General features: G+C 72.6%; 94 protein-coding genes, 1 tRNA gene, 2 pseudogenes and 4 riboswitches (1 of these 101 running past the window's edge). Of the genes and pseudogenes, 50 read left to right on the plus strand and 47 right to left on the minus strand.

The features are described 5' to 3' along the window. The first annotated feature begins 1,354 nt into the window (after positions 1 to 1,354). The 3 genes from B079_RS0124620 to B079_RS0124630 all read left to right on the plus strand — a co-directional run bounded on the left by B079_RS0124620 (position 1,355) and on the right by B079_RS0124630 (position 5,506). On the plus strand, positions 1,355 to 2,311 hold the full coding sequence (locus tag B079_RS0124620) for an SCO0930 family lipoprotein (protein ID WP_018548511.1): 957 nt from the start codon (positions 1,355 to 1,357) through the stop codon (positions 2,309 to 2,311). 247 nt (positions 2,312 to 2,558) lie between these two features. Then, positions 2,559 to 3,371, plus strand: coding sequence for an SAM-dependent methyltransferase (locus B079_RS0124625; RefSeq protein WP_026249047.1), 813 nt, complete (start codon positions 2,559 to 2,561; stop codon positions 3,369 to 3,371). Then, positions 3,368 to 5,506 carry a putative bifunctional diguanylate cyclase/phosphodiesterase gene (locus B079_RS0124630; RefSeq protein WP_026249048.1) on the plus strand — a complete coding sequence of 713 codons (2,139 nt, stop codon included), beginning with the start codon at positions 3,368 to 3,370 and terminating at the stop codon, positions 5,504 to 5,506. Before B079_RS0124625 ends, B079_RS0124630 begins: the two co-directional genes overlap by 4 nt. 155 nt (positions 5,507 to 5,661) lie before the next feature. Here the strand turns inward: B079_RS0124630 and B079_RS0124635 are convergent, their stop codons facing one another. Further along, positions 5,662 to 6,546: a LysR family transcriptional regulator gene (locus B079_RS0124635; RefSeq protein WP_026249049.1), complete on the minus strand. Its 885-nt coding sequence runs from the start codon at positions 6,544 to 6,546 to the stop codon at positions 5,662 to 5,664. A 119-nt stretch (positions 6,547 to 6,665) separates the two neighbouring features. Between B079_RS0124635 and B079_RS0124640 the strand changes: the two genes are divergently transcribed. Genes B079_RS0124640 through B079_RS0124650 form a run of 3 tightly spaced genes read left to right on the plus strand, consistent with a single transcriptional unit; the run spans position 6,666 to position 10,029 of the window. Next, positions 6,666 to 7,337: a succinate dehydrogenase gene (locus B079_RS0124640; protein WP_018548515.1), complete on the plus strand. Its 672-nt coding sequence runs from the start codon at positions 6,666 to 6,668 to the stop codon at positions 7,335 to 7,337. A 2-nt stretch (positions 7,338 to 7,339) separates the two neighbouring features. Then, on the plus strand, positions 7,340 to 9,286 hold the full coding sequence (locus tag B079_RS0124645; RefSeq protein ID WP_018548516.1) for a fumarate reductase/succinate dehydrogenase flavoprotein subunit: 1,947 nt from the start codon (positions 7,340 to 7,342) through the stop codon (positions 9,284 to 9,286). Next, entirely contained in the window at positions 9,283 to 10,029 is a 747-nt protein-coding gene (locus B079_RS0124650; RefSeq protein ID WP_018548517.1) for a succinate dehydrogenase/fumarate reductase iron-sulfur subunit, read from the plus strand. The genes B079_RS0124645 and B079_RS0124650 overlap by 4 nt, the downstream gene beginning before the upstream one ends. A 122-nt stretch (positions 10,030 to 10,151) precedes the next feature. Here B079_RS0124650 and B079_RS0124655 read toward each other — a convergent pair whose 3' ends face one another. The 3 genes from B079_RS0124655 to B079_RS0124665 form a co-directional block, all read right to left on the minus strand. Next, positions 10,152 to 10,394, minus strand: coding sequence for a hypothetical protein (locus B079_RS0124655; RefSeq protein WP_018548518.1), 243 nt, complete (start codon positions 10,392 to 10,394; stop codon positions 10,152 to 10,154). Between the two features lie 126 nt (positions 10,395 to 10,520). Next, on the minus strand, positions 10,521 to 13,166 hold the full coding sequence (locus B079_RS0124660; protein ID WP_037801956.1) for an excinuclease ABC subunit UvrA: 2,646 nt from the start codon (positions 13,164 to 13,166) through the stop codon (positions 10,521 to 10,523). Between the two features lie 127 nt (positions 13,167 to 13,293). Beyond that, positions 13,294 to 13,485 (minus strand): antitoxin, encoded by a 192-nt coding sequence (locus B079_RS0124665; RefSeq protein WP_018548520.1) that lies wholly within the window; start codon positions 13,483 to 13,485, stop codon positions 13,294 to 13,296. A gap of 104 nt (positions 13,486 to 13,589) precedes the next feature. Here B079_RS0124665 and B079_RS0124670 point away from each other — a divergent pair, with 104 nt between their 5' ends. Beyond that, positions 13,590 to 14,084 carry a nucleotidase gene (locus tag B079_RS0124670; protein WP_026249051.1) on the plus strand — a complete coding sequence of 165 codons (495 nt, stop codon included), beginning with the start codon at positions 13,590 to 13,592 and terminating at the stop codon, positions 14,082 to 14,084. Between the two features lie 19 nt (positions 14,085 to 14,103). Here the strand turns inward: B079_RS0124670 and B079_RS0124675 are convergent, their stop codons facing one another. The 5 genes from B079_RS0124675 to egtA all read right to left on the minus strand — a co-directional run bounded on the left by B079_RS0124675 (position 14,104) and on the right by egtA (position 18,877). After that, positions 14,104 to 14,319: a dodecin gene (locus tag B079_RS0124675; RefSeq protein WP_018548522.1), complete on the minus strand. Its 216-nt coding sequence runs from the start codon at positions 14,317 to 14,319 to the stop codon at positions 14,104 to 14,106. A 169-nt stretch (positions 14,320 to 14,488) separates the two neighbouring features. After that, positions 14,489 to 15,448, minus strand: coding sequence for an L-histidine N(alpha)-methyltransferase (gene egtD / locus B079_RS0124680; protein WP_018548523.1), 960 nt, complete (start codon positions 15,446 to 15,448; stop codon positions 14,489 to 14,491). After that, on the minus strand, positions 15,445 to 16,233 hold the full coding sequence (gene egtC, locus B079_RS0124685; protein WP_018548524.1) for an ergothioneine biosynthesis protein EgtC: 789 nt from the start codon (positions 16,231 to 16,233) through the stop codon (positions 15,445 to 15,447). Before egtC ends, egtD begins: the two co-directional genes overlap by 4 nt. After that, a complete protein-coding gene (gene egtB / locus B079_RS0124690) occupies positions 16,233 to 17,567 on the minus strand; it encodes an ergothioneine biosynthesis protein EgtB (protein WP_018548525.1) in 1,335 nt (444 codons plus the stop codon). Before egtB ends, egtC begins: the two co-directional genes overlap by 1 nt. Next, positions 17,564 to 18,877 (minus strand): ergothioneine biosynthesis glutamate--cysteine ligase EgtA, encoded by a 1,314-nt coding sequence (egtA, locus tag B079_RS0124695; RefSeq protein WP_018548526.1) that lies wholly within the window; start codon positions 18,875 to 18,877, stop codon positions 17,564 to 17,566. Before egtA ends, egtB begins: the two co-directional genes overlap by 4 nt. Before the next feature lie 291 nt (positions 18,878 to 19,168). Here egtA and B079_RS0124705 point away from each other — a divergent pair, with 291 nt between their 5' ends. Beyond that, a complete protein-coding gene (locus B079_RS0124705; protein WP_018548528.1) occupies positions 19,169 to 20,035 on the plus strand; it encodes a TIGR02452 family protein in 867 nt (288 codons plus the stop codon). On the opposite strand, the gene B079_RS0124710 is transcribed toward B079_RS0124705, so the two are convergent. The 5 genes from B079_RS0124710 to B079_RS0124730 all read right to left on the minus strand — a co-directional run bounded on the left by B079_RS0124710 (position 20,020) and on the right by B079_RS0124730 (position 24,184). Next, complete coding sequence (locus tag B079_RS0124710) at positions 20,020 to 20,466, minus strand: type II toxin-antitoxin system PemK/MazF family toxin (protein WP_018548529.1); 447 nt, start codon at positions 20,464 to 20,466, stop codon at positions 20,020 to 20,022. The two genes, B079_RS0124705 and B079_RS0124710, sit on opposite strands and share 16 nt — an antisense overlap. An 83-nt stretch (positions 20,467 to 20,549) precedes the next feature. Continuing rightward, the gene (locus B079_RS0124715) at positions 20,550 to 22,046 is read right to left on the minus strand and encodes an SPFH domain-containing protein (RefSeq protein ID WP_018548530.1); all 1,497 of its coding nucleotides are present in this window, start codon (positions 22,044 to 22,046) and stop codon (positions 20,550 to 20,552) included. Between the two features lie 140 nt (positions 22,047 to 22,186). After that, positions 22,187 to 22,405, minus strand: coding sequence for a hypothetical protein (locus B079_RS0124720; protein WP_018548531.1), 219 nt, complete (start codon positions 22,403 to 22,405; stop codon positions 22,187 to 22,189). Positions 22,406 to 22,457: 52 nt separating this feature from the next. Then, positions 22,458 to 23,429, minus strand: a complete 972-nt coding sequence (locus B079_RS0124725; RefSeq protein WP_018548532.1) for an alpha/beta hydrolase — start codon at positions 23,427 to 23,429, stop codon at positions 22,458 to 22,460. A 191-nt stretch (positions 23,430 to 23,620) separates the two neighbouring features. After that, positions 23,621 to 24,184: an NAD(P)H-dependent oxidoreductase gene (locus B079_RS0124730; protein WP_018548533.1), complete on the minus strand. Its 564-nt coding sequence runs from the start codon at positions 24,182 to 24,184 to the stop codon at positions 23,621 to 23,623. A gap of 105 nt (positions 24,185 to 24,289) precedes the next feature. Between B079_RS0124730 and B079_RS0124735 the strand changes: the two genes are divergently transcribed. Continuing rightward, the gene (locus B079_RS0124735) at positions 24,290 to 24,970 is read left to right on the plus strand and encodes a TetR/AcrR family transcriptional regulator (protein ID WP_018548534.1); all 681 of its coding nucleotides are present in this window, start codon (positions 24,290 to 24,292) and stop codon (positions 24,968 to 24,970) included. Positions 24,971 to 25,012: 42 nt separating this feature from the next. Here B079_RS0124735 and B079_RS0124740 read toward each other — a convergent pair whose 3' ends face one another. Both B079_RS0124740 and B079_RS0124745 read right to left on the minus strand, forming a co-directional pair. Beyond that, positions 25,013 to 26,164, minus strand: a complete 1,152-nt coding sequence (locus tag B079_RS0124740; RefSeq protein ID WP_018548535.1) for an FAD-dependent oxidoreductase — start codon at positions 26,162 to 26,164, stop codon at positions 25,013 to 25,015. A gap of 17 nt (positions 26,165 to 26,181) precedes the next feature. Then, the gene (locus B079_RS0124745) at positions 26,182 to 26,859 is read right to left on the minus strand and encodes a TetR/AcrR family transcriptional regulator (protein WP_018548536.1); all 678 of its coding nucleotides are present in this window, start codon (positions 26,857 to 26,859) and stop codon (positions 26,182 to 26,184) included. A 175-nt stretch (positions 26,860 to 27,034) separates the two neighbouring features. Here B079_RS0124745 and B079_RS0124750 point away from each other — a divergent pair, with 175 nt between their 5' ends. Beyond that, positions 27,035 to 28,030, plus strand: a complete 996-nt coding sequence (locus tag B079_RS0124750) for a LacI family DNA-binding transcriptional regulator (RefSeq protein WP_018548537.1) — start codon at positions 27,035 to 27,037, stop codon at positions 28,028 to 28,030. A 50-nt stretch (positions 28,031 to 28,080) separates the two neighbouring features. On the opposite strand, the gene trxA is transcribed toward B079_RS0124750, so the two are convergent. Beyond that, complete coding sequence (trxA, locus tag B079_RS0124755) at positions 28,081 to 28,461, minus strand: thioredoxin (RefSeq protein ID WP_018548538.1); 381 nt, start codon at positions 28,459 to 28,461, stop codon at positions 28,081 to 28,083. Positions 28,462 to 28,654: 193 nt separating this feature from the next. Here trxA and B079_RS0124760 point away from each other — a divergent pair, with 193 nt between their 5' ends. Beyond that, a complete protein-coding gene (locus B079_RS0124760; protein WP_018548539.1) occupies positions 28,655 to 30,085 on the plus strand; it encodes a dihydrolipoyl dehydrogenase family protein in 1,431 nt (476 codons plus the stop codon). A gap of 9 nt (positions 30,086 to 30,094) precedes the next feature. Here the strand turns inward: B079_RS0124760 and B079_RS0124765 are convergent, their stop codons facing one another. From B079_RS0124765 to B079_RS0124790, 6 genes are all read right to left on the minus strand, one after another. Beyond that, a complete protein-coding gene (locus tag B079_RS0124765; RefSeq protein WP_026249052.1) occupies positions 30,095 to 30,739 on the minus strand; it encodes a peptide deformylase in 645 nt (214 codons plus the stop codon). Positions 30,740 to 30,851: 112 nt separating this feature from the next. Next, the gene (locus B079_RS0124770) at positions 30,852 to 31,199 is read right to left on the minus strand and encodes a tetratricopeptide repeat protein (RefSeq protein WP_018548541.1); all 348 of its coding nucleotides are present in this window, start codon (positions 31,197 to 31,199) and stop codon (positions 30,852 to 30,854) included. Between the two features lie 107 nt (positions 31,200 to 31,306). Beyond that, a complete protein-coding gene (locus B079_RS0124775; protein ID WP_018548542.1) occupies positions 31,307 to 32,308 on the minus strand; it encodes a CDP-alcohol phosphatidyltransferase family protein in 1,002 nt (333 codons plus the stop codon). Positions 32,309 to 32,729: 421 nt separating this feature from the next. Then, positions 32,730 to 34,127: an NAD(P)/FAD-dependent oxidoreductase gene (locus B079_RS0124780; protein WP_018548543.1), complete on the minus strand. Its 1,398-nt coding sequence runs from the start codon at positions 34,125 to 34,127 to the stop codon at positions 32,730 to 32,732. Beyond that, positions 34,120 to 35,376, minus strand: coding sequence for an MAB_1171c family putative transporter (locus tag B079_RS0124785; protein ID WP_018548544.1), 1,257 nt, complete (start codon positions 35,374 to 35,376; stop codon positions 34,120 to 34,122). Before B079_RS0124785 ends, B079_RS0124780 begins: the two co-directional genes overlap by 8 nt. Next, positions 35,373 to 35,963 (minus strand): hypothetical protein, encoded by a 591-nt coding sequence (locus tag B079_RS0124790; protein ID WP_018548545.1) that lies wholly within the window; start codon positions 35,961 to 35,963, stop codon positions 35,373 to 35,375. Before B079_RS0124790 ends, B079_RS0124785 begins: the two co-directional genes overlap by 4 nt. A 290-nt stretch (positions 35,964 to 36,253) precedes the next feature. Between B079_RS0124790 and B079_RS0124795 the strand changes: the two genes are divergently transcribed. From B079_RS0124795 to selB, 12 genes are all read left to right on the plus strand, one after another. Beyond that, complete coding sequence (locus tag B079_RS0124795; protein ID WP_018548546.1) at positions 36,254 to 37,270, plus strand: permease; 1,017 nt, start codon at positions 36,254 to 36,256, stop codon at positions 37,268 to 37,270. Further along, the gene (locus tag B079_RS0124800; RefSeq protein ID WP_018548547.1) at positions 37,267 to 37,980 is read left to right on the plus strand and encodes a TIGR03943 family putative permease subunit; all 714 of its coding nucleotides are present in this window, start codon (positions 37,267 to 37,269) and stop codon (positions 37,978 to 37,980) included. The genes B079_RS0124795 and B079_RS0124800 overlap by 4 nt, the downstream gene beginning before the upstream one ends. A 61-nt stretch (positions 37,981 to 38,041) precedes the next feature. Next, positions 38,042 to 38,767, plus strand: a complete 726-nt coding sequence (locus B079_RS0124805) for a DUF6193 family natural product biosynthesis protein (RefSeq protein ID WP_018548548.1) — start codon at positions 38,042 to 38,044, stop codon at positions 38,765 to 38,767. A gap of 144 nt (positions 38,768 to 38,911) precedes the next feature. Next, positions 38,912 to 40,060: an acyl-CoA dehydrogenase family protein gene (locus B079_RS0124810; RefSeq protein ID WP_018548549.1), complete on the plus strand. Its 1,149-nt coding sequence runs from the start codon at positions 38,912 to 38,914 to the stop codon at positions 40,058 to 40,060. After that, complete coding sequence (locus tag B079_RS0124815; protein ID WP_018548550.1) at positions 40,060 to 40,914, plus strand: phosphate/phosphite/phosphonate ABC transporter substrate-binding protein; 855 nt, start codon at positions 40,060 to 40,062, stop codon at positions 40,912 to 40,914. The genes B079_RS0124810 and B079_RS0124815 overlap by 1 nt, the downstream gene beginning before the upstream one ends. After that, positions 40,911 to 42,116 (plus strand): hypothetical protein, encoded by a 1,206-nt coding sequence (locus B079_RS0124820; RefSeq protein WP_018548551.1) that lies wholly within the window; start codon positions 40,911 to 40,913, stop codon positions 42,114 to 42,116. The genes B079_RS0124815 and B079_RS0124820 overlap by 4 nt, the downstream gene beginning before the upstream one ends. A gap of 10 nt (positions 42,117 to 42,126) precedes the next feature. Next, the gene (locus B079_RS0124825) at positions 42,127 to 43,329 is read left to right on the plus strand and encodes a cysteine desulfurase family protein (RefSeq protein WP_018548552.1); all 1,203 of its coding nucleotides are present in this window, start codon (positions 42,127 to 42,129) and stop codon (positions 43,327 to 43,329) included. Positions 43,330 to 43,420: 91 nt separating this feature from the next. Continuing rightward, positions 43,421 to 46,759 (plus strand): formate dehydrogenase, encoded by a 3,339-nt coding sequence (gene fdh / locus B079_RS32685; RefSeq protein ID WP_267880480.1) that lies wholly within the window; start codon positions 43,421 to 43,423, stop codon positions 46,757 to 46,759. Further along, positions 46,756 to 47,841 (plus strand): 4Fe-4S dicluster domain-containing protein, encoded by a 1,086-nt coding sequence (locus B079_RS0124840; protein WP_018548555.1) that lies wholly within the window; start codon positions 46,756 to 46,758, stop codon positions 47,839 to 47,841. The genes fdh and B079_RS0124840 overlap by 4 nt, the downstream gene beginning before the upstream one ends. Then, on the plus strand, positions 47,838 to 48,926 hold the full coding sequence (nrfD, locus tag B079_RS32690) for an NrfD/PsrC family molybdoenzyme membrane anchor subunit (RefSeq protein WP_018548556.1): 1,089 nt from the start codon (positions 47,838 to 47,840) through the stop codon (positions 48,924 to 48,926). The genes B079_RS0124840 and nrfD overlap by 4 nt, the downstream gene beginning before the upstream one ends. Positions 48,927 to 49,046: 120 nt before the next feature. Further along, positions 49,047 to 50,411, plus strand: a complete 1,365-nt coding sequence (gene selA, locus B079_RS0124850; RefSeq protein ID WP_018548557.1) for an L-seryl-tRNA(Sec) selenium transferase — start codon at positions 49,047 to 49,049, stop codon at positions 50,409 to 50,411. 2 nt (positions 50,412 to 50,413) lie between these two features. After that, positions 50,414 to 52,183, plus strand: coding sequence for a selenocysteine-specific translation elongation factor (gene selB, locus B079_RS0124855; RefSeq protein ID WP_018548558.1), 1,770 nt, complete (start codon positions 50,414 to 50,416; stop codon positions 52,181 to 52,183). 75 nt (positions 52,184 to 52,258) lie between these two features. Here the strand turns inward: selB and B079_RS0124860 are convergent. Further along, positions 52,259 to 52,354 (minus strand) — tRNA-Sec (locus B079_RS0124860). Positions 52,355 to 52,497: 143 nt separating this feature from the next. Between B079_RS0124860 and selD the strand changes: the two genes are divergently transcribed. Then, the gene (gene selD / locus B079_RS0124865) at positions 52,498 to 53,514 is read left to right on the plus strand and encodes a selenide, water dikinase SelD (protein ID WP_018548559.1); all 1,017 of its coding nucleotides are present in this window, start codon (positions 52,498 to 52,500) and stop codon (positions 53,512 to 53,514) included. 93 nt (positions 53,515 to 53,607) lie between these two features. On the opposite strand, the gene B079_RS0124870 is transcribed toward selD, so the two are convergent. After that, positions 53,608 to 54,027, minus strand: coding sequence for a TOBE domain-containing protein (locus tag B079_RS0124870; protein WP_018548560.1), 420 nt, complete (start codon positions 54,025 to 54,027; stop codon positions 53,608 to 53,610). Between the two features lie 597 nt (positions 54,028 to 54,624). On the opposite strand from B079_RS0124870, the gene B079_RS0124875 reads away from it, so the two are divergent. The 3 genes from B079_RS0124875 to B079_RS0124885 all read left to right on the plus strand — a co-directional run bounded on the left by B079_RS0124875 (position 54,625) and on the right by B079_RS0124885 (position 58,451). Continuing rightward, complete coding sequence (locus B079_RS0124875) at positions 54,625 to 55,794, plus strand: NAD-dependent formate dehydrogenase (protein WP_018548561.1); 1,170 nt, start codon at positions 54,625 to 54,627, stop codon at positions 55,792 to 55,794. Positions 55,795 to 56,086: 292 nt separating this feature from the next. Continuing rightward, positions 56,087 to 57,025 (plus strand): formate/nitrite transporter family protein, encoded by a 939-nt coding sequence (locus B079_RS32695; protein ID WP_051095299.1) that lies wholly within the window; start codon positions 56,087 to 56,089, stop codon positions 57,023 to 57,025. 61 nt (positions 57,026 to 57,086) lie between these two features. After that, a complete protein-coding gene (locus tag B079_RS0124885; protein ID WP_018548563.1) occupies positions 57,087 to 58,451 on the plus strand; it encodes an NAD(P)/FAD-dependent oxidoreductase in 1,365 nt (454 codons plus the stop codon). Positions 58,452 to 58,471: 20 nt separating this feature from the next. On the opposite strand, the gene B079_RS34290 is transcribed toward B079_RS0124885, so the two are convergent. After that, positions 58,472 to 59,509: a methyltransferase domain-containing protein gene (locus B079_RS34290; RefSeq protein ID WP_018548564.1), complete on the minus strand. Its 1,038-nt coding sequence runs from the start codon at positions 59,507 to 59,509 to the stop codon at positions 58,472 to 58,474. 204 nt (positions 59,510 to 59,713) lie between these two features. Between B079_RS34290 and B079_RS0124895 the strand changes: the two genes are divergently transcribed. After that, entirely contained in the window at positions 59,714 to 60,133 is a 420-nt protein-coding gene (locus tag B079_RS0124895; RefSeq protein ID WP_018548565.1) for a TOBE domain-containing protein, read from the plus strand. 157 nt (positions 60,134 to 60,290) lie between these two features. Continuing rightward, positions 60,291 to 60,914 carry a sulfite oxidase-like oxidoreductase gene (locus tag B079_RS0124900; protein WP_018548566.1) on the plus strand — a complete coding sequence of 208 codons (624 nt, stop codon included), beginning with the start codon at positions 60,291 to 60,293 and terminating at the stop codon, positions 60,912 to 60,914. A 37-nt stretch (positions 60,915 to 60,951) separates the two neighbouring features. Here B079_RS0124900 and B079_RS36080 read toward each other — a convergent pair whose 3' ends face one another. After that, on the minus strand, positions 60,952 to 62,394 hold the full coding sequence (locus B079_RS36080; RefSeq protein ID WP_018548567.1) for a prenyltransferase/squalene oxidase repeat-containing protein: 1,443 nt from the start codon (positions 62,392 to 62,394) through the stop codon (positions 60,952 to 60,954). 103 nt (positions 62,395 to 62,497) lie between these two features. Then, positions 62,498 to 62,623: riboswitch (cobalamin riboswitch) on the minus strand. Positions 62,624 to 62,715: 92 nt separating this feature from the next. Next, a pseudogene (locus tag B079_RS32705) lies at positions 62,716 to 63,273 on the minus strand (peptidase); the annotation flags it as partial. 126 nt (positions 63,274 to 63,399) lie between these two features. Beyond that, positions 63,400 to 63,470, minus strand: a riboswitch (cobalamin riboswitch). 159 nt (positions 63,471 to 63,629) lie between these two features. Next, positions 63,630 to 63,700, plus strand: a riboswitch (cobalamin riboswitch). Between the two features lie 221 nt (positions 63,701 to 63,921). Here B079_RS32705 and B079_RS0124910 point away from each other — a divergent pair. The 5 genes from B079_RS0124910 to B079_RS0124930 all read left to right on the plus strand — a co-directional run bounded on the left by B079_RS0124910 (position 63,922) and on the right by B079_RS0124930 (position 69,567). Beyond that, the gene (locus tag B079_RS0124910; protein WP_018548569.1) at positions 63,922 to 64,830 is read left to right on the plus strand and encodes a hypothetical protein; all 909 of its coding nucleotides are present in this window, start codon (positions 63,922 to 63,924) and stop codon (positions 64,828 to 64,830) included. Positions 64,831 to 64,835: 5 nt separating this feature from the next. After that, entirely contained in the window at positions 64,836 to 65,996 is a 1,161-nt protein-coding gene (locus B079_RS0124915; RefSeq protein ID WP_018548570.1) for an energy-coupling factor transporter transmembrane component T, read from the plus strand. Then, positions 65,993 to 67,618: an ABC transporter ATP-binding protein gene (locus B079_RS0124920; RefSeq protein ID WP_018548571.1), complete on the plus strand. Its 1,626-nt coding sequence runs from the start codon at positions 65,993 to 65,995 to the stop codon at positions 67,616 to 67,618. The genes B079_RS0124915 and B079_RS0124920 overlap by 4 nt, the downstream gene beginning before the upstream one ends. Next, the gene (locus B079_RS0124925) at positions 67,615 to 68,415 is read left to right on the plus strand and encodes an ECF transporter S component (protein ID WP_018548572.1); all 801 of its coding nucleotides are present in this window, start codon (positions 67,615 to 67,617) and stop codon (positions 68,413 to 68,415) included. Before B079_RS0124920 ends, B079_RS0124925 begins: the two co-directional genes overlap by 4 nt. Before the next feature lie 81 nt (positions 68,416 to 68,496). After that, the gene (locus tag B079_RS0124930; RefSeq protein WP_018548573.1) at positions 68,497 to 69,567 is read left to right on the plus strand and encodes an enoyl-CoA hydratase/isomerase family protein; all 1,071 of its coding nucleotides are present in this window, start codon (positions 68,497 to 68,499) and stop codon (positions 69,565 to 69,567) included. A 52-nt stretch (positions 69,568 to 69,619) separates the two neighbouring features. Here B079_RS0124930 and B079_RS0124935 read toward each other — a convergent pair whose 3' ends face one another. The 4 genes from B079_RS0124935 to B079_RS0124950 all read right to left on the minus strand — a co-directional run bounded on the left by B079_RS0124935 (position 69,620) and on the right by B079_RS0124950 (position 77,206). Beyond that, positions 69,620 to 72,613 (minus strand): acid phosphatase, encoded by a 2,994-nt coding sequence (locus B079_RS0124935; RefSeq protein WP_018548574.1) that lies wholly within the window; start codon positions 72,611 to 72,613, stop codon positions 69,620 to 69,622. 312 nt (positions 72,614 to 72,925) lie between these two features. Beyond that, positions 72,926 to 75,238 carry a 5-methyltetrahydropteroyltriglutamate--homocysteine S-methyltransferase gene (gene metE, locus B079_RS0124940; RefSeq protein ID WP_018548575.1) on the minus strand — a complete coding sequence of 771 codons (2,313 nt, stop codon included), beginning with the start codon at positions 75,236 to 75,238 and terminating at the stop codon, positions 72,926 to 72,928. Between the two features lie 161 nt (positions 75,239 to 75,399). Beyond that, positions 75,400 to 75,551, minus strand: a riboswitch (cobalamin riboswitch). Between the two features lie 146 nt (positions 75,552 to 75,697). Beyond that, the gene (locus tag B079_RS0124945) at positions 75,698 to 76,072 is read right to left on the minus strand and encodes a hypothetical protein (protein ID WP_086022419.1); all 375 of its coding nucleotides are present in this window, start codon (positions 76,070 to 76,072) and stop codon (positions 75,698 to 75,700) included. A 147-nt stretch (positions 76,073 to 76,219) separates the two neighbouring features. Then, a complete protein-coding gene (locus B079_RS0124950; protein ID WP_018548577.1) occupies positions 76,220 to 77,206 on the minus strand; it encodes a TolB family protein in 987 nt (328 codons plus the stop codon). Positions 77,207 to 77,634: 428 nt separating this feature from the next. Here B079_RS0124950 and B079_RS0124955 point away from each other — a divergent pair, with 428 nt between their 5' ends. From B079_RS0124955 to B079_RS0124965, 3 genes are all read left to right on the plus strand, one after another. After that, a complete protein-coding gene (locus B079_RS0124955) occupies positions 77,635 to 78,099 on the plus strand; it encodes a universal stress protein (RefSeq protein ID WP_026249059.1) in 465 nt (154 codons plus the stop codon). Between the two features lie 167 nt (positions 78,100 to 78,266). Beyond that, positions 78,267 to 81,011 carry an ATP-binding protein gene (locus tag B079_RS32710; protein ID WP_018548579.1) on the plus strand — a complete coding sequence of 915 codons (2,745 nt, stop codon included), beginning with the start codon at positions 78,267 to 78,269 and terminating at the stop codon, positions 81,009 to 81,011. An 18-nt stretch (positions 81,012 to 81,029) separates the two neighbouring features. After that, positions 81,030 to 81,401, plus strand: a complete 372-nt coding sequence (locus B079_RS0124965) for a 6-pyruvoyl trahydropterin synthase family protein (protein WP_018548580.1) — start codon at positions 81,030 to 81,032, stop codon at positions 81,399 to 81,401. On the opposite strand, the gene B079_RS0124970 is transcribed toward B079_RS0124965, so the two are convergent. Then, a complete protein-coding gene (locus B079_RS0124970; protein ID WP_018548581.1) occupies positions 81,398 to 83,812 on the minus strand; it encodes a glycoside hydrolase family 65 protein in 2,415 nt (804 codons plus the stop codon). The genes B079_RS0124965 and B079_RS0124970 overlap by 4 nt on opposite strands. A 171-nt stretch (positions 83,813 to 83,983) precedes the next feature. On the opposite strand from B079_RS0124970, the gene B079_RS0124975 reads away from it, so the two are divergent. Further along, positions 83,984 to 84,658, plus strand: coding sequence for a CBS domain-containing protein (locus B079_RS0124975; protein ID WP_018548582.1), 675 nt, complete (start codon positions 83,984 to 83,986; stop codon positions 84,656 to 84,658). Between the two features lie 134 nt (positions 84,659 to 84,792). Continuing rightward, a complete protein-coding gene (locus B079_RS0124980; RefSeq protein ID WP_018548583.1) occupies positions 84,793 to 85,650 on the plus strand; it encodes a universal stress protein in 858 nt (285 codons plus the stop codon). A 78-nt stretch (positions 85,651 to 85,728) separates the two neighbouring features. Here B079_RS0124980 and B079_RS0124985 read toward each other — a convergent pair whose 3' ends face one another. Further along, complete coding sequence (locus B079_RS0124985; protein ID WP_026249060.1) at positions 85,729 to 86,709, minus strand: Acg family FMN-binding oxidoreductase; 981 nt, start codon at positions 86,707 to 86,709, stop codon at positions 85,729 to 85,731. Positions 86,710 to 86,774: 65 nt separating this feature from the next. Then, the gene (locus B079_RS0124990; RefSeq protein ID WP_018548585.1) at positions 86,775 to 87,656 is read right to left on the minus strand and encodes a universal stress protein; all 882 of its coding nucleotides are present in this window, start codon (positions 87,654 to 87,656) and stop codon (positions 86,775 to 86,777) included. Between the two features lie 289 nt (positions 87,657 to 87,945). On the opposite strand from B079_RS0124990, the gene B079_RS0124995 reads away from it, so the two are divergent. Continuing rightward, on the plus strand, positions 87,946 to 88,842 hold the full coding sequence (locus tag B079_RS0124995; protein ID WP_018548586.1) for a universal stress protein: 897 nt from the start codon (positions 87,946 to 87,948) through the stop codon (positions 88,840 to 88,842). A 73-nt stretch (positions 88,843 to 88,915) separates the two neighbouring features. On the opposite strand, the gene B079_RS32715 is transcribed toward B079_RS0124995, so the two are convergent. Beyond that, positions 88,916 to 89,617, minus strand: a complete 702-nt coding sequence (locus B079_RS32715) for a hypothetical protein (RefSeq protein ID WP_018548587.1) — start codon at positions 89,615 to 89,617, stop codon at positions 88,916 to 88,918. Positions 89,618 to 89,731: 114 nt separating this feature from the next. Between B079_RS32715 and B079_RS32720 the strand changes: the two genes are divergently transcribed. After that, positions 89,732 to 90,646: a dienelactone hydrolase family protein gene (locus B079_RS32720; RefSeq protein ID WP_158685051.1), complete on the plus strand. Its 915-nt coding sequence runs from the start codon at positions 89,732 to 89,734 to the stop codon at positions 90,644 to 90,646. Positions 90,647 to 90,776: 130 nt separating this feature from the next. Next, positions 90,777 to 93,176: a SpoIIE family protein phosphatase gene (locus B079_RS0125010; protein ID WP_018548589.1), complete on the plus strand. Its 2,400-nt coding sequence runs from the start codon at positions 90,777 to 90,779 to the stop codon at positions 93,174 to 93,176. An 88-nt stretch (positions 93,177 to 93,264) separates the two neighbouring features. On the opposite strand, the gene B079_RS0125015 is transcribed toward B079_RS0125010, so the two are convergent. After that, positions 93,265 to 95,625, minus strand: coding sequence for an FdhF/YdeP family oxidoreductase (locus B079_RS0125015; protein WP_018548590.1), 2,361 nt, complete (start codon positions 95,623 to 95,625; stop codon positions 93,265 to 93,267). A gap of 129 nt (positions 95,626 to 95,754) precedes the next feature. Here B079_RS0125015 and B079_RS32725 point away from each other — a divergent pair, with 129 nt between their 5' ends. Further along, complete coding sequence (locus B079_RS32725) at positions 95,755 to 96,186, plus strand: DoxX family protein (protein ID WP_018548591.1); 432 nt, start codon at positions 95,755 to 95,757, stop codon at positions 96,184 to 96,186. Positions 96,187 to 96,269: 83 nt separating this feature from the next. Here B079_RS32725 and B079_RS0125025 read toward each other — a convergent pair whose 3' ends face one another. After that, positions 96,270 to 98,255 (minus strand): AAA family ATPase, encoded by a 1,986-nt coding sequence (locus tag B079_RS0125025; RefSeq protein ID WP_018548592.1) that lies wholly within the window; start codon positions 98,253 to 98,255, stop codon positions 96,270 to 96,272. Positions 98,256 to 98,389: 134 nt separating this feature from the next. On the opposite strand from B079_RS0125025, the gene B079_RS0125030 reads away from it, so the two are divergent. The 3 genes from B079_RS0125030 to B079_RS0125040 are packed head-to-tail and all read left to right on the plus strand — an operon-like array spanning position 98,390 to position 100,705. Beyond that, the gene (locus B079_RS0125030; protein ID WP_026249064.1) at positions 98,390 to 99,070 is read left to right on the plus strand and encodes an ABC transporter permease; all 681 of its coding nucleotides are present in this window, start codon (positions 98,390 to 98,392) and stop codon (positions 99,068 to 99,070) included. 22 nt (positions 99,071 to 99,092) lie between these two features. Next, positions 99,093 to 99,764 (plus strand): ABC transporter permease, encoded by a 672-nt coding sequence (locus tag B079_RS0125035; RefSeq protein WP_018548594.1) that lies wholly within the window; start codon positions 99,093 to 99,095, stop codon positions 99,762 to 99,764. Next, positions 99,761 to 100,705 (plus strand): ABC transporter substrate-binding protein, encoded by a 945-nt coding sequence (locus B079_RS0125040; protein ID WP_018548595.1) that lies wholly within the window; start codon positions 99,761 to 99,763, stop codon positions 100,703 to 100,705. Before B079_RS0125035 ends, B079_RS0125040 begins: the two co-directional genes overlap by 4 nt. A gap of 24 nt (positions 100,706 to 100,729) precedes the next feature. On the opposite strand, the gene B079_RS0125045 is transcribed toward B079_RS0125040, so the two are convergent. Genes B079_RS0125045 through B079_RS0125060 form a run of 4 tightly spaced genes read right to left on the minus strand, consistent with a single transcriptional unit; the run spans position 100,730 to position 104,809 of the window. After that, positions 100,730 to 101,884: a betaine/proline/choline family ABC transporter ATP-binding protein gene (locus B079_RS0125045; RefSeq protein ID WP_018548596.1), complete on the minus strand. Its 1,155-nt coding sequence runs from the start codon at positions 101,882 to 101,884 to the stop codon at positions 100,730 to 100,732. Then, positions 101,881 to 102,582 (minus strand): LutC/YkgG family protein, encoded by a 702-nt coding sequence (locus B079_RS0125050; RefSeq protein WP_018548597.1) that lies wholly within the window; start codon positions 102,580 to 102,582, stop codon positions 101,881 to 101,883. Before B079_RS0125050 ends, B079_RS0125045 begins: the two co-directional genes overlap by 4 nt. Further along, on the minus strand, positions 102,579 to 104,057 hold the full coding sequence (locus B079_RS0125055) for a LutB/LldF family L-lactate oxidation iron-sulfur protein (protein ID WP_018548598.1): 1,479 nt from the start codon (positions 104,055 to 104,057) through the stop codon (positions 102,579 to 102,581). The genes B079_RS0125050 and B079_RS0125055 overlap by 4 nt, the downstream gene beginning before the upstream one ends. After that, positions 104,054 to 104,809 carry a (Fe-S)-binding protein gene (locus B079_RS0125060; protein WP_018548599.1) on the minus strand — a complete coding sequence of 252 codons (756 nt, stop codon included), beginning with the start codon at positions 104,807 to 104,809 and terminating at the stop codon, positions 104,054 to 104,056. The genes B079_RS0125055 and B079_RS0125060 overlap by 4 nt, the downstream gene beginning before the upstream one ends. A 113-nt stretch (positions 104,810 to 104,922) precedes the next feature. Between B079_RS0125060 and B079_RS32730 the strand changes: the two are divergent. Further along, positions 104,923 to 105,761: pseudogene (locus B079_RS32730) on the plus strand (pentapeptide repeat-containing protein). Here the strand turns inward: B079_RS32730 and B079_RS0125070 are convergent. After that, entirely contained in the window at positions 105,723 to 107,372 is a 1,650-nt protein-coding gene (locus B079_RS0125070) for a cytochrome P450 (RefSeq protein WP_018548600.1), read from the minus strand. The pseudogene B079_RS32730 and the gene B079_RS0125070 overlap by 39 nt on opposite strands. Before the next feature lie 121 nt (positions 107,373 to 107,493). Between B079_RS0125070 and B079_RS0125075 the strand changes: the two genes are divergently transcribed. Together B079_RS0125075 and B079_RS0125080 are read left to right on the plus strand one after the other, a co-directional pair. Then, complete coding sequence (locus B079_RS0125075; RefSeq protein WP_018548601.1) at positions 107,494 to 108,099, plus strand: TetR/AcrR family transcriptional regulator; 606 nt, start codon at positions 107,494 to 107,496, stop codon at positions 108,097 to 108,099. 167 nt (positions 108,100 to 108,266) lie between these two features. Continuing rightward, entirely contained in the window at positions 108,267 to 108,989 is a 723-nt protein-coding gene (locus B079_RS0125080; protein WP_018548602.1) for a DUF2470 domain-containing protein, read from the plus strand. Here the strand turns inward: B079_RS0125080 and B079_RS0125085 are convergent. From B079_RS0125085 to B079_RS0125100, 4 genes are all read right to left on the minus strand, one after another. Beyond that, positions 108,957 to 110,210 (minus strand): lactonase family protein, encoded by a 1,254-nt coding sequence (locus B079_RS0125085; RefSeq protein WP_018548603.1) that lies wholly within the window; start codon positions 110,208 to 110,210, stop codon positions 108,957 to 108,959. The genes B079_RS0125080 and B079_RS0125085 overlap by 33 nt on opposite strands. Positions 110,211 to 110,354: 144 nt before the next feature. Continuing rightward, positions 110,355 to 111,599, minus strand: a complete 1,245-nt coding sequence (locus B079_RS0125090; protein WP_018548604.1) for an FUSC family protein — start codon at positions 111,597 to 111,599, stop codon at positions 110,355 to 110,357. A gap of 73 nt (positions 111,600 to 111,672) precedes the next feature. Further along, a complete protein-coding gene (locus B079_RS0125095; protein WP_018548605.1) occupies positions 111,673 to 112,167 on the minus strand; it encodes an FBP domain-containing protein in 495 nt (164 codons plus the stop codon). A gap of 135 nt (positions 112,168 to 112,302) precedes the next feature. After that, positions 112,303 to 112,977, minus strand: coding sequence for a helix-turn-helix transcriptional regulator (locus B079_RS0125100; RefSeq protein WP_018548606.1), 675 nt, complete (start codon positions 112,975 to 112,977; stop codon positions 112,303 to 112,305). A 207-nt stretch (positions 112,978 to 113,184) separates the two neighbouring features. On the opposite strand from B079_RS0125100, the gene B079_RS0125105 reads away from it, so the two are divergent. Beyond that, positions 113,185 to 115,343, plus strand: the 5' portion of a protein-coding gene (locus B079_RS0125105; protein ID WP_018548607.1) for a cytochrome P450. Its footprint extends 1,021 nt past the window's final position; the window shows 2,159 of its 3,180 coding nt (coding positions 1-2,159); it begins with the start codon at positions 113,185 to 113,187; the stop codon falls past the right edge of the window.

Below are 115,343 nucleotides of genomic sequence, written 5' to 3' on the forward strand. Positions count from 1 at the left end.
CCACCGCGATCGCCACCGTGCCGTCCGGCCCCGTCGAGGCGTAGGCACAGGCGTCCGCCGACGCGGTGCCGACCGGACACCCCACCACGGCCCAGGCCACCGCCAGCACGGCCAACACCCTTACGGCTGGCGTGACTCGGGTTCCTTCGGGTCCTTGCACGACAAGATCATGAGGCCCGTGAGCCGCCCCCACGCCCCGACTTGAGCGGAATGATCCGAAGGAGGGACATCGCCCCGGCCACGGTTTGACACGTGATCACGCCCAACGGCCCACATGCGCACACCCGTACGCTCACCCCCACCGACCTGCTCCCGCACGCTGCCCGCATCCGACACCCAACCGCACCACTTCATCCACCGCAGCCTGAGCCCCGGCCTCCGGGTTCCGTCACCCGGGCCGCAGCCCCGCAATCCTGGCCCCTGAACCCCGCCCGCCACCCAGCTTTCGCTCCCTGGCTCTGGCCCTGGCCCTGCCACCCGACCGCAGCACGTCGCCCCCGGCACCAAACCCTGGCCCCGCGTCTTGAAGCCTGTGCTCCGGCTCTGCGCCCTGTCAGCTGACGGCAGCGCCTCGCCCCCGGCTGCCCCCGCCATCCGGCCGCCGTTCCCCGGCCCCGGCACCAGCCTTGGCCGCCGAGTCTTGAAGCCTGTGCTCCGGCTCTGCGCCCTGTCAGCTGACGGCAGCGCCTCGCCCCCCGCCCCTGGCCTCTGCACCCCGCCCCTCGCCACTGGCCTCCGCACCCCGCCACCCGGCCCCCGCACTCGCCGTCACCCAACCCCGCTTCCGGGCCGGGCCATGAGCCCGGCCCCCACGCTCCGTCACCCGACCGCAGCACCTCGCCCGTCGCCCCTGGCCTCTGCACCCCGCCCCTCGCCACTGGCCTCCGCACCCCGCCACCCGGCCCCCGCACTCGCCGTCACCCAACCCCGCTTCCGGGCCGGGCCATGAGCCCGGCCCCCACGCTCCGTCACCCGACCGCAGCACCTCGGGCCCTGATCCCTGAAGCCTCGGCCGCCGCATCTCGGCTCCGGGCCGCGTCTCGGCCGCCGCTCCCCGCCCGCCGCGCTCCGTCCCCGGCACCCGCGCCCCCCGGCACCCGCGCCCCGCCCCCGGCCGCCGTATCCCGCCACCCGACCACGGCGTTTCGGCCCCGGCCCCGCGCTCCGCCCTCCTGCATCCGACCGCCGTCCCGGGGTGTCCGTCCCGTCATCCCGCGGAGCGCCCCTCACAGCCCGCCGAAAGTTTTTCGCCGTGGTGTTGAACGCCCGGGTGGCGGCCCCCGTACCCATGGCCGTGCGGCGGCGCGGCAGGCGCTCCGATAGCGATATCCAGGCGAAAAATGGGGAGTTGAGGATGAAGACCTCCTGGCGGACCGCCTCACTGATGGCCACGGCAGCCTCGGTGCTGGCGCTGACCACGGCGTGCGGTCAGGAAAACGCCACCACACCGGCGGCGCAGAACGTCGGCGCGGCGGGCGCGGCGGCCTCGCCGTCGGCCGGTGGGTACGGCGACCCGGGCGCGGGCAACGGCTACGGCGCCGACGGCAGCAACGCCTCCGCCTCCCCGACCACCGCCGCCCCGGCGGGCAAGCTGACCGTGGCCGCGGACGCCAAGCTCGGCAACGTGCTCACCGACGAGGCGGGCATGACGCTGTACCGGTTCGACAAGGACACCGCCAAGCCGCCGGAGTCCAAGTGCGAGGGCGACTGCGCCACCGCCTGGCCGCCGGTCCCCGCCGACGACGCCTCGGCCGGTGCCGGTGTCGACAAGTCGGCCCTCGGCGAGGTGACCCGCCCCGACGGCACCAAGCAGCTGACCATCGACGGCTGGCCCGCCTACCGCTTCGCCAAGGACACCCAGGCCGGTGACACCAAGGGCCAGGGCGTCGGCAAGACCTGGTTCGCGCTCGCGCCCAACGGCAAGAAGGCGTCCCTCGCGTCCCTGCCCGGGCTCTCCGTGCACAAGGACGCGAAGCTCGGCGACATCATCGTCGACAAGAACGGCCACACGGTCTACCGCTTCCTCAAGGACAAGGCGTGGCCGAAGTCCGTCTCCGCCTGCACCGGCGCGTGCCTGGAGAAGTGGCCGGCGGTCGCCCCCGTCGAGGAGAGCGACACCAAGGGCATCCTGAAGAAGGGCCTGATGCCGTTCACCCGCCCCGACGGTGTGAAGCAGATGACGGTCAACTGCTGGCCGATCTACACCTTCGCCGGTGACAAGGCCCCCGGCGACACCAACGGCCAGGGCGTGGGCGGCACTTGGTACGCCGTCTCGCCCGAGGGCAAGCCGATCGGAGCCCCCGCCGCCTAGACCGCGGCCCCGGGCGGCCCGAACTCCCCCCACCGACGCCCGTCTTCCTCCGTACCGACGGAGGGAGGCGGGCCGTCGTCATGCCCGCCGGACGTCACTCAGCGGGGTCGGGCGCGTACTTCCCGCAGGCAGTGACGGGGAACGGATGGTCAATTTCCGTTTCGGGTCGCTCCATTGGCAAGCGATCAGTAGCCTCAGCTCGAACACCGGATCGCCTGCCCCCGTCCCCTACGCCATGGAGTGATACATGGAGCGCCCCGCCTGGGCCCCCCGGAGCATCGACATCTCGGTGCCGAGCGTCTCGCGCATGTACGACTACTACCTGGGCGGTTCGCACAATTTCGAGGTCGACCGGGAAGCGGCCCGCAGCGCCATGGAGTTCATCCCGGGCCTGCCGAAGATCATGCAGGCCAACCGGGCCTTCCTGCGCAGGGCGGTGCGCTTCGCCACCGACCAGGGGCTGACCCAGTTCCTGGACATCGGCTCCGGCATCCCCACCTACGGCAACGTCCACGAGATCGCCCAGTCCGCCGTACCCGGCGCCCGTGTCGTCTACGTGGACCACGACCCGGTGGCCGTCGCGCACAGCGAGGCCGTCCTCGCGGGCAACCCGGACGCCGAGGTGGTCGCCGCGGATCTGCGCAAGCCGCAGGAGATCCTGGCCAGTTCCCCGGTACGGCGGATGCTCGACCTCGAACGGCCCGTCGCCCTGCTGCTCGTGGCCGTCCTGCACTTCGTGGAGGACACCGACGACCCGCACACCGCCCTGGCCGAGCTGCGCGCCGCGCTCGCCCCCGGCAGCCTGCTCATCCTCACCCACGCCGCCTACGAGGGCATCCCCGTGACCCCCGAGCGGGCCGAGGGCGCGGTCGACGTGTACAAGGACATCCGCAGCCCGCTGATCATGCGCTCGCGCGACGAGATCGCGCGGTTCTTCGAGGGGTACGACATGGTGGAACCCGGACTGGTCCCGATGCCCGAGTGGCGCCCGGAATCGGCACCGGAGGACGAGGACGCGTACGCGTTCTCCGGGTTCGCGGGCGTGGGGCGCAAGGCGTGAGCGCGGCGCCGGACGGGCCGGAGGGCAGACTGCGCCGTCTGACGACGATCTGGAGCCGCGCGGTGTACCCGGTCACCGCGACCTCGCTGACCCGCGCCGAGTTCGAGGAACGGCTGCTGCCGCTGGCGGCCCGGCTCAGCCGGGCCCTGCGCGCCCGCAGCTTCGACCCCGGGGAGGCCAAAGCGGTCGGCGCCGCGCTCGTCGAGGCGCACGGCACCGATCCCGAGGTCCTCACCCGCACCCTGGACTGCGTGGACGCCTACCTCGTCCTGTACTGCGGCGAGGACGGCCCGCAGGACGAACTGCGCCTGCGCTCCTCCCGGTTGCAGCACGCGATGGCCGCCGGATACGCGCAGGCGCTGCGCGACCGTACCCTGGCCGAGCAGGAGGCCGTCGCCCAGGCCGCGCTGCGCGCCCAGGGCGTGGTGGCCGAGGCGCTGCACGCCAGCGAGGCCCGCTTCCGCGCCGTCTTCGAGGGCGCCGCCATCGGCATCGGCATCGCGGACCTGGACGGCAACGTGCTCCAGGTCAACGGCGCCCTGCTGCGCATGTTCGGCCTGACCCCGTCGGCCGTGGGCGGTCTGCGGGTACGGGACTGGAAGCACCCCGAGGACGCGCCCCAGACCTGGCGGCTCTACGACGAACTGGTGCGCGGCGAGCGCGAGCACTTCCACGTCGAGAAGGCGTTCAACCGCCCCGACGGCACCGTGCTGTGGACCAACCTCACGGTCTCCCTGCTGCGCGACGCCGACGGCAGCCCGCAGTACCAGCTGGCCCTCATGGAGGACACCACCGAGCGCCGTCTGCTCCATCTCCGGCTGCGCTACGAGGCCACCCACGACGCCCTCACCGGGCTGCCCAACCGCACCCTGTTCTTCGAGCGCCTGGAGAAGGCCCTCGCGGCGGGGGAGGGCCAGCGCTTCGGGCTGTGCTACCTCGATCTCGACGGCTTCAAGGCCATCAACGACAGCCTCGGCCACGCGGCGGGCGACCGGCTCCTGGTGGAGATCGCGGACCGGCTCCAGTCCTGTACGGCCGCGCCCGGCGAGATGGTGGCCCGGCTCGGCGGCGACGAGTTCGTGGCCCTCATCACCGGGCCCGGCACCGAGCAGGGCGTGGACGAGCTGGCCGACCGGATCATGAACGCGCTGGTCACCCCGGTGAGCATCGACGGCCGCGATCTGCTGGTGCGCGGCAGCCTCGGCATCGTGGAGGGCCCGGCGGGGGAGCGTACGGCGGCCGAGGTGCTGCGCAGCGCGGACATCACGATGTACCGGGCCAAGTCGGCGGGCGGCAACCGCGCCGAACTCGCGGACCCCGAGGCCGACGCCCGCGCCATCACCCGGCACGGGCTGACCACCGCGCTGCCCACCGCCCTGGAGCGCGGCGAGTTCTTCATCGAGTACCAGCCCCTGGTGCACCTCGGCGACGGCACCGTCCGGGGCGCCGAGGCGCTGGTGCGCTGGCTGCATCCGCAGCACGGGGTGCTCGGCCCGGACCGCTTCATCCCGCTCGCCGAGCACACCGGGCTGATCGTGCCGCTCGGCCGCTGGGTCCTGGAGGAGTCCGTACGGCAGGCCCGCGCCTGGCAGGAGGCCGACGGCGACCAGGGCCGTCCCCTGCGCATCAACGTCAACCTCTCGCCCTGCCAGCTCACCCACCCCGGCCTGGTCCAGGACACCGTCGACATCCTGGAGCGCACCGGGGTCACCCCGGACGCGCTCTGTCTGGAGGTCACCGAGTCCGCCCTGATCGGCGCCGACGACGGCCTCCTCAAACCCCTGCGCCGCCTGGCGGAGATGGGCGTCGACATAGCCCTGGACGACTTCGGCACCGGCTACTCCAACCTCGCCAACCTCCGCCGCCTCCCGGTGAGCATCCTCAAGCTGGATCGTTCCTTCACCCGGGGCATGCAGCAGTTCCCCGCCGACCCGGTCGACCTCAAGATCGTCGAAGGCATAGTCTCCCTGGCCCACAGCCTCGACCTGGCCGTCACGGTGGAGGGCGTGGAAACCAGCGCCCAGGCCGAACAACTCCGCCTCCTGGGCTGCGACACGGCCCAGGGCTGGTACTACGCAAGACCGGGCCCCCCGGAGAACCTGCACACCCTGCACATGGCGAACGCGACGAGCTGAGGGGAGTGGCGCCCCCTGTGGGGGCTGAGACAGGCGGCTCCGCCGCTGCCTCAGCCCCCACACAGGGGCGCGGGGGAACTGCGCGACAAGCCACGACGAACCCGCACCCGCGCGACGGAGGCACAAGGCAGACGAAAAGGCGCCGCAGGCGAACCTCACCGCTCCAAGAGCATCCGCTGCAACTCCCGAGCCCCCCGAGGCGGAGCCACATCACTCCGATGAGCCAGAGCAATGGTCCGCTGCAACCCGGGCCGAGCCAATGGCGTCACCCGAAGCCCCCGCCCCGCCCGAGTGGCAACCATCCGAGGCACGACGGCAACCCCGAGCCCCGCCCGCACAAACCCCAGCACCGCATCCATCTCACCCCCCTCAACAGCAAACTCCGGCTCAAACCCAGCGGAGCGACACGCCGCGACGGTCAGCTCCCGCAAGTCGTACCCGTGCCGGAACATCACCAGCCGTTCGTCCGCGAGGTCGGCGATCTCCACCGTCCGCCGCCCCCGCCCGGGCGCCGGTTCCTCCGGTGAGGAGACCACCACCAGGTCCTCCCGCAGCAGCTCCACCGTGGTCAGCGCGGGCGCGGGCGCCGGGAGGGGCAGCACGATCAGCGCGAGGTCGAGCGCGCCGCGCGCCAGCTCCCGCACCAGGTCGCGCGAGCCGCCCTCCTCGATGAGCAGCTGGATGCCGGGATAGCGGTCGTGGAAGGCGCGCAGCACGTCCGGGAGCAGCCCGGTGCAGAGACTGGGGGTGGCGCCGAGCCGTACCCGGCCGCGCCGCAGCTGCACCAGCTCCTGCACCTCCTGCCGGGCGGTGTCCGCGTCCGCGAGGATGCGCCGGGCCAGCGGCAGCAGGGCCTCGCCCGCGTCGGTCAGCGCGATGTTGCCGCGCGCCCGGACGAACAGGTCGGCGCCCAGCTCGCGCTCCAGCGCGCGGATCTGCTGGGACAGCGAGGGCTGGGCGACATGGACCCGCTCGGCGGCCCGGGTGAAGTGCCGGGTCTCGGCGACGGCCACGAAGTACTGGAGCTGCTGGAACTGCACCCCTTCAGCATAGCCACAGCCTATGGAGATCAGCTCAACCATGTCTTGGACCGATCGGTGTCCCCGGCTCTAGCGTCCTGTCCATGGCTCTGGCAACGCGGACGGACCGTCGTCCGTCCATGGCGCGCGCGATGTGGGACAGCTCCGTCGGCAAGAAGACAGTGATGGCCGTCAGCGGGCTGATCATGCTGCTCTACCTGATCGTGCACATGATCGGAAACCTGAAGATCTACTTCGGGGCCGCCGAGTTCAACCACTACGCCCACTGGCTGCGCACCGTCGGCGAACCCTTCATGCACTACGAGTGGACGCTCTGGCTCGTCCGGATCGTCCTGGTCGTCGCCGTGGTCGCCCACGCGACCTCCGCCTACCAGCTCAGCCGCCGCGACATCAAGGCGCGTCCCGTCAAGTACGTGCACAAGAAGGCGCGTTCGAGCTATGCCACCCGCACCATGCGCTGGGGCGGCATCATCCTCGGCCTCTTCATCGTCTGGCACATCCTGGACCTGACCACCGGCACCGTGCACTCCGGCGGCTTCCAGGAGGGCCACCCGTACCAGAACGTGGTGGACACCTTCTCCACCTGGTACGGCAACGTCATCTACATCGTCGCGATGCTCGCGCTCGGCCTGCACATCCGGCACGGCTTCTGGAGCGCCGCCCAGACCCTGGGCGCCGGGAGCCGTACCCGCGACCGGGTCCTGAAGACCGTCGCGAACGTCCTCGCACTGCTGCTCACGGCCGGGTTCATCGCCGTACCCGTGGGTGTCATGACCGGAGTGGTGAGCTGACCATGACGTACACCGACTACGCGACCGGCGCCCCGGTCGCCGACGCCAAGGCCCCCACCGGGCCGATCCAGGAGCGCTGGGACACCCGCCGCTTCGAGGCCAAGCTCGTCAACCCGGCCAACCGGCGCAAGCACACCGTCATCGTCGTCGGCACCGGCCTCGCGGGCGGCTCCGCCGGGGCCACACTCGCCGAACAGGGCTACCACGTCGTCCAGTTCTGCTACCAGGACTCCCCGCGCCGCGCCCACTCCATCGCCGCGCAGGGCGGCATCAACGCCGCGAAGAACTACCGCAACGACGGCGACTCCGTGCACCGGCTCTTCTACGACACCGTCAAGGGCGGCGACTTCCGCGCCCGCGAGTCCAACGTGCACCGCCTCGCGCAGATCTCGGTCGAGATCATCGACCAGTGCGTGGCCCAGGGCGTGCCCTTCGCCCGCGAGTACGGCGGCCTGCTCGACACCCGCTCCTTCGGCGGCGTCCAGGTCTCCCGCACCTTCTACGCCCGAGGACAGACAGGGCAGCAGCTCCTCCTCGGCGCCTACCAGGCGCTGTCCCGGCAGATCGCCGCCGGAAACGTGGAGCTGCACCCGCGCACCGAGATGCTGGACCTGATCGTGGTCGACGGCCGGGCGCGCGGCATCGTGGCCCGCGATCTGATCACCGGGAAGATCGACACCTACTTCGCGGACGCGGTGGTGCTGGCCAGCGGCGGCTACGGCAACGTCTTCTATCTGTCGACCAACGCCATGAACTCCAACGCGACCGCGATCTGGCGGGCGCACCGGCGCGGCGCGTACTTCGCCAACCCCTGCTTCACCCAGATCCACCCCACCTGCATCCCGCGCACCGGCGACCACCAGTCCAAGCTGACCCTGATGAGCGAGTCGCTGCGCAACGACGGCCGGATCTGGGTGCCGAAGGCCGAGGGCGACACCCGGCCGCCGAACGAGATCCCCGAGGACGAGCGCGACTACTACCTGGAGCGCATCTACCCGTCCTTCGGCAACCTGGTGCCCCGCGACATCGCCTCCCGTGCCGCCAAGAACGTCTGCGACGAGGGCAGGGGAGTGGGCCCCGGCGGCCAGGGCGTCTACCTGGACTTCGCCGACGCGATCCGGCGCATGGGCCGGGGGGCCGTAGAGGCCAAGTACGGCAACCTCTTCGACATGTACCAGCGGATCACCGACGAGGATCCGTACGAGGTGCCGATGCGGATCTACCCCGCCGTGCACTACACGATGGGCGGACTGTGGGTCGACTACGACCTCCAGACCACGATCCCGGGCCTGTTCGCCATTGGTGAGGCCAACTTCTCCGACCACGGCGCCAACCGGCTCGGCGCCTCCGCGCTGATGCAGGGCCTGGCCGACGGCTACTTCGTCCTGCCCGCCACCATCAACGACTACCTGGCCCGCAACCCGCGCCAGGGCGAGGTCACCGACGAACACCCCGCCGTCCAGGAGGTGCTGGCCGAGACCGAGGACCGCGTCAACCTGCTCCTGGCGGTGGACGGCGACCGCACCCCCGACTCCTTCCACCGTGAACTCGGCGAACTGATGTGGGAGTTCTGCGGCATGGCCCGCACGGACGCCGGGCTGCGCAAGGCGCTGGAGGAAATCCCGCGCATCCGCGAGGAGTTCTGGCGCCGGATCAAGGTCCCCGGCACCGGCGAGGAGTTCAACCAGTCGCTGGAGAAGGCCAATCGCATCGTCGACTACCTGGAACTGGCCGAGCTGATGTGCCTGGACGCGCTGCACCGCGCCGAGTCCTGCGGCGGCCACTTCCGCGAGGAGTCCCAGACCCCGGACGGCGAAGCCGCCCGCCGGGACGAGGAGTTCGGCTACGCGGCGGCCTGGGAGTTCACCGCCACCGGCGAGGCGCCCGTCCTGCACAAGGAAGACCTGGTCTTCGAGTACGTCCACCCCACCCAGCGGAGCTACGCATGAGGCTCACCCTGCGCGTCTGGCGGCAGCGCGATGCCGCCGCCGAAGGCGCGATGTCCACCTACGAGGTGGACGGCATCTCGCCCGACATGTCCTTCCTGGAGATGCTGGACCAGCTCAACGAGCGGCTCATCCTGGAGGGCGAGGACCCCGTCGCCTTCGACCACGACTGCCGCGAGGGCATCTGCGGCGCGTGCAGCCTCGTCATCAACGGCGACGCGCACGGCCCGGAGCGCACCACCACCTGCCAGCTCCACATGCGGTCCTTCCGCGACGGCGACACCATCGACGTCGAGCCGTGGCGGGCCGCCGCCTTCCCGGTGATCAAGGACCTGGTGGTGGACCGCTCGGCCTTCGACCGGATCATCCAGGCCGGTGGCTACATCACCGCCCCCACCGGCGCCGCGCCCGAGGCCCACGCCACGCCCGTGCCCAAGCCGGACGCCGACCTCGCCTTCGAGCACGCCGAGTGCATCGGCTGCGGCGCCTGCGTGGCGGCCTGTCCCAACGGCGCGGCGATGCTGTTCACCTCCGCCAAGGTCAACCACCTCAACGTGCTCCCGCAGGGCGCACCCGAACGCGAGACCCGCGTCCTGGACATGGTCACGCAGATGGACGACGAGGGCTTCGGCGGCTGCACCCTCGCGGGCGAGTGCGCCACCGCCTGCCCCAAGGGCATCCCGCTGGTCTCGATCACCCGCATGAACAAGGAGTGGCTGCGCGCCACCCGCAAGGCACGGCGCTAGCCCCCCAAGGCACGGCGCGGGCCGCCGTCACACACGTTCGCCGACAGCGCGGACACGCCAGACGGGGCCGGGAATGGTGCTCATCCCGGCCCCGTCTGGCGTGTCCGCGGGAGGGCCGACCCTCAGCTGTCGCCCTTGCGGCCGTGCCGGTCCTGGGACAGGTCGCTGCCGGCTACGGAGCGGTCGTCCTCCGAGATGTTCTTGTCGTCCAGCAGCTGGCCGGCCTCGGAGGCGACCCGCTTGCTGGTGTGGTGGCCGCGTTCGGCGTCGGACAGGGCACTGGCGGCTACGGAGCGCTCTTCCGGCGTGGCGTTCGGGTCGGCCATGATGCGTGCGGCCTCTGATGCGTCCATCTTGCCCGTCATGATCGCTCACCTTCTGTGTCGGGGAGCGTCGTGTCCGCACCCCTCGGTCAGCGGCCGTGCACCCACTGCGGGGGCTCAGGCACGGCCACTTCCATGCTACCGACATTCATCAGATATGCCGACAAATCAGGCATCTTGGGCCTCGCGCAGCGACAGCTGGCGGCCCAGATGGTCGGCGGTCGGGGTGCCGCCCTTGCGGGCGACCTCCTCGGGACGGCCCTCGGCGACGATCCGGCCGCCGTCGTCACCTGCGCCGGGGCCGAGGTCGACGACCCAGTCCGCGGCGGCGACCGTGCGCAGGTCGTGCTCCACCACGACGACCGTGTTCCCGGCGTCCACCAGCCGCTGGAGCTGCCCGACGAGCAGATCGATGTCCGCGGGGTGCAGCCCGCTGGTCGGCTCGTCCAGGAGGTAGAGGCTGTGCCCGCGCGGGGCCCGGTGCAGCTCGCTCACCAGCTTGATGCGCTGGGCCTCTCCGCCGGACAGCGTCGTGGCGCTCTGGCCCAGCGACAGATACCCGAGACCGATGTCGGAGAGCAACTGGAGGATACGGGCGGCGGGTTGGACGTCGCGCAGGAACTCCAGGGCCTCCTCCACGCTCATCGCCAGCACGTCCGCGATGGTCTTGTCGCGGTAACGCACCATCAGCGTCCCGGGGTTGTAGCGCGCGCCCTCGCAGACCGGGCACGGCGAGGTCTCCGTGGGCAGGAAGAGCAGTTCGATGCTGACCACCCCGTCGCCCAGGCAGTGCGGACAGCGCCCCTGCGCCACGTTGAAGGAGAACCGGCTCGCGGTGTACCCGAGTTCACGGGCGGCGGGCTGGGCCGCGAACAGCTTGCGGACACTGTCGAACAGGCCCGTGTAGGTGGCCAGATTGGAACGCGGGGTACGCCCGATCGGCTTCTGGTCCACGACCACCAGCCGGTCGACACGCTCAAGTCCCTCGGCGGAGCGCACCGTCACCCGGTCCTCCGCCAGCGCCCACGGCGGCACCCCGTCCTCCTCCTCGTCGGCGGTCTCCACCGAGGCGGGGTTGCGGGCGACGTCCTGCGCGCTCTCGTCGGCGTGCAGCTGGTCGCGCACCGTGTCCGCGAGGGCGCGTCGTACGAGGGTCGACTTCCCGGAGCCGGAGACACCGGTGACCGCCGTCAGCGTGCCGAGCGGGAAACTCGCGTCCAGGTCACGGAGGTTGTGGCCGGTGACCCCGGACAGGCGCAACCAGCCGTCCGGTCGGCGGGGCTTCTCCGGGCCGGGCACCGGGGGCGCGCTCGCGGAGAGATAGCGGGCGGTCACCGACTCCTCCGCCCGGTCGAGCTGCCCGGCCGGACCGTCGTAGAGGACCCGCCCGCCGTGGCGGCCCGCGCCCGGGCCCATGTCCACGATCCAGTCGGCCGACGCGAGCACCTGCGCGTTGTGCTCCACCACGAAGACGCTGTTCCCGGCTCCCCTGAGCCGTCGCAGGGCGGTCAGCAGCAGCTCCGTGTCGGCGGCGTGCAGGCCCGCCGAGGGCTCGTCCAGGACGTACAGCACCCCGAACAGGCCGCTGCGCAGCTGCGTGGCCATGTGCAGGCGCTGGAGTTCGCCGCTGGAGAGGGTGGAGGTCGCGCGGCCCGTGGCGAGGTAGCCCAGGCCCAGGTCCATCAGCGTGCCCAGCTGCTCCTGGAGGCCGGAGATCAGGGCGTGCGCGGCCTGGCGCCGCTCGGCGGGCAGCGCCAGCGTGTCGGGGTGGTCGCGCGCGGTCTCCAGGAAGGCCGAGAGCTGGTTCAGGGGCATCGAGGTGGCGACCGAGATGTCCTGCCCGGCGACGGTCACCGCCAGCGCCTCCGGGTTGAGCCGCTTGCCGTGGCAGGTCGGGCAGACCTCCTCGGTCATGAACGAGGCCGCCTTCGCCCGCAGATGCGCCGCCTTGGAGGTCGCGAAGGTGTGCAGGACCCAGCGGCGCGGGCTCATGTAGGTGCCCTGGTAGGAGCGGGCGACCCGGTGTGCGTCGCGGACCGGGTGCACCGTGACCGTCGGCTGCTCGTCGGTGGTCAGCAGCCACTCGCGGCGGGCGGCGGGCAGCGTACGGAACGGTACGTCGATGTCGACGCCCAGCTCCGCGAGGATGTCCCGGTAGTTCTTGCCCTGCCAGGCGCCCGGCCACGCGGCGACGGCGCCCTCCCGGATGCTCAGGGAGTCGTCGCCGACCAGCTTGCTCTCGTCCACGGTGTGCAGGCGCCCCAGGCCGGAACAGGTGCGGCACGCGCCCACCGCCGTGTTCGGCGAGAAGCTGTCCGAGTCCAGCGGCGCGGCGTCCCGGGGGAAGGTCCCCGCCAGGTCCTCGGGGGTCTGCCCGGCCGGGTACGTACCGGCGCGGGAGTACAGCATGCGCAGGACGTTGGAGACCCGGCTCACCGTGCCCACCGTCGAGCGGGTGCTGCCGCCGCTGTGCTGCTGGCGGAGCGCGACGGCCGGGGGCAGCCCGGTGATCTCGCCGACCCTCGGCGCCGAACCCTGGTCGATCAGCCTGCGGGCGTACGGCGCGACGGACTCAAGGTAGCGCTGCTGGGCCTCGGCGTAGATGGTCGCGAACGCCAGCGACGACTTGCCCGACCCCGACACCCCGGTGAAGGCCACCACCCGGTCGCGGGGCACGTCCACGTCGACGTGGCGCAGATTGTGCTCGGTGGCACCCCGGACCCTGATGAGTCCGTTGTGCCCGGCGCCTGGGAGTCCGTCGGGCGACGGTCCGCCGTGTGCCGATGCGGACGTCGGTCGGGTCCGTGGTGCCATGGTCACCAACCTAGCCCGCCCCGCTGGGCGGAAAGTGATCGGGTGGAGGCGGCCAGGGGGAGGCCCCGCCGCCCGGGCGCGGGCTGCGGGGCCTCCAGGAGAATCCTGCGCGTGGCGGGCCGCGCCGTCAGGCGTGCGGCGGGTTGTCGCGGTGCTGGGAGCCGAACTGGTCCTTCAGCCGGTCCTGCGCGGAGTCCACCTGGGACTGGTGCTTGTTGCCGGTCCGCTGGTCGATGTAGTCCCCGCCCTTGTCGATGCCCTTGTCGGCCATGTCCTCATGGCCCTTGAGCATTCCCTTGATCTTGTCCATGAAGGACATGGCAGCCCTCCTCGTCGTTTGAGGCTTCCACTCCCAGGGTCACCGTCCCGGGCCGCCCTCGCATCTTGAGAACCGGTCCGCACGCCCCCGGCTAGGGTGGACGCGTGGCACAGACCAGCAGCGCGCGCCCTGTGGCCGTCTTCGATCTCGACAACACGCTGGCCGCGACGGCCCACCGCCAGCACTTCCTGGAGCGGCGCCCGCGCGACTGGGACGGCTTCTTCGCCGCCGCGCCCGGCGACCCGCCGCTCGCCGAGGGCATCGAGCTGGTGCACCGGTCGGCCCGCGACTGCGAGATCGTCTATCTGACCGGTCGGCCCGAGCGCTGCCGGGCGGACACGGTCGACTGGCTCGCCGCCCACGGCCTGCCCGAGGGCACCGTGCACCTGCGGCGCGACGGCGACCGCAGACCCGCCCGGGTCACCAAGCTGGAGATCCTGCGCCGACTCGCCCGGGACAGGACCGTACGCGTCCTCGTGGACGACGACGAACTGGTCTGCGACGACGCCGAGCGCGCCGGATTCACCGTGCTGCGGGCCCGCTGGGCCGAGCGTTCGGCCGCTCTGGAGGCGGCCCAGGAACGCGAGGGACGTACCTGAGGACGCGGCGGTCCTCGGCTCAGCTCGTCTCCTCCAGGCGGAAGCCGACCTTCATGCACACCTGGTAGTCCTCGATGCGCCCGTTGTCCAGCCGGCCGCGTACCTGGGTGACCTCGAACCAGTCCAGGTTGCGCAGGGTCTGGTCGGCGCGGGCGATGCCGTTGCGGATGGCCTGGTCGACGCTCTCGTGGGAGGTGCCGACGATCTCGGTGACCCGGTAGGTGTGGTTCGACATGCGCGGGTGCTCCTCTCCGCCGTGAGGCCGTGGGGACGCGCCTCACGTCCGGCGCGACCGGTCCGTCACGCCGTATCCACCGTGCCGTATCCGTGCCCGGCGCGCGAGGTGTCGCCCGCCGGGCACGGAAGGGGGGTACGGGCCCGTACGGGACCGCCGCCCGGGTCCGTCAGCGGGCCACGCTGAGCGACAGCGCGAAGCGGCCCTTGCCGTCCGTCCACCAGTGGGTCAGCTCCAGGCGCGCGGCGGCCAGCTCCGCGGTGACGCCCTCGGGGCGGAACTTGGCCGAGACCTCGGTGCGCAGGTCCTCACCGGCCGCGAAGTCCACGACCATGTTGACCCCGGGCAGCTTGACGGTCTGCGCGGTGCGCGAGCGCAGCCGCATCTCGATCCACTCGTGCTCGGGGTTCCACACGGCGACGTGGTCGAAGGCGTCGAGGTCGAAGTCGGCGCCCAGTTCCCGGTCGAGCACGGCCAGCACGTTCTTGTTGAACGCCGCCGTGATCCCGGCGACGTCGTCGTAGGCGAGCCGCAGCACGCGCTCGTCCTTGACCAGGTCGGTGCCGAGCAGCAGGGCGTCGCCGGGGGCGAGCAGGCCGCGCACGGCGGCCAGGAACTCCGCCCGTTCCTCGGGGAGCAGGTTGCCGATCGTGCCGCCGAGGAAGGCGACCAGGCGGGGGCCTGGGGTGTCCGGCAGCTCCAGCGGGGCGGTGAAGTCCGCGATCAGCGCGTGCACCGCGAGACCGGGCCGCTCCGCGGCGAGCGCCTGTCCGGCCCCGAGGAGCGCGGACTCGCTCACGTCGACCGGCACGTACGCCTCCAGGGAGGTGAGCGCGTCGATCAGATGCCGGGTCTTCTCCGAGGAGCCGGAGCCGAGTTCGACCAGCGTCCGCGCACCGCTCGCGGCCGCGATCTCCCCGGAGCGGTCGCGCAGGATCTCCCGCTCGGCGCGGGTCGGGTAGTACTCGGGCAAGTCGGTGATCTGCTCGAAGAGTTCGCTGCCGCGCGTGTCGTAGAACCATTTCGGCGGCAGCGACTTGGGGGTGCGGGTCAGGCCGTCCAGGACGTCGGCGCGCAGCGCGGCGCCGGTGGCGTCCTCGGGGAGGGTGCGGGTGACGTGCAGGCTCACGAACAGGACTCCTTCGGTGCGGTGGGGGAGGACATGGGGTTCCCGGCCGGAGCGAGTTGCACTCCGGCGGCCCGGCTCGCGATGAGCACGGTGCGGTCGGGGACTTCCCGCCAGTGGGGGGCGTCGTCGTACGGTTCGGAGGCGACGGTCACCGAGTCGCCGGGTCCGGCGCGGTACCAGAGGCTGTCGCCCCAGGCGGTGGCCGCGATCGTGGTGCCGTCGGTCAGCAGCAGGTTCAGCCGGGAGGCGGGGGCGGCCTCCGCGACCTGGCGAACCGTTTCGCCGAGGGCGGCTCCCGGCTCGGCGCCCCCGCGCAGCCGGTGCAGCACCAGCGCCCAGACGAACGCCGAGTCGGTGCGCGCCTCCAGCGACAGCAGGTCCACCGGGGGCAGCGTCGGCACCAGCGGGGCGGCCGAGTCGGGCCAGCCCGGCACCGCGCCGTTGTGGCTGAACAGCCACCGCCCGGCCGCGAACGGCGCCGCCGCGGCCTCGCCGTCCGCGCCCGCCAGGGTCGCGTCCCGCACGGCCGCAAGGACCGCCCCCGCGCGGATCACCCGCGCGAGGTCGGCGAAGGACGGGTCGGCCCAGAGGGGCCCGGAGCGCCGGTAACGGGCCGGGACCGGATCGTCCGCCGGGTACCAGCCCACCCCGAAACCGTCGGCGTTCACCGTCCCGTTGCGCTGCCGCCGGGGAGCCCACGCCTGCCGGTACAGACTGTGCGCGGGCTCCACCAGCAGCGCCCCGAGCGGCAACTCAGGCCCCAGGTAGGCAAGATGACGGCACATCAGGCGGACTCCGCGTCGCGGGCGGTGCGGAACCCGGAGAAGATCTGCCGCCGGATCGGATAGTCCCAGTTGCGGAACGTGCCCCGGCAGGCCACCTGGCCCACGGCGAACGAACCGCCGCGCAGCACCTTGTACTCGGGACCGAAGAACACCTCCGAGTACTCCTTGTACGGGAACACCGTGAACCCCGGGTACGGCAGGAAGTCGCTCGCCGTCCACTCCCACACGTCACCGATCAACTGCCGCACGCCGTACGGCGATTCACCGGCCGGATAGCTTCCGGCGGGCGCGGGCCGCAGATGGCGCTGGCCCAGGTTGGCGTGCCCGGCCGTCGGATCGGCGTCGCCCCAGGGAAAGCGCCGGGAGCGGCCGGTCGCCGGGTCGTGCCGGGCCGCCTTCTCCCACTCGGCCTCGGTGGGCAGCCGCCGCCCGGCCCAGCGGGCGTACGCGTCCGCCTCGTACCAGGACACGTGCAGCACCGGCTCCTCCGGCGGCACCGGCTCGGTGACACCGAAGCGGCGCCGGAGCCACTGCCCGCCGTCCCGGTGCCAGTACAGCGGGGCTTCGATCGAGTGCTGCCGGATGTGCGCCCAGCCCTCCGGGCTCCACCAGCGCTCGGTGTCGTACCCGCCGTCCTCGATGAACGCCTGGTACGCGTCGTTCGTCACCGGGGTGGTGTCGATCCAGTAGGAGTCCACCTCGCGCACGTGCGCCGGGCGTTCGTTGTCCAGCGCCCACGGCTCGGTGGAGGTCCCCATGGTGAACGGGCCGCCGGGGACCAGGACTTCGGCCGGACCGGTGAAAGGCGGCGCCGGGTCGGGGTCGGGGGCGGTCAGCGCCTGGGGACCGGTGCGGAGCTGATGGGTGATCAGCATGGTCTCGTCGTGCTGCTGTTCGTGCTGCGCGATCATCCCGAAGGCGAAGCCCGACTCGGTCAGCCGGTCGCCCTCGAAGTCCGCGCCCTCCAGCAGATCGAGGACCCGGCCGCGCACCTCGGCCGCGTACGCGCGCGCTTCCTCGGGGGCCAGCAGCGGCAGCGAGGGACGCTCGGAGCGCGGGTGCTCGAAGGCGTCGTACAGACCGTCGATCTCCGGCCGCATCGCCTCCCGGCCGCCGACCGCCCGCAGCAGCCACAGCTCCTCCTGGTTGCCGATGTGGGCGAGGTCCCACACCAGCGGGGACATCAGCGGCGAGACCTGGGCGGTCAGGTCGGGGTCCTCGACACAGCTGGTCAGCAGCGTGGTGCGGGTGCGGGCGGTGACCAGCGAGGCGAGCGCGCGGGCGCGCAGCGTCTCGGGGCCCGCCGCGGGCGTCCCGGTCTCCTGGGCGGTCATGTGCGCGTGTCCTTCCTCCCGTGGGCCGGGCGGCCGACGCCGCCCGAGCCGTCCAGCAGGTCGTCGGCCGGGCAGCGGCCCCGGGCGACATAGCGGTCCAGGTACCCGGCGACGGCGGCCACGACCTCGGGCTCGGCGCCGAGCCGGGGCAGCGCCCGCAGCGCCGCCGTGAAGCAGGCGACGGCCGCCTCGCACAGCCCGGGATCGGCGAGGCCGAGCCGGGCCGCGTCCGCCCACAGCGGGTTGTGCGGCGCGGGCAGGTCGTGCGCGCGTTCGGTCAGCGGCTTCACGGCCCGGTGCGCCGCCTCGGCGGCCTCCGCGTCGTCGAAGAGCGCCGCCGTCACCGCGAGCGGCACGATCCAGCCGTCGTCCCCGGGCTGCGCGTCGATCATCCGCAGCTCCAGATGACCGCGCGGTCTGACCGGCGGGAACAGGGTGGTCAGGTGGTAGTCGAGGTCCGCCCGGGTGGGCGGACGCGGGGCCCGCGAGCGGGTCCACTCGCGGAAGGTCAGGTCCTCGGGCACCTCCCAGGGGCCTTCGTCCCGGCGGACGCACATGACGGGGGAGTCCAGCACGTGCCGGGCCCAGTCGGCGCGCGGTTCGCCGTCGGTCGCCGGGGCACCGGCGCGGCCGGGCCCGATCTGCGCCCAGTACGACTGCCGGACCGACCGGCGCCCGGTCGGACGCCCGTCGACCAGCGGGGAGTTGGCGAACGCGGCGACCAGGACCGGGCCGAGCCGGTGCGCCAGCCACCAGCGCTGCTCGTGGCCCAGCGGGCCCGGATCCTCGTACCCCGCGTCCACGCAGACCTGCACGGACGCCGAGGCGCGCATCATGTGCCGCCCGGCCGGGCCGGTGCGGTCCAGACACGCCTCCATGGCGTCGTAGCGTGCCTCGCGCAGGAAGCGGGGCGGGGTGTGCCAGGGGTGATGACCCATGCCGACCAGTGCGAGACCGTCGTCGGCGAGGACCGCGCGGACGGTGTCCAGATCGGCGGATACGGTGCCGACACACTCCATGAGTGAGCCGGCGGGCGGCGAACTCAGCTCCAGCTGGCCGCCGGGCTCGACGGTGAGCGCCGAGCGCAGAGGGACGGGACGCAGGGTGGCGTAGAGGGCTTCGAGGCGTTCGGACGGGACCGGGTGGCGGGGGCGGCGCGGGTCCATGACCAGCCACTCCACCTCCACCCCGAGAGTGCGGGGCGGACCGGTCTTGAAGCAGATGCCCCGGATCAGGGCGTCGACCTCGGCTTCGGTGATCGCGGTGCGGTGATCCGTACAGTCACCGCAGTCGCTCAGCGAGTCAGACATGTCGGGATTCTCCTGTTGGGATTCCACCATGCCGCCTGCCCGGCCTCCGGTGTGCCGGGCGGGCCTCGTCCCACCCAAGACCCTCGGACCGAATCGCACAAGGGTGCCCTACGGGACGTTCGGGATCGGTCATCTCCGCTTCCTCGCGCGTTTCCTCCCGTCCGGTTTCTCGGGCCGCGGGGCCCCGGAAACTCCGTTGCGCCGCGAGAACAGCATCGCCCAGGATGACCGTATGAGCACGACGGGGGAGGCCGCGCGGGCGGCGTTCAGGGCGCTTACGGGGGTGGCGCCGTGAGCGCCCGCCTGCGCGCGGTGGCGACGGAGACCGAGCGGATCGTCGCCGAGGGGGCGTACGCGCTGCCGGACGGCCGGAAGGTGCCGCTCGCGGACCTGATCGAGGCCGCCCGCACCGGTACGCGGCTGCACGGCCCCGAGCCGGTCGAGGTGCCGTCACGGGCGGCGCGGACCGCCACGTTCTTCGAGGTCACGGGCGAGAGCAGCCTGGCAGCGGCCCGTCGGCTGACCGGTGCGGGAGCCTCGGTGGCCGTCCTCAACTTCGCCTCCGCCCGCAATCCCGGCGGCGGCTATCTGGGCGGCGCCCAGGCCCAGGAGGAGGCCCTGTGCCGCGCCTCGGCGCTGTACACCTGTCTGCTCCGGGCCCCCGGCTATTACGAGCACCACCGGGCGGAGCGTGACCCCTTCTACTCCGACCGGGTGATCCACAGCCCGGCGGTGCCGGTCTTCCGCGACGACCGGGCCCGGCTGCTGGCCGAGCCGTACACGGCCGGTTTCCTCACCTCGCCCGCCCCGAACGCGGGCGTGATCCGCCGCCGGACCCCCGAGCGGACCGGCGAGATCCCGGGCGCCCTCGCGCGGCGGGCCGAGCGGGCCCTGGAGACCGCCGCCGCCCACGGCTACCGGCACCTGGTGCTCGGCGCGTGGGGCTGCGGGGTCTTCCAGAACGACCCGGACCAGGTGGCCCACGCTTTCCGGACCCTGCTCGTGTCCGGCGGCCGGTTCACCGGGACCTTCGACCACGTGGTCTTCGGCGTCCTGGACCGCACGGCCGGGGCGACGGTGCGGAACGCCTTCGCGCGGGTCTTCGCCGCCGAGACGCGCCCCGCACCGTCACCGGTGGCGGCTCAGGTCCAGCCGTAGCGCTCGTAGAGCCGCTGGCGGACCAGGTTGAACCGCATCCGGTCCAGCGCGCACGCCTCGCGGCGCATCCCGTTCTCGTGCAGCCGCAGCACCCGGTCGACGGCCACCCAGGAGTCACGGTCCGAGCGGTCCCAGGGGCCCTGGCCTATCGCCACCCAGTCGCGGTGGTTGTCGCGCCGCTTGCTGGAGAGCTGCACGGCGAGGACCGTGCCGCCCACCTCGCGCGCGACGACCAGCACGGGGCGGTCCTTGCCCCGGCCGTCGTTCTCCTCGAACGGCACCCAGGTCCAGACGATCTCGCCGGGATCGGGATCGCCGTCATGGGCGGGGGAGTACTCGGTACGCACCGGGCCGATCTCGCGCGGGTCGGCCTCGGTGGTGGCGTGGGGGCCGTGACGGCCGGGGACGTTGTCATCGATGAACGTGCTCACGCCCCGCACCCTAGCCGAACTGCAACAACGCGCAGGGCGGCGGCCGTTCACGCCCACTGAGGGCTACGGCCGCCGCCCGCCGGTCAGTTGTCCCCCTGGCTGTCTCCCTGGTGGTCCCGGTCCACCGGAACCCGCGTCGCCGTCACCCCGTTCACCGAGGGTGAACCGGCGCCCGGCTCCTGGCTCTTGTGGTCCATCGCGGACAGCAGCTGACGGGCGAGCCCCAGACCCGTGCCGCCCATGGTGAGGGCCTTGGCGAACAACTCGCCCATGCCGTCGGCGCCGTTGAGCAGCACCATGTGGTCGACGTTGCCGAACGCGTCCGCGCCCGCGCGCACGATCTCCGGCCAGTTCTCGGCGAGTTGCTGGGCGACGACCGCCTCCTGGTTCTCGGCCAGGGCGGCGGCGCGGGCCTTGATGGCCTCCGCCTCCGCGAGACCCCTGGCCCGGGCGGACTCGGCCTCCGCGAGACCCTTCGCCTGCGCGGCGGCGGCCTCCGCCTCACCGGTCGCGCGCGTGGCCGACGCGGTGGCCGCGCCCCGGCTCTTGGTGGCCTCGGCCTCGGCCCCGGCGGCGGTCTTGACCCGGGTCGCCTCGGCGGCAGCCGCCAGTTCCGTCTCCTTCGCCTTGGCCTGGGCGGCCGAGATCCGCGCGTCGCGCTCGGCCTCGGCCAGCGTCCGCTTCTCGTACGCCGTGGCATCGGCCGGTTTGCGCACGTCCGCCTGGAGCTGCTGCTCGCGCCGGTTCGCCTCCAGCTCCGCGACCCGGGTCTCCTGGACCACGACCTCCTGCCGCGCCGCCGCGTCCGCGAGCGGCCCGGCCTGCCGTGCCTTCGCCGCCGCCTTGTCCCGCTCGGCCTGGTAACCGGCCTGCAGGATCTCGCTGTCCCGGGTGGCCTCGGCCATCCGCGCGTACGACTGCTGCTCGGCCTCGGTGGCCAGCCGGTTGGCCTCCGCCTGCGCGATCCGCGCGTCCCGCTGCACGGCCGCCGCGTGCGGCATCGCCAGGTTCTGGATGTACCCGGTCGGGTCCTCGATCTCGTGGATCTGGAGCGAGTCCACGATCAGACCCAGCTTCTCCATCTCCGTCCCGCAGGCGGCCCGCGTCTGGCCGGTCAGCTTCTCCCGGTCGCGGATCATCTCCTCCACCGTCAACCCGCCCACGATGGACCGGAGATGACCGGCGAAGACGTTGTGCACCCGCTCCGACATCAGCTTCTGCTGGTCCAGGAAACGCCGGGCCGCGTTGGCGACCGACACATAGTCGTCGCCCACCTTGAAGATGACCACGCCCCGCACCTTGAGCGGAATGCCCTGCTGGGTCACGCAGTCCACGTGCAACTCGGTCTCGTTCAGGTCCAGCGAGAGCTTGCGCACCGCCTGCACCCCGGGCAGCACGAGCGTGCCGCGCCCCGTGACGATGCGGAAGCCCATCCCCTCCTCGACACCCTCGGTGCGGTGCCTGGACCCGGAGATGATGAGGGCTTCGTTGGGTTCCGCCACCCGCCACATCATCTTGAACACACCGATCAGTACGAGGACGGCGGCAACCGCCGCCCCCGCAACGACGCCGACGATCATCGGCAAACGCCCCCTTGACATGGTGCCCTTGACGGCACCGGACGAAGGGAGTGTGCACCTGCGCGGGGGCCGGGAGAAGACCCCGGCCGAGCCTTGCCGCAATCTTGACGAACAGGGCTCTCACCTGCGGCGGGGCGCGCTCAACCGTCGTACGCGGGCGTGACGTAGACCGTGCGCGGCGGCAGGTGTTCGACCACCATGACGACCGTGCCGGGCTCGATGCGGACGCCGTTGTCTGCCGCGTACGCGAGGAAGTGCTCGGCGCCGCCGCGCACCCGGACGATCACCTCGCCGACCAGCCCCGGGCCGACCGTCCCCGTGACCCGCCCCATCAGCCCGACCATCGACGCATCGCCCATGCGCACAGGGTAAGCGCGGAGAGCCGCGCTCCGGCCCGGGCCGTCGGGTCGCCTACCGGTCCAACAGGCGCCGCAGCCAGTCGAACCGGGCCGCGCGGGCCGCGCACGACAGCGCGGTCTGCGGCGCGAGGCCGTCGAAGCCGTGGAAACCGCCCGGCCAGACGTGGAGTTCGGCCACTCCGCCGCAGCCCCAGATACGGGAGGCGTAGGCCACCACCTCGTCCCGGAAGGTCTCCGCGGAGCCCACGTCGAGGAACGCCGGGGGCAGTCCGGCGAGGTCGCTCGCGCGGGCGGGGGCGGCGTACGGCGGGACGTCCGGGCCGCCCCGGCGCTCGCCGAGCAGCGCCGACCAGCCGGTCTCGTTGGCGGAGCGGTCCCAGACGTCGACGCCCGCCATCTGATGGCTCGAGCCGGTGTCGTTGCGGTCGTCCAGCATCGGGTACATCAGCAACTGGCCGAGCACGGACGGGCCTTGGCGGTCGCGGAGCAGCAGCGCGAGCGCGGCGGTGAGACCGCCGCCCGCGCTGGCGCCCGCGAGGACGATCCGGTCCGGGTCGCCGCCCAGGTCCTCGGCGTGCCGCGCGGTCCACAGGAACCCGGCGTACACGTCCTCCACCGGCGCGGGGTAGGGGTGTTCGGGCGCGAGCCGGTACTCCACGGAGACCACCACCGCGCCGCCGAGGTCGCGGGCCCAGTGCAGCGGGGCGTCCACCCCGGCCCGGTTGGTGCCGAGGACCATGCCGCCGCCGTGCACGTGGTAGATCACCGGCAGCCGGGCGCCGGGCCCCGCGTCGGCGGGGCGGCAGATCAGCAGGGAGATCTCCGGCGCCCCCGCGGGCCCGGGCACCGTGCGGTCTTCCGCCGTGAAGGCGCCGCCGAGTGTGACGTCCATCAGCTCAGGGGGCAGCGCCTCGACGGTCTCCCGCGCGGCGGCGATCCCGTCCGGGGTGAGGGGCGGGGCGTCCTTGAACGGTTCGAGCGCGGGGGCGAGTTCCGGGTCGAACGGGGGCGGCTCCGGACGCATGGGGTCTCCTCAGGCTCGCGCGACGGGATGGGGCTCCGTCTGCCCATGGTCCGCCGTTTCGCGCCTGCCGGACGAGTCGGGGGCGATGCGGACCTCGGGGGCGGTCCCGGGGGCGGCTCGGGTACGGCTCCGGACAGCGCGAAAGGGGCCAGAGCCTTCGCGGCTCCGGCCCCCTACGGGACCGCTGTGGCTCAGGCGGCCAGGATCTCGCCCGCGCTGCCGTGCAGACGCGTGACGACCTCGGTCAGCTGGGCGGCGACCTCGGCGTCGTCGACCGGGTGGGTCTCGGCGAAGCGGGTCACGGAGCCGGGGATCGAGAGCTTGATGTCCTCGATGACCTTGCCACCGGCGATGCCCACGGCCTTGCGGGCATCGTCCTGGGCCCACACGCCGCCGTACTGGCCGAAGGCGGTGCCGATGACGGCGACGGGCTTGCCGGTGAAGGCGCCGGCGCCGTACGGGCGGGACAGCCAGTCGATGGCGTTCTTCAGGACGGCCGGGATGGTGCCGTTGTACTCGGGGGCGAAGAGCAGGAACGCGTCGGCGGCCTGGGCGGCCTCGCGCAGCTTGGCGGCGGCGGCCGGGACCTGGCCCTCGACGTCCAGGTCCTCGTTGTAGAACGGGACGTCGGCGAGGCCCTCGAAGATGTCGACCTCGGCGCCCTCGGGGGCGAGCTTGGCGGCGGCCTCGGCGAGCTGGCGGTTGTGCGAACCGGCGCGGAGGCTGCCGACGAGCGCGAGGATGCGTACGGACATGGAAGTACTCCAAGGGGGTGGCTGAAACACGCTTGAAACGATCCGGACCGAGGTCCGTTTAAGTTTCTACCACCCTAACCGGACCAGGGTCCAGTTTTGTTCCCCATGCTTTACGCTGTCTTCATGTCCAGCGCTCTGCCGCCCTGTCCGCAGCCCGAGGAGCCCGTCGACGAGCCCCAGTTGCTGACGGTGGGCCCCGCCCCGGCCGCCGACGAGCCGTGCCTGCGCGCCGACGCGGCCCGCAACCGGGCGCGGCTGCTGGAAGCCGCCTCCCGCCTGATCGCGGAGCACGGAGCGGCCGGGGTGACCATGGAGGCGGTGGCGGCGGCGGCCAAGGTCGGCAAGGGCACCGTGTTCCGCCGCTTCGGCGACCGCACCGGACTGCTGACCGCGCTGCTCGACCACTCCGCGCGCACCCTCCAGGAGGACTTCCTCGCCGGGCCGCCCCCGCTCGGCCCCGGCGCACCGCCCCGGGAGCGGCTGCGCGCCTTCGGCGTGGCCGTCCTCTACCGCGCGGCCGAACAGCTGGACCTGCAACTGGCGGCCCAGCCGGACCCGGGCCGCCGCTACCAGCACCCCTCCGCGCAGGCGCTGCGCACCCACGTCACGATGCTGCTGCGCAGGCTCGCCCCCGACGCCGACTGCGAACTGCTCGCCCAGCCGCTGCTCGCTTATCTCGACCCCGCCCTGATCCACCATCTGACCCGCCAGTGCGGGATGCCGATGGAACGGCTGGAGGCGGGCTGGCTGGACCTGGTGGACAGGGTGACGGGGCAGCGCGGCTGAACACGAGTTCCAGCCCCGCACTCCCGTGTGCCCAGGGACTCCTCACCCCTCCGCCCCCGTGAACATCGCCGTCAGCAACTGCGCGGAGTCCTCACGGAACAGGAGCCGTCCCTGCTGCGCGGAGTCGGTCGCGGAGGCTTCCGCGCGCCGGAACATCTCCGTCTCGTAGGTCGCGAGGGCGGTCTCCGGGGCGCCGGGGTGGGCGGCCAGAGCGAGGCCCAGTTCGGCGCCGTCCAGGAGAGCGAGGTTGGCGCCCTCGCCCGCGAACGGGGACATCAGATGGGCGGCGTCGCCGAGCAGGGTGACCCCGGGGACGCGGTCCCAGCGCAGGCCGACGGGCAGGGCGTGTATCCGGCGTGGCACCAGCGCGCCCTCCGCGTCCCGGACCAGCGCCTTCAGGGTGTCGTCCCAGCCGTCGAACTCCTTGAGCACCGCGATCTTGGCCGCCTCGGGGTCCGTGAAGTCGATGCCGTCGAGCCAGTCCTCCGGGGCTTCGACGGCGGTGTAGACATGCAGCCCGCCGTCCGTCTCGCGGTGCGCGAGGAAGCCCCGCCCGGCGCCCAGCGCGAACAGCATCCCGGCGCCGATCACCCCGGCGCTCACCGGATGCCGCTCGTCCGCCTCGGGCAGATCGGTCTCGACGAACGAGATGCCGGTGTACGCGGGCACCGCGTCCGTGACCAGCGGGCGTATCCGGGACCAGGCGCCGTCCGCGCCGACCAGCAGATCGGTGGTGAAGACACCGCCGTCCGCGAGCGTGACCTCGTGCCGTCCGTCGCCGAGCGGCCGGGCCCCGGTCACCTTCGCGCCCCAGCGGATCGTGCCCTGCGGCAGCGAGCCGAGCAGCAGCTCGCGCAGGTCGCCCCGGTCGATCTCGGGACGGCCGCCCGCGCCGTCGTCCGGCGCGTCGTGGTGCACGACGGCGTGCCGGTCCAGGACGCGGGTCGCCTCGCCGCCCCGGTGGACGCGGGCGCGGAACGCCTCGTACAGACCGGCCGCGCGCAGCGCCCGCTGGCCGGAGTCCTCGTGGATGTCGAGCATCCCGCCCTGGGTGCGCGCCTCGGGCGAGGCGTCGAGGTCGAACAGGGCGGCCTCGATGCCCCGGGTGTGCAGTACCCGCGCGAGCGTGAGCCCGCCGAGCCCGGCGCCGACGACGGCGATCGGGTGGTGGGGTACGGGAGCGGATGCGGTCATGGCGGCCTCCTGGGGGCTCACTCGGGTACGGCGGTGCGCTCGATGCCGTTGATCAGGGTCTGGAAGGCCCACGACAGGCGGTGCTCGGGGGTGCCCGAGAGCAGGGCGTGGGCGGCTGCCGCGATGTGCGGCCGGGTGGGATCGGTGGCCGCCCGGCGCAGCACGCCGATCAGCTCCTCCCACTCCCCGGGGTCGTCGCCCCCGGCGTGCTCGGCGGCGGTCGCGGTGGCGTGCTGGAGCAGCAGATCGACACCCCAGGCGGCCTGGGCGCGCGGCACCCCGCCCTCGTCGAGCAGGGCGAGCAGGGTCTCGATCAGATTCAGGTAGTGCGGGCCGCGCGGCCGGGCGGTGATCGCCGCCCGGGCCAGCTCCGGGTGCGCGAGCAGCATCCCGGTGCAGGCGACGAGCACATGCTCAAGACGCTCGCGCCAGGTGCCCTCGGCCGGGGCCGGGGGAACGGTGCCGAGCAGTTCGTCCAGGACGGCGGCGTGCAGCTCGTCCGTGTTGCGCACGTAGACGTACAGCGAGGCGGGGCCCGTGTCCAGCTCCTGGGCCAGCCGCCGCATGGTCACCTTGCGCAGCCCTTCGGCGCGCATCACGGCCACGGCGGTCGTGACGATGACCTCGCGGCTGAGCGCGGGCTTCGCGGGGCGCTCACGGCGGGAACGGGGGGAGTCCTGGGGAGAAGCGGGCATGGACCGCAGCGTAACGAACATGTTCGTCACGAACAAGTTCGTAGCGAACGTGTTCGTAAAGCGGCTCGGAGGACCCGGTGCGCATCCCGGCTTTCGCCTCGCTTCTCGTCCGGTTCTGTACGACCTCGCCCCGCCCGGAGCGGCCCCCGGCGTCTCTGCCAGGATGCGTTCCGTCATGGTGCAGATACCGAACACGCCCACGAGCGCCGACGTCGCCCGCCTGGCCGGGGTCTCCCGCGCGACCGTGTCCTACGTCCTGAACGACACCGGCGCCGTCCGGATCAGCGAGCCGACGCGCCGCCGCGTGCACGAGGCCGCCCGCGAACTCGGCTACGTCCCGCACGCGGCGGCACGCACCCTGCGCGCCGGGCACAGCCGCATGGTCGTGATGCCCGCCCCCGCCGCCCCGGCGGGCCCGCTGTACAGCCGCCTCCTCGGCGAACTCCAGTCCGCCCTCGGCCGCCTCGACTACACCGTCGTCCAGTACGGCTCCCTCGGCCTCCAGGGCGACGAATCCGCCCGCGCCTGGGCCGAGTTACGTCCCGTCGCCGTCCTGATCCCCGGCACCGGACCCGGCCCGGAGGGCGTCGAAGTCCTCAAGCGCGCCGGTGCCCGCGCCGTGGTGACCCTCGGCCCCGGCCGCGTCCAGGGGGCGCACGCCCTGCTCATGGACCACGCGGTGGTCGGCCGCCGCGCGGGCGCGCATCTGTATGCGCGCGGACGGCGCCGTATCGGGGTGGTCGTCCCGGAGGACCGGGCGCTGGACGTGTTCTCCCGCCCGCGCCTGAGCGGGGTGCGCGAGGCGCTGCGCGGCACGGACGCCACCGTCACCGAACTCCCGCTCGCCTACGACGAGACGGCCGCCGCCCGGCTCGCGGCCGGGTGGCCCGCCCTGGACGCGGTGTTCGCCTACGACGACGAGTACGCGATGCTCCTCATGCGCGCGCTGGAGGACGCAGGACTGAGCGTCCCCGGCGAGGTGGCCGTCGTCGGCGCCGGAGACCTCATGCTCGGCCGCTTACTGCGCCCCCGGCTCAGCACCGTCCGCCTGGACGTGCCCTCGGGGCGGGAGCTGGCCGCGTTCGTGGACGGCGCCGTACGCGACCCCGGGCGGGAACCCGGGGTCCGCGCGGTCCTGGACGCCGCACTGATCCACCGCGACTCCAGCTGACCCGCACCAGGCGGGCCGACTCCCTTCGCGGCGGCCGGAGTTGCCGGGGCCTACTGCTGCCCCTGCCCCTCCTGCTCCGCGATGTTCTTGCGCACCTCGTTCATGTCCAGCTTGCGGGCCTGGTCGATGATGTCGGTGAGGGCCGGCTCGGGCAGCGCGCCCGGCTGGGCGTAGACCGCCACCTGGTCCCGGACGATCATCAGCGTCGGGATCGACTGGATGCCGAACGCCTGGGCCAGCTCCGGCTGGGCCTCGGTGTCCACCTTGGCGAACACCAGGTCGGGGTTCTCCTGCGCGGCCTTGTCGTAGACCGGCGCGAACTGCTTGCACGGTCCGCACCAGTCCGCCCAGAAGTCGATGAGGACGAATTCGTTGTCCTGCACCGTCTGGTCGAAGTTCTCCTTGGTTAGCTCCACGGTCTTGCCGCTCATGGCATCTCCCTCTTCCTGGTGTGGGGGTGCTGCCCTCGGCACAAACACGCCCTTCGGTCCGGCTATTCCGGCGCACATCTCACCCGTACCCCCAGAAACCTCACCCGTACCCGCCCGATCCGCACCGGGTACGCACCGGACCCGCGCGCGTACCGTGTGGCCCCCGCGTCCGTCGGCCACCACACTGGGGCCCATGACGGAAACGGAAGCCATCGCGTACGACGTCGTGGTGCTCGGGGCCGGTCCCGTGGGGGAGAACGTGGCCGACCGCACCCGCGCGGCCGGTCTGTCCACCGCCGTGGTGGAGAGCGAACTCGTCGGCGGCGAGTGCTCGTACTGGGCCTGCATGCCGAGCAAGGCGCTGCTCAGGCCGGTCATCGCCCAGGCCGACGCGCGCCGCCTGCCCGGCCTGGCCGAGGCGGTGCGCGGCCCGCTGGACACGCCCGCCGTGCTCGCCCGCCGGGACGGATTCGCCTCGCACTGGAAGGACGACGGCCAGGTGAGCTGGCTGGAGGGGGCAGGGGTCGACCTCTACCGGGGCCAGGGCCGCCTCGCCGGGCCGCGCACGGTCACCGTGACCGCCTCGGACGGCACGGTCACCACCCTCACCGCCCGGCACGCGGTCGTGGTCGCCACCGGCACCCGCGCCAAGCTCCCGGAGCTGCCCGGACTCGACGAGGTCGAGCCCTGGACCAGCCGCGAGGCCACCAGCGCCCGGCAGGCGCCCGGCAGTCTGATCGTCGTCGGCGGCGGAGTCGTCGGCGCCGAGATGGCCACCGCCTGGCAGGGGCTCGGCTCCCGGGTCACCCTGCTCGTCCGGGGCGAGCGGCTGCTCGGGCGGATGGAGCCCTTCGTGGGTGAGCTGGTCGCCAAGTCCCTCACCGAGGCGGGCGTCGACATCCGCACGAACACGTCCGTCGCGTCGGTCGCGCGCGAGAACGGCACGGTCGTGGCCGTCACGGACGACGGCGAGCGCATCGAGGCCGACGAGATCCTTTTCGCCACCGGGCGTGCCCCGCAGACGGACGACATCGGGCTCGACACCGTGGACCTGGAGCCCGGCACCTGGCTGGAGGTGGACGACACCCTGCGTCTGCCGGACTCCGCGTGGCTGTACGCGGTCGGGGACGTCAACGGGCGGGCTCTGCTCACCCACCAAGGGAAGTACCAGGCCCGGATCGCGGGCGCCGCCGTCGCGGCCCGCGCGGCGGGCGTCCCGCTCCAGGACGAGCCCTGGGGTGCCCACGCGGCCACCGCCGACCACTACGCCGTGCCCCAGGTCGTCTTCACCGACCCCGAGGTCGCCGCCGTCGGCCTCTCGCTGGCCGAGGCGGAGGACGCGGGCCACCGGGTCCGCGCGGTCGACGTCGACTTCGGCTCCGTCGCGGGCGCCTCGCTCTACGGCGACGACTACACCGGCCGCGCCCGCATGGTGGTCGACCTGGAGGAGGACATCCTGCGGGGCGTCACCTTCGTCGGACCCGGCGCGGGCGAACTCGTGCACTCCGGGACGATGGCCGTCGCCGGCCGCATCCCGCTCGACCGGCTCTGGCACGTGGTCCCGCCGTTCCCGACGCTCGGCGAGGTGTGGCTGCGGCTCCTTGAGGCGTACCGCGACAACTGACCTGTCCGGTCAGGGTAGTTCGAAGCCGAGCGCCTTCGCGGCCGTCTCGGGCGTCGGCTGGGCCCACAGGGTCGCCACCGCCTCGTTGACGGCCAGCGAGCGCGGCTCCGCGCGGTCCAGGTAGAGGGTGCCGTCCAGGTGGTCCGTCTCGTGCTGCACGATCCGGGCGGGCCACCCCGACACCTCCTCGTCCAGCGCGCGGCCCCGCTCGTCCTGTCCGCGCAGCCGCACCCGCGCGTGCCGGGCCACGACCGCCTGGTAGCCGGGGACGCTCAGGCAGCCCTCGTAGAACGGGGCGAGGCCGGGCCCCGCGGCCTCGTACGACGGATTGACCAGCACCCGGAAGGGCAGCGGAGCCCGGTCCCGGGCCGCCGCGACCTCCTCGGGCACGGTCGCCGGGTCCTCCACGACCGCGATCCGCAGGGGGACGCCCACCTGCGGCGCGGCGAGGCCGACACCGGGAGCGGCGTGCATGGTGGTGCGCAGCGCCGCGATGAAGCGCTCCAGGAGGGCGGGGCCGAGCTGGCCGTCGTACGGCGCGGAGGGGCGGCGCAGGACCGGATGACCGGCCGCGACGATGGGCAACGGGCCGTCGGCGGCGAGAAGTTCCTCGATCCGCTCGGTCAACGGCGTGTGATCGCTGGGGAGTGACATCGGGTCAGGATGCCACGGCGGCGTATACGCCGGCCCGGCGTGGGCGACAACGCCCCCGCCGGGCCTGGGAATTCGTCCTGTTCCGCTGTTCGCGCGGGACCTCGCCGGTCGGCTACTGCTGCGGGAAGTCGCCCGCCAGTGCGGACGCGATCCGCAGATGCGGCTCCGCCTCCGCGTTCCGGGACTGGCGCTCCAGCGTGCGGCCCAGCATCAGACGGGCGTAGTGCTCCACCGGGTCGCGCTCCACGATGGTCCGCAGCTCGGCCTCCGCGCGGCCCAGCTGCGCGGAGTGGTAGTAGGCGCGGGCCAGCAGCAGCCGGGGTGCGGTCTGCTCCGGCACCTCCTCGACCAGGCCGGTGAGGACCTGTGCGGCGCGCGCGTAGTCCTTGGCGTCGAAGAACATGCCCGCCCGCTCCCAGCGCTCGGCGAGGGTGCCGTGGTCGTAGTACGTGGTGTCCACTGATGACCTCCTTCGCCGGGTTCAACCCGCCGGGGTTGTTGAATATTCCACTACGTTGCGAGTGGGGCGCCGGGGCCTGCTCGGGAGCCGTGGTCAGGGGGTCGTGCTCAGGAGGCCGTGGTCAGTTCCTCGCGCTGGAAGGAGTCGATGGTGCGGGTGAAGTCCCGCGTCGACAGCAGCAGCTTGTAGACGATCGCCAGCTCGAAGAGCATCAGCAGCGCGCCCGCGGCGATGGTCACCTCGGCCGTCGCGTCGAAGAGCGGGCCGATGATGAACACGCCCATCTGGAACTCGATGCCGCTGATCACGTGGGTGCGGATGCGGTGGCGCAGCAGGAAGGAGCGCAGCCGCAGGTACGCGGGGAAGCGGTGGCGGAACTCCTGGTGCAGGTCGATGACCGGCCGGGGCGCCTTCGGGGTGACCGGCTCGCCCTCGGTGTCCGTCAGGGCCTCGTCGGCACCGGCGACCTCACCGGCGGCAGCGGCCTTGCCGAGGTCCTGCTCGATGTCCGCCTCGGGGTTCTCGCGCAGCAGGTCCTCCATGAACGCCACGCGTGTGGCGTTCTCCGCGCGGCGGGCCGCCCGCAGCCGCGTCTTGATCTGCTTGCGCATGGTGTAGCGGGTCTTGAAGATCTCCAGCGAGTTGATGTACCGGAGGCCGTCGAGAAAGACCACGACGACGGCGAGCCAGATGTAAAGGATCTCGCCGGTGCGCTCGTACTGTCCGGCCATCAGCGCGACCGCGCAGGCCATTACGCGGACGCGGTCGAATATGTAGTCCAGCCACGCGCCGAAGACGGAACCCTGACCGGTGAGGCGGGCGACCTTTCCGTCCATGCAGTCGAGGATGAAACTCAGGTGATAGACGAGCGCGCCCGCGATCAGCCAGTGCCAGGAGCCCTGGGCGAAACAGGCCGCCGACACCAGGCCGAGCAGCAGCGCGCCCCAGGTGATCTGGTTCGGCGTGATCCTGGTCCGCATCGCGGTGAACCGCACCAGAGGCGTCGCGACCGGGTCGACGAGCAGCACCGTCCACCAGGCGTCGCGCTTCTTCTGGGTGATGCGTCGCACCTCGTCGAGGGGCGGAATGTCACGGTGCGGGGATCGCATGGTGAAGCTTCCTTAAGTTCGTATGAAGATCACCTCAAGCTAAGAGTCCGTTCACCCAAGGGACAAGTTCCGGTGCGTGCAACCTTGTGAGGCCGGTAAGAGTCGTACTCATCGCGCTTGTCTGTGGATTTCTTCTACGACGCCGCCGTTATCCAAGCGTTATTGAATAAATGCAACCGTCGTAGGGCGCACAAAACATTTTCCGGATTCCGTACAACCATGACGCAGTGGTGCGCCGCGCTATGCGGACCGTAGCGATCCGCCCCGTCCGGGAGTCCCGTCAGGCGCGTGTTCCGGCCGTCGGCGCCGGATCCGGTCAGGCCGGGGAAACGCGCTCCGGCGGGGCGGCGCCCGTGTGCGGGCGCCCGCGCGCTACCTCCGGAGCCCGAAAACGGCTACGTGACGATCGTCACACCGGGCGTCAGCCGGTGACGGACTTGCGCTCCTCCTCGGTCAGCGGAGCCTCCGTCAGGAACGGCCGCCGGGGCCCGAAGAGCATCGGGACGAGCATGTCGGGGGAGAAGAGCCGGGTCGCGGGCTTCTCCAGGCTCATCACGTCGAGCAGCGCCCCGAGGGCACGCGGATTGCGGGCACCGGTGGCGACGGCGCGGTCCACGAAGGCCGCGAGGGCGCGCTCGGCACGGTTCGGCGGGCGCTCGCTCGCGCCCGGGTAGAACACGTCCTGCCCGATGGCCAGGTCCCACGCGGCGGCGACCGGCCGGGTCACCGCGCGCTGGAGCCGCCGTCCGGTGCCCGGACGGTCGAGACCGGTGGCGCCGATCAGCGCGCCCAGTGCGAGGGCGCTCTGGGCGGCGACCGTGATGCCGTGCCCGTAGACGGGGTTGTAGCCCGCGACCGCGTCCCCGGTCACCGCGAAACCGTCGGGCCAGTCGCGCAGCTTCTCGAAGTAGCGGCGCCGGTTGGCGGTGCTGCGGGTGGTGACGATCTCCCCGAGCGGTTCGGCGTCGCGGATCAGCTCCCCGATGACCGGGTCGCCGAGCCGCAGCGCGAAGTCCGTGAACTCGGCCGGGTCGTCGGTGGGTTCGCCCCCTCGGGTGCCCGAGAGCGTGACGATCCAGCGGCCGTCCTCGACCGGCAGGATGATGCCGCCGCGCCCGGGGGACTTGGCCGGGTTCGCCTGCACGTTGACGAGCGGGAAGGGGAGTTCCAGGGTCGCGGCGGGGGCGCGGTACAGCCGGGTGGCGTAGGCGACCCCGGCGTTCACCTCGCGCTCCGCGACCTGCGGCAGGCCCAACTCCCCGAGCCAGTACGGCGCCCGGGAACCCCGGCCCGAGGCGTCGACCACCAGATCCGCGGCCAGCGTCTCCTCGCCGTCGCGCCCCTCCGTGCGCACGCGGACGCCGTTGACACGTGCCGCCTCTCCCACGAGACCGAGGGCCGTGGTGCCTTGACGCAGTGTCAGGCGCGGGTCGGCGAGGACACGGTCACGCAGCGCGGCGTCCAGCAGGTCGCGCGAGCACACCAGGTTGCGGTGATGGGTGGCGGTGAAGCGGCGGAACCAGACCTCGTTGGGGGCGCGGGAGACCATCTCGCCCATGATGGGCACCAGTCGCGCCCCCCGCTCGACCAGCTCCTCCACGAACCCCGGCAGCAGTTCCCGCAACGCGAGCACCCCGCCCGACCAGACCAGATGCGCGTGCCGGGCCTGGGGAACGCCCCGGCGCGGCGCGGGACCTGCGGGCAGCGTGTCCCGCTCGACGACGGTCACATCGGCGTGCTCGACGAGTGCCGCCGCCGTGAGAAGGCCGCTGATGCTCGCGCCGATGACGACAGCGGTGGGCCGGGGAACGTCAGACATGGGTGCTCATGCTTTCTTCGGGAATCACCCGTCGGCGGACGGGGTCGATGATCCGTGCGCGGTGGAACACACGGGAGATGGCCTCGATCTCGTCCTCGGCGCCGCCGATCCGCACGGGGTCCGCGGAGCGGGCGGTGCCGGTGCCGATGCTGTCGCCGGTCGACGGGTGGCCGCCCGGTGCGCGCTCGCCCGGCGTCCGGTCGCCCGGTGCGCGCGCCGCCGTCAGCGCGGCCCGCACCGTGACGGCCCCGGCCACGCCCAGCGCCGTCCGCTCGTCGTGCCCGGCGGCGCGCGAGGTGTCGTACGACCGCTGCCACACGTCCTCGTCGAGGAAGGGCGCGAGGCGCAGCAGGCCGTCGTGGATGCGCTGGCGGCGCTGGAGCAGCCTGAGATCGAGGGGAGCGAAGCGGCCGACGCGGGCCGGGGCGGCGGACGGCCCGACCGCGCGCAGGGCCGACTCCAGCGGGCGCAGCCGGTGGAAGCTCACCCGGTCGCGGGTCCACTTCTCCAGGAAGGGCCCGGCCTGCGGGACGATGAACCCGATCCCGACCAGCGTGGCGTCCAGGATCGCGAAGGGCGGTGCGAACCGGGTCGACAGCCAGTCCCAGTCGGTGCCGCTCCACCGCGCGCCCACCGCAGCGAACTTGGCGATGTCGAAGACCAGCCCGAAGGCGTAGCCCGCCTGGAGGAACACCAGCCCGGCCTTGAGCCACGCGTCGCGCACCCGGGAGGTCCACGTCCAGATGAGGTACGCGGCGACCAGCGCGGACACCATGTGCGCGACGAGATAGAGCAGGATGTGCCAGCGCATCCAGGGCTCGCAGGCGTAGTAGGTGTCCAGGTCGTGGACGCGTTCGGACGGCACGTCCGCGAGCAGGAAGGTGATCCACAGCGCGACGACGATCCCGGTGTAGATCAGCCAGATGCGCCGGATCGTACGGCCGCGGCGCGCGGACGGCTCGTCCCGCCAGGTGACGACCATCGCCAGACACGAGCCGCAGAACGCGGTCAGCAGTGAATACACCCACGGCGCCGCGATGTTGGGCACCCCGGTCGCCGCGTTGATCCCGTGGATGCCGGCCGGGGAGACCGAGACGAACACGGCGGCGGCCAGCAGCAGGAGCAGCGTCGTCGCGCGGACGTCCGGGTCCTTCCAGGCGCGGACGAACGTCGGGGTCTTCAGCGCGAGCGCCAGCGCCAGGAGGACGGCGGGCAGGGCGTAGGGGAGTGCGGGGACGGTCGACCTCATCGCGGCAGCTGCCCGCCCCGGTTGAGGAGGGAGAGCCGGATACGGCCTTCCAGCGTCGCGGAGTTGACCGGGCCCCGGGCGTAGCGGCCGGGTATCCAGGTCCGTAACTCCCGCCCGAAGAGCAGCCCGAACGTCTCCGCGTCCCGTTCGTGGCGGTCGGCCGATCCGGCGCGGGCGGCGACGGCGGGCAGGGTCTCGCGGGGCACCTCGCGCGCGGCGAGGATCCGCGCGGCCGTCCGCCGTACGGCTTCGGTGGTGCGGGACGGATCGAGGGCACCGGCCGCGCGGTGTCCGTGCTCGCCCTGTTCCTCGTGCCACAACTCATGGCCGAGGATGACCAGTTGGGACTCCGGCGGGGTGCGTTCCTCCACCACGACGATGGAGCGGTCGCCGCAGTCCAGTCGCAGTCCTGACGCCGGGACGTCCTCGGGGAAGGCCCGGAAGACCAGGTCGATCGGACGGCCGCGACGCCTGCTCATCGCCTCGCAGAAGGCGCTCATGACCACGCGTGGCTCGGCGGGCGGGGTGAGCGTCCTGGACGCCTCGGCCACCAGCCCGGCCAGCAGTGACTTCATCGCCCTGGTCATCGTCGGCTGTCTCCCTCGTCGGACCCGACATCCGGACCACAGGTGCCGGCGGGGGCGTGCCGCCTCGCGACGGCGTCGGGGGGTGCGGTGCGCGTGTGGTGCGCATGACAGCCTATGCGGGGGCGGTGCACCGATCAACGACGGGCACCCGCACCCGTTCCTCCGCCTCGCGGGCCACCATGCCCGGCGAGTCCCGGACGCGGGCCGGGGAAACCCGCGCATGAGGCGTCTTACCTTGGGCCGCTATGTTGAGCCGATCGTATGAGGAACGGCTGACGGGTCGGGGCGGGATGCAGCAGACGCAGGAACGGGTCCAGGAGACAGTCGCACCGCCGGGCCCCGCCGCACCGGGCCTGCTGCGCAGTAAACCCCTCCTCTTCCTGGGCGCGGCCGTGCTACCCGGCACGCTGGTCTTCCTCGTCGGGCGGTGGGGCGACGCACCGGCCGTACAGGCATGGCGGACCGTCGCGCTCGCCGTGGTGCTCCAGGCGACCCCGTTCATGCTCCTCGGCACCGCGCTGTCCGGGGCCATCAACGCGTTCGTCCCGGCCTCCGTCTTCACCCGGCTGCTGCCGAAACGGGCCGCCCTCGCGGTGCCGGTCGCCGGGGTCGCGGGGGTGGCGCTGCCCGGCTGCGAGTGCGCGTCGGTGCCGGTCGCCAACAGCCTGATCGGGCGCGGGGTCGAGCCCGCCGCCGCGTTCGCTTTCCTGCTCTCCGCGCCCGCCGTCAACCCGGTCGTGCTGACCGCCACCGCCGTGGCCTTCCCCGGGCAGCCCGTGATGGTGGTGGCCCGCCTGGTGACCTCGCTGCTCGTCTCCGCCCTGATGGGGTGGCTGTGGCTGTGGCGCGGCAAGTCGGAGTGGCTGCGGCCGGCCTCCCGGCACACCGGACACCACCACGGGCACAGCCGCTGGGCGGAGTTCCGCGCGGGCGTCCAGCACGACTTCCTGCACGCGGGCGGCTTCCTGGTCGTCGGCGCGCTCGCGGCGGCCACCTTCAACGTCGCCGTACCGCCCTCCCTGCTCGACGCGTTCACCGGCTCCGCGTGGCTGGCGGTGCCGTTCCTCGCCGGGCTGGCCGTCCTGCTCGCGGTCTGCTCCGAGGCCGACGCCTTCGTGGCGGCCTCGCTGACCGGCTTCTCCCCGGTCGCCCGGCTGACCTTCATGGTGGTCGGGCCCATGGTCGACCTGAAGCTGATCGCCCTCCAGGCGGGCACCTTCGGGCGGGCGTTCGCGCTCCGCTTCTCCACCGCCACGGTGATCGTGGCCGTCCTGTGCAGCGCCCTGATCGGAGGAGTCCTGCTGTGAAACGCCCCGTCCAGGCGGCCCTGCTCCTGCTCAGCGGCCTCGGCCTGCTCCAGACCGCGCTCTTCTCCGACCTGTATCTGCGCTACGTCAAGGCGGGGATGAAGCCCCTGCTGATCGCCTCCGGCGTCATCCTGCTGGGCCTCGGCGTCGCGCAGGCGTGGACGGCGTTCCGCAGCGCCCCGCACGCGGGCGAACACCCGCCGCCGCGCGTCGCCTGGCTCCTCTTCCTGCCCGCCCTGAGCCTCCTCTGCTACGCCCCACCCTCCCTCGGCGCCTACACGGCCGCCCGGGAGACCCCGCGCGCGAGCGCCGCCGACGTCTCCGACGCGGCCTTCGACCCGCTCCCCGCGACCTCCCCGCTGCCGATCACCCTCGGCGACTTCACCCACCGGGTGCGGCAGGACCACACCAAGGCGATCGGGAAGCGCACCGTCCTGATGACCGGCTTCGCCACCCCCGCCGCCAAGGGTGAGGGCTGGGACCTGACCCGCCTCATCATCAACTGCTGCGCGGCGGACGCCCAGTCGGTCAAGGTCCGCATGTACGGCCACCCTTCACCGAAGCCCAACACCTGGGTCACGATCACCGGCACCTGGCACCCCCACGGCCACCTCGGCACCGCCTCCGCCGAACCCGCCCTGGACGTCCGCACCTTGAAGAAGGTCCCGCGCCCGACCAACAGCTACATGGACGCCCTGCTGCCGGGCTGACCCCGGTCGTACGGCCCTGGTCATACGACTCTGGTCATACGGCTCTCGTCATACTGCGGGGATGAATCCCGACCCGAATCCCGAACTGGCCGCCCCGGGCGGCCTCGTGGCAGCGCTGGAGCAGGAGGCGGCCCGGCTCGGACTCGACCTCACGGTGCTGCCCCACAGCCACGAGCCGCGCACCTCGGCGCGCATACCCTCCGTCGTCCCCGAGCGCGATCCGCTCGGCGTGCACATCGTGTCCGGGAGCCGTCAGTTCCGGGTCGGCGGAGGAAGCCAGGGCATCGGGATGGTCAGCGGCTGGGCCACCGACCTGTCGGACGTGGTCCGGGCGGGTGCCGCCTGGCGCCGGGGCGCGAGCCTGCGCGAGATGAAGGCCGAGGCGCCCTTCCTGGAGTACGACGGACTCGCCGAGGCCCATGAGCGCGGGCCCGCCGCCGTGGTCGCACACCAGTGGCGGGAGATGCGGCGACTGGCCGCGAAGGCACCGGACTTCACCGCCTTCGCCGCCCTCGTGGAGGCGGCCCACGCCGAACCCCGGCTGCGGCAGCTCTACGTCTTCTCCAGCCACTGGACGCTCGGCTTCAGCTCCTGCACCGGATATCCCTTCCGGGACGAGATCGCCGTCGCCCCGCCGGTCAAGAGCGAGCCGTATCGCGTGATGAGGCGTCCGCTCAGAGCCGCCCTCGGCGAAGCCGCCACGGCCGAGGAGGCCGTCGCCCTGGCGGTGTCCCACCTGCGCGCCGACATCGGCCCGGCCGTCTCGGGTACGGCCCGGCGGGACTGAGGCAGGGGGCTCGACCAGGTGATATCGAACCCGGTTTCGCCGCTTCACCCCTGCCGGTGAAGGCGTTTCCGGTGATGCGGGAGCTGCTGCTTGACTGCCCGGTGACAGGGAGTATTCGGACGCTCACCCCAAGGTGCAGACATCATGCAGACGACGGAATCCCCGTACATCCGAACCGAGGACTTCGAGGCCGTGATCCGCGATGTCGTCGCGCCCCTGGCCGACGAGGTGGACCGCGCGGGGCGCTTCCCGGGCGAGGGCATCCGGGCGCTCGGCGAGGCCGGGCTGCTCGGGCTGCTCAGCTCGCGGGAGAGCGGCGGGGCGGGCGCGGGGCTGCGCGAGGCCGCGCAGGTGATCGAACGGGTCGCGGGCGCCTGCGGCTCGACCGCCATGGTGCTGCTCATGCACTACGCGGCCGTCACCGTCCTCGACCGGTACGCCCCCGAGGCCGTACGCCGCGAGATCGCCACCGGCAACCACCTCAGCAGCCTCGCCTTCTCCGAGCGCGGCTCCCGCAGCCACTTCTGGGCCCCCGTCGGCACCGCCACCCCCGACGGCGCCGACACCGTCCTCCTGGACGCGCAGAAGTCCTGGATCACCTCCGCCGGAGAGGCCGACAGCTACGTCTGGTCCAGCAAGCCGCTGGAGAACGAGGGCGGGATGTCGCTCTGGCTGGTCCCCAGCGACAGCGCCGGACTCGACGTACGCGGCCCGTACGACGGATTCGGGCTGCGCGGCAACGCCTCCAGCCCCGTCTCCGCGAAGTCCGTCTCCGTGCCCCGCACCGCGCTGCTCGGCACCGACGGGGAGGGCCTGGCCACCGCCCTCGAAGTGGTGCTGCCCTACTTCCTGGTGCTCAGCGCCGCCTTCTCGCTCGGCGTGACCGAGGCCCTGCTGAACCTCACCGCCGCCCACCTGCGCGAGACCCGCCTCGTCCACCTGAACCAGACGCTGGCCGAACAGCCGATCGCGCGCAACCAGTACGCCGCCCTGCGGCTGCGCGCCGACGCGCTCCGCGCGATGCTGGAGGAGACACTGACCGCCGTGGAGAACGGACGCCCGGAGGCCACCCTGCGAGTCCTCCAGATCAAGGCCCTCGCCGCCGAGACCGCCGCCGAGGTGGCCGACGGCACGATGCGCCTGTGCGGCGGTGCCGCCTTCCGCCGCGAGACCGGGGTCGAACGCCGCTTCCGCGACGCGCTCGCCGCCCGCGTGATGGCCCCGACCACCGAGGCGCTGCACGACTTCTGCGGCCGGGCCGAGCTGGGCCTGCCGCTCTTCGAGGAGGCGTGATGACCGAGCTGCTTCTCGGCGCCGTCGCCTACGACCCCAAGGTCGTCACCATCTGGTCCGGCTTCCGCGACTGGCTGCGCGACCAGGGCCTCCCCTTCGACTTCGTGCTCTACGCCCACTACGAACGCCAGGCGCAGGACCTGGTCGACGGCCGCATCGACGCCGCCTGGCACTCCCCGCTGGCCTGGCTGCGCACCCGCCGCCTGGCCGACGCGCAGGACACGGACGTGACGTCGCTCGTCATGCGCGACACCGACCGCGACCTGACCTCCGTCGTCGTGGTCCGCGCCGACAGCGCCATCCGCGAGCCCGCCGACCTCAAGGACAAGACCGTCGCCGTCGGCGCCGTCGACTCACCGCAGTCCACCCTGATCCCGCTGCACCACCTCGCCGACCTCGGCCTGGAGCCGGGCACCGACTTCGAGGTGCGCCGCCACGACACCGGGGTCGGCCTGCACGGCGACCACATCGGCGGCGAACGCGACGCGGCCCGCGCCCTGATGGCCGGGGAGGCGGACGCCGCCTGCATGATCGACGCCAACCATCTGCTGTTCGGCCAGGAGGGCACCCTCCCGCCCGGCGGCACCCGGGTGCTCAGCCAGACCGCGCCCTACGACCACTGCGTCCTGGCCGCAGGTCCGTCCATCGACCCCGAACTCGCCGACCGCTTCACGGAGTTGCTGCTCTCCATGGCGTACAGCGACCCCGAGGTGCGCCGCCTGCTCGACCTCGAAGGGCTCACCCGGTGGGTGCCCGCACGGGACACCGGGTTCGGGCAGCTCACCGCCGCCGTCGACGCCACCGGTTTCTACGACCCGGACGGCCGGATCACCGCCGCCGACTACCGGCCATGACCACCGGCACCGCCTCGGCCGACCTCGGCACCCTCGGCTTCGAGCAGGGCGCGCGGCTGCTGCTGACCCGCGTCCTGCGCCAGGTGCCGCCCGGCACCCCCGTCGAGATCACCGGGACCGATCCGGCACTCGCGCTCCACCTCGCGGCCTGGTGCCGTCACGAGGGGCACGAACTGGAGCGGTCCGACCCGCGCGAGACCCCGCTCGTCGCGCGGGTCCGCCCGGGGCCCGCCGCGACCGCCCGCCTCCACGGCGCGGAACGCGCGGGCGGCCCGGCGAGCACCGAGATCGCCGACCGGGCACCCCTGCACTGGGGCCTCGCCGCACGCGGCGCCCTGGTGGAGGCGGGCGGCCCCGAGATCCCCTTCGCGGTGGCCGACCGCGACGTGGCCTGGACCGAGCTGGCCCCCCGGCTCTACCGCCAGGCCACCGCCTCCCAGTGGAACCCCGAGGCGGCCGTCGACTGGGACGCCGAGTTCACCCTGCCCGACGAGATCGAGGACGCCGTCGTCCAGGTCATGACCTACCTCGTGGAGAACGAGCAGGCCGCCCTGGTCATCCCCGGACGGCTCCTCGTCCAGGTCCACCCGCACTTCCGCGAGGTGCTGCAACTGCTCGCCGTGCAGGCCGCCGACGAGGCCCGGCACGTGGAGGTCTTCACCCGGCGGGCCCTGCTCAAGGGCGGCGAGATGGGCACCTCCTCCGTCGGCGGCCGTGCCTCGCTGGCCACCCTGCTCACCGAACCCGACTTCTCCATCGCCTCCTTCCTGCTCTCCGTCCTCGGCGAGGGCAGCTTCCTCAACCTCCTGTCCTTCCTGGAACGCCACGCCCCCGACCCCGTCACCCGCCGCATCAGCCACCTGGTGCGCACCGACGAGGCCCGGCACGTCGCCTTCGGGGTCGGCCACCTGGAACACCGGGCCGGAGTCGACCCGCTGCTGCACGGACGGCTGCGCGCCGCCGTGGAGCGACGGCACGACGCGCTGATCGGCACCGCCGGACTCAACCAGGACGTCTTCGACTCCCTGGTGCTGCTCGCCGCCGGTTCCTGGGAACCCGAGGACATCGCCCGGGGCTGGCAGGCCGTCCAGGAACTCCAGCAGGACATGGACGAGGGCCGCCGCCACCGGCTGGCCCGGCTCGGCTTCCCCGACGACGAGGCCGCCGCCCTGTCCGCACTGCACACCCGCAACTTCATGTGAGGCCCCCGCCGTGAACGGACCGTACGTCGCCCCGCCCGATCCGACCCGCGACGGCGCACGAGTCGTCTACCTCGACCACAACGCCACCACCCCCGTCGACCCCCGCGTGGTCGACGCGATGCTGCCGCTCCTCGCCAGCGGCTTCGGCAACCCCTCCAGCGGCCACGCCTACGCCGCAGCGCCCCGCCACGCACTGGCCCGCGCCCGCCGCCAGGTCGCCGCGCTCATCGGCGCCGACCCGGCGGAGATCGTCTTCACCGGCTCCGGGTCCGAGGCCAACAACCTCGCCCTGCGCGGCGCCGTACTCGCCGCCCCCGAGAACCGGCGGAGGGTGATCACCCAGGTCACCGAGCACCCCTCCGTCCTTCAGACCTGCCAGGCCCTGCACCGGCTCGACGGCGTCGAGGTGACGTATCTGCCGGTCGACGCGCGCGGCCTGGTCGACCCCGCCGACCTCGCCGCCGCGCTGGACGACCGCACCGCCGTCGTCTCCGTCATGGCCGCCAACAACGAGACCGGCACCCTCCAGCCCGTCGCCGACCTCGCCCGCCTCGCCCACGACCACGGCGCCCTCTTCCACTGCGACGCCGCCCAGGCCGCGGGCAAGGTCCCGCTCGGCATCGGGGCGCTCGGCGCCGACCTGCTCACCGTCGTCGGCCACAAGATGTACGCCCCGAAGGGCGTCGCCGCCCTCTGCGTACGCACCGGGGTCCGCCTGGAGCCCGTGGTGTACGGCGGCGGCCAGGAGCGCGGTCTGCGCGCGGGCACCGAGAACGTCGCCCTCGCCGTCGCCCTCGGCACCGCCGCCGACCTCGCCGACCGGGAACTGGCGGCGGGCGAGGCACAGCGCCTGACGGGGCTGCGCGACCGCTTGCACCGGGCGCTGGAGCGGGCCCTGCCGGGCCGGGTGCGCCTCAACGGCTGCGCGCGGCGGCTGCCCGGCACCCTCAACATCAGCGTCGAGGGCACCACGGGACACGACCTGCTCGCCGCCGCCCCCGGCCTCGCCGCCTCCACCGGGTCCGCCTGCCACAGCGGCGCCCACACCCCCTCGCCCGTGCTGAGCGCCATGGGCTTCGACGACACCCGCGCCCTCGGCGCCGTACGCCTCTCGCTCGGCCGCTGGACGAGCGCCGAGGACGTCGACCGGGCGGCCACCGCCCTGGCCGAGGCCGCCCGCGCACTCGTCCCGGCCCGCTCCGGCGCGCTCTGACCTGGCCCGCGCGTCCTCCCGGACTTGCGGCCCGCTCCCCAGCCGGTAGCGTCGACAAGAGGCTAGGCCCCTTGCGCGAAGGAGCGGGCGGATGATCAAACGGTTGCTGGACATGTGGCCGGTCTACCGGCAGATCACCGGAGCCGACTGGCTGGGCCGGGGCAAGGCCGTCCAGTCGAAGCGGTCCCGCACGCTCAAGCCGCGCACCGAGGAGGCAGACCGGGTCGTGCACTCGGTCTGCCCCTACTGCGCGGTGGGCTGCTCGCAGAACGTCTTCGTGAAGGACGAGAAGGTCATCCAGATCGAGGGCAACCCGAACTCCCCGGTCAACCGGGGACGCCTGTGCCCCAAGGGCTCGTGCAGCAAGCAGCTCGTCACCGGGCCGCAGCGGGAGAACTACGTGCTCTACCGGCCGCCGTACGGCACCGAGTGGCAGCGCATGGACCTGGACACGGCCATGGACAAGGTGGCCGACCGGGTCCTGGACGCCCGGCGCCGGGGCTGGCAGGACACCGACGACCAGGGCAGGGCGCTCCGCCGCACCCTGGGCTTCGCGGGCCTGGGCGGCGCGGCGCTGGACAACGAGGAGAACTACCTCATCAAGAAGTTGTTCACCGCCCTCGGCGCCATCCAGATCGAGAACCAGGCGCGTATTTGACACTCCGCCACCGTTCCCGGTCTGGGAACCTCGATCGGCCGTGGCGGCGCCACCAACTACCCGGAGGACCTCACCAACGCGGACTGCATCATCCTGATGGGCTCGAACATGGCCGAGGCCCATCCGGTCGCCTTCCAGTGGGTGACCGAGGCCAAGGTGCGCGGCACGCACATCATCCACATCGACCCGCGCTTCACCCGCACCAGCGCGCACTCCAACCAGCACGTGCGGATCAGGGTGGGCAGCGACATCGCCTTCCTCGGCGGAGTGGTCAACTACATCCTCTCCCACGACCTGCACTTCAAGGAGTACGTGCAGGCGTACACCAACGCCACGTTCCTGGTGAACGAGAACTTCCAGGACACCGAGGACCTGGACGGCCTCTTCAGCGGCTACGACCCCGAGACGGGCAGCTACGACAGCTCCAGCTGGGCGTACGAGACCGTCGAGGAGGGTGCCGACGGACGGCAGGGCAGCACGCTCATCTCCGCCACCCCCGCCCAGGCGAAGGGCGGCCACGAGGCACCCCCCGGTCAGCCCGGCACGATCGCGACCGACCCCACCATGACGCACCCGCGCTGCGTGCTCCAGATCCTCAAGCGGCACTACTCCCGGTACACACCGGAGATGGTCGAGCGGGTCTGCGGCATCACTCAGCGGCAGTTCCTCGACGTGTGCCGCGCCTGGACCGAGAACTCGGGCCGCGAGAAGACCACCGCGCTCATCTACAGCGTGGGCTGGACCCAGCACACCGTCGGCGCCCAGTACATCCGGGCCGGTTCCATCGTCCAGATGCTGCTCGGCAACCTCGGGCGGCCCGGCAGCGGCATCCTCGCCCTGCGCGGCCACGCCAGCATCCAGGGGTCCACGGACATCCCGACGCTGTACAACCTGCTGCCCGGCTACATGCCGATGCCCAACGTCACCCACCACACGCTGGAGAAGTTCGTGGAGGACGTGCGGCACGTCTACCGCAAGGGCTACTGGTGGAACGCCGACGCCTACATGGTCTCCCTGCTGAAGGAGTACTGGGGCGACGCGGCCACTCCGGAGAACAACTTCTGCTACGACTACCTGCCACGCATCGACGGCGACCACGGCACGTACCAGACGACCATGGACATGATCGCCGGGAAGGTCTACGGCTACTTCCTGATGGGGCAGAACCCCGCTGTCGGCTCGGCGAACGGGCAGCTCCAGCGCCTCGGCCTGGCCAATCTGGAGTGGCTGGTCGTCCGCGACCTCGCGATGATCGAGAGCGCGACCGTCTGGCGGGACTCCCCGGAGATCGAGCGCGGCGAGATCGTCACCGAGAAGTGCCCCACCGAGGTGTTCTTCTTCCCCGCCGCCTCTCACGTGGAGAAGTGCGGCACCTTCACCCAGACCCAGCGCATGGTCCAGTGGCGTGACGTGGCCGTCGAACCCATCGACGACCGCCGCTCCGACCTGTGGTTCTTCTACCACCTCGGCCGGATCCTCCGGGAGAAGCTCCAGCACTCCGAGGACGAGCGCGACCGTCCCCTGCTCGACATGGCCTGGGACTACGAGATGGAGGAGGGCGACGAGCCCTCGGCCGCGGACGTCCTGCGCCACATCAACGGCATCGACCTGAAGACCGGCCGCACCCTCAGCACCTACGAGGACCTCAAGAACGACGGCTCCACCAAGTGCGGCTGCTGGATCTACACCGGCGTCTACGCGGACGAGACCAACCTGGCCCGGCGGCGCAACTCCCGCTTCCAGCACCCGATCTCGGAAGGCCAGTGGGCGTTCGTGTGGCCGCTGAACCGGCGGATCCTCTACAACCGGGCCTCCGCCGACCCCGAGGGCCGCCCGTGGAGCGAGCGCAAGGCCCTGATGTGGTGGGACGAGGAGAAGCGGGAATGGGTCGGCGGCGACAAGCCCGACTTCCAGCGGCACAAGCCACCGGACTTCCGGCCCGCGCCGGACGCGCACGGTCCGGAAGCACTCTCCGGCGACGACGCCTTCATCATGATGGGCGACGGCAAGGCGGCGCTGTACACGCCGACCGGCCTGGTGGACGGGCCGCTGCCCACCCACTACGAGCCGGAGGAGTCGCCCGTCCGCAACCCCCTGTACGGGCAGCAGTCCAACCCGACGCGGACGATCTACAAGAAGACCTTCAACCCCTACAACCCCTCGCCGCCCCAGCCGCACGAGGAAGTGTTCCCGTACGTGTTCACCGCGTCGCGGTACACCGAGCACCACACGGCGGGCGCGATGAGCCGTACCCTGCCCTACCTCTCGGAGCTGCAGCCCGGGCTCACCGTCGAGGTGTCGCCGGAGCTGGCCGCCGAGCGGGGGCTGCATCACATGGGCTGGGCCCATGTGATCACCAGCCGTACCGCGGTGGAGGCCAAGGTGGTCGTCACCGACCGGCTGGCGCCGCTGAAGCTCGACGGCCGCACGGTGCACCAGATGTGGATGCCCATCCACTGGGGCAACCTCGGCATCACCGTCGGCGACGTGACCAACGACCTGATCGGCGTCGTGCTCGACTCCAACGTGCTGATCCAGGAGAGCAAGGTCATCACCTGCGACATCCAGCCAGGGCGGCGGCCCCGAGGCCCCGAACTCCTGGCGTACGTCGCGGAGTACCGGCGCCGCGCCGGGGTCACCCTGGACACCGGCACCCACGAATTGACGGTCGACTACCCCGAGGCCGACATGTCGTCCGGCGCCCCTGACGGGCAGCAGCCGGGCCAGGGCGGCACGTCCTCGCCGGGCTACGGACCGGAGGCATCCTCATGAGCACGGACATGGACCACACGGCCAAGGACGGGGCCAAAGGCACCGCCGGGCAGCCGGAGGAGGGCTGGGACAACAGCTTCTTCGGCCCGCTGGCCGACCCGGCCGGAGACGCCGGATACCCCGAGGACCACCCGCCCCGGATGGGCTTCTTCACCGACACCTCCATCTGCATCGGCTGCAAGGCCTGCGAGGTGGCCTGCAAGGAGTGGAACGCCGTCCCGGCCGACGGCTTCGAGCTGACCGGCATGTCGTACGACAACACCGGCTCGCTCGGCGCCAGCAGCTGGCGGCACGTCGCCTTCATCGAGCAGGACCTCAGACTCGGCGACCAGGACTCCGGTCTGGTCGGCCTGCCCACCGGCCCCTCCGGCACCGAGACGGCCGCCGAGACCGTCGCCGGGGCGCTGCGCAAGGGCCACCGGGCGGGCGGTGAACTCGGCACCGAACCGGTCGACCTGGGCTTCCCCAGCTTCGACCTGCCCGGCGCCGGGAGCGGCGAGGAGACCCGGCAGGACTTCCGCTGGCTGATGTCCTCCGACGTGTGCAAACACTGCACCCACGCGGGCTGCCTCGACGTCTGCCCGACCGGCGCGCTCTTCCGCACCGAGTTCGGTACCGTCGTCGTGCAGCCCGACATCTGCAACGGCTGCGGCTACTGCGTCTCCGGCTGCCCCTACGGCGTCATCGACCGGCGCCCGGTCGACGGCCGCGCCTGGAAGTGCACCCTGTGCTACGACCGGCTCAAGGGCGGCCTCGAACCCGCCTGCGCCAAGGCCTGCCCCACCGACTCCATCCAGTTCGGCGAGCTGGACGAGCTGCGCGAACGCGCCGACCACCGCCTGGCCCAGCTCCAGGACGCGGGCGTGAAGTCCGCCCAGCTCTACGGCCGCGACCCCGAGGACGGCGTCGGCGGCGACGGCGCCTTCTTCCTGCTCCTCGACGAGCCCGAGGTCTACGGACTGCCGCCGGACCCGATCGTCACCACCCGGGACGTGGGTTCCATGTGGAAGCACGCCGGAGTGGCCGGCGCGCTCATGGTGGCCGCGACCGCCGCCGTGTTCTTCAAGGGAGGACGCCGATGACCGACGGCCATGGCGCACGGCCTGCCACCGGCAACGGCGGCCGCAAGCGGAAGAAGAAGCACGGCGGCGAGGAGTCGATGGTCCCCGACGCCGACTTCAAGTCCTACTACGGCCGCCCCGTGCTCAAACCCCCGGTCTGGGAGTGGATGGTCCCCGCCTACCTCCTGACCGGCGGCCTCTCGGCGGGCGCCACCCTGCTCTCCGTCGGCGCGGACCTCACCGACCGGCCCGCGCTGTGCCGGTCCTGCCGCATCGGCGGCTTCGGCGCCCTGCTCGCCTCCAGCTACCTCCTCATCGGAGACCTCGGCCGCCCCCTGCGCTTCCACCACATGATGCGCGTGGCCAAACCGACCTCCCCGATGTCCATGGGCACCTGGATCCTCATGTCCTACGGCCCGGGCAGCTCCCTGGCCGGAATGGTCGAGTGCCTGCCGAAGTCCTGGCGCACCCACAGCCGTTACGGCCCTCTGCTGAAGTGGGTCGCCCGGCTCAGCGGCATGTCCGCCGCCGTGATCGCGCCCGCCCTCGCCTCGTACACCGCCGTCCTCCTCGCCGACACCGCGGTGCCCGCCTGGCACGGCGCCTACCGGGAGATGCCCTTCGTCTTCACCGGTTCCGCCGCCGCCAGCGCCGCGGGCCTCGCCCTCGCCACGACGCCGCTGAAGGAAGCGGGCCCCGCCCGCAAACTGGCCGTCCTCGGCGCGGCGATCGAGATCACGGCGGCCCGCCTCATCGACCGCAAGCCGGACTTCGAGACCTCCACGTTCACCCACGGCGAGCCGCACCATCTGCGGCAGACGTCGGAGCGCCTCACCCTCGCCGGCACCCTTGTCGCCGTCACCCTCGCCCGGCGCAGCCGCGTCGCCGCCGTGCTCGGCGGCCTCGCCCTCGTCGCGGGCAGCGGCTTCCAGCGCTTCGGCACCTTCGAGGCGGGCGTGGAATCCACCAAGGACCCCATCTACGTGGTGAAGCCGCAGCGCGAACGCCTCAACGCCCGCCGCGCGGAACAGGAGAGGCAGCGGCAGGAAGAGGAGGAGCGGGAGCGCACGCGCGAGCAAGAGGGGGAACAGCGGGGCGGTCAGTGACCGGACTGCGGCAGGGCGGCCACTGACCGTCCCTGGCCGGTGTGGCGCGGGTGCCCCGGGGCCCCGGCCGTCGTAGCCTGGCAGGTGCCTCAGCCGGTCAGGCCAGAACGAGGGTGCCCGATGGACCGCCGTCACGCCTCCGCCACGGACGCCGCCCCGCCCGTCGACGCACGGCGGCGGCTGCCCCGTACCGACGTGCTGCTGGCCGATCCCCGGCTGGACGCTGCCGCGCTGCGCCTGGGGCGCGACTTCGTCAAGGAGGTCGTCGCCCGCGTCCAGGACAAGGCCCGCACCGGCGAGGTGCCGATCGCCGAGATCGCCGACCGCGCGGTGGCCGCCCTGCCCGCCACCGCCTCCGCGCTGCGCCCCGTCCTCAACGCCACCGGCGTCCTGCTCCACACCAACCTCGGCCGCGCGCCGCTCTCCGAGGCCGCCCGCGACGCCGTCCTGGCCGCCTCCGGCACCACCGACGTCGAACTCGACCTCGCCACCGGCGCCCGTTCCCGGCGCGGTCGCTCCGCACTCGACGCCCTGCGGCGCGCCGTACCGGCCGCCGGGGACGCCCATGTCGTCAACAACGGCGCCGCCGCACTCGTCCTGGCCGCCACCGCGCTCGCCCAGGGCCGCGAGATCGTCGTCAGCCGGGGCGAGATGGTAGAGATCGGCGACGGCTTCCGCCTGCCCGACCTGCTCGTCTCCACCGGCGCCCGGCTCCGTGAGGTCGGCACCACCAACCGCACCACCCGTGCCGACTACGCCGCCGCGATCGGCCCCGACAGCGGCTTCATCCTCAAGATCCACCCCTCCAACTTCCGTGTCACCGGCTTCACCAGCGAAGCCACCGTGACCGAACTCGCGGGTCTCGGCGTCCCCGTGATCGCCGACATCGGCTCCGGACTGCTCGCCCCCGAACCCGCCCTGCCCGACGAACCCGACGCCACCACCTGGCTGCGCGCCGGAGCCTCCCTGGTCACCGCCAGCGGCGACAAACTCCTCGGCGGCCCCCAGTGCGGACTCCTCCTCGGCGACGCCGACCTCGTACGACGCCTGGCCCGGCATCCCCTCGCCCGCGCCCTGCGCGTCGACAAACTCACCCTCGCCGCCCTGGAGGCGACCGTCCGCGGCCCCCTCACCCCGACCGCCGCCGCCCTCCGCGCCGACATCGGGGAACTGCGCGAGCGTGCCCAGCGGCTCGCCGCGATGCTCCGCGCCGACGGCGTCGACAGCCGGGGCGTCGACAGCGAGGCCGTCGTCGGCGGCGGCGGCGCCCCCGGCGTCACCCTGCCCAGCGCCGCCGTCTCCCTGCCCACCGAGTACGCCGCCCGGCTGCGCCAGGCGGACCCCGCCGTCATGACCCGCGTCGAGAACGGCCGCTGCCTGCTCGACCTGCGCGCCGTACCCGAGGAATCCGACGCCCAACTCGCCGAAGCCGTACGGCAGTCCAAGCCCGCCGAGGACACCGCCACCACCGGAACCGGGAGCTGACCGTGCACGTCGTCGCCACCGCCGGACACGTCGACCACGGCAAGTCCGCCCTGCTGCGCGCCCTCACCGGCATGGAACCCGACCGCTGGGCCGAGGAACGCCGCCGGGGCATGACCCTCGACCTCGGCTTCGTCTGGACCCGGCTGCCCGGCGCGGGCGACCTCGCCTTCGTCGACGTACCCGGCCACGAACGCCTCGTGGGCAACATGCTCGCCGGAGTCGGCCCCGTCCCCGCCGTCCTCTTCGTCGTCGCCGCCGACCAGGGCTGGCAGCCCCAGTCCGAGGAACACCTCGCCGTCCTGGACGCCCTCGGCGTACGGCACGGCCTGCTCGCCGTCTCCCGCAGCGACCTCGCGGACCCCGAGGCCACCCGCGAACAGGCCCTCGCCCGCATCGCGGAATCCTCCCTCGGCAAGATCCCGAGCGTCGCCGTCAGCCCCGTCACCGGACAGGGCCTGGACGACCTGCGCGCCGCCCTCGCCCGGCTGACCGCCGAACTGCCCGCCCCGGACCTGGACGGCGACGTACGGCTCTGGGTGGACCGCTCCTTCACCGTGCGCGGCCACGGCACCGTCGTCACCGGCACCCTCGGCGCGGGCACCCTGCGCGTCGGCGACCGGCTCCACCTCGCCCGCGACGGCGCCACCCTGCGGGTGCGCGGCCTGGAGAGCCTGAAGGAGACCCACCAGGAGATCGGCGCAGTCGCCCGGGTCGCCGTCAATGTCACCGGACCCGGCGCCGCGACACTGCGCCGGGGCGACGCGCTCCTCACCCCGGACCGCTGGCTCACCAGCGACACGATCGACGTACGGCTGCGCGGCGACGCCGCCCGCGACCTGCCCCGCGAACTCACCTTCCACGCGGGCTCGGCGGCGGTCCCCGTCACGGTCCGCCCGCTCGGCGCGGACACCGCACGGCTGCGCCTGGCCGCACCGCTCCCGCTGCGCGTCGGCGACGACGCGCTGCTGCGCGACCCCGGACGCCACCGTGTCCCGGCCGGGATCACCGTGCTCGACGTCCGCCCGCCCCGGCTCACCCGGCGCGGCGCCGCAGCCGCCCGCGACCTCGAACTGAGCACCACGCCAGGGCGTGCCGACGGCGCCGCGGAACTCCGCCGCCGCGGCCTGATCCGCCGCACCGACCTGCTCGCCATGGGCGTACCGCCGCCCGCCGAACCCGTCGCCGGGGACTGGCTCGCGGACCCCGACCACTGGGCGGCCCTGAAGACCCGCCTGGCGGAAGCGGTCGAACAGCACGCCGCCCGCCACCCCCTGGAGCCCGGGCTGCCCCCGGAAGAGGCCCGGCACGCGCTCGGGCTGCCGGACCGCGCCCTGGTCGACGCCCTGCTCGCCCAGTCGCCCGGCCTGCGCCGCAGCGAGGGCCGGATCTACGGCGCGGAGGCCCGCCCCAGCCTTCCGCCCGAGGTGGAGGCGGCGGTCGCGCGGGTGCGCGCCGACCTCACCCGCGAGCCGTTCCAGGCCCCGGACGCCGACCGGCTGCGCGAACTCGGCCTCACCCCCAAACTGCTGGCGGCGGCCGAGGCGGCGGGGGCGCTCCTGCGGATCGACAAGGGACTCGTGCTGCTGCCGGGCGCGGACACCCGGGCCGCCGCCGTCCTGGCCCGCCTGGAGCAGCCGTTCACCGCGAGCCAGGCCTGCCGGGCGCTCCACACCACCCGCCGGGTCGGCATCCCGCTCCTGGAGTACCTGGACCGGCACGGCCACACCGTGCGCGTGGAGGGCGCCCTGCGCCGCTGCCGGAGCGCGGAATGAGGGGCGCGGAGCGAGGGGGCCGCGGAATGAGGGAGCGCGGGATGCTCCGACCGCTCCGGCTGAGGGAGCGGGGACTGGCGGAGACGAACGGGAATCGAACCCGCCTGCCCGAGTTGCTCGGACACCTCGGTTTTGAAGACCGGGAGGGCCACCAGGCACCCATGCGTCTCCCCGCGGGCCGTCACCGGGCGGATGCCCCGGCCACGCGCACATCGAACCCCCGCCCCCGCCCCGAGTCAACACGCCACACGGCATCCCCCGAGGACACGTCCCGAACGCCCCACCCGCAGATGTGAGCGAGGACTGAGACAGCCATGACCGACACCCGTACCGCCCCCGAGCGCGACACCGTGCGGCTCACCCAGTACGCCCACGGCGGCGGCTGCGCCTGCAAGATCCCGCCGGGCGAGCTGGAGGAGATCGTCACCGGGCTCACACCCCCGGGCTCGGCCACGGACGACTTGGTGGTGGGCCTGGAGCACGGCGACGACGCGGCGGTGGTCCGGCTGCCCGGCGGGCTCGCCGCCGTCGCCACCGCGGACTTCTTCACCCCCGTCGTGGACGACCCCTACGACTGGGGCCGCATCGCCGCCGCCAACGCCCTCTCCGACGTCTACGCCATGGGCGGCACCCCGCTCGTCGCCGTCAACCTGCTCGGCTGGCCCCGCGACGTGCTCCCCTTCGACCTGGCCCGCGAGGTGCTGCGCGGCGGCATGGACGTGGCCACCCAGGCGGGCTGCGCGGTCGGCGGCGGCCACAGCGTGGACGACCCCGAGCCCAAGTACGGCATGGCCGTGACCGGCGTCGTCGACCCGGACCGGCTGCTGCGCAATGACGCCGGGCGGGCCGGGGTGCCGCTGTCGCTGACCAAGCCGCTCGGCCTGGGCGTGCTCAACAACCGGCACAAGACGACCGGCGAGGTCTTCCCGCAGGCCGTGGAGACGATGGTCGCCCTCAACCGCGACGCGGCGCGGGCCGCACTGGACGCGGGCGCCGTCTGCGCCACCGACGTGACCGGCTTCGGCCTCCTCGGCCACCTCTACAAGATGGCGCGCGCCTCCGGGGTGAGCGCCGTCATCGACTCCGCCGCCGTCCCCTATCTCGACGGCGCCGTGGAGGCCGCCCGCGAGGGGTACGTCAGCGGCGGTACGCGGCGCAACCTGGACTGGGTCGCGCCGTACACGGACTTCGGCGCCGCCGACGAGCTGACCCGGCTGCTCCTGGCCGACGCCCAGACGTCCGGCGGGCTGCTCGTCGCGGGGGAGGTGCCGGGTGCGCCGGTGATCGGGGAGCTGGTGCCGGAGGGGCCGTACCGGCTGGTGGTGCGCTGACGGAGGCTGTGGAGAGGGCCTGTCGACGGGGGTCTGCTGACGGGGGCGCCTGCGGGCGCGTTCTGCGGGCGGGTTTGTCGGCAGGCCCGTCCGTCAGGCGCTGGCCAGGGACACCTCGGTCGACTTGATGAGCGCGACGACGCGCGTACCGGCCGCCAGCCCGAGGTCGTCCACCGCGTCCCTGGTGATGGCGGCCGTCAGCTCGCCCGCCTCCACCGTGACCTTCACGGCCGCCATCGAGGGGCCCGCGGTCACCTCGCTGACCGTGCCGGGCAGCTGGTTGCGGATGGACAGCCCTTCCACCCGCCCGGTGGCGAGCGCGACCTCGGTGGACTTCATCATGGCCCGCACGGCGGAGCCCTCGGCCAGCCCGAGATCCCGGACGGCGTCCTCGGTGATCGCCGCCGTGAGGTCCGGGCCGCTCTCGACCCGCACCCGCACGGTCGCCATCGCCTCCCCGTGCGCGATCTCGGTGACGGTGCCGGGAATCTGATTGCGAATGCTCAGGCTCATGACGTTTCTCCTGTGAATGCGGTGGTGTCTGTTCAACCTAAGCGCGCTGTGCCGAGGCGTTTTTCGAGTGGTCGCATTCGCTGCCTGCGGGGGCGTATCAGCCCGGTAAATCAGAGGAGGGCTCCCCCGGTCGGCTCAGGGAGGCCCGGACGCACCCCTGAGCGGCACTCTCCGCATCTGCGTGGTTCCAGTGGCCTTGTGGCTCGCATGTGCGGCCTGATGTGACGACGATCCTGGCATTTGCGTGTGCATGTAGGGCCCTTTCGCTGTGCCGTGGGTCACGTTCTTGGGGGTCGCGGGGGTGGGGGAGGGGGCTGATCGGGTGAGCGCCGGAGGGCCCCTCGGGGTGGGGTGCGGGTCGTAGGGTGCCCTCAAATCCCTTGCTGAGCAGGCGAGTTGGCGTGATCGCGGTGTCCATCTGTCGCGCGGCCATGTCTCGTCGGTTTAGTTGAAATCCGTACAGATAGGTAGCTCCTATCAAGCGGTCGAATTCCCTTCTTTGACGGCCTCGGGTGCCCGGGTGGAAGGTTGTTATCGACACGGAAACCGGAAAGGAATTCCGGAGCTGAATTCCGTGGTCTCACACAGGAGGAAATCGTGGCGAAGATTGTCTGTGTTCTGTACCCGGACCCGGTGACGGGTTTCCCGCCGAAGTACGCCCGCAACGATCTGCCGAAGATCGAGGGTTACCCGGGTGGTCAGACCCTGCCGTCGCCGAAGGCGATCGACTTCACCCCCGGTGAGCTGCTGGGCAGTGTCTCGGGTGAGCTGGGCCTGCGCCGCTTCCTCGAAGAGCGCGGTCACACCCTGGTCGTCACTTCGGACAAGGAGGGTCCGGACTCGGAGCTGGACCGTCACCTGCCCGACGCGGACGTGGTGATCTCGCAGCCGTTCTGGCCCGCCTACCTCACCCCCGAGCGCATCGCCAAGGCCCCCAAGCTCAAGCTGGCCCTCACCGCCGGTATCGGCTCCGACCACGTGGACCTGGACGCGGCGATCGCCCGCGGCATCACGGTCGCCGAGGTCACCTACTCCAACTCCATCAGCGTCGCCGAGCACGCCGTGATGATGGTGCTGTCCCTGGTCCGCAACTACCTGCCCTCGCACAAGTGGGCGGCCGAGGGCGGCTGGAACATCGCCGACTGCGTCTCGCACTCCTACGACCTGGAGGGCATGGACGTCGGTGTCATCGCCGCCGGCCGGATCGGTGTCGCGGTCCTGCGCCGCCTGAAGCCGTTCGACGTCAAGCTCCACTACACCGACAAGCGCCGGCTGCCCAAGGAGATCGAGGAGGAGCTGAACCTCACCTTCCACCCCACCGCGCAGGACCTCGCCAAGAACGTCGACGTGGTCTCCATCCACGCCCCGCTCCACCCCGAGACCCTGAACCTGTTCGACGAGAAGCTCCTGAACAGCATGCGCAAGGGCTCCTACATCGTGAACACCGCCCGCGCCCAGATCGTCGACCGCGACGCCGTGGTCCGTGCCCTGGAGTCGGGTCAGCTCGGCGGCTACGCGGGTGACGTGTGGTACCCGCAGCCCGCCCCGGCGGACCACCCGTGGCGCACCATGCCGTTCAACGGCATGACCCCCCACATCTCCGGCACCTCCCTCACGGCCCAGGCGCGTTACGCGGCCGGTACGCGGGAGATCCTGGAGAACTTCCTGGACGGCACCCCGATCCGCGACGAGTACCTGATCGTCGACGGCGGCAAGCTCGCCGGCACCGGCGCCGCCTCCTACACCGCGGGCGACAAGAAGAAGTAAGCCCCCACTGGCTGTGACAGGGGCGGACGATACCGGTCTCGCCCGCCCCGGCCACGGTCCCCTCGTCCGGAGTTTCTCCATCGCCGGTGTGGGCCGGGTTACTCCGACGTGGACAGGACGGAATTTCCGTCGGCATAAGAGGTCGTTTTCTCCGGGGGTGAAAAACCGGAGGGGACGACCTCTTGCCGTGTAATCGAAGAATTTCCTCATAGGCGCCACTCGACGCCGTCATAATCGTTGCCTATCGAGACGAGTGCCGTTCTCGACGGGCATCAGCACCGAGAGAGTCACCGTGCCCATTCCCCTTCAGCACGCCTTGGAAGAGCAGGCCGCCGCAGCGCGGACCAAGGTGTCCCAGCTTCGCAGCCCCGGCCGCTATCTGCTGCTCTCCGCACTCGCCGGAGCCTTCATCGGCGTGGCCGGTGTGCTCCTCATCATGGTGACCGGGCCGCTCAGCGCCCAGCACTCCGCGTGGACCAAGCTGGTCCAGGGCGGTGTCTTCGGTATCGCGCTGATCCTCGTCGTCTTCGCCGGGTCGGAACTGTGCACCGGCAACGTGCTGACGATGACCCAGGGAGTGACCCGGCGGCGCGTGTCCCCGCTCGGCGCGATCGGCGTCATCGTCTTCTCCTTCATCGGCAACCTGATCGGCTCGATCGTCTTCGCCTGGATCGTGCACAGCGCCGGTGTCCTGGACATGGTCGGCGTCCCCGGCAAGCCCGCACCCGGCGCCACCCTGCTCTCCGGCATGCTGACGACGAAGATCCACGAGAGCACCGAGGCCCTGTTCTTCCGTGGCGTCCTGTGCAACTTCCTGGTCTGCCTGGCCCTGTGGACGGCAGGCCGCACCCGCTCCGACGGCGCCAAGATCGCCCTGATCTTCTGGTGCCTGCTCGCCTTCATCGGCTCCGGCTTCGAGCACGTCGTCGCCAACATGACGTACTTCTCGCTCGGCCTCTTCCAGCACGTCCCCGGCGTCACGATCGGCTCCTTCGCCCGTGACCTGCTCTTCGTCGGCCTCGGCAACCTGGTCGGCGGCGCGGTCCTGGTCGGCATCGCGTACGGCGTGATCGCCCGCCCGGCCAAGGGCGCCGGTGCGCAGGTCGATCCGCAGACCGGAGCGGTCATCGCTCCGCAGACCGGTGTGCGGGCCGATGCGCCCAGCGCTCCGCAGGCCGACACGCCGGTCAGCGCTCAGGCCGCCGTCCCCGTCGAGACCACCAAGAGCTAGCGCTCCGCCCGCCCTTGCCCCGTTCCCCGCCGCTCGCCCCTCCCCAGAAAGGCCCTCTCCCATGCCCAGCACCGGCACCACCAAGCCGCCCCGGATCCTCATCGTCGGCGGTGGCTACGTCGGTCTGTACACCGCCCTGCGCCTCCTCAAGAAGCTGCGCAAGCACGAGGCCACCGTCACGGTGGTCGACCCGCGCCCGTACATGACGTACCTGCCCTTCCTCCCCGAGGCCGCCGGAGGCAACATCGCCGCCCGCAACCTCGTCGCCCCGCTGCGCCCGGCGCTGAAGGGGGCGGAGGTCGTCACCGGTCATGTCGTCGCCGTCGACCACCAGGCGAAGACCGCCACCATCGTGCCCGCGGCGGGCGACGAGTACGAGCTGCCCTTCGACTACCTCGTGGTCGCCACCGGCTCCGTGTCGCGCACCTTCCCCATCCCCGGTCTCGCGGAGCACGGCATCGGCCTGAAGACGGTCGAGGAGGCCATCAGCCTGCGCAACCACGTGCTGTGGCAGCTCGACAAGGCCGACTCCACCAGTGACCCGGAGGTCCGCCGCAAGGCGCTCACCTTCGTGTTCGTCGGCGGCGGCTTCGCGGGTGTGGAGGCCATCGGCGAGATCGAGGACATGGCCCGGGACGCGGCGGAGAACTACGGCAACGTCAGCCGCGACGACATGCGCTTCATCATGGTCGAGGCCGCGAACCGCATCCTCCCCGAGATGGGCCCCGACCTGGGCGTATGGACGATGCAGAAGCTGGAGGAGCGCGGCATCGAGGTCTACCTCAACACCTCCATGGAGTCCTGCCTGGGCCAGCACGTGGTGCTGAAGAACGGCGTCGAGACCCCCGCCGCCACCCTCGTCTGGACGGCCGGCGTCAAGCCCAGCCCGCTGCTCGCCGACTTCGGCCTGCCGCTCGGCCCGAAGGGCCACATCGACACCGCGCCCACCCTCCAGGTGCAGGGCATGGACCACGTCTGGGCCGCCGGTGACAACGCCCAGGTGCCGGACCTCGCGTCGGGCGAGGGCGCCTGGTGCCCGCCGAACGCGCAGCACGCCGTACGCCAGGCCCTCGTCCTCGGCGACAACGTCATCGCCCGGCTGCGCGACGACGAGCCGAAGGTGTACCGGCACAAGAACCTCGGTGCGGTGGCCAGCATCGGTCTGCACAAGGGCGTGGCCATCCTGTTCGGCAAGTACAAGCTCAAGGGCCGTCCCGCCTGGTGGTTCCACCGGCTCTACCACGGCAGCCGGGTGCCGACCATGAACCGCAAGCTGCGGGTCTTCCTCGACTGGACGCTCGCCATCTTCCTGCGGCGCGAGACCGTGGGCCTGCCCGCGATGGCGCACCCGCGCGACGCGTTCGTGGACGCCTCCCTCTCCGAACCGCTGCTGCGCCGCGCGGACCGGGCCAACAGCCTTTCCTGAGCGGGGAGTTCGCGCGCGGTTCAGTCGGCCCGGCGGACCGCGCGCAGCAGGAAGTGATGCGGGGCGTCCTCGTAGCACGCCGGGTGCCAGCCCGTCGCGCGCAGGGCCGGGAGCAGATTGTTCTCGGTCAGCGGGTCGTCGGGGGCGAGGGGGCGGCCGTGGCGGGCGGCTCGTTCGGCGTGGCCGGAGGGGTGGAAGAGCAGCAGGACGCCGTCCGGGGCCGTGATCCGGGCCCATTCGCACAGCGCCCGGCGCGGGTCGGGGAGGTGGTTGAGCAGGCCCGCGCTGAAGACGCCGTCCACCGCCCCGGCCCGCAGCGGGAGGCGGCAGGCGTCGGCCAGGACCAAGTGGCCCTGGCCGCCCCGGCCTTGGCGCGCGGCGGCCGTCAGCATGGCGGGCGTGAGGTCGACACCGGCCACCACGCCCGCCGGGCCGACCTGGTCGCGCAGGGCGGGCAGCACCCGGCCGGTGCCGCAGCCCACGTCCAACACCCGCTGTCCCGGGCGCAGTTCCATCCGGTGGGCGGCGGCCGTGTACCGGGGGCCGTCGTCGGTGAACCGCTCGTCCCAGCTCGCCGCCCGCCGGGTGAAGAAGGCGCGCGTCGTGGTGTGTTCGGCCCGGTTCGCGACGAGGGTGGCGAAACGGTCGTACACGCCGTCGGCGTGCGGGACCTGGTGGAAGCGCAGGCCCCAGGCGGACGGGGTGATGCGGAGCACTCGTACGTCGGTCTCGTCGTGTGGGGTGCGGGAGTGGTCGGGGAGTGCGTGCTTCGCCGTATCGCCGTCGGCCGCCAGGGCCAGCAGCCGCGCCCCCGTCCCGAGGCCCAGCACCGGTACTTCGGCTTCCAGCGCGGCACGCAGCAGCGCCAGTTGGGCCGTGAGGCCGAGGGTGCCCGTCGGGCCGTCCAGCACCACCAGGGCGACCATGCCGTCCACCGTGTCCGGCAGCCGCTCGCCCGCCCAGGCGCGGCAGACCCGCACCGGCAGCCCGGTGGCGGCGAGCGCGGCGCCGATGGCGCAGGGGCTCTCCGCCGCTGTGTGTTCGACGATCTGGATCACGGCTCACCACCTCACGCGCGACCCGTACCCCGCCGGACAGCGGGGGCACAGCACGGGAACGGGTCTTCGTGCCTCTTGTCTGCCAGCCTATTACGGCCGCGAGGGTGGCGAATGCAAGGGGTAATGCGACGCGACGGGCTGTCACGGCTAGCTTGTGCGCGTACACGCACAGGACATAGCCGACCTCTCTCCGTGAGGAGCGCCATGAACGTGAGTATGCGCAATCAGATTCCCGGCACCGTCACCGACATCGCCCATGGCGAGGTGATGGCGACCGTGCGGGTGCGCCTCGACGGCGGTCAACGCCTCACGGCGGCGATCACCCTGGAGTCCGTCAAGGACCTCGGACTGGCCGAGGGGTCCGCCGTGCGGGCCATGATGAAGTCCACCGAGGTCGCGCTCGCCACCGGGCGGGTGGAGGGGCTGTCCATCCGCAACCAGCTGCCCGGCACGGTCACCAGCCTGGCCGTCGGCGGCGCGATGGCCACCGTGCGGGTCGCCGTCGACGGGGGCGAGCTGACGGCGGCGATCACCAAGGACGCGGTGGACGACCTCGGGCTGACGGCCGGATCGCCGGTCGTGGTGCTGATCAAGTCGACGGAGGTGTCGCTGGCCAGCGTGTGACGCGAGGCGGGCGAGGTGGGGCGGGGCGGGTTCTCGGCTCCGCCCCCTTCCCGGTCTCCCTTCCCGACCCCCACCTCGTGCCCCGCTCCACGGGAGCACTTACGCTGCTCTGGTAGGCAGCTGTGCCCCGGGGCACGGGCGGAGAGGGGACAACCACGTGGTCGGCAACGGACAAGGCGCCCCCGCCGACGTGCCCGAACGGATACCGCCCGGGCAGCGCCTCGTCCACGGCTGGCCCGTCTCGCACTACGGCTCCGTGCCCCGCTTCCGCCCCCAGCGCTGGAACCTGCGCGTCTTCGGCGCCACCGCCTCAGGCAAGGAGCAGCAGTGGCTGTTCGACGACCTGACCGCGCTCCCGCACACCACGGTGGTGGCCGACCTGCACTGCGCCACGGGCCCCACCTCCACCGACCACGAGTGGTACGGCATCCCCGCGCGCGCCGTCCTCGACCTGGTCCCGCCCGCGCCCGAGGTCAGCCATGTCATGGCCTGGGCGGAGTACGGTTACTCGGCCAACCTGCGCCTGTCCGACTTCGACGCCCCCGAGACGGTCCTGGCCACCCACCACAACGGCGAACCCCTCACCGCCGAACACGGCTTCCCGCTCCGCCTGGTCGTCCCCCACCTCTACGGCTACAAGAGCCCCAAATGGCTCCGCGCCATCGAATACCTCACCGAGGACCGCCGCGGCTTCTGGGAGGAACGCGGCTACCACAACATCGGCGACCCCTGGCGCGAGCAGCGGTACTCCCACCAGGAGGCGCCGGGGGAGGGGCCGTAGCCCCTGGGCCGGTCGTTGTCGGGCTCGTGGCTCGTCGTCAGCGGTGACGTGCCGGTCTGACGCGGCGGCGGGCCGCTGTGATGGTGGTGGCTCCTGTCAGGAGGAGGGCTGCTGCCAGGAGGGTTTCCGTGCGGGCGTCCGTGCCTGTGGCGGCGAGTTCGCCGGGCGTGGGGGCGGGGGTGTCGGTCGTCGGGGTGACCGGGGCGGGGGCCGTGGAGGTGTCCGACGGGGTCGGGGTGTCCGGGACCGTGCTGATGGTGGGGGTCGCGGTGGTGTCCGAGGCGGTCGGGGAGGGCTTCTTGGTGGGGGTCGGGGTGGGGGAGGCCGTGGGGGAGGGGGACTCCGGGGGCGGCGAGGTCTGCGTGGTGAGGGACAGGGTGCCGAAGGAGATGCCCGTCGAGCCGCCCAGGGCCTGGGTGGAGGCGCGGACGTCGGAGCCCTGCTGGCCGTCGGCGGCCACGTTGAAGCCGCCGTCGTCGTTCTGCTGACCGGCGAGGAAGGCGAGTGTCTTGGTGATCTGCGCCTGGTAGGTGTCCGCGTCCAGGCTGAGGCCCTGCACCGCCAGGCCCGCCGAGTTGGTGGAGTCGCCCGCCGCGCCGGGGAAACCGCCGTCCGCCTTCTGCTGCTTCGCGATCCAGGCGACGCCCTTCGCCACGGCGTCCGAGGCCGCCTCGTCGTCGGGGAGGAGCGCCAGGGCCATCACCGCCATCGCGGTGGAGTCCACGTCCGAGTCACCGGTGGAGGGAATCAGGCTCGGCCAGGAGCCGTTGGCGTTCTGGAGCTTCTTCAAGTACGCGACAGGGGCGGTCGCGTTCGAGTCGTCGCCGGCCCTCAACTGGGCCATCACACCCAGGGACTGGGAGAAGACGGACGGCGCGTAGGTGTACGCCCCCGGCGCCGCGCAGCTCGTGTCGGCCGTACTCGCCTCCGCGCAGACGGCCTTGTCCAGCGCCGCGATCAGATCCTGGCCGCCGAACGCGCGCGGGTCCTTCCCCGCCACCTCCGCGAGCAGCGCCTCCTTGCCGATCGCGCCACCGCTCGCGTACGACGTGCCGATGCCCGTCCAGTCGTTGACCGTACGGCCCGTGCCGTCGGTCTTCCGCTGGTCGAGGAAGTCCACGATCTTCGTGAAGGCCGCATCGTTCTTCCGCGTCGCGGCCAGCGCGTACGCCCCGTCGATCGTCAGCCCGAAGTCGGCGAACCCGCCGCCGAACGGCTCGTAGTAGTGCCCGTCGGTCAGCTGGGCCGGGGCGACCAGATAGGCGGTGCCCTTCTCCAGATCGGGCGTCGCGGCTCGTACGGCGGAGGCCCTGACCTGCGCGGTCGCGGATGCGGAGGGGGCCGCCGGGGTCAGCGTGTCGGCGTGGGCCGGGAGAGCCGATGCCCAGAGGGAGACCCCGGTCGCCGAGGCCAGCAGGAACGCGGTGGCGACGGCCGCGGTTCTCCCGCCGCCCGGTCTTCCGCTCGGAACTCGGTGCACGCTGGCCCCCTCGGTCGGCCGCGAGCGACAGCTGCGCGGAGGCGGGGTCCGGACCGGGGCACCCCGGAGGATCGCTCCACACCGCAGTCCTCGGCGGCGTCGGATCGTGTGACGGTCTCAGCGCAGGTGATCCGGCTCGCCCCTCTCCCGAGGGGCCCACGGTTGCGGGTCAGCGCCGGATTCCGACCGGCTTCCCCTGACCGCTGAAACGGAGAGCATCTCACCATGGCCGGGAGGTGTCGTCAACGCGTCACCCCGAGTCGGTAGTTGAGCGAGGGGAGCCGAGGCCGGTCGCCTCGGCTCCCGCCCGCCTCCTCAGTGCGCGCGCACCGAGTCCGGCGTGAACTTCGGCTTGCCGGTCGTCCCGTCGATGCTGGTCGAGCCGTAGACCCACGCCTCGACCTCACCGGCCTTCGGCTTGTCGCTCATGGCGCCGAGCGGGCTGTACGTCCAGGTCGACTGGCCCGCCGGGGCGATCCAGTAGGACCAGTAGGCGGAGGCGGGCGGGGTGAGCACGCAGGCGTCCTGCGCCGGGGTCGGGTACTGAGTCCCGCTGTTGAAGGCCGAGTTGCCGATCCGGCAGATGAAGGCGGGGCCGTCGTGCTGCGTACCGGCGGTCGTGAAGCCGCCGTTGTGCAGCAGGTTGTAGCCGGTGGTCGGATTGGCGTCGCAACCGCGCACCACCGAGCCGCCCCACGGCCCGAAGCCGACCGCGACGATCGCGCCCTTGGTCGGGGTGCAGCTGGACAGCGGATCGGCCGCCGCCGGGGTGGCCGCACCGGTCACGGCGGCTCCCGCCGCGGCCAGGGCGAGCGTGGCCGCGGCGAGCGCTCGCGGAACGGCACGTCCGGCAGCGGTACGTTCGGTGGCGTTCTTCATGACAGCCCCTCCAACTCGGCCGTGTACGACCGGGCGTGGGGGGTCGGCGGCGTACGGGCGAGCCCCGTGCGGCCTTCCGGTCCACGCCGCAGTCCGCGACGGCGCTTCGGTCCTGGCTCCAGCCCAGGTGCTCCGGCTCGCCCATCCGCGAATGGGCCTACGGTTGCGGGTCAGCGCCGGACTTCGACCGGCTTCCCCTGAGTGCTGAAGTGAAAGCGCGTCATGCGACCACGGCGGACCGGTTCGCGTCAATGGGGGACCGCACAGCCGGGGAGGCGTCGGCCGCTCCCGCTGTCATGTTCTTGACGGCCTTGTCGAATCGTGCTCAAATCCGCCTGAGAAGCAACAAGTTCCAGGGGAAGCCGGTCGAAAACCGGCGCTGACCCGCAGCCGTGGGCCCATCGGGAGATGGGCGAGCCGGAATGCCTGGAGCGAGATCAGAGAGCGACTGACGCCGTCGCGGACTGCGGCGTGGTGCGAACAGCTTCCGCACTCAGGGGATTTCGGCCCTGGGCGGGAGCTTTGAGCCACGTTTCCCCTGCGCCGGTCTCGACGCTGCGAGGGGGATGGCGGGCGATGGGCACAGCGGCGCACAGAGACACACGGAGGCGGGGCAGACTCGCCGGACTCTTCGCGGTACTCGGCCTCATGGCCGCCCTGCTCACCGTGACCGCCCCGCCCGCCGGCGCCGACCCGCAGGCCATGGGCCGCTGCACCACCACCTCCGGCGTCGTCCTCGCCGTCGACTTCAGCCACTGGGGCGGCCCGATCCTGCGCTCCTGCGGCACGACCCCCACGACCGGTTACGAGTTGCTGAACCAGGGTGGCTGGCGGACGGCCGGTACCGGCCACGACGGCCCGGCGTTCATCTGCCGTATCGGCTACAGCGGTTACCAGAGCGGCAGGCAGTATCCCACCCCCGCCGACGACGACTGCGTGCTCACCCCGCCCGCCTCGGCCTACTGGTCCTACTGGCACGCCGACCCCGGCGCCGACGACTGGACCTACAGCCAGCTCGGCGCGATGCTCTACCGCCCCAAGCCCGGCAGTGTCGACCTGTGGATCTTCGGCGGCACGAACATCGAGGGCACCCAGGGCCGCCCCAAGGTCAGCCCCGACCAGCTGCGTGCCCGCAACACCGCCCCGCAGGGCGACGGGGGTAAACCGGCCTCCACGGCGAAGGCGCCCCCGCTGCCGCCGGGCGTCGACACGGGACCGGCGCCGGAACGGCACTCCGGCCCGACGCAGCGCACCGCACCGGCCGCCCCGAAGCAGCCGACCGGGAAGCCCGCGAGCAAGCCCACGGCCGAGCACACGTCCAGGCCGAAGCCGTCGAAGAGCGCGAGCGCCACGCCGTCACCCACCGCCAGCCCCACCCCGGCCGTCTCCGCCAAGGCCGCGCCCACCACCCGCACCAAGGTCGTCGACGCGGCCCCCGCCGCCGACGCCGAACACGACTCCGGCTCGGTGCTGCCCGTCGCCGCCGCGGGTGGCCTTGTCGTCCTGATCGGCGGCGCTGCCGTGTTCGAGGCACGCCGTCGCCGCCGTACCGAGTGACCCCGATGGCCCGTACGACCGTCGCGGCGGCGCCCGCGTCTCCCGCTGACCCGGCGCCGGACCAGGGCGGACGGCGCCTGCCGCGCACCCTGCACCCGGTCGCCTGGTGGGTGTGGGCGCTGTCCCTCGCCACCGCCGTCAGCCGGACGAACAACCCGCTGCTGCTGTTCCTCGTGCTCGCCGTCCTCGGCTACGTCGTCACCGCGCGGCGCACCGAGGCGCCGTGGGCGCGCGGCTTCACGTACTACCTGTATCTCGCGCTCACGGTCGTCGCCATCCGCGTGGTCTTCCGGGCCGTGTTCGCCACCGGCATCACCCCGCACGACCACTTCCTGTTCTCCCTGCCGCACATCCCCACCCCCGACTGGTACGCGGGTATCCAGCTCGGCGGCCCGGTCTCGCTGGAGGCGCTGCTGTCGGCGGCCACCGACGGGCTGCGCCTCGCCTGCATGCTGTGCTGCATCGGCGCGGCCAACACCCTCGCCAACCCCAAACGCGCCCTGCGCGTGCTGCCCGGCGCGCTCTACGAACTCGGCGTGGCCGTCACCGTCGCGATCAGCGTCGCCCCGCAGCTCGTACAGAGCGTCCAACGCGTCTCCCGGGCGCGGAAGTTGCGCGCCGGACACACCAAGGGGACGAAGGCGCTGCGCGGCATCGCGGTCCCCGTCCTGGAGGACGCCCTCGAACGCTCCCTGCGCCTGGCCGCCGCCATGGACTCCCGGGGCTACGGCCGCGCGGGCACCGCCACCCGCCGCTCCCGGCGGATCACCGGTGCGCTGATGCTGCTCGGCATGTGCGGCCTGTGCGCCGGGGCCTACGGGCTGCTCGACGCCAGTGCGCCCGCGTTCCTGGGGCTGCCCGCGATGGGCGTGGGGGCCGTGCTGTGCGTGGCGGGGCTGCGGCTCGGCGGGCGCCGCGTCACCCGCACCACCTACCGGCCCGACCCCTGGCGGCTGCCCGAATGGGCCGTCGCGGGAAGCGGCGTACTGTCCGCCGTCCTCCTCTTCGGGAACCTCGGCTACGACCCGGCCCAGCTCAACCCCACCTATTATCCGCTGACTTGGCCCGGTCTCCCGCTCGTCCCGACCGCCGCGATCCTCCTCGCCGGTACGGCCGCCTTCGCCGCACCCCCGCCCCACCCGCTCCGGAAGGCCGCCCCCGCGTGATCACCTTCGACCAGGTCACCCTGCACTACGACGACATGCCCGAACCCGCCCTGCGGGACGTCGACCTCACCGTGGAGGAGGGCGAACTCTGCCTGGTCGTCGGGCACACGGGCGTCGGCAAGTCCACCCTGCTCGGCGCCGTCAACGGCCTCGTGCCGCACTTCACCGGCGGCACCCTGTACGGCCGCGTCACCGTGGACGGCCGCGACACCGCCCACCATCCGCCCCGCGAACTCGCCGACGTGGTGGGCGTGGTGGGCCAGGACCCGCTGGACGGCTTCGTCACCGACACGGTCGAGGAAGAACTCGCCTATGCCATGGAGCAGTTGGCGATCCCGCCCGCGACCATGCGCAAACGCGTCGAGGAGACCCTGGACCTGCTCGGCCTCGCGGACCTGCGCCACCGCGCCCTGCACGAACTCTCCGGCGGACAGCAACAGCGCGTCGCCATCGGCTCGGTGCTCACCGCGCACCCCCGCGTGCTCGTCCTGGACGAACCCACCTCCGCGCTCGACCCCACCGCCGCCGAGGAGGTCCTGTCCGCCGTCACCCGGCTCGTGCACGACCTCGGCGTCACCGTGCTCATGGCCGAACACCGCCTCGAACGCGTCGTGCAGTACGCCGACCGCGTCATCCACCTCCCCGGCGACGGCCGCGCCCGCATCGGCACGCCCGCCGACATCCTGCGCACCTCGTCCATCGCCCCGCCGATCGTGGAGCTGGGCAGGCTCGCGGGCTGGTCCCCGCTCCCGCTGTCCATCCGCGACGCCCGCCGCGCGGCAGCGCCCCTGCGCACCCGGCTCGCGGACGCGGTCCCGGACCCGGTCCGTACGCCCCCGGCCACCACCCCGGCCAGGCTGCTCACCGCGCGCGGCGTCACGGTCACCCACCGGGGCGTGCCCGCCGTCCGAGAGGCCGAACTCGACCTGAAAGCAGGGGAGGTGACCGCGCTGATGGGCCGCAACGGCTCGGGGAAATCCTCCCTGCTGTGGGCGTTGCAGGGCTCGGGACCGCGCCGCTCCGGCACGGTGAAGGTCGAGCACGCGGGCACCCCGGTCGATCCGCGCACCGTGCCCGCCGCACAGGCCAGACGCCTGGTCGGCCTTGTCCCGCAGACCCCCGCCGACCTGCTCTATCTGGAGAGCGTCAAGCAGGAACTCGACCAGGCGGACGCCGAGTCGGGCACGAAGGTACGGGCCCGTGAACTGCTCGACCGGCTCGCGCCCGGCATCGACGACACCACCCACCCCCGCGACCTCTCCGAGGGACAGAAACTCGCCCTCGTCCTCGCCGTCCAGCTCTCCGCCGCACCCCAGGTCGTCCTCCTGGACGAGCCGACCCGGGGCCTGGACTACCGGGCGAAGGAACAGCTCATCGCCGTCGTGGACGCGCTCGCCGCCGAGGGCCGTACCGTCGTCATCTCCACCCACGACGTGGAGTTCGCCGCCCGTGCCGCCGACCGCGTGATCGTCATGGCCGAGGGGGACATCGTGGCCGACGGCCCCACCGCCGAAGTCATCGTCTCCTCACCGGTGTTCGCCCCGCAGACGGCGAAGATCCTGGCACCCGCGCCCTTCCTGACGGTGCATCAAGTACGCGCTTTCCTGGGGGACTCGGCATGACGGCACACGCCATCCGGCTCACCCCGCGCGTGGGCGTGGTGATGGTCCTGGCCGCCTTCCTCGGAGTGGTCGCGTTCTTCTGGCCGTTCGTCGTCGCACCCGGCACCTTCGGCTCCAACTACGCACCCCCACTGATCTTCGGCGTCCTGCTGGTGCTGATCCTGTGCGTGGTGCTCTCGGAGATCGCGGAGGGCGGCATCGACTCCAAGGCGCTCGCCATGCTGGGCGTCCTGTCCGCCGTCAACGCGGCCCTGCGCCCCCTCGGCGCCGGTACGGCCGGGATCGAGACGGTCTTCTTCGTCCTGGTCCTCGCCGGGCGGGTCTACGGCCCCGGCTTCGGCTTCACCCTCGGCTGCACCTCCCTGTTCGCCTCCGCGCTCATCACCGGCGGAGTGGGGCCCTGGATGCCGTACCAGATGTTCGGCTGCGCGTTCGTCGGCATGCTCGCCGGGTTCCTGCCGCGCGCGAGCGGGCGCCGCGAGGTGCTGATGCTCGCCGTCTACGGCTCGCTCTCCGGCTATCTCTTCGGCTTCCTCCTCAACCTCTCCTTCTGGCCCTTCTCCCTCGACCCCAACAGCTCCATCGCCTACCTCCCCGGCCTCCCCTTCACCGAGCAGTGGCACCGCTACGTCGCCTTCGACCTCGCGACCTCCCTCGGCTGGGACACCGGCCGCGCCGTCACCAACTTCGTGTGCGTGCTCCTCGCGGGACCTGCGGTGCTCACGACGTTCCGCCGGGCCGCCCGCCGGGCGCGGTTCCGGGCGCCGGTACGCTTCGCCGCACCCGATCGCCCCTGACCGGCGCGACCACCGAAACCTGGAAGGAACCGACGAGATCATGCGAGGCATCGTGGCCCCCGGCCTGACGCAGGACAACCGATGAGCGGCGGCGAGGAGCCCGTACTGCCGCGCACCACCGGGCACGCCGGTCACCTCGTGCTCAACCGGCCCCGGGCGATCAACGCGCTGAACCACACCATGGTCCGGCTCATCGACGAAGCGCTCACCGCCTGGGAGGACGACCCGGCCGTCGAGACCGTCGTCATCACCGGCGCGGGGGAGCGCGGGCTGTGCGCGGGCGGCGACATCCGCGCCGTCCACGATGACGCCCGGGACGGCGACGGCACCGCCTCCGCCGCGTTCTGGCGCGACGAATACCGCCTCAACGCCCGCATCGCCCGCTACCCCAAGCCGTACGTCGCCGTCATGGACGGCATCGTCATGGGCGGCGGCGTGGGCATCTCCGCACACGGCAGCGTCCGGGTCGTCACCGAACGGTCCCGGGTCGCCATGCCCGAGACCGGCATCGGGTTCGTCCCCGACGTCGGCGGTACCTGGCTGCTCAGCCGTGCGCCCGGTGAACTGGGCACGCATCTCGCGCTCACGGGCCTCGCCGTCGGCGCGGGCGACGCGCTGCTGTGCGGGCTCGCCGACCACTACGTACCCTCCGACGCGCTCCCCGCCCTGCTGGACGACCTCGCCACGCTGCCCGCGAGGGAGGCCGTCACGCGGCACGTACGGACGCCCCCGGAGGGGGAGTCGGCCCGGCACCGCGAGTGGATCGACGCCTGCTACGGCGCCGACACGGTCGAGGAGATCCTGGACAGGCTCCTCGCACACGACGACCCCGCCGCGAAGGAGGCCGCGCAGACCCTGCTCACCAGGTCGCCCACCGCCCTGAAGGTCACCCTCGCCTCCATGCGGCGCGCCCGGCGGCTCGGCACCCTGGAGGAGGTCCTGGACCAGGAGTACCGCGTCTCCTGCGCGGGCCTGACCCGCTCCGACCTCGTGGAGGGCGTCCGCGCCCAGATCATCGACAAGGACCGCGACCCGCACTGGACCCCGGCCACCCTGGCCGAGGTCACCGACGCCGACGTGGAACGCTTCTTCGCGCCGCTCGGTGAGCGGGAGCTGGGGCTAGGCGGGGTGGACGGCCGGAAGGCGGGCTGATCCGGCCGGTGGCGGGGCCTTCCGGCTCCGCCGCCCTGACCGGACAGCCGCTTCACCGGCGCACGGGCCGCCCTTGGGCGTCCACCGGGACGCCGTCGACCACGAGCCGGTGATGGGGGCCGTCGACGGTGACCTTCGCGGCCATCGCCGCCGCCAGATCCAGGCGCTGCCAGCTGCCGCCGTCGCCCTCCTGGTCCAGGACGTGGCCCGAGGGCAGTCCGGTGGCGGCCAGCACCGTACGCCGCTGGCCGTCGGTCAGCGGCGGGAACGTGGTCAGCAGCAGGTCCTCCGCCCCCGCCGGCACCTTCGCGGGCGCACCGCTCGGGCCGATCCGCGGGAAGCCGTAGGTCAGCCGCTGGTGGTAGACGCTCAGCGCGCGGGACGTGGGCAGATAGGGGCGCTGGCCGTCGACGCACCGCGTGAGCGTGTCGCCCGCTCCCGCCTCCCGGCACTTGCGCGTCAGCACCGTCTCCAGCTCAGTCTTCGCCTCCTTGAGCAGGGTGCGGAACCCAGGGTCGGACCAGCGCAGTTGAGCGGTGTTCTCGCCGACCATGCGGCCGCCCATGATGTCGGTCGGGTAGTGGTACGCCAGCAGGATCCGGTTGTCGGCGTAGTCCGCGGTGCGCGCGAGGATCTGCGGGGCGAGCCGTGGCAGCAGCGTGGCGAGCACGATGCCCTGTGCGTAGGCGTGACTGGTGTGGCCGCTGGGGAAGGAGCCGTCCCCGGCGAGCCCGGCGTAACCGCCCGCCGAGTCCCACTGCTCGATCAGACCGCCGTCACCGGTGAAGCCCATCCGCACGAACGGCCGCTTGTACCGGTAGGTGTTCTTGGCCGTCTGGTACCAGTCCGCCGACGACGTGGCCGTGTGCTCGACGCGACCGCTCAACAGCGCCTGCGTCTTGGGGAGTTCACCGTTGCGGAGCGCCTGGGTGTACAGCCGCCCGACGGTGGCGCCGAGGCCGTCGGCCATCGTCCGGTACGGGCTGCCCGCGCCGTCGATCAGCGCCTCGTGCACCTGTGGATCGGTGGCGTCCGAGGGCGCGTTGTTGATGTCGGCCACGATCTTGTCGTCGAGCGCGGTGAGCTGGTCGTAGGTGGTGCCGCTGGGCAGTACGGCGTTGGGGCCCATCACCGACGGGGTGTTCGCCGCCTCGGTGAAGGAGCGCAGTGCCCAGGTGAAGTAGTCGCCTCCGCCTGGCGGGACCGGCAGGGTGTCGGAGGCGTAGGCGGTGCCGAGCCGGGCGGCCTCGAAGGGCAGCGAGTCCGTGGTCTGGGCCAGCTCCGGCAGCGCGAAGTAGGCGTCCGAACTGGTGCTGTTGCACTGGTGGACCTCCACCGCGAGCGTGTTGACCCCGGCGACCAGGTCGGTGACGGGCACGGCGAAGGTCCGACGGACCGGGTCACCGGCACCGGAGGCGCCACCGGGCGTCTGGTACTGGAGGTTCCGGGTGACGCTGTCGTCGTTCCAGCCCGCGACCCGGTGGCCGTTGACGTAGACGGTCGCCGTGTCGTCGAAGACCACCGATCCGACCAGACCGGTGAGCGTGTCCAGGGTGGAGCGGCCGAGGGTGAACGACGTACGGAAGAAGTACGCCTCGATGTCGTCGCCCGAGCCGTCGTCCTTGCGCAGGGCGAGCTTCGTCGTCACCGGGAAGCCGCTGCCGAGGTCGGTGCCGTCGCCCTTGACCCCGAACGGTCCGGCGGCGCTCTTCCACGGCACGCCCGTGGTGGCGGCACCGGTCCGGGTCCAGGCGGTACGGTCGGCGGCGCCCGCCGCCGGGTCGACATCCGCCGCGTCGAGATAGCTCCAGCTCGTGGAGGACGTCACGGCCGCGCGGCCGAGGCTGATGTCGTCCACCCAGCCGGACACGGTGGCACCGGCGGGCGCCGCCGGGTCGTCGTAGTCGAGCAGCACCTCGCGCACGCGCGCACCGGCCAGGGAACCGAGGTCGACCGTGACCCGGTTCCAGACGCCGGGGGTGAGGCTTGCGCCGTGGGCCACGGCGCCGAGCGGGCGTCCCGCGCTGTCGCGCAGGGCACGCTGAGCGGTCAGGCGGCGCACATGGCGGCCGTGCGCGTCCGTGTAGACGACGTCCACGGCGGCGTGGGCCGAGGCGGCGTCGGTCGGCCGGATCGCGTAGCCGAAGGTGGCCCCCGGCCCGACCGGCACGTCGAGCCCGGAGCGCAGCACCACCCGGGAGTGCGCATGACCCCGGGCGAGCACCCGGCCCGCATAGCGCAGGGCCGACGTGCCGTCCGCCGCGCCGACCGACTGGGCGTCCTCGACGGACACGCCCAACGCGGCGGCGGCGGTGCCTGCGGAACTGCGCAGGGTCCAGTCGGCGAGTTGCACCTTGGCGGCGTCCCCCGTCGAACCGTCGCACCGGTCCGCGCAGTTGTCGGTGATCCGCAGCTGGTAGTAGCGGTACGCGGCAGGGTGGCCGATTCCGTAGAACTCCGTCTGGGCCCGCGCCCCGAAGCGGCGGTCCTGCCGGGTGTCGAGCACGGTCCAGGACGTGTCGTCGGCGTTCCCCGCAGCGGCGGGGCTGTTGCTGCCGAGCACGGTCCAGTCGGCGGGATCGCGCGGTGGCGCGTCGTTGCCGGAGGTCAGCGAGTAGGCGGTGACGGCGGTGGCCCGTTCGAGGGTGTAGACGGCGGACACGGGGTGGCTCACGGACGGTCTGCCGCTGCCCGCGGCGTACCACTTGGTGGAACTGTCGTCGTCCGCGAGGCGCGTGACGTTCTCGGTCGGACTGGTGCTGTTGGCGAAGCCTGAAGTGACCTTCTGGACGGTGGAGTTGACCTTCGTGGTCTCGCCGCGCAGGTGCGCGGTGGCGCCGTCGGCGGGGAAACCGGCCGGTCGCGCGGTGCCCGGCTCGAAGGACGTGGCCCAGTAACCGCCCACGTCACTCCCGGCGTTGACGCCCGTGCTCGTTGCCGTCGCATCGGGGGCGGCGGCGTGGGCGTACGGGGTGCCGAGCACGGTCAGCAAGCCGGACGCGGCGAGCACCGCGATCCGTCGGCAGCCTGAGCGGAGCAGACGCACGGGGCGTTCCCTTCGTCGGAGAAACGGGGCGCGCGGGGCGGGTTCGGGCCGGGAGGGACCGAGGACGGGCGTCCGCCCTTCAGGGAGACAACGTTGTCAGGTGCGGTGACGGGTTCCAGGGGACCGGAAGGTGGTGAGCATGTCAAGAGGGTGGGCGGTGGGCCCAGGTCGCGCGGGGTCGCCCCGACTCGGACTCGGACCCGGGCTTGGTCTCGGCGCGGGCGGCGGAGGCGGCCCCGGCGCGGGCGGTGGAGGCGATCCCGGTCGCCTCCACCGCCCGGCTGCCGGAAAGGGCCGGTCAGGGTGTGCCGGTCACGACGCGCTCAGCTCGTCGCGGACCGTGCGGGCCGCGAGGACCAGGTGCTCCAGAGAGGCGCGGGTCTCGGGCCAGCCACGGGTCTTCAGCCCGCAGTCGGGGTTGACCCACAGGCGTTCGGCGGGGATGGCCTTCAGGCCCGCGCGGAGCAGGTCGGCGGCCTCCTCGGTGCTCGGGATGCGCGGGGAGTGGATGTCGTAGACGCCGGGTCCGGCCTCGCGCGGGTAGCCGTGGGCGGCGAGTTCGCGGGCGACCTGCATATGGGAGCGGGCGGCCTCCAGACTGATGACGTCGGCGTCGAGGTCGTCGATGGCCTGGACGATGTCCCCGAACTCGGCGTAGCACATGTGGGTGTGGATCTGGGTGTCCGGACGGACCCCGCTGGTGGTGAGCCGGAACGCCTCGGTGGCCCAGTCCAGGTAGGCGGGGCGGTCGGCGGCGCGCAGCGGCAGCGTCTCACGCAGGGCGGGCTCGTCGACCTGGATGACGGAAGTGCCCGCCGCCTCAAGGTCGTTGACCTCGTCGCGCAGGGCGAGCGCCACCTGTCGCGCGGTGTCGCCGACGGGCTGGTCGTCGCGGACGAAGGACCAGGCGAGCATGGTGACCGGCCCGGTGAGCATGCCCTTGACCGGGCGGTCGGTGAGTGACTGGGCGTACGTGGTCCAGCGCACGGTCATCGGCTCGGGGCGGGAGATGTCGCCTGCGAGGATCGGCGGGCGGACGTAACGGGTGCCGTACGACTGCACCCAGCCGTGCTGGGTGGCGAGGTAGCCGGTCAGCTGCTCGGCGAAGTACTGCACCATGTCGTTGCGTTCGGCCTCGCCGTGCACCAGGACGTCGATGCCGGTCTTCTCCTGGAAGGCGATGACTTCCTGGATCTCGGCCTTGATGCGCTCCTCGTATCCGGCGGTGTCGATGCGGCCGGTGCGCAGGTCGGCGCGGGCGGTGCGCAGTTCGGGGGTCTGCGGGAACGATCCGATCGTGGTCGTCGGGAGCAGCGGCAGCCCGAGATGCGCGCGTTGCGCGGCCGTGCGTTCGGCGTACGGCTGGGAGCGGCGGGCGTCCGTCTCGGTGACGGCGGTGGCGCGGGCCCGGACGGCGGGGTCGTGGGTGATGGGGGAGGTGGCCCGGGAGGCCAAGTCGGCACGATTGGCGGCGAGTTCGGCGGAGATGGCGCCGGTGCCGTGGGTGAGGCCCTTGGCGAGGGTGGCGATCTCGGTGGTCTTCTGGCGGGCGAAGGCCAGCCAGCGCAGGATCTGCGGATCGATCTCCCGCTCGGCGGTCGCGTCGAGCGGGACGTGCAACAGGGAGCAGGAGGCGGCCACGTCGACGCGGTCGGCCAGACCGAGCAACGTACCCAGGGTGGCCAGGGACTTGGCGAGATCGTTGATCCAGATGTTGCGGCCGTCCACGACACCGGCGACCAGACGCTTGCCGGGCAGTCCGCCGACGGCGGCCAGGTCCTCCAGGTTGCCCGCGCTGGTGAAGTCGAGTGCGAGGCCGTCGACGGGTGCCTTGGCCAGCACGGGCAGGGCGTCGCCGAGCCGGTCGAAGTACGAGGCGACCAGGAGCTTGGGCCGGTCGGTGAGGGCGCCCAGCTCGCGGTACGCGCGCTCGACCGCGTTCAGCTCGGCCGGAGTGCGGTTCTGCACCAGGGCGGGCTCGTCGAGTTGGACCCATTCGGCACCGGCCGCGCGCAGGTCGGCGATCACTTCGGCGTACACGGGGAGCAGCCGGTCCAGCAGGGTGAGCGGTTCGAAGTCGGCGGGGGCGCCGGGTGCGGGCTTGGCCAGCAGAAGGTACGTGACCGGGCCGACGAGGACGGGACGGGCGGTCAGGCCCAGGGCGAGGGCTTCCTTGAACTCGGCCACCTGCTTGGCGGAGTTGGCGGTGAAGGCGGTGTCAGGGCCCAACTCGGGGACCAGGTAGTGGTAGTTGGTGTCGAACCACTTGGTCATCTCCAGCGGGGCGACATCCTGGGTGCCGCGCGCCATCGCGAAGTAGCCGTCCAGGGCGTCGGCTTCGACGGCGGCGCGGTGCCGCTGCGGGATCGCGCCCACCATGACGCTGGTGTCCAGGACGTGGTCGTAGTACGAGAAGTCGCCGGTGGGCACCTCGTGGATGCCGGTGTCGGCGAGCTGCCGCCAGTTGGTCCGGCGCAGTTCGGCGGCCGTGTCCTTCAGGGCGTCGGCGGTGACGCGGCCCTTCCAGTAGCCCTCGATGGCCTTCTTCAGTTCCCGGTGCCGGCCCTGGCGGGGGTAGCCGTACACGGTGGCCCGTGCTGCCGCGGCTGCGGACTTGCTGGTCACGGAGATCTCCTTCGCGAGATGAATCCCTGAGATCCCGGGGACACCACGAGCACGCGAAGGGGCGACGGACCGCACGGCAACCGCCGTCCGATCGTCTGCGCCGACCCGCCCTCGAGGTCACCGGGATACCGCGCACGAGCGTTCGCGCGCGGGCAGTCGGCAGGTCTTCGGACTCGCGGGCACGCCCTCCTCGTACCGGAGGACACCTACTGGCCGTCGCTTCCCAGGCCCGCTCGGACCCAGTGCGTATGACGGCGGTCGTTCCCGCTCACCGCTGCGGGGCAGTCCCGGATTTTCACCGGGTTCCCTCTTACGACGGCCCCGCCTGGCGGACGGGTCGAACCAGCTGCACGGGTCAGCCTAGGGGGCCGATCAGGGAAAAGGGGAGTCACGTCCACCATTCGGATGGCCGTGGGGAGGGAGACCGCCTCGGCGTCGTACGGGAAGCGGGGAGCGCCGTCAGCGCCTCGGCGGCGGAAAGGCGTACAGCCCCAGGATCTCCGGCAGCGGCGCGATGCCCGGACCTCCGGCCCGTACCCACTCGGTGATGTCCTCGGTCGCGGCGGGGTCGTTCACGAGGCCCAGCCAGACCGGTCGGCCCCCGGCCGCTCGCCCGGCGGCCGAGGGCTGGACGACGATGACGTTGGCCCGCTCGCACGCGTCCAGGCACTCCGAGACGCGCACGGGCACCTCGGCACGCAGCCGCGCGGTCTGCGCCGCGTGGTCCACCCCGGGCACCTTGGCGGTGCCGCAGCAGCAGTCCCGGCACACGACCACCCGGCACGGCACGGGCTGCCCCGGGGCGCTCCCGCCTCCGGCCGGTGCCTCGGACACGCTCGACCACCCCTCTCCCCGCTCACTCCCGATCATGATCGCAGAACGAGGAGAGGTCCAGGCCCGGCGCAGGCCCGGCTCCGACCACCGGGGCCACCGAGTACGGCAGTTGTCGTACGGTGTCTGCTCCTGCTCCCTCCGTTCCGCCTACCGGCGGGGCCGGGTGACGAACACGTCCGAGACCTCGTTGGTGTCGCCAGGCACCAGGTCGTCGGCGGTGGAGGTGAAGACGGCCGCGTCGCCGGTGCGGGTGACCGAGCCGGGGAGTGCGGTGGCGGACGCCGTCGGGGCGATCGTGCGCTCGCGGCCGGTGCGTAGGTCGCGCAGGACCAGGGAGTCGCCGTCGGTGAGCAGGATATGCCGCAGTGAGCCGTCGCCCGCTGCGGCGGGGCCGTCGGCGAGCCGGCGGACCCGGTCGGTGCGGAGGTCACGCAGATGGGCGACCCACGTCCCGTCCGCTGCCTGGACGTTGAACAGCACACGGTGACCGTCGGCGGAGAGCTGGACCAAGTGAGCCGGAGTGCCGGTGTCGACACGACGGGTCGTTCCGGTACGGCGGTCCCGCACATGGATCTGGCCCTCGCCACTGCTCGTGACCACGCCGTACGCGACACTGCGGCCCTTCGCATCGAGCGCGACCCCGCTGACCATGGAGTCACGGTCCAGCCTGACGATCTGATCGTCCGCGCCGGTGACCAGATCACGCACGTAGAGCACTCCCGCGTACTCCAGCCCGTGCCGGTTGCCGAGCGTGTACGCGACGCTCCGGCCGTCACCGCTGATGGCCGCCGTCTCACCCAGCTCGTACGCATCGCCCTCGGCGGGCCACAGCTGCCGCGTCTCGCCGGTCACGCGGTCGTAGACGTACGGCTTCGGATAGCGGTTGCCGTCGGAGTACGCGATCCGGCGACCGTCGGCACTGAGCCCGATGAGCGTGGTGTACACCAGGTTCTCCGGCACCTGGCTGAGCCTGCCGCTGCGCAGGTCCTTGAGATACAGCAACTTGTCGATACCGCCCGCGGGGTCGCCGCTCAGGAACGCCGCGTACCGCCCGTCGGCGCTGACGACCCCACTCGCCGACGCCTTCGCCAGCTGCACCCCGTCCGGCCCCGTGCTGACCCGCTCGACTCTCACCCCGGTCGAATGAGCAGGAGCCGCCACCGCACTCCCCGCCCCCGCGAACACCAGCACCCCCACCAAGCACACCCGCACACCACGGAACACGCTTTCCCCCCACCCCCTGCGTCCTCGGCCCCTCGCCGAAGACCCCCGCTGGATGGAACCGCACCCCTGACTCACGGGTCAACCAGCCGAATTGCGTACAACCCGGGTACGAGATCGCGCGTCCGCGTGAGGCGTCCGACCGGCGCCTGACCCCACCCCGTACGGGGGCGTCGGCCCCCTCACCGAAGAGCCCCGGCACCCTCGCCCCATGTGTCCTCCCCACACACCCCCGAGTCGCCGGGCGCGAACCGCGGTCGCGCGGCACCATGGTCTGGACGACGGCGCGGGTGTGTGCCGCGTCGGGCAGTGGAGTGCCGGAGTACTCGGAGGAGGGCACGGTGGCCGGTCATCCCGGGCAGAAACCTCGGATCGTCGTGGGCGTGGACGGCTCGGAGTCGTCCACGCGGGCGCTGCGCTGGGCCCTCCGCCAGGCGGAGACGACGGGCAGCACGCTGGAGGCGGTGACCGCCTGGGAGTTTCCGCAGATGTACGGCTCGCTCGGCTGGATGCCGCCCACGGGCGCGGAGGCCGACTTCCAGCGCGTGGCCGAGCAGATCGTCGCCGAAGCGCTGGCGGAGGCGGCGGGACCGGAGCCCACGGTGGACATCGTCACCAAGGTCGCCTACGGCACCCCGGCCGGTGTCCTGCTCGACGCCGCCGACGGCGCCTCCCTCCTCGTCGTCGGCAACCGAGGCTACGGCGGCTTCACCGGCGCCCTCCTCGGCTCGGTCAGCCAGCACTGCACCCAGCACGCCACCTGCCCGGTCGTCATCGTCCGGCCCACCACGGAGGTGCCGGAGTGACCTCGCGAATCGGCCGTCCCGGCAGCAGACCGAACGGCTTGCGACCACACCTGATCGCACCCGCCACATCCCTACGCCTACTCGATGGATCACCGCACGTGAAATAGCCTTGCCGTCGGCGGAGTTGGTGAGCCCCGGTCGCTCGGGGCGAGACGGAGGGGGCCAGTGTGACGGCGGTGTTCGTCGACCGGGAGGACAGTCTCGATGTGCTGGGCAGTGTCGCGACACGGCTCGCGGAGGGCGTCGGCAGCGTCCTGATCATCGAGGCGGACTCCGGCATGGGAAAGACCTCCTTGCTCGCCGAGTTCCGCCGCAGGACGGCGGGCGGACCGTGCCGGACGGTACTGGTGAGCTGCATGCCAGGTCTGGGCACCGGACGCGAGTACGGCCCCTTCCTCGATGCCCTGACCGAGCTGAGCACCGTCCCACGGCCGGGACAGCGCCGGTCACGCTGGGCCCGCGCGGTGGGCCGAGGGGCGCTCGCCGCCGCGCCCACCCTGCTGTCCGCCGTCGTCCCCGGGTTCGGGGAGCTGTTTTCGGCGGGCCGTTCGGCGGCGGAGGCCAGTGTGACCACCGGGTCCATCCCCGGTGACAGCCTCGGACCGATCCGGGCGACCATGACGCGGCAACTCGTCAACGCCCTGCTGGAGGAGGCCCGCGACGGCGGACCCCTCCTGCTGCTCATCGACGACATGGAGTGGTGCGACGAGGAGAGCCTGGAACTCCTGCACACCCTCCTGCCCTCGCTCGACGGCGAACCGCTCGCCCTGGTGCTCAGCCTGGGCGCGTTCGCGTCGGCCACACCTCGCGGCGCGATGCTCGAGCAGGTGCTCGAGGAATGGGAGACCCGCTACAACCTGCTCGTGGCCCGCCACCGGGTGCCACCCCTTCCGGACTGGGCCGTGGGCGAACTGGTACGGCTGCGCCTGCCGAGCCAGCCCGTGCCGACCGTGTTCGCCAAGCGGCTGACGGACGTCACCGGCGGACGGCCGGTGTTCGTCGAGCAGTGCCTCAAGCTGTGGCAGCCCGGCGACGGAGCCGAGGTACCCCTCCCGAAGAAATTCCCCCATGCCGTGGCCGACCGGTTCAAGCGCATCGACCCCGACGTACGGGAACTGCTCGTCGTCGGCGCCACGATGGGCGAGTTCTTCTTCTCCCACACCCTGGCGGAGGTCACCGGACTGCCGCAGACCCGTGTGCAGGATCTGCTTCTCCAACTGGAGCGCCGACACGGGATGATCCGTGAGCGACGGCGCGCGGACATGCCCCGCTGGGCGCGCGCCCTGCACATCGACTGGTACGACTTCGAGCACCGGGCCCTTCAGGCGTGTGTCCGCGAAGAACAGCTCGAGGGAGCGCGGTTGCTGCGGCACAGCCGTATCGCCGACGCCCTCGGGAAGATCCCGCGCACGGGCGACGAGCTGCCGTACGAGATGCGTGTCCTCATCGCCGATCAGCTGAGTGCCGCAGGCCCCGCGCGCGCCGCCGAGAGTGCAGCCGCCTACTACGCCCTGGCCCGTTCGGCCGTCGTGGAGGACCTGTCGTTCAGCCAGGCGGAGAGATACTGCCAGTCCGCCCTGGACAGTGCGCGAGAACTGCCCGAAGGCAGCCCGGAACGCGATCGCAGGCTCGTGGACGCGATCGAACTCCTGCTCAGCATCACGGAAGTGCGCTGGAAGGGGAGCCAGGGCAGCGCCGACACACCCGGCATCGACGCCCTGGCCGCGGAGGCCGAGGCAGCGGCCCATCGCCTGGACGACCCGTTCCTGATCGCACGGACCACCCTGCTGCGCGGCAAGACACTGCTCGCGGTGAAGGGGCTGCACCCCTCGCTCGTGAAACTGGAGGAAGCGGTGGAGCGCGCCCGCGCGTGCGGCCCCGGCGGCAACCGCGCACTCTTCGTGGCCCTGGTCGAATACGGTCGTCAGTTGCCCAAGCGCGATCTTGAAGCCGGTCTCCGTGTACTCCTCGAAGCCGAGGAGCTGTACGCGTCGGCGCCCGGCCTGGGCGACACCGCCGATCCGGTACTCCAGCACGCCCGGAACCTGAACGAGATGCAGATCGGGGTGAACCTTTTCGACGCGGGCCGCTTCGGCGAGGCCTTGCAGCGCCTCGACCGGTGCGTCGACCGGCTCCGCTCCGAGCGGTACCGGGTCGAACTGCCGATCGCGCTGAACTACCTGGCCCAGTTGTCCATCGCGCTCGGCTCGGAGGAGCGGGCGGAATCCCTGCTCGGCGAGGCGATGCGGTTCGAAGAGGGACACGGGTACGGCCTCAGCGGCTGGCACGCCTACAACAACGCCCTGGTGGCACTGATCGCCTCCCGTACGCCCGCCCGGGCGGAGGAAGCCGTCCGCCGTGCCAGGGACGCGTGGGCCGAGACGCAGCAGACCTGGCTGGTGAATCTGGTACCGATCGTGCGCAACCTGTACGCCGAAGTTCTCCTGACCGTGGACAGGGAACACCGGCTCGCGCTCCAGCTGATCGACGACACTCTCGTGGAGACGGCGGAGACCGGCATGGACCGGAGCCGGATCGCGGCGCACTCCCTGCGCGGCAGACTGCATCTGCTCGAAGGCCGCCCCGAGGAGGCCGCAGAGGACGCCCGTATGGCGCTGGCCGTTCTCGAGGAACGCGGCACGATGCCGGCGCTGCGCACGGAGGAAGTCCTCTACGAGGCACACCGCGCGCTGACCGCCGCGGACGCCCACGCGGAGGCGGCCGGACTGCTCGAACGCGCGCGGGACGAGGTGCTGCGCAAGGCCGACGGCATCGACGGCCCGGAAGCACGCGAGCGGTTCCTCACGGGTGTGCCGCTCAACCGCGCCCTGCTCGCCGCCACCGGCGAGTACCGGGCCGAAGATCCCGGAGTTACAGTGCCTGATCAGGGCGAACCCCGCACGGGGGAGTAGCGGAGGGCTGGATCGGACGTGTTCACCATCACCAAGGAGTTCCACTTCTCCGCCAGCCATGTTCTCGACCGGCTCCCGGCCTGGCACCCGTGCGCGCGGATGCACGGGCACAACTACATCGTCGTCCTCGAACTGTCCGCCGCCGACAGTGAGTTGATCCCACCCGGCTTCGTCCGCGACTACCGCGACCTCGATTCGTTCAAGAAATGGATGGATGACACCCTCGACCACCGGCACCTGAATGAGGCCATGGGGGGGGGTATCTCCCCCACAGCCGAGAACCTGGCGAAATGGATCTTCGACAAGTGGCGTGAGGACGTGCCGGAACTCTCCGCGGTGAAGGTGTCCGAGACCCCCAAGACGTGGGCCATCTATCGGCCGCCGTCCTAGTCCTCCTCCACCGCCAGCACACACGTCTCCCCCGGAGCGATCAACACCGCCTGGTCCGCGAGGATCACCCGGATCGGGGACCGGTCGGATCGCGGTACGGATATTTCCACTGCGCCGGGGCGGCGGTGGAGGGTGATGCCCCAGTGGCCTCGGTAGTGGAGGGAGAAGCTGTAGGAGGAGAGGGCGGGGAGGGGGACGGGGTCGAGCCAGAGGGCGTCCTCGCGGGTTTCGAGGCCGGTCAGGCCGCGTTGGACCAGGGCCAGGGTGCCCGCCATGGCGCCGAGGTGGATGCCTTCGCCGGTGGTGCCGCCCTGGATGTCGGCGATGTCCGCCTCCAGGGCGTCGCGGACGTACTGCCAGGCGTCGGCGCGGCGGGCGCGGGCCAGGACGAGGCCGTGGACGAGTTCACTGAGCGTGGAGCCGTGGCTGGTGCGGGGCAGGTAGTAGTCGACGGTGCGGTGCCAGAGGTCGTCGTCCAGGTCGTGGCCCAGGCGCCGGAAGAGGGACCGTAGTTCGGCGGGGGAGAAGAGGTGGCCGAGCATGAGGACGTCGGCCTGTTTGGACGCCTTGTAGCGGTTGACCGTGTCGCCCTCGGCCTCCAGGATGCGGTCGAGCCGGCGGACGCTGCCGTAGCGTTCGCGGTAGCCGTCCCAGTCCAGTTCGGCGAGGTGGTCGTAGCCCGCGAACTGGCTGATCACGCCCGCGTGGAACGGCAGGTGCAGGCGGCGCGAGATCTCGTCCCACTCCGGTAGCTCGCCGGGGTCCAGCCGCACCCGTTCGAAGAGTTCGTCGCGGCGCCACGCGGGCAGGTGGCGCAGGAGATCGAGGGTGCGGGCCAGGACCCAGGCGGCGGTCACATTGGTGTACGTGTTGTCGTCCAGGCCCGGCCGGTCCGCGTCCGGGTACGCGTCGTGGTACTCGTCCGGGCCCACGACCCCGCGCAGGCGGTACGCGCCCAGCTCCGCGTCGTACTCCGCGCGGTCCGCCCAGAAACGGGCGATCTGGAGCAGCATCTCGGCACCCTTGGTGTGCAGATACTCCGTGTCGCCGGTGGCCTCGCAGTAGGCGACCACGTTGTACGCGATGGCGGAGCCCACATGGTGCTGGAGGCGGGAGTGGTCCGGCAGCCACCGTCCCGAGCGGGGGTTGAGATGCCACCGCTGGGTCTCCTCGCGGCCGTCGCTGCCGCTCTGCCAGGGGTACATCGCCCCCGTGCGGCCCTCGGCGGCGGCCTCGCGGCAGGCCCGGGGCAGGCGCCGGTGGCGGTAGTCGAGGAGCGCCCGGGAGACGGCCGGGAAGTGCAGGGTCAGATAAGGCAGCACGAAGAGTTCGTCCCAGAAGACATGGCCCCGGTACGCCTCGCCGTGCAGGCCCCGGGCGGGTACGCCCACGTCCAGGTCGGCGGTGTGCGGGGACAGGGTCTGGAGCACATGGAAGAGATGCAGGCGCAGGATGTGGCCCGCCTCGCCCGGCACCCGGATGTCCGCGCGGCGCCACAGCCGCTCCCACGCTGCCCCGTGCGACTCCAGGAGGGCGGGGAAGGGCGGTGCCGTGGTCGCCCGGTCCAGCGCCGCGCCGAGGGGGTCACCGATCGCGGAGTCCCGGGAGGTGTGCAGGGCCACCGTCTTGTCCACGGTGACGGGGCGCCCGTCCGTGACCGGGACGACCAGGCGGTGGACGGCACGGTGGCGGCCCGGACGCAGCTCCGAGGACACCGGGGCCCGGGCGGCGTCGACCGTGGTGCGGGCGGCCAGGGCGACGGCGACGTCCGACGTGCTCGTCCGGCAGTGGAGCCAGACCGTGTCCGGCTCCCGCGCACCGGTGCGGACATGGGCCACATGGTGGCGGTCGAGCGTGCCGTACCGGTGCACATTGCCGTTGACCACCGCGCCGTCGAGACAGCTCTCGATCTCTATCTCGCCGGACCAGCCCTCGGCCGTGAACACCGTGTGCAGCGCGGCTATATGGGGATCCTCCATGTGGACCAGGCGGGTCTGTTCGACCTTCAAGGTGTGTGCCGCACCCATGTGGTGGGAGAACGTGCGGGTGAGCGTGGCATGGCGCAGGTCCAGGACATGGGTGTGGTCCGCCACCGTGTGCGGGCCAGGGGTGAACCACGGCCCCCACGCCCCCGCCGCTGCTCCCTCCGCCCGGCGCAGCCGGAATCTCAGCAGCAGCCAGTTCGGCAGATTGACCAGGTCCTCGTTGACCACATGGCGCCCCGCCACAGTCGATTCGAGACGGTTGTAGCAGCCGGCCACATAGGTTCCCGGGTAGTGCACACCGTCGGCCCGGCACTCGGGCAGCGCCCCACGGGTCGCGAAGTAACCGTTGCCGAGCGTGCACAGGGACTCGCGCAGCTGCTCGGCGGCGGGGTCGTACCCCGTCCACTCCCATGTCCATTCCGGCATCCGGCGGGCACCCTCCCTGCCGCTCGGTCCCCGAGGTGGGTTCGCCTGATCGCCGCCCTCTCCTCAGAATGGTGCCTGTATCCAACCTGCCACGCGGGCCACCCCGCCGCACGGGCGGACGGGCGGACGACCCGCCTCCGCGCGGCCCGCGGAGCGCATCCGGGAGGCACCATGCACCACCGAACGGTCGAGGAGCTCATGAGCCGGGACGTCGTCCGGGCCCGCCGCGACACGCCGTTCAAGGACCTCGTGCGGCTCCTGACGGAGAACGACGTCACCGCGCTGCCCGTGGTCGACGAGCTGGACCGGCCCGTGGGCGTGGTGTCCGAGGCCGACCTCCTGCGCAAGAGCGCCGACCGGGCCGACCCGTCCGGCCGTACGCCCCCGCCGCACCTGGAGGCGTGGGAGCGCGCCAAGGCCGAGGGCGCCCTCGCGGAGGAACTGATGTCGGCTCCCGCCGTGTGCGCGCGTCCGGAGTGGAACGTGGTCGAGGCCGCCCGGCTCATGGAGACGCGGGGCGTCAAACGGCTGCCCGTGGTGGACGAGGCCGACCGGCTCGTGGGCATCGTCAGCCGCGCCGACCTGCTGCGGGTCTTCCTGCGCCGCGACGACGCCATCCGCGAGGAGATCACCGGCGACGTGCTCGGGCGCACCCTCGGCTTCGACCCGAGGGACGTGACCGCCGAGGTCCACGAGGGCCGCGTCACCCTGCTCGGCACCGTCGCGGACGGCAACCTCATCCCCGTCGTGGAGCAGCTGTGCCGCGGGGTCGACGGCGTCGTGGCGGTCGACTCCCGGCTCACCGGCGGCACGGGCGGCGCCCGGCGCTCTCCCGAGGCGTACTGAGACGTCCACCGGCTGAGGCGTCCACCGGGCGCCCCGGGGCCGAAGGGCCCACCCGTCCGAGCCGAACGCCCCTCGCGGCCCGGCGCACGCCCGTGCCACCGTGGAAACGGCTCCCGACCCCCGTACGAAAGGCGGTGGGCACCATGACACTCCCCCTCGTCGTGGGAGTGGACGGCTCGGACTCCTCCCTCGTCGCCGTCGACTGGGCCGTGGACGAGGCCGCGCGCCACGGTCTCCCGCTGAAGCTCCTCTACGGCTCCCTCTGGGAGCGCTACGAGGGCGGCCTGCCCTCACTCGGCGGGGAGCGCCCCTCCGAACAGGTGCTGGCCGAGCACATCGTCGGCTCGGCTGCCGAGCGTGCCGAGCGCCGCGACCCCGACGTGAAGGTCACGACCGGGATCGTGCCGCGCGAGGGCGCGGACGCCCTGGTCAGGGCGGGTGACGAAGCCTCCGCCGTGGTGACCGGGGCGCGCGGCCGGGGCCCGTTCACGTCCATGCTGCTCGGCTCCGTCGGCCTCGCGGTGGCGGCCCGGGCGTCCTGCCCGGTGATCGTGGTCCGGGGCGACCGTGCGGGCCTCGCGGGCGAGCACGAACGGATCCTGCTGGGCCTCGGAGAGGCCGACACGGGCACGCGGGCCCTGGAGTTCGCGTACCGGGAGGCCGAGACGCGCGGCTGCGGCCTGGACGTCGTACGAGCCTGGCGGCGGCCCGTCCACGACCGGTCGGGCGCCGGGTACGAGGAACGGGCCGCCGCGCTGCTCGCGGCCTCCGTCGAGAGGCCGTCCGCCGCGTTCCCGCGGGTGCGCACCTACCCGGCCGTGGCCGAGGGCCCCGCCGCGAAGGTGCTCGTGGACCGCTCGGCCGCCGCCGACCTCGTGATCGTCGGGGCCCGGCACCGTACGGACCGCTTCGGACTCCAGCTCGGCCGGGTCGGCCACGCCCTGCTGCACCACGCCGCGTGCCCGGTGGCGGTCGTACCCGAGCGATCGTAGCCACGCGGGCCGCATCGAGAGCGGGGCACGAAGTCCACGACCGCGCCCCGCCTCACCCGAGGCCGACCCCACCCCGCCTCACCCGATGTCCAGCACATCCCCCACCGGCCGCCGGGGACTCGGCGCCCCCTCCGGGCCGTACCCGATGCGCAGCACCATCTGGACCTGGGACATGGCGGAGAGCGGGTCGCGGGTCGCCCAGCGCAGCTCCGGCCACTCCAGGGGCTGGGAGGTCACCGAGGCGACCAGGCCGTCGGCGGTGGCGCGCAGCAGGACCCGTTCCAGCGCCTGACCCGCGCGGAGCCAGTCGGCGGGGTCGTCGTGGGGCGTGCCCAGCAGGGCGATGTTCGGCCGCTCCTCGAACGACGCCCACGGGCGGTCCGGCATCGGGCGGCCCACGGCGAAGTCGCGCACCGAGGACGTGCCGTGGCGCGAGCGCGGTCCGAACGCCTCGGCGGGGATGCCGTCGGGCGCGTCCCCCGGGTCCGTGTGCGCCCACCGGGCCATCTCCTCCCGCGCCCCCGCGTCCATCAACTCCCGCTCCTCGGCGTCCCGTACGAGATCCAGGACCGAGCGCACGTGCCAGGTCCCCGGGAACAGCAGCTGCGCCCCCTCCGCGCGGGCCGCCGCGTACAGCCCCTCCCGTACGGTGGCGGGGATCTCCTGGTCGCGGTAGGGCAGGCGGCTGGAGTGGCGGCGGCTCACCTCGGGGTGCAGCGCGGCGAGCGCCGCATCGGGGGGACCGATGCCGCGCAGGCGCACCTCGGCGAGCAGGTCCGCGTCGGACGGGTCCGGGAGCAGCCGGACCTCCGGGGCGAGACCGGCAGCGGCGGCGGACACCCGCAGGTTGAACAGGGCGGCGCCGCAGCCCAGGTGCAGTCCCCGGTTCTGCGGATCGCCGTGCGGCAGGACGCGCTCCGGGTCGGCGTACAGCCGCAGCACCCCGGGGCCGCGCAGATGACGGAACCGCCAGGGCTGGGCGTTGTGCAGCGACGGGGCCGCCGTGGCGTCCGCCACGAGGGCGGTGACGGTCCGCTCGTCGACGGTTTCCTCGGACACGGTGACCTCCGTCCCGGCGGTCGGCGGCGGGTCCGCCGCCCGCGCCGACACCTGCTGTGCGTGCCTCAATCCGTAGCGGCGGGTACGGCGATGACCGGGCAGCGCGCCCGGCGCAGTACGCCCTGGCTGACCGAGCCCAGCAGCGCGCCCGCGACGCTGCCGTGCCCCCGGGTGCCCACGACCAGCGCCAGCGCGTGCGCGGCGGCGTCGGTGAGCACCTTGACCGGCTCCCCGACGACCAGTTCGTGACGCAGCACCACGTCGGGGTACTGGGCGCCGCGCCCCGCCACGATCTCGGAGAGCATGCGGCGGCACTCCTGCCGCGACCCGTGCTCGTCGAAGACGCGGAGCGTGGTGGGCTGCCAGACGAACAGGACGTGCAGCTCCGCGCCGCGCAGGGCCGCCTCCTCGAACGCCACGTCGACCGCGGCGGCGGACTCGGGGCCGCCGTCGATCCCGACGACGAGATACGGGGGGACCTGTGTGACGTGCTCCGGCTCGGGCACGACCACCACGGGGCAGTGGGCCTGGGCCATGAGCGGTACGGCGACCGACTCGTTGCCGAACACCTCCTGGGCCCGGCTCAGATGCCGCTTGCCGAGGACGACGGCCGTGGCGTCACGGCTCTGCTCGCCGAGCACCCAGGCGGGCTCGCCCTCCGCGAGCAGCGCGGCCACCTCCAGGCGGGGGTGGTGGGCGGTGGCGAACCCGGCGGCGTCCTCCAGGACCCGTTCACCGGCCTCGTGCAGCGGGTCGTTCCACTCCTCCCAGGACGGCGGGACCTTCCGCGCCCGGTCGCCCCTGGTCGGCACGCCCTCGGCCAGCACCGGCCGCAACGGCACATGGCGCCGGGCCGCCTCGTCCGCCGCCCAGGCCAGCGCCATGCGGTGGTCGGGTTCGGTGTCGATCCCGACCACGACCGGGCGGGGGTCACCGGGCCGTGACACGACCGGCTCCGGGCCCGGTCTTCCTCGCCGGCCTTCGTACCGCGTGAACGGACATCGCCCTCGCCTCCTCCTCCGGGGTGGCGCGGCGCGCAGGGCCACCGCGCGTGCCGACAGCCGTCGACGCCATCGTCTCTTCCTCCAGTGTGCCGGGCCACACGGGGAAGAAAAGGGACGTGAGGTACCCCCGGTACGGGCCGTTCGGCCCCAGTGGCGGGAAGGAGGCGCACGCTGGAGTGGAGAGGACCGGTGGCCGAGGTATCGGGCGAGCACGAGGCGAGGAGGCCCGGCGATGGGCACACGTTCCGGCACGACGGCCGACCAGGGGCCGTCCGCCGCCGTGGACCTCCCGATCACCGTCGGCGTCGATGGCTCCGAACCCAGCCTGACCGCACTGGACTGGGCCGCCGACGAGGCCGCCCTGCGCGGGGCCCCGCTCCGGGTGGTGCACGCCTGCTGGTGGGAGCCCCACACGGACACGGCCGCCGAGGGGACGGCCGTCGTCGCCGTCGCCGAGCGCCGCGCCCGCCTGCGGCAGCCGGGCCTACGGGTCGGCGTCGGTCTCGCCCTCGAAGCGCTCGAAGCGCCGGAGTACGCGCTCGTCCGCGAGAGCCGGAACGCGCTGGCGCTGGTGCTGGGCAGCCGGGGCCGGGGCGCGGTGGCCGAGACACTGCTGGGCTCCGTCAGCGCCATGGTGGCGCGGCACACTCAATGCCCGGTGATCGTGGTGCGCGGCACACATGTGGAGCGACCCACTGTGGAGCCACCCTCGTCGGGGCGTGTCGTCGTGGGCGTCGGCGAGCAGCCGGAGGGTTCGGCCGCCGTACGGTTCGCCGTGGCGGAGGCCCGGCTGCGGGGCGTACCCCTGGAGGCCGTACGGGCCTGGCGGCGCCCCCGGCACGCGCCCGCCGAGCACCCGCTGTTCGTCGGTGCGCCCGCCCACGCGCACGAGCAGCAGGCGGTGGAGACGCTGGAGGCGGCCCTGCGCGACGCACCGGAGGACCTGTGGATACGGCGCCGTACGGTCGAGGGCCCGGCCCGCGACACGCTGCTCGCCGCCGCCCGGGACGCCGCGCTGCTGGTGGTCGGCGCACATGGGGGTGACGACCACCTTGGGCGCGTCGTCCATGGAGTGCTGCACCATGCGCGGTGCCCCGTCGCCGTCGTACCGGAGCCGGAGCCGGGCTGACCGGATGCGGACGGGGCGGGTGACTCCCCGCTGATTTCCTGCCGCTCAGCGATTCCCCGCGATTCCCCGCCGCTCAGCCCGCCGCCCGGGCGACATCGTCGCGCAGCGCGGACCGCAGCCATGCGTGCACGGCCCCGAGGGTCGGTTCCGGTGACGGGGTGAGGACGCCGGTCAGTTCCCAGTACCGGTCGATCATCGGGTCGGCGGCCCGGGTCAGCAGGGCGTGGAGGCGGCGGCGGAAGGCGGGGGTGTCCGGCAGGTCGCGCGCGGTGGCGTGGGCGGTGACGAAGCAGTCCAGCGCCTGCCCCCGGCCGGGGCCGCGTCCGGTGCGCAGATCGGTGACGGCCAGCGTGTAGGCGTCGAACAGGCCGTCGTAGAGCACATCGGGACGGCAGTCCGCATCCGTGCGGTTGCGGGCGGGGCGGCGCGGGTCGGTTGCCGGGCAGGGCGCGGTGGCGAGGGCGTGCAGCCGGGCGAAGGCCAGGACCTGCGCGGGCGTCGGGTCGGCCGGGGGCCGGGGGACCGCGTGGTCGAGGATCGCGGAGCGCAGCCGGGGCGACAGCCGGGCGGGCAGCGCCCCGCGCCAGAAGCGTGCGAGCGCCGCCGTGCTGGGCGGCGCGGTCACGGCCCCGACCAGCCGGAGCCGGTCGGCGCGCTCCTCGGCCGGACAGTCCCGGACGAGCTGGAGGGCGGCCTCCCGCCACCTCAACGCCGCGATCTCGGAGCCGAGTTCACGCAGACGGCCGTCGAGGGCGTCCTCCAGGGCCCCCGTCACCAGGGCGCCCGCCGCCCCTGTCGCACTCTTGTGCAGCCGCTGCGACTCTCCGGTGCGGCAGCCGAGTTGCCCAGTACCGGGATCTTCTGCACCGCCTCCGGGATGACCATCTCCATGGCCGAGACCCTTGTACGCACCGGCCCACCGCAGTTCCGGGCGCTCGCCGACCCCCGGGTCACCTTCTTCGAACTCCCCACCGGACACTGGCCGATGCTCTCCACCCCCGGTCGGCTCGCCGACGTGCTGCTGCGGGCAGCCGCCGGTGAGGGGCACCGGATCAGCGTGGACGCCGATGAACAGCCCCTGTATCTACGGCCGTTCGTGCTGGACGTGCCCGAGCGACCGCGTGAGCGGACCGGCCAGGTCGACTTCTACCTGCCCGACGCGGACGGAGACGCGGACGCGCCCCGCCCCGCCGTCGTCCTCGTCCACGGCGGCCCCGTCCCCGCCACCCAGCGGCCCACCCCGCGCGACTGGCCGCTCTACACCGGCCACGCCCGGTACGCGGCGAGCCAGGGCGTGGTCGGCGTGACCGTGGACCACGGTCTGCACGCCCTCACCGACCACCCGCGCGCCGCCGACGACCTCACCGTGGCCCTCGCCCTGGTCCGGGCGCACCCCCGCGTGGACGCCGAGCGGATCGCCCTGTGGTTCTTCTCGGGCGGCGGGCTGCTCATGAGCGACTGGCTCGCCGCGCCGCCGCCCTGGCTGCGCTGCGTCGCCGCGAGCTACCCGGTGCTCGCGCCGCTGCCCGGCCCGCCGATGGTCGACGCGCGCTTTCGTCCCGTCACGGCCGTCCGCTCGGCCGGGGAGCTGCCGGTCGTCCTCACCCGGGTGGGCCTGGAGCACGACACGATCGCGGCCACGGTGACGGAGTTCCTGTCCGCCGCGCGGGCGGCGGGCGTCCATGTCGTGACGGTCGACGTTCCCTCGGGGCAGCACGGGTTCGACGTGGCCGACCCCTCGGAGGAGTCCCGGGAGGCGGTGGCGGCGGCGTACCGCCACGTGCTGGGCCGTCTGACGGCCTGAGGAGCCGCCTCCCCGAGCCGCCAGCGGAGCCCCGTTCCCGCTCCCGTCCCCGCCCCGCCGTCGCGAAAAGCGCTCCCACCTCGTTGGTCGTACCGTGGGAGAGGCGGGGGCGCCGAGCCGGAGGAGCAGGATGGGCGGGTTCAGCGCCGGTGCCGAGAGGTATGTGTTCTCGTTCGCCGGAGTGGCGACGGCCGTGCTCGACGACCGGGGCACCGTGGTGCGCTGGTCGCCGGCGGCCGCCGAACTGCTGGGCCGGACCGCCGAGGAGGTCTGCGGACGTTCGATGCGCGATCTGCTGGCCCGCGACTGTTCGGGCATCGGCGAGGACGGGTCCTTCCCGGCGGACGGCCGGGCCCTGCTGCGGCACAGCTGCGGAGAGGCGGTCGCCGTCAGTTTCCGCGTCCTGCGCACCGAGCCCCCCGCCGAGTCCCTGGTGCTGCTCGCCCCGGCCCGGCGGGTGAGCCACTGGGAGGCGGACGCCAATGTGCTGCGCGCCCTGCTCTCCCAGGACCGGCTCTGCATCGGCATGCACGACACCGACCTCACCGTGGTGTGGACCAACATCACGGCCGACATGTTCGGCGGATCGGCCCTCCCGCGCGGCAGCAGACTGACGGACGTACCCGCGCTGAAGGACGCCAAGGCGGCCGAGACGGAACTGCGGCAGGTGCTGGAGACCGGGGAACCGGTGGTCGGGAAGATGCTGCACATGCGCGCGCCGGACGACCCGGACCGGTACATCGTCCTGTCGATGTGCGGCTTCCGGGTGGAGGACACCGACGGCACGCCCCTCGGCATCGTCACGATGTTCGCCGACACCCCGGAACAGCAGCGGGTGCGCAGACGCCTCGACGTGCTGCACGCCGCCGCCGACCGCATCGGCGCCTCCCTCGACGTCACCCGCACCGTGCGGGACCTGATGGACGTGCTGGTCCCGGCCCTCGGGGACGTGGGCTGGGCCGACCTCGCCGAGGCCGTGCTCAACACGGAGGAACCGGCCAAACCCGCCGCGGGCGGGGGAGATCTGCATCTGTGCCGGGTCACCGTGACCCCCGAGGAGGGCACCGCCGCCCTCTTCCAGCCCGGCGAGGCGATCCCCCGGCTGCCGTACTCGCCCGAACTGGGCGACATCCAGCGCGGGCGGCCCGTCGTCCTGGACCCCAGGGCGGTGGCCGACGTCCTCGGCGACCCCTCTCTGGCGCACCGCTTCGTCCCCGAGAACGGCCGCTCGGGGATGTGGGCGCCGCTGTTCGCGCGCGGACTGGTGCTCGGCTCCGTCACGGTGTGGCGCACCGGGGAGCGCGACCCCTTCGAGCCGGAGGACGCCGAACTGCTCGGCGAGATCGCCTCCCGGGCCGCCCTCAGCGTCGACAACGCCCGCCGCTACACCCGCGAGCGCCGCACCGCCCTGACCCTCCAGCGCCGCCTGCTGCCCCCGGCCACCACCGAGGGCCCGGCCGCCGAGACCGCGGGCATCTATCTGCCCGCGGGCGGCGGCGCCGACATCAGCGGCGACTGGTACGACGTCATCCCGCTGCCCTCCTTCCGGGTCGCCCTGGTCTCCGGGGACGTGGTCGGGCACGGACTGGACGCCAGCGCCGCGATGAGCGGCCTGCGCACCGCCGTACGCACCCTCGCCGACCTCGAACTCGACCCCTCCGAACTCCTCACCCATCTCGACGACCTCGTACGGCGGCTCAGCCAGGACACCGAATGGGGCAAGCCCGCCGGTGCCACCTGCCTGTACGCCGTCTACGACCCGGTCGCCCGCCGCTGCGTCATGGCCGGGGCCGGGCACCCGCCGCCGGTGGAGGTACGGCCCGACGGCACCACCCGGATCATCCGCTTCTCGCCCGGACCGCCGCTCGGGGTGGGCGGTATGCCTTTCGAGACGGTCACCGCCGACCTGGAGCCCGGCAGCGTGCTCGCCCTCTACACCGACGGGCTTCTCGACCGGTACGGGGGCGACCTCGACGCGGGGCTGCGCTGGCTCACCCACCGGCTCGCCACCTCGTGCCGCCCCGGCCAGAGCCTCGTGGACGCCAGCCGTCTGCTCCAGGCGGACCTGGGCCAGACCCCGCCCCGCGACGACATCGCCCTGCTCCTGGCCCGCGTCCGCGCCATCCCCGAGGACTCCATCGCGAGCTGGGAGTTCGGCGCGGACGAGTCCGTGGTGTCCGACGCCCGGCAGGCCGCCAAGCACCAGCTCATCGCGTGGGGCCTGGACGACCTCGTCTTCACCACCGAGCTGATCGTCAGCGAGCTGGTCACCAACGCCGTCCGCTATGCCGGAGCGCCGGTCGGCCTGCGCCTCATCCGCGACGACGTCCTCGTCTGCGAGGTCACCGACCCCAGCAACACCCAGCCCCGACTGCGCCGGGCGGGCTGGAGCGACGAGGGCGGTCGCGGCCTCTTCCTCGTCGCCCAGCTCTCCACCCGCTGGGGCAGCCGCTACGGACGCAACGGCAAGACGATCTGGTCGGAGCAGCGGCTGGTACCCCAGGAGGTGGACTTCGAGGCCCTCATGTGAGGGGCGCACATGGGCGGGCGGCACATGTGGGAGGCCCACATGTGAGACGCGCTCAGCCCTGGGGCGTCGCGACGTGTTCCCGGCGGAATCACCCGGCCGGTTCGATCGTGACGTCCAGCTGCTTCATCAGCGGCTGGTCGCTCTGGGCGCTGTAGTCGCTGATCGAGAGGAGCTGGTTGAGTTCCGGCATGTATCCGGCGGTGACCCCGCGCGGGATGTCGTGCTCGACCGCGAGGAAACCTCGCAACTGACGCACCGTGCCGTCCTTGGCGTGGGCCGTGATCACGGTCGGCTGGAACTCCTCCAGACCGCGTTCGCGCATGTCGTCGCCGTTCATGAAGACGAGCGTGCGGAGGTTGCGGATGCCCCGGTAGCGGTCGTTGTCGGTGTAGATCGTGGTGTTCCACTGGTCGTGGGAGCGCATCGCGCCCAGGACGAGCCGTCCCGCGCGCGGCACCACGTCGGGCAGCGGGGCGTGCGAGAACTCGGCGCGCCCGGACGGGGTGAGGAAGACCAGCTCACGGGCGGGCTGCTTGATCCGGAACCCCATCGGCAGCCGGACCCGCCGGTTGAAGTCCTCGAAGCCGTACAGCACGTCGGCCATGGTGTCGCGGATGCGGTCGTAGTCCTCGACGTACCACTCCCACGGTGTCTTCGAGTCGGGCAGCGCCGCCCGGGCGAGACCGGCGATGATCGCGGGCTCGGAGAGCAGTTGCGGCGAGGCCGGGTGCTGGTTGCCCTGCGAGAGGTGGACCATCGAATCGCCGTCCTCGACGGAGATCCGCTGCGGTGTGCCCCGCTGGATGTCCTTCTCGGTGCGGCCCAGGCACGGCAGGATCAGCGCGCGCTTGCCGTGGACGAGATGGCTGCGGTTGAGCTTCGTACTGACGTAGACGGTCAGGTCCACCTTCCGCAGGCTCGCGTAGGTGAACCGGGTGTCGGGCGAGGCGAGCGCGAAGTTGCCCGCCATGCCGACGAAGACCTTGATGTCGCCCCGGTCCATCGCCTCGATGGTGCTGACGACGTCCAGGCCCTCCTGGCGCGGCGGGTCGATCCCGCAGACCTCGGCGAGCTTGTCCAGGAACTCCGGGGTGGGGGCGTTGGTGATGCCGCAGGTGCGGTTGCCCTGCACGTTGCTGTGGCCCCGGTTGGGCGCGGCACCGGCGCCCTCGCGGCCGATGTTGCCGCGCAGCAGCAGGACGTTGACGATCTCGCGGATGGTGTCGACGGCGTGCTCGTGCTGGTTGACGCCGAGGCCCCAGGTGATGATCGACCGGTCGGCGTCGCGGTAGATCGCGGCGGCCTTGAGGATGTCCTGCTTGGCCACGCCCGACTGGTGGACGATCTCGTCCCAGGAGGTCGCCTCGACCACGCGCCGGTACGCCTCGAACCCCTCGGTGTGCCGCTCCAGGAACAGCCGGTCGATCGCGTGCTCGTCGCGCTCGGCCAGCTCCAGGGTGGCCTTGGCGATGCCGCGCATCAGCGCCATGTCGCCCGCGGAGCGCGGCTGGATGTTGAGGTTGCTGGTGGGGGTGGCGTGGAAGGTCGCCATCGCCAGGATGTCGTGCGGGATGATCGTGCGGGTGGCGCCCGCCTCCACCTGCGGGTTGATGTGGACGACCTTCTTGCCCCTGCGGTACAGCTGCGCCAGCGGGGTGAGCATGCGGGGCGCGTTGGACGCGGCGTTGATGCCGACCACGAAGACGGCGTCCGCGGCCTCCCAGTCCTTGAGGTCGACGGTGCCCTTGCCGGTGCCGAGCGAGGCGATCATCGCGCGGCTGCCCGCCTCCGTGCACATGTTGGCGCAGTCCGGCTGGTTGTTGGTGCCCAGCTCGCGGGCCATGAGCTGGTAGAGGAACGATGCCTCGTTGCCCAGCCGTCCCGAGGTGTAGTACGCGGCCTGGTCCGGACTCTCCAGGGCCCGGACGCTGTCGCCGAACAGCTTGAAGGCGTCCGCCCAGCTGATCGGGACGTAATGGTCGGTCCCCGGGTCGTAGAGCATCGGCTCGGTCAGGCGGCCCTCCGCCTCCAGGTCGTGGTCGTTCCAGTCGAACAGCGAGGTGACGGAGTGGCTCGCGAAGAACTCACGGGTGACCCGCTTGCGCGTCATCTCCCACGTGGTGTGCTTGATGCCGTTCTCGCACAGGTCCAGCGCCAGGCCCTTGGTGTCGGGCCACGCGCAGCCCGGGCAGTCGAAGCCGCCGCTGTCCTCCTGGTTCATCTTCAGCATCTCGAGCGAGCCCAGCACGACCTCGCGCTCGTCGACCAGGACCTCGGTGACGGCCTTGGCCGCGCCCCAGCCCGCCGCCGGGTGCGTGTACGGCTTCGAGACCGGCGGCCCCTTCGGCACGGGGCCCACCCGTGGCTCCAGCGGCTGATCGACGGCCGCCCGCTCCTGCCGTCGGATCTCGGCATCGTCCTCGAACAGTCCTTGATCGCTCACGGCCATCCCCTTCGCGCCGATTACCGACCTTTCGAGGCTATATCTCCGTGGCGCGAGGGGCGCGGGCAACCGCTGGGCCGACGCGAACGCGACTGCGTAGCATGAACGTCCGTACCCCTAGGGAAAGTGAGTGGCATGGACATCCTCGGTAGGCTCGGTGGCGCCCTGCTCGGCGGGTCCTTCGCGGTGTTCGGCTCCGGCGCCGTGCGAGACCCCGCCCCCCTGGCGAAGCTCGCGGGTCCGGCGCTGGAAGAGATCCGCAAGGTCGTCCCGCTGCCGAAGGACGACGAACTGCTCGTACGCGTCAACGGCGCCGTCCAGACCGGCGCCGGAGCGGCCCTGGCCATCGGCCTCTTCCCCCGCACGTCCGCCCTCGCCCTGGCCGGATCCCTGATCCCGACCACCTACGCCGGCCACGCCTTCTGGACCATCGAGGACCCGGCCCAGCGCAAGGCCCAGCGCACCCAGTTCCTGAAGAACGCCGCGATGCTCGGCGGCCTGCTGGTGGTCGCGGGGGGCCGCCGCAAGACGGGCGGGGCGTCCGGCACGGGGATCTCGGCCGGATAAGCACGGAACGAGCGGGGTGGGCCCTGGCGGTACGCGGAGAAACGAGCGCGTCTGCCAGGGCCTTTTTCTGCCTGAGCCCCGCGTCAAGCCGTAGGCGTCAGCCGCTCGCGGATTCGGGTGTAGAGGGCGGCGATGTCCTCCGGCATGGGGTGCCGGTCGGCGAACGAGGTTCCGAGGCGGGGTTTGCTCCGCTCTCCCCTGAGTTGCTGGAGGAGCTGCGGATTCAATCGCTTGAGGTACGCCTCGTATTCACCGGCTTGTGAACCGTCGGTTCCGAAGACATCAGCGACCGTGAACACCCCGTGCTTCTCCCAGAAATTCTTCCATTCGTCGAAGTCGGGGTCTTCGTCGGCTGGCTCCGCGACCGTGAGAAGCCCCAGATCTGTCAGATTCTTGTGGAGTTGGCTGCCCGGATGCAGTGCAGGGCCGTCCGCGATGACGACCCACGGGATATGGAATGCCTCCAGGAATCTGATGTAGCCGCCGAACGCCTTGTCCCCGCCGACATCGATCATGGCGATATTGGCCCCGCTGGGCGGATTGCCGCTGCCCTCCCACCAGGTGCCCAGGCTGCCCACCTCCGTGGCCCCTTCGCACAGCACGGCTCCGGCCGCGAACAGCAGGGCGCGGGTGTCGCGCGGGCCGAGAACCTGGAGCCAGCGCGCCTGATCCTTGGGGTCGAGTTCGTTCAGCCGGTGGGCTTCGCTCCCCGTGGGCGTGGGGGAGAGCCGGATGATCCGGGCCAGATCCTCGGGGGTCGCGACGGGTACGAGGTCGGCGCTGTGGGTGATGACGAGGCACTGCGTCTCCGCGTCGGCCGCCTGAGCGATACGGCGCTGCAGCGTCGGCTCGATATGGACCCCGGGCTCGTCCAGCACGATGACGCGGCCGGGGGCGCCGACGAGAACGGTGCTGAGGAACAGCGCCTCTTGCCGTCCGGCGCCCGAGAAGGCGAGGGGGTATTCGTGATCTCCGTCGGGCACCGTGACGTCGATGAGCAGGTGTCCTGAATTCCCGGCATCGGGCACCGCCTGGACGTCGAATCCGGTGCCGACCAGATTCTTGAAGCGGTCCTGGATCAGCTGGTATCGCTGTCTGAGGGGAAGCGGGCCGTTCTTCAGGCGGTAAAGCTCGGCGGGGATCTGACTTCCGTCTTCGAGGTCGGCTGGTCGGCCGAGGGCCGTCAGGTCGAAGGAGCGTTTCAGGGGGAGGCGGCGGTTGTCGGTGAGTACGATTCCTCGTTCGAGGATGTGGTCCAGGACGTGGACGAAGTCGATCTGTCGTTGATGTGCGCCTTCTGCATCCTGGCCCAGAAGCATGTGAATATCGCGGACGCTGTCCAAGAGGGGCCGATTGTTGGTAGCGGGCCTTGTGCTGAGGTTGATCGCATACTCGTTCTCCGTGAGAATCCGCATGAAATCGATCTCTTCGCCCAGTGTGCCGGTGCTGATCTGGTCGTCGGGGTACACGCGACCCCATGCCTGAGCGAGAGAGGCATGGGGCACCTGGCCTTCCCCGTTGTCAGGTACCACTGGACCACCGTTCCGCAGGTGCATGAACCAGGCCGGACCGGCTGACTCGGAGGGCCCTCCAGCAGTTGAGTGCTCCCAGAGGGCCCGCCAGTGAGACTGTGCTCCCGCGTCGTAGTCGATGACCAGAGAACCGCGAAGCAGCAGTTGCACGCTCTCCGGAACGAGCCGTTCCCGGGCATCATGGTCTCGACGCTCAAGGGAAATAGGACTCATTAGGTCCGTGATGCCGGACAAGTACGCAGCACGGACGAACGTGGCGACCAGGTCGCGTTCCCAAGGCTGGTCCATCTCCATATCCAGCACCAGCCGGAAGCGCCGCGCCCCGTGCTGAGGAGCACGTGCATACAGATCGAGCCGGTGACGACGTTCCGACCCCGCATGGGACGCCACCACAGACCGGGCCACGTCGATGATCCGGCCCAGGTTCGACTTGCCGACGGCATTGGGACCGGTCACTACCGTCGTACCGGAGTCCAGTGCCAGGTCGATCTCTGAGAACGACATGAATTGCGACGCGCTGATACGCGAAATCTTCATCGATCCGCCTCCCCCTCGGAGAACCGGATCATGTCAGAGCCACCGTCAACCGCTCAACGAACTTCGGTGACCTCGGCCCCCCATCCGGCCCACCCCAACGCGCCCCACCACCCCCCACCCGCTGCAATAGACCCGTGACCGCGCCCCCCGACGACTGTCTCGCGCGTAACGAGTGGATCTGTGGTGCCTATCTGAGTAGCCGCCGACAGGTTCTGGTCGACGCGGTGGTGCAGCATCTTGAGTTGACCGCGTTGTCCGTCGTGATCGGGCTGGTCGTCGCCGTGCCGTTGGCGGTGGTGGCGCGGAGGTGGGGGTGGGCGGCCGGGCCGGTGCTTGCCGTGACGACGGTGCTGTACACGATTCCGTCGCTGGCGATGTTCTCGCTGCTGCTGCCGGTGTACGGGCTCTCCGCGACGCTCGTCGTCGCCGGGCTGGTGCTGTACTCGCTCACTCTGCTCGTGCGGAACATCCTGGCCGGGCTGCGGGCCGTGCCGGAAGAGACGCGGCAGGCGGCGCGGGGGCTGGGGTACGGGCCCGTACGGTTGTTGCTGACCGTCGAGTTGCCGCTCGCGCTGCCCGCCGCCATGGCCGGGCTGCGGATCGCGACCGTGTCGGCGGTCTCGCTGGTGACGGTGGGGGCGATCGTCGGGTTCGGGGGACTCGGGAATCTCATCTACTCCGGGATGAACACGTTCTTCAAGGCGCAGGTGCTCACCGCCTCCGTGCTGTGCGTGGTCATCGCCGTCGCGGCCGATCTGCTGCTGCTCGGGGTGCAGTGGCTGATCACGCCGTGGGTGAGGAAGGGGCGGGCGTGAGACCGGCGAAGGGGCGCCCCGGGTGAGTACCCTCGCGGCCACCTGGGACTGGCTCGCCGACCCCGCACACTGGTCCGGCGACGACGGGGTCTGGCACCGGCTGCTCCAGCACCTCGTCCTCACCGTCGTGTGTCTCGTCGTCAGCTGTCTGATCGCGCTGCCCGTCGCGCTCGTCCTCGGCCACATCGGCAAGGGCGGCGCGCTCGCGGTCAACATCTCCAACGTCGGCCGGGCCGTGCCCACCTTCGCCGTGCTGGTGCTGCTTCTGCTGACCCCGGTGGGGAAGTGGGGCGAGGGCCCCACCGTGGTCGCGCTGGTGCTGTTCGCCGTACCGCCGCTGCTCACCAACGCCTACGTCGGGATGCGCGAGGTCGACCGGGGCGTGGTGCAGGCGGCGAAGGGCATGGGGATGACCGGGCGGCAGGTCCTCGTGCGGGCGGAGGTGCCCCTCGCGCTGCCGATGATCCTCACCGGGGTGCGGATCGCCGCCGTGCAGCTCGTCGCCACCGCCACCATCGCCGCGCTCGCGGGCGGGGGCGGACTCGGCCGGATCATCACCGCGGGCTTCAACCTGGCCAGCACCCCGCAGGTGGTCGCGGGCGCGCTCCTCGTGGCGGTGTTCGCGCTGCTCGTGGAGGCCGTCTTCGAGGCCGTGGAGCGGCTGGCGCCCGCCTGGGCCCGGGCCGGGCGATGAGATTCCGTACGGCGGCTGCCCTCACCGCCCTGCTCTGCATGCTCGCGGGCTGCGCCTCCGGGCCCTCCCTGGAGAACCGCGGCCAGGTCACCGCCTCACCCGGCGACAGCCACCACCTCACCATCGGCTCGGCGGGCTTCACCGAGAGCGATCTGCTCGCCCAGCTGTACGCCCAACTGCTCGACCAGGCCGGATACAGAACCTCGATGCTCACCGTCGCCAACCGCGAGCTGTATGAACCCGCCCTGGAATCGGGGCAGATCGACGTCGTACCCGAGTACGCCGCCACCCTCGCGGACTGGCTCAACGCCAAGAAGCACGGCGCCGACGCGCCCCCGGCCGGATCGCCCGACCTCGCCGCCACCATGAAGTCCCTGCGCGCCCTCGCCGCCCCGCGCGGACTCACCGTCCTGCCGCCGGGCCGCGCCGTGGACCAGAACGCCTTCGCCGTACGCGCCGCCTACGCCCGCGAGCACCACCTCAAGACGCTCAGTGACCTCGGCGCCTCAGGACTGAAGGTGCGTCTGGCCGCCGGGGACGAGTGTGTGCGGCGCCCCTATTGCGCGCCCGGGCTGAAGAAGGTGTATGGCATCCACATCACCGGCGTCGATCCCAAGGGCGTCGGCACCACACAGGCCAAGCGCGCCGTGCAGGAGGGCCACGACCAGATGGTGCTGACCACTACCACGGACGCCACCCTGGACTCCTTCGGCCTGGTCCTGCTCGCCGACGACAAGCACCTCCAGAACGCCGACTACATCGTCCCGGTCGTCAACCGCGCCCGCGCGGGCGGCCCCCGCGTCGCCAAGGCGCTCGACCGGCTCAACGACGTCCTCACCACCCAGGACCTCGCCGACATGAACCGGCAGGTCGACAGCTGGCGGCGGCTGCCCGCCGACGTGGCCCGCACCTACCTCAAGGACAAGGGCCTGCTCAAGTGAGGGCACATCCCTCTGAAAGACCTCTCACGCGTCCGCCACCGAATCGAACCGCACCTGCCCCCGCGCCACCCCCAGCGCATCCGCGTCCACCGACCGCCGCAGCGCCTCGTGCAGCTTCGCCGGGGTCAGCACGCCCAGGAAACGCGCCCCGTCAAGGACCGCGACCCACCCGGCGTCGTACTGGAGCATCACCCCGAACGCCTGCTTCAGCGGCGCCCCCACCGGCACCCACGCGGTCATCCGGTGGGCGAGGGCGCCGACCGTGCCCCCGGCCGCCAGCTCGTCGATGCCCACCCAGCCGTGCAGATCGCCGTCCGCGTCCAGCACCACCGCCCAGCGCGCCCCCTCGGCACGCAGCCGGTCCAGGGCGCGTTCGGCGGGCTCGTCCGGGCGGGCCACCAGGGGCTGTTCGAGGTCGTCCGGCTCGATCTCGGTCACGGAGAGCCGCTTCAGGCCCCGGTCGGCGCCGACGAACCCGGCGACGTACGAGGTGGCGGGCGCGCCGAGCACCGCGCCCGGCGTGTCGAACTGCTCGATCCGGCCCGCCCCGTACACCGCGATGCGGTCCCCGAGCCGTACCGCCTCCTCGATGTCGTGGGTGACCAGCAGCACCGTCTTGCGGACCGCCTCCTGCATGCGCAGGAACTCGTCCTGCAACTGCTCGCGCACCACCGGGTCCACCGCGCCGAACGGCTCGTCCATCAGCAGCACCGGCGGATCGGCCGCCAGCGCTCGCGCCACCCCGACCCGCTGCCGCTGGCCGCCGGAGAGCTGTTCCGGGTAGCGGGAGCCGTACGTCTTCGGGTCGAGCCCGACCAGATCGAGGAGTTCGGCGGCCCGTGCGCGGGCACGCGCCCGCTTCCAGCCGAGCAGGGTGGGCACGGTCGCGGTGTTGTCGAGGACCGTGCGGTGCGGGAAGAGGCCGACCTGCTGGATGACGTAGCCGATACGGCGGCGCAGCCGCACCGGGTCGACCCGGGCGATGTCCTCGCCGCCCACGGTGATCCGGCCCGAGGTGGGCTCGATGAGCCGGTTCACCATCATCATGGTGGTCGTCTTGCCGCAGCCGGAGGGGCCGACGAGCGTGACCAGTTCGCCCTCGGCCACCTCGAACGACAGCCCGTCCACGGCCGTCGTGCCGTCCGGATAGCGCTTGGTGACCTGCTCGAACCGGATCATTCCCCCACGCTAGCCGCGCTCCCGTCCGCCCGCCCGGCCCCGCCGACCGAAGGGATGACCCCGGCGAGCACGACCTCCAGGGTGCGCGGCCCGTGCACGCCCTCCACCCGGTCCAGCTCGATGTCGCTGGTGGCCGAGGGGCCGGAGATCCAGGTGGACGGACGGGTGGGGGAGAGGCGTGCGAGGGCCTGCGGCACGGACGCCACGACCTGCGCGGGGACGCGGACGACACAGATGTGGTGGTCGGGGACCAGGGTGATCCGGCGACGGCCCTGCCCCGGGCCGCCGTCCAGCACGAGGGTGCCCGTCTCCGCGATGGCGACCGCGCAGCCGGTCACCACGCTGTCCACCGCGTCCAGCTCGTACGGCGTGCTCGCCGCCCGGTCCGCGACGCGGCGCGCGTCGGCGGCGGACAGCCACTCGGGCGGCAGCCCGTCCGGTACGAGCACGGACCGCGAGCCCCGCTCCGTCAGCAACCGGCCGACGAGCGAGGGCAGTTCGTCCTCCGTGCAGCGGTGGACGACGGCCCGGTAGTCCGCCAGGTTCTCCGCCAGCAGCTCCACTGTCTCCTCGGCGGTGCGCTCGCCGTGCTCGCGGAGATAGGGGCGGGGGATCGCCCGGTCGTAGGGGGTGTCGTCGCGGGGTACGTCCGCCAGCGCGCGGCGCACCCGGCCGAGGACCCGGTCCCTGCTGCTCATCGGGCGTCGTCCTTTCCGCCGCGCGTGCGCAGCCACCAGTCCCGGAAGGGTTCGGCCGGTACGGCTGGAAGGTCGCGGGTCGCCGTCCAGGCCCGGCCGGGTCCGGGCAGTGTGCGCGGGCGGAAGCCGCGGGTGCGGGAGGCCAGCCGCTGCCCGGTCCGCAGCACACCGGGCCGGGCCAGCGCCCAGCCCGCCGCGCGCAGGGCGGCGCGTTCGGCCGCGTGCCCCTTGGCGGGCTTGAGCACCACCCGGTTGCCGTTCCGTACCGCCGGGCCGCCCTCGACGACCCGCTCGCGCAGATGGACCAGCACCTCGGGGATGTCGATGGCGACCGGGCACACCTCGTAGCAGGCCCCGCACAGCGAGGACGCGTACGGCAGGGAGGCGTCGATCTCGCTGGTGGTGCCCCGGAGTTGGGGGCTGAGGACGGCGCCGATCGGGCCGGGGTAGACCGAGCCGTAGGCGTGGCCGCCCGCGCGCTCGTACACCGGGCACACATTGAGGCAGGCCGAGCAGCGGATGCAGCGCAGCGCCTGGCGGCCCACCTCGTCGGCAAGGGTGTCGGTGCGGCCGTTGTCCAGCAGGACCAGATGGAAGGCGCGGGGGCCGTCGCCGTCGGTCGTGCCGGTCCACATGCTGGTGTACGGGTTCATCCGCTCGGCGGTGGAGGAGCGGGGGAGGAGCTGCAGGAACACCTCCAGGTCGCGCCAGGTGGGGACGACCTTCTCGATGCCCACGACCGAGATCAGCGTCTCCGGCAGGGTCAGGCACATCCGGCCGTTGCCCTCGGACTCCACGACCACCAGGGTGCCGGCCTCCGCGACCATGAAGTTGGCGCCGGAGACGCCGACTCGGGCCCGCAGGAACTTCTCCCGCAGATGCAGCCGGGCCGCCTCCGCCAGCTCGGCGGGGTCGTCCGACAGACCCTCGGGCGCGGGTCGGCCCCAACCGGCCATCTCCGTACGGAAGATGTCGCGGATCTCGCCCCGGTTGCGGTGGATCGCCGGGACCAGGATGTGCGAGGGGCGGTCCTTGCCCAACTGCACGATCAGCTCGGCCAGATCGGTCTCGTAGGCGCGGATGCCCGCCGCTTCCAGCGCCTCGTTCAGCTCGATCTCCTGCGTGGCCATGGACTTGACCTTCACGACCTCCGACTCGCCTGTCGCGCGCACGAGTTCGGTGACGATCCGGTTGGCCTCGGCCGCGTCCGCCGCCCAGTGGACCGTGCCGCCCGCCGCGGTGACCGTCTCCTCCAACTGCTCCAGATAGCGGTCGAGATGGCGCAAGGTGTGGTCCTTGATCCGCTTGCCCGCCTCGCGCAGCTCGGCCCAGTCGGACACCTCCGCGACGGCCCTGGCCCGCTTGGCGCGGATGGTGTGGGTGGCGTGGCGCAGATTCCCGCGCAGGGTGCGGTTGTTGAGCGCTTCTCGTGCCGCCTCCGGGAAGGCGGGCATACCGAGGGACGTCGTGTTCATACGGCCGGGTCCTCCTCCGTGCTCGCCAGGATCTCCGCGAGGTGCACCGGGCGCAGCTCCGACCCGGACCGGCTCAGGGTGCCGCCGAGGTGCATCAGACACGAGTTGTCGGCCGCGCACAGCACCTCGGCGCCGGTCGACTCGGCGTTGCGCACCTTGTCCGCGCCCATCGCCGCCGACACGTCCGCGTTCTTCACCGAGAAGGTGCCGCCGAACCCGCAGCACTCGTCGGCACCCGGCAGCTCGATCAACTCGAGCCCCTTGACGGCCTGGAGAAGCCTGCGCGGCCGGTCGCCGAGACCGAGCGAGCGCAGGCCGTGACAGGTGGGGTGGTACGTCACGGTGTGCGGATACCAGGCGCCCACGTCGGTCACCCCCAGCACGTCCACCAGGAACTCCGTCAGCTCGTACGTCCTCGGGATCACCGGGGCCAGCGTGGCCGTCAGCCCCCCGCCGCGCCCCTCCGCGCTCGCCCGTTCACCCAGGCGCGGATACAGCTCCCGCACCATCGCCGCGCACGAGCCGGACGGGGTCACGATCGCGTCGTACTCCCCGAAGACCTCGGCGTAGTGCCGGGCCAGCGGCTCCGTCTCGTGCCGGTAGCCGGTGTTGTAGTGCGCCTGGCCGCAACAGGTCTGCGCCATCGGGAAGTCCACGTCGACACCGAGTCTGGCCAGCAGCCGCACCACGGCACGGCCGGTGTCCGGATAGAGCGTGTCGTTGACACAGGTCAGGAACAGGGCGACACGCATCGCGGCTCCTCGGGGCTCGGCTCCCTCTCGGCAAGCGGACATCGGCAGCCTAGCCGGGCAGCGCCCCCGGAAAACAGAAGCCCGCAGGTCAGCAGGTCAGTAAGCTGGCCGCCATGCCGGAACACGAACATACGAGCGACCGCTCCGCCCTGCGCGCCGACTGTGCGCGCTGCTTCGCCCTGTGCTGTGTCGCGCTGCCGTTCGCCGCCTCCTCCGGCTTCGCCCTGGACAAGCCCGCCGGGAAGCCCTGCCCCCACCTGCGCGGGGACCACCGCTGCGGCATCCACACCGGGCTGCGCGAGCGGGGCTTCACCGGCTGCACGGTCTACGACTGCTTCGGCGCGGGCCAGCGCGTCTCCCAGGTCACCTTCGGCGGCCGGGACTGGCGCGGCGGCGAACCAGCCGCGGCTCGGCTGATGTTCGACGTCTTCCCCGTGGTCCGGCGCCTGCACGACTGCTCTGGTACCTCGCCGAGGCACTGGATCTCGACGCCGCGCGGCCGTTCCACCCCGAGCTGCGCCGAGCACGGGAGCGGACCGAGGAGTTGGCCGGGCGGGAGGCCGAGGAGCTTGCCGCGCTCGATCTCGACGCCCACTGGTACGAGGTGGCTCAACTCCTTTTGCGCGTAAGCGAGTCGGCCCGGCGCGGGGTCGGCCGGAAGAAGGGCAACGACCGCCGGGGCGCCGATCTGATCGGCGCCCGCCTCAAGGGCGCCGACCTGCGTGGGGTCAGTCTGCGCGGGGCCTGTCTGATAGCGGCCGACCTCACGGGGGCCGATCTGCGGGGCGCGGATCTGATCGGCGCCGATCTGCGCGACGCTGACCTGACGGACGCCGACCTCACCGGCGCCCTCTTCGTCACCCAGCCGCAGGTCAACGCGGCCAAGGGCGGCCCGGGTACGCGGCTGCCGGGGTCACTGGTCCGCCCGGTGCACTGGACAACGACCGGCTGAACCGGGACCGGGAACGGCCGAACCGGATGCGGGCGGCGCCGAACCGGCCACGGCCGCTCCCGCCGAGCCCGCACCGGCCCCTGGAGCCGCCGCCCCCGACCCGGCCGCCCCCAACCCGACCACACCCGCCCCCACCTCCCGCTCGCGCCCCGCAGCCGCCCCCACCCCCGCAGCCCCCCGCCGCTCCAGCCCCAGCCGCAGCCCCTCCGGCATCAGCGTCAGCCGTTCGGTGACCTCCAGCCGGTAGCCGGGGTCGGGGCGCAGCTCGTAGCGGCGCAGCAGCAGGCCGAGCACGAGCGTCGCCTCGTGCAGGGCGAACTGGCGGCCGATGCAGGCCCGCGCGCCGGTGCCGAACGGCTTGAAGGTGTGCGGCGCGCGACCGCGTACCGCCTTGGCGTCGAAGCGGTCCGGGTCGAAGCGCTCGGCGTCCTCGCCCCACACCTCGGGATCGCGGTGCAGCAACGGCAGCAGGACCAGCGCCCACGCGCCCCGGCGCATCGGGTGCTCCCCGGCCAGCTCGGTGTCCCGGGTGGCCTCCCGGGCGTAGGCGGGCGCGGTCGGCCACAGCCGCAGCGACTCGTCGAGGACCCGGCGGACGTACCGCAGCTTGGCGACCTGGTCGTAGCCCGGCTCGGGCGTGTCGCCCCAGACGCGGTCCACCTCGGCGCGGGCGCGGGCGGCGACCTCCGGGTGCCGGGCGAGGTAGTAGAGGGCGAAGGAGAGTGCGCCCGAGGTCGTCTCGTGGCCCGCGACCAGGAAGGTGATGACCTGCTTGCGGACGTTCTCCGCCGAGAGCCGTTCCCCGGTGACGGGGTGGGAGGTCTCCAGCATCCGGTCGAGCAGATCCCCGGTGCCGCCGCCGGAGGCGAGCCGCGCGGCCACCAGCGCGTCGACCGTCCGGTTGAGACGGGCGATGTCGGCCGCGTTGCGCCGGGCGGCGGTGCGCAGCAGCAGCGGGGCCAGCGGTCCTGGCACACTGTTCAGCCGCTGGGCGTAGGTGAGCGTGCCGACCATCGCCCGGACGAAGGGATGCGGCCGGTCCCGCTCGAAGGAGCCGAAGTCGTGCCCGAAACCGGTGCGCGCGATGGTCTCCAGGGTCAGCTTGGTCATGTCCCCGGGCACGTCCACGGTGCGCCCGGCCGCCAGCTCGCCGTCCCAGTGGGCCGTCAGCCGCCCGGCGACCGACAGCATCATGCCGTGGTAGGTCTCCATGGCCTCGCGGCTGAAGCCGGGGGCCAGCACGTCGTGCGCGAGCTGCCAGTTGGGCTCGTGGTTGTACGCCGTGAACAGGCCGTCCCCGACGACCGGCCGCAGATTGGCGACCCCGAGACCGACGTGCTTGGCGAAGCGCGACTCGTCGGCGAGGTCCGCGGCGAGCCGCGCGCCCCACACGAACACGAACTCCTTGCCGAACGCCCGCCGCCGGAAGATCGGTCCCAGCTCGCGCCCGAAGCGCATCGAGTCCTGGAGCGGGCGGCGCCGGTCCACGCCCACCACGTCTCCGACCAGCGGCAGCCGCCGTGCCGGGTGCGGGATGCGGTCCAGCTCCGGCCAGCCGTGCTCGGCGCTGCGGAACCCCTTCGGCAGCGCGCTCCGCGTCGTCTCCGCCATGGCGCGATCTCCCTTGATCCAGCGGACGGTTGTGCCTGCGTTCCCTGCGTGTTATACGCGAGTTCAATAGCCCGGTTCAGTCTGGTCCGCTTGTTGAACCGGCGTCAAGTAAGGTGGCCGCATGGCCGCGAACGAGGGGGAACGCGCCCGGCGCAGACTCAGCACCCAGGAGCGCCGCGAGCAACTGCTCTCGGTCGGCGCCCGGTTGTTCTCCGAGAGTCCGTACGACGACGTGTGGATCGAGCGCGTCGCCGAGATCGCCGGGGTCTCGCGCGGACTGCTCTACCACTACTTCCCGAACAAGCGGGACTTCTTCGCGGCGGTCGTCGAGCGGGAGAGCGAGCGGATGCTGCGCATGACCGCGCCCGTGCCCGGGGTGCCGGTGCGCGCACAGCTCGCCGCCGGGCTGGACACCTATCTGACCTACGTCGAGACCCACGCCCACGGCTTCCGCGCCTTCCACCGCGCCGACGCGGCCGGTGACCAGGCCGTACGCCGGGTCTACCAGCGGGCGCTCGCCGCCCAGGAGCGGCAGATCCTCGCCGCGCTCGGCGCCGACCCGGAGTTCGGGCCCGGTTTCGAGGAGGCCGTCTCCGCCCGGCTCGCGGTGCGTGGCTGGCTCGCCTTCACCACCGCCGTCTGCCTGGAGTGGCTGCGCGAGGGCACCCCGGACCGCGACGAGGTCCGCGAGCTGTGCGCGCGGGCGCTGCTCGGCGTCATCTCGTAGCACCCACGGGGTATTTCACAGCTTCCGCACGAGTGCCGAAGTCCTGCCGGGCGGCGGCCGGTTGGCGCGCTCGTGGGAATTCTTTGGTCACCCGTTCGGCGCGGCGTGGTTGGCGTGCGCCCGGATCTTCGATAAGTTAGGCAAGGCTTACCTAAGGAGGACTCGGGATGGGTGACACGCAGGACTGGGCGGCCGGACCCGGAGCGGCGGAGCGGGCGAGGTCGGTCCTCGCGGCCGCGTGGTCGTGCGCGGTGACCGCCGAGGGCGCCCGGGAGGAGTACGTCGGCGCGCACTCCGTGACCGAGGACGGCGGGGTGCTGCTCGACGTGCCCGAGGACAGCGCGCTGCACACGGCGGCCCTGTGCGCGCCGCGCGGGGAACCCAGCGCGGTGCTGGAGTTCGCGGACGTGGCCCCGGTGCCGGTGCGCCAGCGCATCCGGGCCCGGCTCTGGATCGCGGGCTGGCTCTCGCAGGACGGCGGCTCGCTGCACTTCCGGCCCACCCGGGTGGTCCTCCGGCTGCCCTCGGGCGCCCAGGTCGTCGGCCTCGACGAGTTCGCCGCCGCCCGGCCCGACCCGCTGGCCCTCGCGGAGGCCCAGCTGCTCACCCATCTGGCCGACGCCCACCCGGACGCGGTGGAGCGGCTGACCCGCCTGGTGCGGCCCGAGAGCCTGCACGCCGCGACCCGGGTCGCGCCCGTCGCCGTGGACCGGCACGGCCTGACCCTGCGCATCGAACGCACCCGCGCCCACGGCGACGTACGCCTGGCGTTCCACACCCCCGCCGACGACGTCTCGCAGCTCACCGAGCGGATGCACGCCCTGCTCACCCAGGCCGCCGCAGCCTGCCCGCGCGCCCTACAGCGGCACCGCGCAGACGGCGACGGGTGACGCGAACGGCTCGCCCGCGAGCCGTAGTTCGCCGCCGTCGACGTGGAGCACGCTGACGGTGCCGGAGCGCTGGTTCGCCGCGAACAGCAGCCGGCCGTCGGGGGACAGCGCGATCTGCCGGGGAAAGTCCCCCGCCACCGGCACCGTGCCGAGCAGCCGCAGCCGGGCGCCGTCGGCCTCGACGGCGTACCGGGCGACGCTGTTGTCACCCCGGTTGGCGAGGAACGCGTACGCCCCGTCGGCGCTCACCGCGAACTGCGCCGGATAGTTGGTCACCCCGCCCCGCGAGCCGGTGGACTGCGGGTCACCGATCGTCAGCCGCCCGCTCGAGGCGTCGTACGCGCACACGGCCACCGTGTCGTCCACCTCGTTGGCCAGATAGGCGTACCGGCCGCCCGGGTGGAAGGTCAGATGGCGTGGCCCCGCACCCGGCCTGGCCGCCGCCCGGGACACCTCGGTGAGCGTGCCGTGCGTGGTGTCCAGGCGGTACGTGTAGACCGTGTCGGTGCCGAGATCGACCGCGAGGACGTGCTCGCCGTCCGGCGCGGTGAGGAACTGATGTGCGTGCGGGCCCTGTTGACCGGGCCCCGGCGGTGGCGCCGTGTGCGTGACCAGCGCGGTGCGCTCACCGGGCGCGCCCGAGGCGTCCAGGGGGTGCACGGCGACGCTGCCCGAGCCGTAGTTCGCGCTCAGCAGCCAGTGCCCGTCCGGATGCACCGACACATGGCAGGGAGCCGAACCGCCCGTGCCCCGGCTGCCGACGACCTCGCCGTCCGCGAGCCGTACGGCGGTCACCGCGCCGTCCTCGCGCTCGTCCACCGCGTACAGCGTGCGGCCGTCCGGGTGCACGGCCAGGAACGACGGGTCGGACACCGCCGCCAGCACGCCCGCGCCGGTGACGGCGCCGGTCGCCGGGTCGTACGACGCCTTGCCGATGCCCTTGCCGCCGTTCTCGCCCGAGGTGTAGGTGCCGAGGTAGAGGGGGCGGGGGCCGGTGTCGGCGCGGTGCGCGCTGCGGCTCCCGGCGGGGGACGTCCCGGCGTCTGCCGGAGTGCCGTCCGGCGCGGTGCCGTCCGCGCCGGGCTCCTGGGGTGGCGCCGGGGAGGGCACCGCCACCACGGCCGCCGCGCCCGCCAGGGCGCCGACGAACCGGCGCCTGTTCCAGCCGCCGCGCGCCTGTGCGTCCGCGGTCCCGTCCTCGGCGTCGTCCGTGCCGTACATCCCGTGCCTCAGCCGCCCCTCGGTGCTCTCACGCCCCGTACGTCACGGCCACCTTGACGCGGGGCGCCCCGCGAAAGCAAGACGGGCCGGTCGGGCGGGCCAGTCGGCCAGTCGGCCAGTCGGCCAGTCGGTCGGGCGGACCGGTCAGCGCCCGGCGCCCGTGCGGTTGCGCCACAGATCCTCCTGGATGCCCAGCCGTTCGCGCAGCCGGTTCATCCGGGGCAGCCGCGCCCGCTGCTGCCGGGCCACCCGGTCCAGCTCCTCCAGCAGACGGCGGCTGCGGTGCTCGGTGTCCATCTCGTCGATGATGCGGCTCACCTCGACCAGGACCGCGCCCATCAGCTGCCAGTTGGCCCAGTCCGCGCCGATCTCCTGCTTGATCTGCTCCGCGAGCCGGTCGCGGGTGGCCGCCGCGGTGTGCAGCTCCGCCGTGAGCCGGGCCTCCGCGGACTCGGCGTTCGCGCTGAGGTCGGTGGTGACCAGCACCGCGAAGCTCACCACCGCGTCCGCGACCTCGGACAGCACCTGCTGCACGGTCGCCCCGATCGGCGGCGGGAACAGCTCCCGGCCGCCCCGCGCCTTGGCCAGGTCGGTGAAGGAGCGGGCCATGACGCGCAGGACGACCGTGCAGATCTCCAGCGTGTCGAGGCCGGTGCGCAGCACCACCCGGTGCAGCAGCCCCTCCTTGACGCGCGGGTTGAGCCGCAGACTGTCCTCGGCCTGCCGCAGCGAGGCGTCCACCTCGATGATCTCGTGGTCCATCCGGCGGGCCTCGTGCAGCCGCTCGGCCGCCTGCTGCCAGGGGACGGCGCTCGCGGCCTCCTCACCCATCCGGAGCATCAACTGCCGTAGCTTGCGGGCCAGACCATCGATCGAGCGGCCCGCCTCGTCCACCCACACCGGCGGCGGCAGCAGCAGATTGCACGCCATGCCCGTGATGGCGCCGATCAGCGTCTCCACGATCCGCGCCCACGCCGTGAAGCCGACGGTGGTCACCCCGAGCACCAGCATGGCGCTGATCGCCACCTCGACCACGTACTCGTGCACGCGCACCAGATGGCCCACCGTCAGCGCGGACACGATCAGCAGCGCCAGGCTCCACCAGGTCAGCCCGACCAGCAGGCTGAAGATGATGGCGACCACGACCCCCGCGACCACCGCGTTCACCCGGCGGATGCCGTTGGTGAGCGTGGCGTAGAAGGTGACCTGGACGACCAGGAGCGCGGTCAGGGGCGAGGTCAGCGGGGCGGGTTCGGGGCTGAGCCGGAGCGCGACGACATAGGCGATCGTCGCCGCGAAGGCCGACCGCAGCGTCTGCACGACCACCGGCTCACGGCGGCGCGCGATCAGGCGCCGCAGCCCGGCTGTCCACTTCCGTACGTCTGGCATCCCTTGCCCTGTTCCCTTTCCGGGCGGGCGGTGAACGGGGCCGAAAGAGGACCGTTCGTGTGACGTGTGCGACTCACGTGTACAGCTGGTCCACGAACGCCGCCAGGTTGGCGTCGGCCCGGTCGATCTGCTCCTGCACGGTCAGACTCTCCTCGAAGCGGGAGCCGGAGTCGGGCACCTTCCGGCCGCGCACGTACAGGGAGCACGCCAGATCGGCGCACATGTACACGCCGACCGAGTTGCCCTCGCGCCCGGCCGGGCCCGCCTTGCGGGCCGTCATCAGGGAGACCCCGCCGCCGCGATGGGTCGTCAGGCACACCGAGCACATGCTGCGGTGCAGGAAGCCGTGGCGCGCGGGCGGGAAGCGCAGGGCCACCCCGGCGAGGCCCCCCGCGCGCTCCACGACCAGATAGCTGCGGTCGGGCGCCCCGGGATCGCGCCAGCCGAGGAAGTCGAGGTCGTCCCAGGGGCGTTCGGCCAGGTCGCGCGGGACCGCCAGCCGTTTGGCCTCGCCCTTGGAGCAGTTGATGAACGAGGCGCGGATGTCCTGCTCGGTGAGCGGTCGCATGAGGGGCCCTTCGGTACGGCTCGGGTGAACCTAGGGGGTCTAGGTGTATGGAGAGCATATGTAGGCGAGAGGGGAGTGGCGAATGGTTTTCGCGGTGCCCTTCACCGGCGCCCTTCACCGGCGCCGGTCGCCGTCCTACGGCGTCCCGGCCCGCTTGGTCCCGGACTGCTCCGGCCCGGAACCCCGCGCCTCCGGCGGCCACACCCCCGGCACCAGCACCCCCAGAGCGTAGGCGCGGGCGATCAGCTCGGTGCGGTTGGCCGCGTGCCAGCGGGCCGACAGACGGCGCAGATGGTAGGCGACGCCGTCCCGGCTCAGGCCCAGCTCACGGGCGGCCCGGTCCGTGGTGGCGCCCCCGGCCAGCAGGGCGAGGACCCGGCCCTCGGTCTCCGTGACCCGCGCGGGCTCCGGGCCCCGCCGTACGCCCCGCTCCCCGCGTACCCGCAGCATCACCAGGAGTGCCGGGGTCGCGTCCACGCTGTCGCTCACCGGGTCCGCCGTCAGCTCCCCGAAGCGCTCCGCGCCGCCCGGCGCGCTCCAGCTGACCGAGACCTCGTAGCGCGAGCGGTGCCGCAGCCGCAGCGCCTCGGCGATCCGCTCCACCTGGCCCGTCTCCCGGGGCCGGAACACGCTCAGCACGTCCCGCCCGCGCAGCTGCCCCGGGGTCGTCCCGCACTCGGCCGCCATCGCCGGGTTCGCCAGCAGCACCGTGCCGTACACATCACAGACGGCGACGGGCATCGGCACCCGGTCGAAGAGGGTGAGGGCACGGTTGCGCCACACCACGCCGTCCGTCCGCCCCAGGTCCATCCGGTGCCTCCCGCTGTGCAAAGCCAGTCCCATCCAAGACGAAAGCACAGGTCAGCGGCAACTTACGGGCCTCGGAAGCGCGCGGTGCGCAAGCCCTTCCGGCCACTTTCCACTGCACGATCGTGTAGTGCCATGGCATGGGCCCGCGCCCCCGGGAGGCCAGTCTGGAACGCAGGACTCCCGCCCCGCGAAAGGCAGTTGCGCGCCATGCCCCCCACCGCACCGCTTCCCGAGCCCGCCGACCAGCCCGGCGTCCCCGTCGTGGACATCAGCGCCACCGGCCCTGGCCGCACCCCCATCCAGCAGGTCATGGGCCTGATGCGCACCCACGGCCCGGCACTGGTGCGCCGCCTGCACGGACGGGACGCGCTGTTCGTCGCCGACGCCGATCTCGTCGCCGAGCTGGCCGACGAGGACCGGTTCGCCAAGCACATCGGGCCCGCCCTGGAGAACGTGCGCGCCTTCGCCGCGGACGGCCTGTTCACCGCCTACAACGACGAACCGAACTGGGCCAAGGCGCACGACATCCTCATGCCCGCCTTCGCGCTCGGCTCCATGCGCGCCTACCACCCGGTCATGCTCAAGGTCGCCCGCCGCCTGATCGCGTCCTGGGACCGCGCCGCCGGTGCCGGACGCCCGGTGAACGTCCCGGACGACATGACCCGGATGACGCTCGACACCATCGGCCTGGCCGGGTTCGACTACGACTTCGGCTCCTTCGACCGGGACGAGCCGCACCCCTTCGTCGAGGCGATGGTGCGCTGCCTGGAGTGGAGCATGACCCGCCTGGCCCGCGTCCCCGGCGGCGACTACACGGCGGCCGACGCCGCCTTCAAGGCCGACGCCGACTACCTCGCGGGCGTCGTCGACGAGGTGATCGCCGCCCGCACCGGCACCGACCAGAGCGACGCCCAGGACCTCCTCGGCCTGATGCTCACCGCGCAGCACCCCGCCGACGGCACCACCCTGGACACGGCCAACATCCGCAACCAGGTCATCACCTTCCTGATCGCCGGGCACGAGACCACCTCCGGCGCCATGTCCTTCGCCCTCTACTACCTGGCCAAGCACCCCACCGCGCTGCGGCTCGTCCAGCGCGAGGCCGACGCGCTGTGGGGCGACGCCGCGGACCCCGAGCCGACGTACGACGAGGTCGGCCGGCTCACCTACACCCGCCAGGTGCTCAACGAGGCGCTGCGCCTGTGGCCGACCGCCGCCGCCTTCAGCCGCGAGGCCCGCGAGGACACCCTGCTCGGCGGGCGCATCCCGCTGCGCGCCGGGCAGGCCGTCAGCGTGCTCGTCCCGATGCTGCACCGCCAGGACGTGTGGGGCGACAACCCCGAGCTGTTCGACCCCGAGCGGTTCACCGCCGAGGCCGAGGCGGCCCGCCCGGTGCACGCCTTCAAGCCCTTCGGCACCGGCGAACGCGCCTGCATCGGACGGCAGTTCGCGCTGCACGAGGCCACCATGCTGCTCGCCATGCTGGTCCACCGCTACCGGCTGCACGACCACGCCGACTACGTGCTCGACATCAAGGAGACGCTGACCCTCAAGCCCGAGGGCTTCACGCTCGCCCTGACCCCGCGCACCCCCGCCGACCGCGCCCACGCCCCGCTCCCCGGCGCCGCCCCGGCCACCGCCGCCCAGGACAGCGCCACCGACACCCTCCCGGCCCGGGTCCGCCCCGGCACCGCCGCCCTCTTCCTGCACGGCAGCAACTACGGCACCTGCCGCGAGTTCGCCGCCCAGCTCGCCGACGAGGCCGCCGCGCTCGGCTGCGCCACCGAGACCGCCGCGCTGGACGCCTACGCCGACGGCCTGCCCACCGACCGCCCGGTGGTGATCACCGCCGCCTCCTACAACGGCCGCCCCACCGACGACGCCACCGCCTTCCACGCCTGGCTCGACGGCGACCACGACCTGACCGGCGTCACCTATGCCGTCCTCGGCGTCGGCGACCGCAACTGGGCCGCCACCTACCAGCACGTCCCCACCAAGATCGACACCCGCCTGGCCGAACTCGGCGCCACCCGCCTCACCGAGCGCGCCGCCGCCGACGCCTCCGGCGACCTCACCGGTACCGTCCGCGACTTCACCGCAGGACTGCGCACCGCGCTGCTCCAGGAGTACGGCGACCCCGACGCCATCGGTTCGGACGCCACAGACGAACCGGAGACCGCCTACGAGGTCCGCGCCCTGACCGGCGGCCCCCTCGACGCTGCCGTCGAGCGCCACGGCCTGGTCCCGATGACCGTCACCGAGGCCCACGACCTCACCGCGCCCGGCCACCCGCGCGTCAAGCGGTTCCTGCGCGTCGCCCTCCCCGACGGCGTCACCTACCGCACCGCCGACCATCTGACCGTGCT

It is taken from the genome of Streptomyces sp. LaPpAH-108, assembly GCF_000373625.1.
Taxonomy (GTDB): domain Bacteria; phylum Actinomycetota; class Actinomycetes; order Streptomycetales; family Streptomycetaceae; genus Streptomyces.

Bases quoted from the DNA above. Each gene is read 5' to 3' on its own strand.
- B079_RS0124620 (WP_018548511.1), top strand. From the start codon at position 1,355: ATGAAGACCTCCTGGCGGACCGCCTCACTGATGGCCACGGCAGCCTCG.
- B079_RS0124625 (WP_026249047.1), top strand. From the start codon at position 2,559: ATGGAGCGCCCCGCCTGGGCCCCCCGGAGCATCGACATCTCGGTGCCG.
- B079_RS0124640 (WP_018548515.1), top strand. From the start codon at position 6,666: ATGGCGCGCGCGATGTGGGACAGCTCCGTCGGCAAGAAGACAGTGATG.
- B079_RS0124645 (WP_018548516.1), top strand. From the start codon at position 7,340: ATGACGTACACCGACTACGCGACCGGCGCCCCGGTCGCCGACGCCAAG.
- B079_RS0124650 (WP_018548517.1), top strand. From the start codon at position 9,283: ATGAGGCTCACCCTGCGCGTCTGGCGGCAGCGCGATGCCGCCGCCGAA.
- B079_RS0124655 (WP_018548518.1), bottom strand. From the start codon at position 10,394: ATGACGGGCAAGATGGACGCATCAGAGGCCGCACGCATCATGGCCGAC.
- B079_RS0124660 (WP_037801956.1), bottom strand. From the start codon at position 13,166: ATGGCACCACGGACCCGACCGACGTCCGCATCGGCACACGGCGGACCG.
- B079_RS0124665 (WP_018548520.1), bottom strand. From the start codon at position 13,485: ATGTCCTTCATGGACAAGATCAAGGGAATGCTCAAGGGCCATGAGGAC.
- B079_RS0124675 (WP_018548522.1), bottom strand. From the start codon at position 14,319: ATGTCGAACCACACCTACCGGGTCACCGAGATCGTCGGCACCTCCCAC.
- egtC (WP_018548524.1), bottom strand. From the start codon at position 16,233: ATGTGCCGTCATCTTGCCTACCTGGGGCCTGAGTTGCCGCTCGGGGCG.
- egtB (WP_018548525.1), bottom strand. From the start codon at position 17,567: ATGACCGCCCAGGAGACCGGGACGCCCGCGGCGGGCCCCGAGACGCTG.
- egtA (WP_018548526.1), bottom strand. From the start codon at position 18,877: ATGTCTGACTCGCTGAGCGACTGCGGTGACTGTACGGATCACCGCACC.
- B079_RS0124715 (WP_018548530.1), bottom strand. From the start codon at position 22,046: ATGATCGTCGGCGTCGTTGCGGGGGCGGCGGTTGCCGCCGTCCTCGTA.
- B079_RS0124720 (WP_018548531.1), bottom strand. From the start codon at position 22,405: ATGGGCGATGCGTCGATGGTCGGGCTGATGGGGCGGGTCACGGGGACG.
- B079_RS0124725 (WP_018548532.1), bottom strand. From the start codon at position 23,429: ATGCGTCCGGAGCCGCCCCCGTTCGACCCGGAACTCGCCCCCGCGCTC.
- B079_RS0124730 (WP_018548533.1), bottom strand. From the start codon at position 24,184: ATGTCCGTACGCATCCTCGCGCTCGTCGGCAGCCTCCGCGCCGGTTCG.
- B079_RS0124735 (WP_018548534.1), top strand. From the start codon at position 24,290: ATGCTTTACGCTGTCTTCATGTCCAGCGCTCTGCCGCCCTGTCCGCAG.
- B079_RS0124740 (WP_018548535.1), bottom strand. From the start codon at position 26,164: ATGACCGCATCCGCTCCCGTACCCCACCACCCGATCGCCGTCGTCGGC.
- B079_RS0124745 (WP_018548536.1), bottom strand. From the start codon at position 26,859: ATGCCCGCTTCTCCCCAGGACTCCCCCCGTTCCCGCCGTGAGCGCCCC.
- B079_RS0124750 (WP_018548537.1), top strand. From the start codon at position 27,035: ATGGTGCAGATACCGAACACGCCCACGAGCGCCGACGTCGCCCGCCTG.
- trxA (WP_018548538.1), bottom strand. From the start codon at position 28,461: ATGAGCGGCAAGACCGTGGAGCTAACCAAGGAGAACTTCGACCAGACG.
- B079_RS0124760 (WP_018548539.1), top strand. From the start codon at position 28,655: ATGACGGAAACGGAAGCCATCGCGTACGACGTCGTGGTGCTCGGGGCC.
- B079_RS0124765 (WP_026249052.1), bottom strand. From the start codon at position 30,739: ATGTCACTCCCCAGCGATCACACGCCGTTGACCGAGCGGATCGAGGAA.
- B079_RS0124775 (WP_018548542.1), bottom strand. From the start codon at position 32,308: ATGCGATCCCCGCACCGTGACATTCCGCCCCTCGACGAGGTGCGACGC.
- B079_RS0124780 (WP_018548543.1), bottom strand. From the start codon at position 34,127: ATGTCTGACGTTCCCCGGCCCACCGCTGTCGTCATCGGCGCGAGCATC.
- B079_RS0124785 (WP_018548544.1), bottom strand. From the start codon at position 35,376: ATGAGGTCGACCGTCCCCGCACTCCCCTACGCCCTGCCCGCCGTCCTC.
- B079_RS0124790 (WP_018548545.1), bottom strand. From the start codon at position 35,963: ATGACCAGGGCGATGAAGTCACTGCTGGCCGGGCTGGTGGCCGAGGCG.
- B079_RS0124795 (WP_018548546.1), top strand. From the start codon at position 36,254: ATGCAGCAGACGCAGGAACGGGTCCAGGAGACAGTCGCACCGCCGGGC.
- B079_RS0124805 (WP_018548548.1), top strand. From the start codon at position 38,042: ATGAATCCCGACCCGAATCCCGAACTGGCCGCCCCGGGCGGCCTCGTG.
- B079_RS0124810 (WP_018548549.1), top strand. From the start codon at position 38,912: ATGCAGACGACGGAATCCCCGTACATCCGAACCGAGGACTTCGAGGCC.
- B079_RS0124815 (WP_018548550.1), top strand. From the start codon at position 40,060: ATGACCGAGCTGCTTCTCGGCGCCGTCGCCTACGACCCCAAGGTCGTC.
- B079_RS0124820 (WP_018548551.1), top strand. From the start codon at position 40,911: ATGACCACCGGCACCGCCTCGGCCGACCTCGGCACCCTCGGCTTCGAG.
- B079_RS0124840 (WP_018548555.1), top strand. From the start codon at position 46,756: ATGAGCACGGACATGGACCACACGGCCAAGGACGGGGCCAAAGGCACC.
- nrfD (WP_018548556.1), top strand. From the start codon at position 47,838: ATGACCGACGGCCATGGCGCACGGCCTGCCACCGGCAACGGCGGCCGC.
- selA (WP_018548557.1), top strand. From the start codon at position 49,047: ATGGACCGCCGTCACGCCTCCGCCACGGACGCCGCCCCGCCCGTCGAC.
- selD (WP_018548559.1), top strand. From the start codon at position 52,498: ATGACCGACACCCGTACCGCCCCCGAGCGCGACACCGTGCGGCTCACC.
- B079_RS0124870 (WP_018548560.1), bottom strand. From the start codon at position 54,027: ATGAGCCTGAGCATTCGCAATCAGATTCCCGGCACCGTCACCGAGATC.
- B079_RS0124885 (WP_018548563.1), top strand. From the start codon at position 57,087: ATGCCCAGCACCGGCACCACCAAGCCGCCCCGGATCCTCATCGTCGGC.
- B079_RS0124895 (WP_018548565.1), top strand. From the start codon at position 59,714: ATGAACGTGAGTATGCGCAATCAGATTCCCGGCACCGTCACCGACATC.
- B079_RS0124910 (WP_018548569.1), top strand. From the start codon at position 63,922: ATGGCCGCCCTGCTCACCGTGACCGCCCCGCCCGCCGGCGCCGACCCG.
- B079_RS0124915 (WP_018548570.1), top strand. From the start codon at position 64,836: ATGGCCCGTACGACCGTCGCGGCGGCGCCCGCGTCTCCCGCTGACCCG.
- B079_RS0124925 (WP_018548572.1), top strand. From the start codon at position 67,615: ATGACGGCACACGCCATCCGGCTCACCCCGCGCGTGGGCGTGGTGATG.
- B079_RS0124930 (WP_018548573.1), top strand. From the start codon at position 68,497: ATGAGCGGCGGCGAGGAGCCCGTACTGCCGCGCACCACCGGGCACGCC.
- B079_RS0124970 (WP_018548581.1), bottom strand. From the start codon at position 83,812: ATGCCGGAATGGACATGGGAGTGGACGGGGTACGACCCCGCCGCCGAG.
- B079_RS0124975 (WP_018548582.1), top strand. From the start codon at position 83,984: ATGCACCACCGAACGGTCGAGGAGCTCATGAGCCGGGACGTCGTCCGG.
- B079_RS0124995 (WP_018548586.1), top strand. From the start codon at position 87,946: ATGGGCACACGTTCCGGCACGACGGCCGACCAGGGGCCGTCCGCCGCC.
- B079_RS32720 (WP_158685051.1), top strand. From the start codon at position 89,732: ATGGCCGAGACCCTTGTACGCACCGGCCCACCGCAGTTCCGGGCGCTC.
- B079_RS0125010 (WP_018548589.1), top strand. From the start codon at position 90,777: ATGGGCGGGTTCAGCGCCGGTGCCGAGAGGTATGTGTTCTCGTTCGCC.
- B079_RS0125015 (WP_018548590.1), bottom strand. From the start codon at position 95,625: ATGGCCGTGAGCGATCAAGGACTGTTCGAGGACGATGCCGAGATCCGA.
- B079_RS32725 (WP_018548591.1), top strand. From the start codon at position 95,755: ATGGACATCCTCGGTAGGCTCGGTGGCGCCCTGCTCGGCGGGTCCTTC.
- B079_RS0125025 (WP_018548592.1), bottom strand. From the start codon at position 98,255: ATGAAGATTTCGCGTATCAGCGCGTCGCAATTCATGTCGTTCTCAGAG.
- B079_RS0125040 (WP_018548595.1), top strand. From the start codon at position 99,761: ATGAGATTCCGTACGGCGGCTGCCCTCACCGCCCTGCTCTGCATGCTC.
- B079_RS0125045 (WP_018548596.1), bottom strand. From the start codon at position 101,884: ATGATCCGGTTCGAGCAGGTCACCAAGCGCTATCCGGACGGCACGACG.
- B079_RS0125050 (WP_018548597.1), bottom strand. From the start codon at position 102,582: ATGAGCAGCAGGGACCGGGTCCTCGGCCGGGTGCGCCGCGCGCTGGCG.
- B079_RS0125055 (WP_018548598.1), bottom strand. From the start codon at position 104,057: ATGAACACGACGTCCCTCGGTATGCCCGCCTTCCCGGAGGCGGCACGA.
- B079_RS0125060 (WP_018548599.1), bottom strand. From the start codon at position 104,809: ATGCGTGTCGCCCTGTTCCTGACCTGTGTCAACGACACGCTCTATCCG.
- B079_RS0125070 (WP_018548600.1), bottom strand. From the start codon at position 107,372: ATGGCGGAGACGACGCGGAGCGCGCTGCCGAAGGGGTTCCGCAGCGCC.
- B079_RS0125075 (WP_018548601.1), top strand. From the start codon at position 107,494: ATGGCCGCGAACGAGGGGGAACGCGCCCGGCGCAGACTCAGCACCCAG.
- B079_RS0125080 (WP_018548602.1), top strand. From the start codon at position 108,267: ATGGGTGACACGCAGGACTGGGCGGCCGGACCCGGAGCGGCGGAGCGG.
- B079_RS0125085 (WP_018548603.1), bottom strand. From the start codon at position 110,210: ATGTACGGCACGGACGACGCCGAGGACGGGACCGCGGACGCACAGGCG.
- B079_RS0125090 (WP_018548604.1), bottom strand. From the start codon at position 111,599: ATGCCAGACGTACGGAAGTGGACAGCCGGGCTGCGGCGCCTGATCGCG.
- B079_RS0125095 (WP_018548605.1), bottom strand. From the start codon at position 112,167: ATGCGACCGCTCACCGAGCAGGACATCCGCGCCTCGTTCATCAACTGC.
- B079_RS0125100 (WP_018548606.1), bottom strand. From the start codon at position 112,977: ATGGACCTGGGGCGGACGGACGGCGTGGTGTGGCGCAACCGTGCCCTC.